At 63.8% G+C, this 115343-nt stretch carries 93 protein-coding genes and 1 tRNA gene (2 of these 94 only partly in view); 52 read left to right on the top strand and 42 right to left on the bottom strand.

The features are described from left to right. Positions 1-859 carry the 3' portion of a succinyl-diaminopimelate desuccinylase gene (gene dapE / locus HNO79_RS00740; RefSeq protein WP_214164334.1) on the top strand. It extends 299 nt beyond the left edge of the window, so the window shows 859 of its 1158 coding nt (coding positions 300-1158); its start codon lies off the left edge, out of view; its stop codon occupies positions 857-859. Next, the gene (locus HNO79_RS00735; RefSeq protein ID WP_187294129.1) at positions 859-1506 is read left to right on the top strand and encodes a hypothetical protein; all 648 of its coding nucleotides are present in this window, start codon (positions 859-861) and stop codon (positions 1504-1506) included. Before dapE ends, HNO79_RS00735 begins: the two co-directional genes overlap by 1 nt. A gap of 117 nt (positions 1507-1623) precedes the next feature. On the opposite strand, the gene truA is transcribed toward HNO79_RS00735, so the two are convergent. From truA to def, 3 genes are all read right to left on the bottom strand, one after another. Beyond that, positions 1624-2376 carry a tRNA pseudouridine(38-40) synthase TruA gene (gene truA / locus HNO79_RS00730; RefSeq protein ID WP_181418151.1) on the bottom strand — a complete coding sequence of 251 codons (753 nt, stop codon included), beginning with the start codon at positions 2374-2376 and terminating at the stop codon, positions 1624-1626. A gap of 61 nt (positions 2377-2437) precedes the next feature. Further along, positions 2438-3373, bottom strand: a complete 936-nt coding sequence (fmt, locus tag HNO79_RS00725; RefSeq protein WP_214164335.1) for a methionyl-tRNA formyltransferase — start codon at positions 3371-3373, stop codon at positions 2438-2440. A gap of 73 nt (positions 3374-3446) precedes the next feature. Continuing rightward, the gene (gene def, locus HNO79_RS00720) at positions 3447-3989 is read right to left on the bottom strand and encodes a peptide deformylase (protein WP_010513806.1); all 543 of its coding nucleotides are present in this window, start codon (positions 3987-3989) and stop codon (positions 3447-3449) included. A gap of 215 nt (positions 3990-4204) precedes the next feature. On the opposite strand from def, the gene HNO79_RS00715 reads away from it, so the two are divergent. Together HNO79_RS00715 and HNO79_RS00710 are read left to right on the top strand one after the other, a co-directional pair. Further along, a complete protein-coding gene (locus HNO79_RS00715; RefSeq protein WP_010513805.1) occupies positions 4205-4678 on the top strand; it encodes an Hsp20 family protein in 474 nt (157 codons plus the stop codon). Between the two features lie 84 nt (positions 4679-4762). Next, a complete protein-coding gene (locus HNO79_RS00710) occupies positions 4763-5017 on the top strand; it encodes a DUF1150 family protein (RefSeq protein WP_029329361.1) in 255 nt (84 codons plus the stop codon). Positions 5018-5131: 114 nt separating this feature from the next. Here HNO79_RS00710 and hpf read toward each other — a convergent pair whose 3' ends face one another. The 7 genes from hpf to HNO79_RS00675 all read right to left on the bottom strand — a co-directional run bounded on the left by hpf (position 5132) and on the right by HNO79_RS00675 (position 10935). Continuing rightward, the gene (gene hpf, locus HNO79_RS00705) at positions 5132-5758 is read right to left on the bottom strand and encodes a ribosome hibernation-promoting factor, HPF/YfiA family (protein ID WP_010513801.1); all 627 of its coding nucleotides are present in this window, start codon (positions 5756-5758) and stop codon (positions 5132-5134) included. 282 nt (positions 5759-6040) lie between these two features. Beyond that, the gene (gene lptB / locus HNO79_RS00700; RefSeq protein ID WP_010513800.1) at positions 6041-6820 is read right to left on the bottom strand and encodes an LPS export ABC transporter ATP-binding protein; all 780 of its coding nucleotides are present in this window, start codon (positions 6818-6820) and stop codon (positions 6041-6043) included. After that, a complete protein-coding gene (locus tag HNO79_RS00695) occupies positions 6817-8109 on the bottom strand; it encodes an LptA/OstA family protein (protein ID WP_214164336.1) in 1293 nt (430 codons plus the stop codon). Before HNO79_RS00695 ends, lptB begins: the two co-directional genes overlap by 4 nt. Then, entirely contained in the window at positions 8109-8849 is a 741-nt protein-coding gene (gene lptC, locus HNO79_RS00690) for an LPS export ABC transporter periplasmic protein LptC (protein WP_214164337.1), read from the bottom strand. Before lptC ends, HNO79_RS00695 begins: the two co-directional genes overlap by 1 nt. Then, positions 8846-9898, bottom strand: coding sequence for a KpsF/GutQ family sugar-phosphate isomerase (locus tag HNO79_RS00685; protein ID WP_214164338.1), 1053 nt, complete (start codon positions 9896-9898; stop codon positions 8846-8848). The genes lptC and HNO79_RS00685 overlap by 4 nt, the downstream gene beginning before the upstream one ends. Positions 9899-9950: 52 nt before the next feature. Next, positions 9951-10598, bottom strand: coding sequence for a ribonuclease D (locus HNO79_RS00680; protein WP_010513795.1), 648 nt, complete (start codon positions 10596-10598; stop codon positions 9951-9953). Between the two features lie 250 nt (positions 10599-10848). Then, positions 10849-10935, bottom strand: a tRNA-Leu gene (locus HNO79_RS00675). Positions 10936-11160: 225 nt separating this feature from the next. Between HNO79_RS00675 and HNO79_RS00670 the strand changes: the two genes are divergently transcribed. From HNO79_RS00670 to HNO79_RS00610, 13 genes are all read left to right on the top strand, one after another. Beyond that, positions 11161-12054: a complex I NDUFA9 subunit family protein gene (locus tag HNO79_RS00670; RefSeq protein ID WP_214164339.1), complete on the top strand. Its 894-nt coding sequence runs from the start codon at positions 11161-11163 to the stop codon at positions 12052-12054. Positions 12055-12219: 165 nt separating this feature from the next. Continuing rightward, positions 12220-13674: an NAD(P)-dependent oxidoreductase gene (locus tag HNO79_RS00665; protein WP_048855346.1), complete on the top strand. Its 1455-nt coding sequence runs from the start codon at positions 12220-12222 to the stop codon at positions 13672-13674. 5 nt (positions 13675-13679) lie between these two features. After that, positions 13680-18209, top strand: coding sequence for a glutamate synthase large subunit (gene gltB, locus HNO79_RS00660; RefSeq protein ID WP_372380137.1), 4530 nt, complete (start codon positions 13680-13682; stop codon positions 18207-18209). A 196-nt stretch (positions 18210-18405) separates the two neighbouring features. Next, entirely contained in the window at positions 18406-20259 is a 1854-nt protein-coding gene (locus HNO79_RS00655; protein ID WP_214164340.1) for a M3 family oligoendopeptidase, read from the top strand. Continuing rightward, positions 20240-21631, top strand: coding sequence for an ABC1 kinase family protein (locus HNO79_RS00650; RefSeq protein ID WP_029329359.1), 1392 nt, complete (start codon positions 20240-20242; stop codon positions 21629-21631). Before HNO79_RS00655 ends, HNO79_RS00650 begins: the two co-directional genes overlap by 20 nt. Positions 21632-21701: 70 nt before the next feature. After that, positions 21702-23948 carry an excinuclease ABC subunit UvrB gene (uvrB, locus tag HNO79_RS00645; RefSeq protein ID WP_214164341.1) on the top strand — a complete coding sequence of 749 codons (2247 nt, stop codon included), beginning with the start codon at positions 21702-21704 and terminating at the stop codon, positions 23946-23948. 46 nt (positions 23949-23994) lie between these two features. After that, positions 23995-24891, top strand: a complete 897-nt coding sequence (locus HNO79_RS00640) for an aldose 1-epimerase (RefSeq protein ID WP_214164342.1) — start codon at positions 23995-23997, stop codon at positions 24889-24891. Further along, entirely contained in the window at positions 24885-25421 is a 537-nt protein-coding gene (gene greB / locus HNO79_RS00635) for a transcription elongation factor GreB (RefSeq protein WP_214164343.1), read from the top strand. The genes HNO79_RS00640 and greB overlap by 7 nt, the downstream gene beginning before the upstream one ends. A gap of 111 nt (positions 25422-25532) precedes the next feature. After that, the gene (gshB, locus tag HNO79_RS00630) at positions 25533-26543 is read left to right on the top strand and encodes a glutathione synthase (protein ID WP_214164344.1); all 1011 of its coding nucleotides are present in this window, start codon (positions 25533-25535) and stop codon (positions 26541-26543) included. A 225-nt stretch (positions 26544-26768) separates the two neighbouring features. Next, complete coding sequence (locus HNO79_RS00625; RefSeq protein WP_010513782.1) at positions 26769-27482, top strand: class I SAM-dependent methyltransferase; 714 nt, start codon at positions 26769-26771, stop codon at positions 27480-27482. Between the two features lie 173 nt (positions 27483-27655). Next, positions 27656-29020, top strand: a complete 1365-nt coding sequence (locus tag HNO79_RS00620) for a cbb3-type cytochrome c oxidase subunit I (protein WP_244987384.1) — start codon at positions 27656-27658, stop codon at positions 29018-29020. Positions 29021-29023: 3 nt separating this feature from the next. After that, on the top strand, positions 29024-29983 hold the full coding sequence (gene cyoE / locus HNO79_RS00615) for a heme o synthase (protein WP_010513780.1): 960 nt from the start codon (positions 29024-29026) through the stop codon (positions 29981-29983). A 34-nt stretch (positions 29984-30017) separates the two neighbouring features. Next, positions 30018-30164, top strand: a complete 147-nt coding sequence (locus HNO79_RS00610) for a hypothetical protein (protein ID WP_200410478.1) — start codon at positions 30018-30020, stop codon at positions 30162-30164. Positions 30165-30834: 670 nt separating this feature from the next. On the opposite strand, the gene HNO79_RS00605 is transcribed toward HNO79_RS00610, so the two are convergent. The 6 genes from HNO79_RS00605 to HNO79_RS00580 all read right to left on the bottom strand — a co-directional run bounded on the left by HNO79_RS00605 (position 30835) and on the right by HNO79_RS00580 (position 39102). Next, on the bottom strand, positions 30835-31806 hold the full coding sequence (locus HNO79_RS00605) for a Tim44 domain-containing protein (protein WP_048855354.1): 972 nt from the start codon (positions 31804-31806) through the stop codon (positions 30835-30837). A 246-nt stretch (positions 31807-32052) separates the two neighbouring features. Further along, positions 32053-33393, bottom strand: a complete 1341-nt coding sequence (locus HNO79_RS00600; protein WP_214164345.1) for a TldD/PmbA family protein — start codon at positions 33391-33393, stop codon at positions 32053-32055. Next, complete coding sequence (locus tag HNO79_RS00595) at positions 33390-34655, bottom strand: M16 family metallopeptidase (RefSeq protein WP_214164399.1); 1266 nt, start codon at positions 34653-34655, stop codon at positions 33390-33392. The genes HNO79_RS00600 and HNO79_RS00595 overlap by 4 nt, the downstream gene beginning before the upstream one ends. Positions 34656-34738: 83 nt before the next feature. Continuing rightward, positions 34739-36142 carry a threonine synthase gene (gene thrC / locus HNO79_RS00590; RefSeq protein ID WP_214164346.1) on the bottom strand — a complete coding sequence of 468 codons (1404 nt, stop codon included), beginning with the start codon at positions 36140-36142 and terminating at the stop codon, positions 34739-34741. Between the two features lie 77 nt (positions 36143-36219). Continuing rightward, entirely contained in the window at positions 36220-37371 is a 1152-nt protein-coding gene (locus HNO79_RS00585; RefSeq protein WP_214164347.1) for an L-dopachrome tautomerase-related protein, read from the bottom strand. 210 nt (positions 37372-37581) lie between these two features. Beyond that, entirely contained in the window at positions 37582-39102 is a 1521-nt protein-coding gene (locus HNO79_RS00580; protein WP_214164348.1) for a carboxypeptidase M32, read from the bottom strand. A gap of 98 nt (positions 39103-39200) precedes the next feature. Between HNO79_RS00580 and HNO79_RS00575 the strand changes: the two genes are divergently transcribed. Then, positions 39201-41180 carry a tetratricopeptide repeat protein gene (locus HNO79_RS00575; RefSeq protein WP_214164349.1) on the top strand — a complete coding sequence of 660 codons (1980 nt, stop codon included), beginning with the start codon at positions 39201-39203 and terminating at the stop codon, positions 41178-41180. An 89-nt stretch (positions 41181-41269) separates the two neighbouring features. Here the strand turns inward: HNO79_RS00575 and HNO79_RS00570 are convergent, their stop codons facing one another. The 6 genes from HNO79_RS00570 to tsaD all read right to left on the bottom strand — a co-directional run bounded on the left by HNO79_RS00570 (position 41270) and on the right by tsaD (position 51343). Next, complete coding sequence (locus HNO79_RS00570; RefSeq protein WP_214164350.1) at positions 41270-44179, bottom strand: [protein-PII] uridylyltransferase; 2910 nt, start codon at positions 44177-44179, stop codon at positions 41270-41272. A gap of 84 nt (positions 44180-44263) precedes the next feature. Next, on the bottom strand, positions 44264-46876 hold the full coding sequence (gene mutS / locus HNO79_RS00565) for a DNA mismatch repair protein MutS (RefSeq protein WP_214164351.1): 2613 nt from the start codon (positions 46874-46876) through the stop codon (positions 44264-44266). Between the two features lie 60 nt (positions 46877-46936). After that, the gene (murJ, locus tag HNO79_RS00560; RefSeq protein WP_200410486.1) at positions 46937-48499 is read right to left on the bottom strand and encodes a murein biosynthesis integral membrane protein MurJ; all 1563 of its coding nucleotides are present in this window, start codon (positions 48497-48499) and stop codon (positions 46937-46939) included. A gap of 36 nt (positions 48500-48535) precedes the next feature. Next, the gene (locus tag HNO79_RS00555) at positions 48536-49021 is read right to left on the bottom strand and encodes a glutathione peroxidase (RefSeq protein WP_010513766.1); all 486 of its coding nucleotides are present in this window, start codon (positions 49019-49021) and stop codon (positions 48536-48538) included. A 106-nt stretch (positions 49022-49127) separates the two neighbouring features. Further along, complete coding sequence (locus HNO79_RS00550) at positions 49128-50099, bottom strand: NAD(P)H-dependent glycerol-3-phosphate dehydrogenase (RefSeq protein ID WP_214164352.1); 972 nt, start codon at positions 50097-50099, stop codon at positions 49128-49130. A gap of 128 nt (positions 50100-50227) precedes the next feature. Further along, positions 50228-51343 (bottom strand): tRNA (adenosine(37)-N6)-threonylcarbamoyltransferase complex transferase subunit TsaD, encoded by a 1116-nt coding sequence (tsaD, locus tag HNO79_RS00545; protein WP_214164353.1) that lies wholly within the window; start codon positions 51341-51343, stop codon positions 50228-50230. A gap of 71 nt (positions 51344-51414) precedes the next feature. Between tsaD and hemC the strand changes: the two genes are divergently transcribed. Both hemC and HNO79_RS00535 read left to right on the top strand, forming a co-directional pair. Continuing rightward, positions 51415-52497 (top strand): hydroxymethylbilane synthase, encoded by a 1083-nt coding sequence (gene hemC, locus HNO79_RS00540; protein WP_010513764.1) that lies wholly within the window; start codon positions 51415-51417, stop codon positions 52495-52497. Then, positions 52484-53227 carry a uroporphyrinogen-III synthase gene (locus HNO79_RS00535; protein ID WP_244987383.1) on the top strand — a complete coding sequence of 248 codons (744 nt, stop codon included), beginning with the start codon at positions 52484-52486 and terminating at the stop codon, positions 53225-53227. Before hemC ends, HNO79_RS00535 begins: the two co-directional genes overlap by 14 nt. Before the next feature lie 71 nt (positions 53228-53298). Here the strand turns inward: HNO79_RS00535 and secB are convergent, their stop codons facing one another. Continuing rightward, the gene (gene secB, locus HNO79_RS00530; RefSeq protein ID WP_010513761.1) at positions 53299-53820 is read right to left on the bottom strand and encodes a protein-export chaperone SecB; all 522 of its coding nucleotides are present in this window, start codon (positions 53818-53820) and stop codon (positions 53299-53301) included. 201 nt (positions 53821-54021) lie between these two features. Here secB and HNO79_RS00525 point away from each other — a divergent pair, with 201 nt between their 5' ends. From HNO79_RS00525 to HNO79_RS00505, 5 genes are all read left to right on the top strand, one after another. Further along, the gene (locus tag HNO79_RS00525; RefSeq protein WP_010513760.1) at positions 54022-54708 is read left to right on the top strand and encodes a Tim44/TimA family putative adaptor protein; all 687 of its coding nucleotides are present in this window, start codon (positions 54022-54024) and stop codon (positions 54706-54708) included. Between the two features lie 56 nt (positions 54709-54764). Next, positions 54765-55979 (top strand): murein transglycosylase A, encoded by a 1215-nt coding sequence (mltA, locus tag HNO79_RS00520; protein WP_214164354.1) that lies wholly within the window; start codon positions 54765-54767, stop codon positions 55977-55979. A gap of 35 nt (positions 55980-56014) precedes the next feature. Then, positions 56015-56905, top strand: coding sequence for a DNA-methyltransferase (locus HNO79_RS00515; protein ID WP_010513758.1), 891 nt, complete (start codon positions 56015-56017; stop codon positions 56903-56905). 85 nt (positions 56906-56990) lie between these two features. Further along, positions 56991-58403: a cytochrome-c peroxidase gene (locus HNO79_RS00510; RefSeq protein WP_181418150.1), complete on the top strand. Its 1413-nt coding sequence runs from the start codon at positions 56991-56993 to the stop codon at positions 58401-58403. A gap of 145 nt (positions 58404-58548) precedes the next feature. After that, positions 58549-59160: a Smr/MutS family protein gene (locus HNO79_RS00505; RefSeq protein ID WP_010513754.1), complete on the top strand. Its 612-nt coding sequence runs from the start codon at positions 58549-58551 to the stop codon at positions 59158-59160. Positions 59161-59208: 48 nt separating this feature from the next. On the opposite strand, the gene HNO79_RS00500 is transcribed toward HNO79_RS00505, so the two are convergent. After that, complete coding sequence (locus HNO79_RS00500; RefSeq protein ID WP_048855366.1) at positions 59209-60300, bottom strand: hypothetical protein; 1092 nt, start codon at positions 60298-60300, stop codon at positions 59209-59211. Between the two features lie 80 nt (positions 60301-60380). Beyond that, positions 60381-61289 (bottom strand): oxygen-dependent coproporphyrinogen oxidase, encoded by a 909-nt coding sequence (gene hemF, locus HNO79_RS00495; protein WP_214164355.1) that lies wholly within the window; start codon positions 61287-61289, stop codon positions 60381-60383. Positions 61290-61463: 174 nt separating this feature from the next. Between hemF and HNO79_RS00490 the strand changes: the two genes are divergently transcribed. Together HNO79_RS00490 and HNO79_RS00485 are read left to right on the top strand one after the other, a co-directional pair. Continuing rightward, positions 61464-62285 (top strand): cytochrome c1, encoded by an 822-nt coding sequence (locus HNO79_RS00490; RefSeq protein WP_214164356.1) that lies wholly within the window; start codon positions 61464-61466, stop codon positions 62283-62285. Next, entirely contained in the window at positions 62275-63180 is a 906-nt protein-coding gene (locus tag HNO79_RS00485; RefSeq protein ID WP_214164357.1) for an S-methyl-5'-thioadenosine phosphorylase, read from the top strand. The genes HNO79_RS00490 and HNO79_RS00485 overlap by 11 nt, the downstream gene beginning before the upstream one ends. Positions 63181-63335: 155 nt before the next feature. On the opposite strand, the gene HNO79_RS00480 is transcribed toward HNO79_RS00485, so the two are convergent. Together HNO79_RS00480 and HNO79_RS00475 are read right to left on the bottom strand one after the other, a co-directional pair. After that, positions 63336-63998 carry a dienelactone hydrolase family protein gene (locus HNO79_RS00480; RefSeq protein ID WP_010513749.1) on the bottom strand — a complete coding sequence of 221 codons (663 nt, stop codon included), beginning with the start codon at positions 63996-63998 and terminating at the stop codon, positions 63336-63338. A gap of 484 nt (positions 63999-64482) precedes the next feature. Continuing rightward, positions 64483-65859: a Hint domain-containing protein gene (locus HNO79_RS00475; protein ID WP_214164358.1), complete on the bottom strand. Its 1377-nt coding sequence runs from the start codon at positions 65857-65859 to the stop codon at positions 64483-64485. Between the two features lie 764 nt (positions 65860-66623). On the opposite strand from HNO79_RS00475, the gene groES reads away from it, so the two are divergent. Continuing rightward, positions 66624-66914 (top strand): co-chaperone GroES, encoded by a 291-nt coding sequence (gene groES, locus HNO79_RS00470; RefSeq protein ID WP_010513746.1) that lies wholly within the window; start codon positions 66624-66626, stop codon positions 66912-66914. A gap of 62 nt (positions 66915-66976) precedes the next feature. Beyond that, complete coding sequence (groL, locus tag HNO79_RS00465; protein WP_048855369.1) at positions 66977-68626, top strand: chaperonin GroEL; 1650 nt, start codon at positions 66977-66979, stop codon at positions 68624-68626. 125 nt (positions 68627-68751) lie between these two features. On the opposite strand, the gene HNO79_RS00460 is transcribed toward groL, so the two are convergent. Next, entirely contained in the window at positions 68752-69492 is a 741-nt protein-coding gene (locus HNO79_RS00460) for a class I SAM-dependent methyltransferase (protein WP_214164359.1), read from the bottom strand. A gap of 338 nt (positions 69493-69830) precedes the next feature. On the opposite strand from HNO79_RS00460, the gene HNO79_RS00455 reads away from it, so the two are divergent. Beyond that, positions 69831-70034, top strand: a complete 204-nt coding sequence (locus HNO79_RS00455) for a cold-shock protein (RefSeq protein WP_010507660.1) — start codon at positions 69831-69833, stop codon at positions 70032-70034. A gap of 42 nt (positions 70035-70076) precedes the next feature. On the opposite strand, the gene HNO79_RS00450 is transcribed toward HNO79_RS00455, so the two are convergent. Next, positions 70077-73016: an ATP-dependent DNA helicase gene (locus HNO79_RS00450; protein WP_214164360.1), complete on the bottom strand. Its 2940-nt coding sequence runs from the start codon at positions 73014-73016 to the stop codon at positions 70077-70079. Between the two features lie 132 nt (positions 73017-73148). Between HNO79_RS00450 and HNO79_RS00445 the strand changes: the two genes are divergently transcribed. The 3 genes from HNO79_RS00445 to HNO79_RS00435 are packed head-to-tail and all read left to right on the top strand — an operon-like array spanning position 73149 to position 77646. Next, entirely contained in the window at positions 73149-74762 is a 1614-nt protein-coding gene (locus tag HNO79_RS00445; RefSeq protein WP_048855372.1) for a lysine--tRNA ligase, read from the top strand. Between the two features lie 10 nt (positions 74763-74772). Next, the gene (locus tag HNO79_RS00440) at positions 74773-76872 is read left to right on the top strand and encodes a lysylphosphatidylglycerol synthase domain-containing protein (RefSeq protein WP_214164361.1); all 2100 of its coding nucleotides are present in this window, start codon (positions 74773-74775) and stop codon (positions 76870-76872) included. A 36-nt stretch (positions 76873-76908) separates the two neighbouring features. Next, positions 76909-77646 carry a MarC family protein gene (locus tag HNO79_RS00435; RefSeq protein ID WP_010513736.1) on the top strand — a complete coding sequence of 246 codons (738 nt, stop codon included), beginning with the start codon at positions 76909-76911 and terminating at the stop codon, positions 77644-77646. Here the strand turns inward: HNO79_RS00435 and HNO79_RS00430 are convergent. The 5 genes from HNO79_RS00430 to thpR form a co-directional block, all read right to left on the bottom strand. Next, positions 77633-78262, bottom strand: a complete 630-nt coding sequence (locus tag HNO79_RS00430; RefSeq protein ID WP_200410497.1) for a uracil-DNA glycosylase family protein — start codon at positions 78260-78262, stop codon at positions 77633-77635. The genes HNO79_RS00435 and HNO79_RS00430 overlap by 14 nt on opposite strands. Before the next feature lie 9 nt (positions 78263-78271). Next, complete coding sequence (locus HNO79_RS00425; RefSeq protein WP_214164362.1) at positions 78272-78976, bottom strand: NAD-dependent deacylase; 705 nt, start codon at positions 78974-78976, stop codon at positions 78272-78274. Between the two features lie 144 nt (positions 78977-79120). Beyond that, positions 79121-80527, bottom strand: coding sequence for a c-type cytochrome (locus HNO79_RS00420; RefSeq protein ID WP_232275690.1), 1407 nt, complete (start codon positions 80525-80527; stop codon positions 79121-79123). Between the two features lie 53 nt (positions 80528-80580). Then, entirely contained in the window at positions 80581-82800 is a 2220-nt protein-coding gene (locus HNO79_RS00415) for a PQQ-dependent dehydrogenase, methanol/ethanol family (RefSeq protein WP_048855376.1), read from the bottom strand. A gap of 462 nt (positions 82801-83262) precedes the next feature. Next, the gene (thpR, locus tag HNO79_RS00410) at positions 83263-83811 is read right to left on the bottom strand and encodes an RNA 2',3'-cyclic phosphodiesterase (protein WP_214164363.1); all 549 of its coding nucleotides are present in this window, start codon (positions 83809-83811) and stop codon (positions 83263-83265) included. A gap of 195 nt (positions 83812-84006) precedes the next feature. On the opposite strand from thpR, the gene HNO79_RS00405 reads away from it, so the two are divergent. From HNO79_RS00405 to cyoD, 5 genes are all read left to right on the top strand, one after another. Further along, positions 84007-84783 (top strand): Bax inhibitor-1/YccA family protein, encoded by a 777-nt coding sequence (locus HNO79_RS00405; RefSeq protein ID WP_010514311.1) that lies wholly within the window; start codon positions 84007-84009, stop codon positions 84781-84783. A gap of 651 nt (positions 84784-85434) precedes the next feature. After that, complete coding sequence (gene cyoA / locus HNO79_RS00400; protein ID WP_029329447.1) at positions 85435-86361, top strand: ubiquinol oxidase subunit II; 927 nt, start codon at positions 85435-85437, stop codon at positions 86359-86361. Between the two features lie 5 nt (positions 86362-86366). Then, complete coding sequence (gene cyoB, locus HNO79_RS00395; RefSeq protein ID WP_010514314.1) at positions 86367-88361, top strand: cytochrome o ubiquinol oxidase subunit I; 1995 nt, start codon at positions 86367-86369, stop codon at positions 88359-88361. Continuing rightward, a complete protein-coding gene (gene cyoC / locus HNO79_RS00390; protein ID WP_010507645.1) occupies positions 88361-88966 on the top strand; it encodes a cytochrome o ubiquinol oxidase subunit III in 606 nt (201 codons plus the stop codon). The genes cyoB and cyoC overlap by 1 nt, the downstream gene beginning before the upstream one ends. Next, the gene (cyoD, locus tag HNO79_RS00385; protein WP_026018424.1) at positions 88966-89295 is read left to right on the top strand and encodes a cytochrome o ubiquinol oxidase subunit IV; all 330 of its coding nucleotides are present in this window, start codon (positions 88966-88968) and stop codon (positions 89293-89295) included. The genes cyoC and cyoD overlap by 1 nt, the downstream gene beginning before the upstream one ends. Before the next feature lie 123 nt (positions 89296-89418). Here cyoD and fdxA read toward each other — a convergent pair whose 3' ends face one another. The 3 genes from fdxA to HNO79_RS00370 all read right to left on the bottom strand — a co-directional run bounded on the left by fdxA (position 89419) and on the right by HNO79_RS00370 (position 92852). After that, positions 89419-89751 (bottom strand): ferredoxin FdxA, encoded by a 333-nt coding sequence (gene fdxA, locus HNO79_RS00380; protein ID WP_010507641.1) that lies wholly within the window; start codon positions 89749-89751, stop codon positions 89419-89421. Between the two features lie 189 nt (positions 89752-89940). Further along, the gene (locus HNO79_RS00375) at positions 89941-90234 is read right to left on the bottom strand and encodes an RNA-binding S4 domain-containing protein (RefSeq protein ID WP_048855411.1); all 294 of its coding nucleotides are present in this window, start codon (positions 90232-90234) and stop codon (positions 89941-89943) included. Positions 90235-90239: 5 nt separating this feature from the next. Then, positions 90240-92852, bottom strand: a complete 2613-nt coding sequence (locus tag HNO79_RS00370; protein ID WP_214164364.1) for a helicase-related protein — start codon at positions 92850-92852, stop codon at positions 90240-90242. 130 nt (positions 92853-92982) lie between these two features. Between HNO79_RS00370 and HNO79_RS00365 the strand changes: the two genes are divergently transcribed. The 3 genes from HNO79_RS00365 (at position 92983) to HNO79_RS00355 (ending at position 95505) form a co-directional block, all read left to right on the top strand. Further along, positions 92983-94422, top strand: coding sequence for a leucyl aminopeptidase family protein (locus HNO79_RS00365; RefSeq protein WP_048855378.1), 1440 nt, complete (start codon positions 92983-92985; stop codon positions 94420-94422). A 160-nt stretch (positions 94423-94582) separates the two neighbouring features. After that, a complete protein-coding gene (locus tag HNO79_RS00360; protein ID WP_010514321.1) occupies positions 94583-94999 on the top strand; it encodes a MarR family winged helix-turn-helix transcriptional regulator in 417 nt (138 codons plus the stop codon). Positions 95000-95049: 50 nt separating this feature from the next. After that, positions 95050-95505: a hypothetical protein gene (locus HNO79_RS00355; protein ID WP_010514322.1), complete on the top strand. Its 456-nt coding sequence runs from the start codon at positions 95050-95052 to the stop codon at positions 95503-95505. A gap of 65 nt (positions 95506-95570) precedes the next feature. Here HNO79_RS00355 and HNO79_RS00350 read toward each other — a convergent pair whose 3' ends face one another. Beyond that, on the bottom strand, positions 95571-96605 hold the full coding sequence (locus tag HNO79_RS00350) for a glycosyltransferase family 4 protein (RefSeq protein WP_244987382.1): 1035 nt from the start codon (positions 96603-96605) through the stop codon (positions 95571-95573). Between the two features lie 103 nt (positions 96606-96708). Here HNO79_RS00350 and HNO79_RS00345 point away from each other — a divergent pair, with 103 nt between their 5' ends. The 4 genes from HNO79_RS00345 to HNO79_RS00330 are packed head-to-tail and all read left to right on the top strand — an operon-like array spanning position 96709 to position 100861. Continuing rightward, positions 96709-98643, top strand: coding sequence for a polysaccharide biosynthesis protein (locus HNO79_RS00345; protein WP_214164401.1), 1935 nt, complete (start codon positions 96709-96711; stop codon positions 98641-98643). After that, positions 98640-99776 carry a DegT/DnrJ/EryC1/StrS family aminotransferase gene (locus HNO79_RS00340; RefSeq protein WP_214164366.1) on the top strand — a complete coding sequence of 379 codons (1137 nt, stop codon included), beginning with the start codon at positions 98640-98642 and terminating at the stop codon, positions 99774-99776. Before HNO79_RS00345 ends, HNO79_RS00340 begins: the two co-directional genes overlap by 4 nt. 15 nt (positions 99777-99791) lie before the next feature. Then, positions 99792-100280: a hypothetical protein gene (locus tag HNO79_RS00335; protein ID WP_010514326.1), complete on the top strand. Its 489-nt coding sequence runs from the start codon at positions 99792-99794 to the stop codon at positions 100278-100280. Beyond that, the gene (locus HNO79_RS00330; RefSeq protein WP_214164367.1) at positions 100277-100861 is read left to right on the top strand and encodes an HAD family hydrolase; all 585 of its coding nucleotides are present in this window, start codon (positions 100277-100279) and stop codon (positions 100859-100861) included. The genes HNO79_RS00335 and HNO79_RS00330 overlap by 4 nt, the downstream gene beginning before the upstream one ends. A gap of 64 nt (positions 100862-100925) precedes the next feature. Here HNO79_RS00330 and HNO79_RS00325 read toward each other — a convergent pair whose 3' ends face one another. Then, the gene (locus HNO79_RS00325) at positions 100926-102062 is read right to left on the bottom strand and encodes an AI-2E family transporter (protein ID WP_010514328.1); all 1137 of its coding nucleotides are present in this window, start codon (positions 102060-102062) and stop codon (positions 100926-100928) included. 216 nt (positions 102063-102278) lie between these two features. Between HNO79_RS00325 and HNO79_RS00320 the strand changes: the two genes are divergently transcribed. Continuing rightward, positions 102279-103493, top strand: coding sequence for an MFS transporter (locus tag HNO79_RS00320; protein ID WP_408885685.1), 1215 nt, complete (start codon positions 102279-102281; stop codon positions 103491-103493). 108 nt (positions 103494-103601) lie between these two features. Here HNO79_RS00320 and HNO79_RS00315 read toward each other — a convergent pair whose 3' ends face one another. Next, a complete protein-coding gene (locus HNO79_RS00315; RefSeq protein WP_048855381.1) occupies positions 103602-105488 on the bottom strand; it encodes an ABC-F family ATP-binding cassette domain-containing protein in 1887 nt (628 codons plus the stop codon). A gap of 160 nt (positions 105489-105648) precedes the next feature. Between HNO79_RS00315 and ndk the strand changes: the two genes are divergently transcribed. After that, positions 105649-106071: a nucleoside-diphosphate kinase gene (ndk, locus tag HNO79_RS00310; protein ID WP_010514331.1), complete on the top strand. Its 423-nt coding sequence runs from the start codon at positions 105649-105651 to the stop codon at positions 106069-106071. Between the two features lie 223 nt (positions 106072-106294). On the opposite strand, the gene purN is transcribed toward ndk, so the two are convergent. Continuing rightward, a complete protein-coding gene (gene purN / locus HNO79_RS00305; protein WP_244987395.1) occupies positions 106295-106867 on the bottom strand; it encodes a phosphoribosylglycinamide formyltransferase in 573 nt (190 codons plus the stop codon). 59 nt (positions 106868-106926) lie between these two features. Next, positions 106927-108027, bottom strand: coding sequence for a phosphoribosylformylglycinamidine cyclo-ligase (gene purM / locus HNO79_RS00300; RefSeq protein WP_010514333.1), 1101 nt, complete (start codon positions 108025-108027; stop codon positions 106927-106929). Positions 108028-108161: 134 nt separating this feature from the next. On the opposite strand from purM, the gene HNO79_RS00295 reads away from it, so the two are divergent. The 5 genes from HNO79_RS00295 to xdhA form a co-directional block, all read left to right on the top strand. Beyond that, complete coding sequence (locus tag HNO79_RS00295) at positions 108162-108932, top strand: HdaA/DnaA family protein (protein ID WP_010514335.1); 771 nt, start codon at positions 108162-108164, stop codon at positions 108930-108932. A gap of 90 nt (positions 108933-109022) precedes the next feature. Next, entirely contained in the window at positions 109023-111293 is a 2271-nt protein-coding gene (locus HNO79_RS00290; RefSeq protein WP_010514336.1) for an RNA degradosome polyphosphate kinase, read from the top strand. A 45-nt stretch (positions 111294-111338) separates the two neighbouring features. Further along, the gene (locus HNO79_RS00285) at positions 111339-112835 is read left to right on the top strand and encodes a Ppx/GppA family phosphatase (RefSeq protein ID WP_042658843.1); all 1497 of its coding nucleotides are present in this window, start codon (positions 111339-111341) and stop codon (positions 112833-112835) included. Positions 112836-112872: 37 nt separating this feature from the next. Then, positions 112873-114255, top strand: a complete 1383-nt coding sequence (locus HNO79_RS00280; RefSeq protein ID WP_244987380.1) for an amidohydrolase family protein — start codon at positions 112873-112875, stop codon at positions 114253-114255. Positions 114256-114397: 142 nt separating this feature from the next. Next, on the top strand, positions 114398-115343 hold the 5' portion of the coding sequence (gene xdhA, locus HNO79_RS00275; protein WP_082071045.1) for a xanthine dehydrogenase small subunit. 554 nt of this gene lie beyond the right edge of the window; 946 of the gene's 1500 nt are visible here — the first part of the coding sequence; it begins with the start codon at positions 114398-114400; its stop codon lies beyond the right edge, outside the window.

Raw genomic sequence — 115343 nt, 5'->3', positions numbered from 1 at the left:
CGGCATACTGTTCGGTCGTGGTGCGTGCGACATGAAGGGGGGTATCGCCGCCTTTGTCGCCGCCGTCCGGCTGTATCTGGACAGGACGCCGCATCCACAGGGATCGATCAGCCTGCTGATTACGGGCGATGAGGAAGGCCCCGCCACAAACGGAACGGTGCGCGTGCTGGGATGGATGGAAGCCGAGGGCCAGATTCCCGACTTCTGTCTTGTGGGCGAACCCACCAATCCCGGTGAGATGGGCGAAGTCATCAAGATCGGCCGTCGTGGCAGCCTGAACGCCCATATTGTCGTGCATGGCACGCAGGGACATGTGGCTTATCCCCACCGGGCGGATAATCCGGTCCACCGTCTGCTGGCGCTGCTGGGCGAACTGACGGCAGCCCCGCTGGATGCCGGCAGCGAATGGTTCGAGGCATCAAGCCTGCAGGTCACCAGTCTTGACGTGGGCAATACGGCCACCAATGTCATACCGGCACAGGCCGCGGCCCGGCTGAACATCCGCTTCAATGACCTGCATAGCGGTGCCGACCTTGCCGGCTGGATACGGACCGTGGCCGTGCGACATGCGCCCAAGGCTGAAATTGGCATATCCATCAGCGGCGAATCCTTCCTGACCGAACCCCGCGCCCCGGTGGAAGCCCTGCGTGCAAGCGTGCGGGCGGTGACCGGGCACGTGCCCAGGCTGGATACCGGTGGTGGCACGTCGGATGCCCGCTTCATCAGCCGGTACTGCCCGGTGGCGGAATTCGGGCTGGTGGGAGCAAGCATGCACAAGACGGACGAGCATGTCAGCCTGTCGGACCTGAAGCAGTTGACGGCGATCTATACCGGCTTTCTTGAAAAGGTAATGCGTTAATGTCTGATCGCAGCACATCGCCCGAGCCGAATGCACCCGGACTGGGCATGATCCTCAAGGGGATGCTGCTGCTGGGACGGGGCCGCCCGGAAGGTATTGCCTATTTTGGCAATACGCGTGATTCGGTGCTGTCGGCGCTGGCGCCCCGCCTTGCGCTGTGGCTGGTGGGTGGCGGACTGACCATTGGCACCGCGCCGCAGGCGATCAGCGGCGTGAAGGTACTGTTTGCGCTGTGCCTGATCCTGCTGCCCGCCATTGTTACCCATGCGCTGGCGCGGCGGTGGAAGCGCGAAGGGTTGTGGCTGCGCTACATCACGGCCGCATGGTGGACGGACTGGGTCACACTGTTCGTGGGGCTGGTGGTGGCGCTGCTTATGGCGCTGGCGTCGCCCAAGCTGCTGGAATCCGGCACGGGGGCAATGATCCTGAACGGAGTGGAGTTCGGTTACAGCCTGTGGCTGACATGGTATGTCGCCCGCGTCGGGCTGCTGCTGCGGCGGGGGCAGGCCGTGGTGCTGGTACTGGCGGTGCTGGGCAGCCTTGGGCTGCTGTCGGCAGTGGTCGGGGTGTTGTCCCCCAACCAGCGCGCGTGGCATGAATTCCTCTATCCTCTTCTGATGCAGCAGGGACAGGGCGCTGGCCACTGATAAAATGTAAAAGTTTTCTGGTGCTGCCTTTTTTATAAAAAGGCGGCGCTCCCGGCAGCTTCCTGAAAAAGGCAGCACCAGAAACGTTTATTGCTGATTCCCTGGCAACTGTACTGGTCAGCGGCTGAAGGGATTTTCCCCATAGCCCACGCCGGTCAGGCACAGCCCTTCAGGCGGTGCGGTCGGGCCGCCCGCGCGGCGGTCGCGGGCCGCAAGGGCCTGTTCGACGCGTTCGGGTGCCCAGCGGCCTTCCCCGACCAGTTTCAGTGTCCCGGCCATGTTGCGCACCTGATGGTGCAGGAAGGATCTGGCTTCGGCTTCGATCACGACATATGCGCCCTCGCGCCGGACATCCAGACGGTCGAGCGAGCGCACCGGACTACGGGCCTGACAGGCCGAGGCACGGAAGGACGTGAAGTCATGGCGTCCCACCAGTGACTGGGCGGCACTGTGCATCACATCCGCATCCAGCGGCGTGCGGACATGCCATACATGGCCTTCTTCCAGTGCCGGACGGGCCGGGCGGTTGAGAATACGGTAGCGATACGCGCGTGAGCAGGCTGAAAAACGCGCATTCCAGTGAGGCAGGACCGGGCGTGCCATAAGTACGACAACCGGATGCGGCTTCATGTAGAAATTCAGCCCATCCCGCACCGTGGCGCTGGACAGCGTGACATCGGCGGGGAAATCCAGATGTGCGACCTGCCCACTGGCATGCACGCCCGCATCCGTGCGGCCCGCGGTGATGCTGCGAACGGTGCGCCCGGCTGTCAGGTTGCTTGCGGCATCTTCCAGCAGGCCCTGTATCGAGATCAGGTGATCCCCCTGCTGGCGCTGCCAGCCGACAAAGCCGCGTCCGTCATATTCCATCAGCACCGCCCACCGGCAGACCGATGGCGGGGCAGCATCATCGGGACGCGCGGGCGGGATTTCAGTCACCGGGCGTCTCCGCCCCAAAGCGGGTGCCGGGGGCTATGGCCTGCCCACGCAGGAAATCGGCAGCGTCCATCATGCCGCGTCCGGGACGCTGCAGGCGGGTGATACGCAGTGTCGTGCCCCCGCCACAGGCCACCAGCAGGTGGTCATCAACCACCGTGCCCGCTGCGGCGTGTACTGTGCCCGGCGCAGGGCTGACGGCCCCGATCTTGATGACCTGCCCTTCCAGTATGGTGAACGTGCCTGGCCAAGGTGTCAGGGCGCGAACCTGCCGGTCAATGTCGGTGGCGGGGCGGGTCCAGTCGATACGCCCGTCTTCACGGCTCAGCCTCTGGACATGGGTCACGCCGGTATCAGGCTGCGGTGTGCCGGGACAGGCAGGGCGGTTCAGGACATCGACAATCAGCCGCCCGCCCATGGCGGCAAGGTCGTCATGCAGGGTGGTGGCGGTGGTATGATCGGTCAGCGCCACATGGTCACGCAGCAGCATGGCCCCGGTATCCAGCCCCGCATCCATCTGCATGATGGTGACGCCACTTTCCCTGTCACCGGCCAGGATGGCGGCCTGTATGGGGGCGGCACCCCGCCAGCGCGGCAGCAGGCTGGCATGGATATTCAGGCAGCCTCGGGTGGGGGCGTCAAGCATCGCCACCGGCAGGAGCAGCCCGTAGGCGGCCACTACGGCCACATCCAGCTTCAGGTCCCGGAAATACGCGTGTTCCGCCGTATCGCGCCGCAGCGATCGGGGCGTGCGCACGGGTATGCCCAGCTCTTCCGCCGCGACCTGCACGGGGGAAGGGCGCAGCTTCTTCCCGCGTCCGGCAGGGCGGGGCGGCTGGCTGTAGACGGTTACGATGTCATGCCCGGCCTGATGCAGGGCACGCAGGGCGGGCACCGCGAAATCGGGCGTGCCCATGAAGGCCAGTCGCATGTCGGGGGGGTCCGTTCAGGCTGGGCCGGCCCCCGTCTGGCGCGGGGACTGGGTGGGTGATCGCGGCAGGCGATCAGTGCTTCTGGCGCTGTTCCTTCGCCAGGCGACGCATGATCATGTTGCGCTTGAGCGCGGACAGATGATCGACGAACAGGATGCCTTCCAGATGGTCGATCTCGTGCTGCAGGCAGGTGGCCAGCAGGTCATCGGCTTCGATTTCCTGCGCCTTGCCGTCCATGTCCTGATAGCGCACGCGCACGGCTTCGGGGCGGATGACCTCGGCATACTGGTTGGGCAGCGACAGGCAGCCTTCCTCGCGCACGGCCATGCTGTCCGTCTCGGCGATCACTTCGGGGTTGATCAGTACCAGCGGGTTGCGCGCCTCATCCTTGTCGGCCACGTCCACAATGGCGAACCGCATGCCAAGGCCCACCTGCGGGGCGGCAAGGCCAATACCGGGCGCCTGGTACATGGCGGCGAACATGCGGGGAATGATGGTGCGCAGTTCGTCCATGTCCTCGGGGCGGACAAGGCGGGTTTTCTGGCGCAGGACCGCCTGGGGTGCGACCAGGATCGGCATGGGGGTCGCCTGAGCGATGACATCATGATCAATCATAGACTGCCATTTAGCGTGTCCCCACACGCGATGCCAGAGGGGAGGCGGCCAAAATGCCGTGGCGCGGGCACGAAGTCCTCCCCTTGCGCATGGCTATTATTCTCCCATATCGTGAAGGGACGGGATGCGGATGCTGTTTCGGGTCCGTTTTTCCGTTTCTTGTCTCGCTCGCAGCAGAGGAGGCCGATTTGTCGGGAAGAGTTTTCGGGTCACCCATGTTCCTCGGGTTTGACCATCTGGAGCAGATGCTTGAACGCGCATCGAAAAATGCGTCGGACGGGTATCCGCCCTATAATATAGAACAGGTCAGCCCCACGACCCTGCGCATTACGCTGGCGGTGGCGGGGTTTGTCATGGAAGACCTGCACATTACGCAGGAAGACAACCAGCTTGTCATTCGCGGTCGGCAGAGTGACGACGGTCAGGGACGGATTTTCCTGCACCGTGGCATTGCCGCCCGCCAGTTCCAGAAGGCGTTTGTCCTGGCCGAGGGAATCGAGGTCGGCGGCGCATGGATGGATAACGGCCTGCTGCATATAGAACTGGCCCGCCCGCAGCCTGAAGTGCGCGTGCGCAAGATCGAGATCGGACGTGCACCGTCGTCCCCATCGCGCGATCGTGTCGCGCCCGTGGTGGACGTACCCGCCGGCCGCAAGCAACGTATGGTGAGGGTTATTGACGAGGAATAACAGCGTACGCCGTAATGGAACGGCCTGTATTGCGATGCAGATGGAAAGGGACGGTCGTCCCTTCATGATGCAGGAGATAACGCGATGAGAGTCACAACACAGAATGGTCGGGTGCTGCTGCAGAATGATGCGGTGAATGCGGCCCCTGTCATCAGCACGTCGGAACTGCGCGGTCTGGGCATGGAATCGGTAGCCTACATCCGTGAGGTGGAGGTCGAGGGCGAGGATGCATTCGCCATCCACGCGGCCGACGGAACCCCCATGGCGGTGACGGAAGACCGGGAAACCGCCATCAACGCCATCCTCCAGCACGAAATGATGCCGGTGCCCCTGCACTAGCGTCTTTCATTACATTCCATAAGGCAATGGCCCTGTCCCGGTTCGCGGGGCAGGGCCATTTGCGTTGACGGGTGTCGCCAGTCCGCGCGGCGGGGCGCGAACCGGCCTGTCGTGTCAGCCCGCCTGACGCATGGAGGGGTCAAGCCAGCCGATATTGCCGTCGGGACGGCGGTACAACACGTTGATGGTATCGGTCTTGGTATTGCGGAAAAGCTGGATCTGGCTGTCTGCAAGGTCAAGGCGCATGACGGCCTCGCTCACGCTCAGGGCCGGGATTTCGGTCGGGTGTTCGGCAATGATGGTGGCGTAGGGGCCTGCGGGCGGCAGCGATGCATCCTCATCTTCGGCGGCGCTGTCTTCGCTGTCTGCTGCAAGGGGTTCGGCCATGCCGGGGCGCAGGACGTAACCGCGGCCCATTTCGGGCACCTGCTGGCGGACCTTGAGGTGGCCATGATTGGTGGCCTTGCGGTGATAGCGCCGCAGGCGGCGGGCAATGTGTTCGGCTGCGTCGTCAAAGGCGGAATGGGCGTCTGCCGCCTCGCCTTCGCCGCGCAGGGTCAGGCCACGCGTGGCATGCAGGTTGATGTCACAGGTAAAGAACGAACGCGCGCGGCTGAAGGTAACGCGGGCTTCCATGGCCTGCCCGAAATATTTTTCCGAAATGCGGTCCAGATGGGCGCTTACCCGGTGTTTCAGGGCATCGGACAGGTCGATCTGCTTTCCGGCAACACTGATGTGCATAAGGGGTAACTCCTTACATGATCACAACGCAGTCGCATGCGGGAGACGGGATACCGTCGTTCAGTCAGTTGTCATGAATCCTGGGGGACGATCCTGCTCCCATGCGGGCTGCGTGCTGGTGGCGGTTGCGTTGTACCAGTCGGGCACATGATCCCGAACGGGTGTATTTGGGCATGGTTGCAGTGCTGCTGTCCATGCCTTCGTTGCATGAAAGCCCACAGCTTTTCCGATGATCGGCCCCTTGCATGCACGCCCCGGCGCACAGGGTGGGCGCATAAGGGTCTATAGCGTGAATTTTTCACCCAGATAGACGCGGCGCACGTCCTCGTTCGCCACGATTTCCTCGGGCCGGCCTTCCGTCAGTACCTGACCGCTGTGCATGATGTAGGCCCGGTCGATCACTTCCAGCGTTTCACGCACGTTATGGTCGGTAATCAGCACGCCGATGCCACGATCCTTCAGATGTGCCACAAGGTCACGGATTTCGCCCACCGCGATGGGGTCGATCCCGGCAAGCGGTTCATCAAGCAGGATGTAATGCGGCTGGCTGGCCAGCGCGCGGGCGATTTCCAGCCGTCGCCGCTCCCCCCCCGACAGGGCGAGGGATGAGGAATGCCGCAGCCGCGTAATACCGAATTCCCCCAGCAGGCCATCGAGCATCGTCTGCCGCCGGTCGCGGTCGGGTTCAACGATCTCCAGCGCGGCCATGATGTTCTGTTCAACATTCAGGCCACGGAAAATACTTGATTCCTGCGGCAGGTAGCCAATGCCCATCCGGGCGCGGCGGTACATCGGCAGCTGCGTGATGTCCGCGCCATCCAGCGTGATGGTGCCCATGTCCGGGCGCACCAGCCCCACGATCATGTAGAAGCTGGTGGTCTTGCCCGCGCCGTTCGGGCCCAGCAGGGCCACGGCTTCGCCACGCTGCACCTGTAGCGAGACATCGCGCACGACCTGCCGTTTTTTGTAGCTCTTGCCGATGCCACTGGCGATCAGCCCCGTTTCCGGTGGGGCAACCGGCTGTTCGGTGGTGGACTGTTCCACCGGGGATGTCGTGTTCATCGTGCAGATCCCTTGTCACCTTTGCCCGCCTGGTTCGGAATGACCAGGCCGCTCACCCGTGATCCGGGGTTGTCGGTCAGTGTCGCGATATCGGTGTGCATGTTCACGATGGCGGACGTGCCGCTGACCTGATTTTCCCCACGGGTGATATGCACGTTGCCAACCAGCCGGGCAATGCCTGTATCGGGCACGTACACGCCCCGGTCGCCGGTTATGGTTTCGGTGCGGGTGCGGATCACGATATGGCCGAAGGCATCGACATGGTCGATCGTGCCCGCGCCGGGGGCGGGACGGTCATCAACATCAGCGTTTTCCGACGGGTTCTTTCCATCGGGATGGGTTGCATCCCATTCGCGGCGCGGATGGCTGCGCTGCGCCTTTGGCCTGTCATATCCGACCAGTACGTCCGCGCGCAGCTGGCGTCCGTCATTCGTGGTCATGGTGGCGTTGCCGCGGGCGACCGACATGTGGTCGTGCGAATGGTATTCCAGTACGTCGCGCGCGGTCAGGATGTCCTGTGGCGTCGTCATCTTCAGGTGCTGGCCGGTCATGACCAGAATGGCCTGGTCCACGTCATACACCGCATGGTCACCCCATGCCTGGTCATTCATGTTGAAGGCATGGACATGGCCGACGGCTTCCAGGCGGTAGACTTCGCTCGCGCCGCCACCGGGGCCGTTGCCATCCCCACCACCTGCGGCGGTGCCCGTTCCGGTGGCCGCCGGCCCGCCCGGCGCGCCCGCGGGTGCCGGCGCGTCCGGCGTGGGCATGTCCTGTGGCAGCGTGTCGGATGTGGTGGTCAGGCTGGTATCCACATCAGGGTCAGCGCCGGTAGGGGCGGCAGGTGTGGCCGACGGCGCAGGCGGTCTGGTCGTCGCGGTCGCGCCATCCGGGGCCTGGGATCCGTCATCCGTTATGTGGGGGCGGCGGGTTTCCGGCGGCGGGGCGACCCCCAGATGGGCCGCCAGCGGTGCATCGGCCCCCGGTGGCCTGGCGTCCGTAGCCTGCGGTGCGGCGGGTGTGGCCTGTCCGGTCGGGGCGGTCGCAGCCTTCTTGCGGTAGAAGGCGATCAGCCGGTCCGCACGCACGGTCATGTCGCCACGGATGGCCTGCGCGCGGTCATAGGCCGTGACGGTCTGCGCGTTCTGGTCCCAGTCGAAGCCACCGGCGGCGGTGACATTGATCTGCTGCCCATGGGACATGTCCAGCCCCTGCGCCATGACGGGATGTGCCGCCACCAGCCCCACAAGGACGCCGCCAAGCGACAGGCGGAATGTTACGCGCGCCATCAGTTCGATCTTTCCGCTGCGTTGAGGATCATGCGGCCCGGCCCGCGAAACAGCATGATGCCGCCGCGTGTGTCCAGCATGCCGCCCTGTACGTCAATTTCGCCAATCGGGCCTTCACCATGGATCCAGCTGTCGGTGACGATGATGTTGTGGCGCATGTCCACGTCGGCCGAGGGGCTGAGCATGAGGGCCCCGTCATTGCGGTAAACCGTGACATCATGCGTCAGGTCCAGAAGCTGCGCATGCTGGATATAGACGCCGTCGCGCGCGGTGACATACATCCAGTTTCCATTATCCATCAATGTATCGGCGGCGGGGTTGCTCAGGTCAATCCGTTCGGCTGAAATCTGACGCGCCTCGTCCGCCGTGACCATGTAGGGACGGCCATGATCGTCCAGCCCGCGATAGGTGGGGTTGAGCATGCTGCCGCTTTTCACGCGCACATGGCTCATCTGTGCCATGGTGCCGGTATGCATGATGACCGCGCGCTGCACCGCAGGCCATGCCGCAATGGACCCCAGCAGGATAAGCGCCAGAAGCGGCAGCATCCATTTGGCGGACCGCATGATCGCCTGCCGCCGTGCGAGGTCGGCGGCATTGGGCAGCAGGCGTGTGCGGGTTGACTGGTCGAATATGCTGCGCTGGCGTTCGATGTCGGCCGCGCTGCGGGCGTAGTCCTCACGCTGGATCTGGTTGGGATCGGTCCCGTCGTCCCTGTTGTCGTCCGGCTGATCGGTCATGCAACGCCAGCACGAAGCAGGTCATGAAGGTGGAGGATGCCAACGGGATGGTCGTTGCCGTCCAGCACGAAAATGCTGGAGATGGGACGGGGCCGGTCGTTCATGATGCGCAGTGCCTCCGCCGCCAGCACGTCGGGGCCGATGGTCTGTGGCTTGGCATTCATGATGTCGACGGCACAGGTGTGGTCCAGATCCTGTTCCAGCGCCAGACGCAGGTCGCGGTCCGTAATCAGGCCGGTCAGGCGGTTGTTCGCGTTCACTACCCCCATGCAGCCAAAGGCCTTGCGGGTGATTTCCATGATGACCTGCCGCAGCGGCATGCCAGCCGGGCCCAACGGCATGGCGTCGCCGGTATGCATCAGTTCGCTGACCCGGCGCAGCTGTGGCCCCAGCCGGCCGCCGGGGTGGAAGATGCCGAAATCACTGGCGCTGAACCTGCGGCGCTGCAGCAGCACGATGGCCAGCGCATCGCCCAGCGCCAGCTGCATGGTGGAACTGGTGGTGGGGGCCAGTCCGTTGGGGCAGGCTTCAGGCGTATGCGGCAGCGGCAGCACGATATCGGCCGTGCGCGCCAGCGTGGACCCCGGGACCGACGTCATGGCGATCAGCAGCATGCCAAACCGGCGGGTATGGGAAATGATGTCGGCCATTTCCTTCGTTTCGCCGGAATTGGAAATGGCAAGCACCGCATCCCCGCGCTGCAGCATGCCCAGGTCCCCGTGCGATGCTTCGGCCGGATGCACGAAAATGGCGGGCGTACCGGTGGAGGCAAGGGTCGCCTGGATCTTGCGCCCGATATGCCCCGATTTGCCAATGCCCGTCACCACCACGCGCATGTTGTCCGCCAGGATGCGGTCCACCACCTGGACAAACGCCGTACCCAGCCCCGTTCGCCCATCGGGGCCGGAGTCTTCCATCGCCGCGATCATGGCCTGCAGGCCGGCGGATTCGGTGCGCAGCACGCTGCATGCCTCGCTCAACATGCGGGCATGGGCCTGCGACATGCTTTCTGCAATGGCGGGGAGGGAGGGGGAAAGGCTGCTGTTCATGCCGGGTCTGTATTGTCGTGAAATGGGTCCCGGTCAAACGCGGGAACCATTATCAGGCTGCGCGATGCGCGAAAATATCCGGTTCTTCGTATCCCAGGATATCCAGACGCGCGCGGGTTGGAAGGAAATCGTAACAGGCCTGCGCCAGTTCACGGCGGTTTTCACGGTGCAGCAGGGCCTCAAGCTTTTCCCACAGCGCATGCAGGTACAGCACGTCGGACGCGGCATAGGCCAGCTGTTCGGGTGTCAGGTCAGGTGCCCCCCAGTCAGATGTCTGCTGCTGCTTGCTCAGCTCCACACCCAGCAGTTCGCGGCACAGATGGGCCAGTCCGTGACGGTCGGTATAGGTCCGCACCAGCTTGGAGGCGATCTTGGTGCAGATGTTCGGCGCAACCGTAATGCCAAGGGTATGCTGCAGGATCGCAACGTCGAAACGGGCGAAATGCATGAGCTTGGGCCGCTGGGGATCAGTCAGCACGCGCACGAGGTTGGGGCAGTCTGCCGCCGTGGCGCCGCGCGGCATCTGTACCAGGTGGGCATGACCGTCCCCCGCGGAAAGCTGCACCAGGCACAGCCGGTCCCGGTGCGGGTTCAGGCCCATTGTTTCCGTATCAACGGCCACGGCGCCGGGAAACGTGACCCCGGCCGGCAGGTCGCCGCGATGGAAATGGATGGCGTCGGGGGCCGGGCTTGCAGCCATATAAAAAATGCTCCGTCACGATGGTCGGCTTCACGGTGGCAGGTCTGGAACGCAACCGCAAGGAAGGCGATCCGTTGTGTCGCAGTCCCATCCGTTCCGGCCGCGGGGTGCGGGCCTGCCCGTGAAGTCAGGTCGTCGTGGGCGGTTTACACCAATTTGCGCGGGGAGACAGACAAAAAGATAACGGGACAGTCCCGAATGGGCTGTCCTGTCCGTCCCCGGAGGGGAGTATCATTATTTTTCAGAGAGATGGTGCCCAGAAGAAGACTCGAACTTCCACGACCTTGCGGCCACAGGTACCTGAAACCTGCGCGTCTACCAATTCCGCCATCTGGGCTCAGAGGCTCCCCAGCGGAGGCCGCCGGGGTGGTGTGAGGGGTGTTTAGTCCGGCCCGGCGGTACGGTCAACAGGGGAAATGCATTTTTTTGAAATCAGGCGCATTTTTTTCTTTTTCCCGCCCGGCATGTCCAGACAGCAGGGGAAGAATTGACTGTCTGGCGCGGCTGGAAAATGGGAAAATGGCAGGCAGCGCAAATCATGCGCCACAGATGGGAGCAGGCTATGACGCGTAAGGTGGCGACGGTTTTTGGCGGGGCCGGGTTCGTGGGGCGGTCCGTGGTGGGACGTCTGGCGCGCGCGGGCTACGTGGTGCGCGTGGTCGGGCGCACGGCGGCGAAGGCGGCGACGCTGCGGATGCTGGGTGATGTGGGGCAGGTGGTGCCTGTCGTTGCCTCCATCATGGACGAGGCGGCCTGCGTCGCCGCGATCGAGGGAAGCGAGGTGGTCATCAACCTGGTGGGAATCCTCTCCCCCTATGGCGCCGAGACGTTCGAGGCCATCCATGTGGAAGGGGCCGGGCGTGTGGCGCGACTGGCTGCGGCATCAGGGGTGGGGCGCCTGATCCATGTCTCGGCGCTGGGGGCGCAGGTCAGCAGTGCCTCCGCCTACGCCCGCAGCAAGGCGGAGGGGGAATGCGCGGTCAGCCGCGCCATGCCCGAAGCCGTGATCGTGCGGCCATCGCTGATCTTTGGCGTGGACGGACCCATTCCGGCCATGTTCGCGCGCATGGCGCGGTTCATGCCCATCGTGCCGGTCTTCGGGGCGGCGACACGGTTCCAGCCGGTCTGGGTGGGGGACGTGGCCGAAGGTCTGGCCCGTATTGCAACAGGCGCGGACATGGCGGGAGCCATTTTTGAATTTGGTGGCCCGAAGGTCCTGACCATGCGCGACATCGTGGCGTGGGCCGCGCGGTGGGGCGGGCACCCGCGCCCGCTATTCGCGGTGCCGCGCTGGCTTGCCACCCTTCAGGGGGCAGTGCTGGAGCACCTGCCCGGCCATGTGCTGACGCGCGACCAGGTCCGGCTGCTGTATATCGACAACATCGTGGCCCCCGGCGCGCGCACGCTGGATATGCTGGGCATTACCCCATCCCCCATGGGGCTGGTTATGGGATGATGGTCCTGAAACTTCGGATTTTCGGGAATTTCTGGCGTTTTCTTTAAATAAGGTCAGTACTGCTGTCTTTTATTCGTGCGGGGGGTTGCGTAGGTCTGTCCCTCGCTGCGGGTACGTGTCGCGTGCCCATGGCGTCCTTCCATTATGCAGACCAGGGGCAGACCGATGGCCGAGCGCATGCTGAAATTCGTCTCTGTGGCGCAGGAGCAGCCGGACAAACGGCCTGCCGAGGCGCGCCGCAAGGACTTCAACGAGATTTATGACGAATTCGTGCCTGCAAAGGCCGAAACGCAGGCCTCGCGCTGTTCACAGTGCGGGGTGCCGTTCTGTTCGGTGCACTGCCCGCTGGGCAACAACATCCCCGACTGGCTGATGATGACGGCGGCGGGACGGATGGAGGAGGCGTACGAACTGTCGTCCGCCACCAACACCTTCCCCGAAATCTGTGGCCGCATCTGCCCGCAGGACCGTCTGTGTGAAGGCAACTGCGTGATCGAGGAAGGATTCGAAAGCGTCACCATCGGCGCGGTCGAACGCTACATTACCGATACCGCCTTCGATAATGGCTGGGTGAAGCCGGTGAAGCCGGTGGTCGAGCGCGATGAGAGCGTTGCCATCATCGGTGCCGGTCCCGGTGGCCTTGCCGCCGCGGTCCAGCTGCGTGAGCAGGGCTATCAGGTCCATGTCTATGACCGTTACGACCGGATCGGCGGCCTGCTTATGTATGGCATTCCCGGCTTCAAGCTGGAAAAGGACATTGTCCTGCGCCGTCACCGGCTGCTGGTGGACTCGGGCATCCAGTTCCATCTGGGCAAGGGCATTGGCGACACGGACGGCGCGGACAGCATTGCGTTTTCCACCCTGCGCGCGCGCCATGACGGCGTGCTGATCGCAACGGGTGTGTACAAGTCACGCGATATCGGCGGTCCCGGTGCGGGGCTGGGTGGCATCGTGCGTGCGCTGGATTACCTGACGGCGTCCAACCGCGTCTCGCTGGGTGATACGGTTGCGGAATATGACAGTGGTGAGCTGAACGCGGCGGGCCGGTCGGTCGTGGTCATTGGCGGTGGCGACACGGCCATGGACTGCGTGCGCACCGCCATCCGGCAGGGTGCGAAGTCGGTTAAATGCCTGTACCGCCGTGACCGTGCCAACATGCCCGGCTCGGTGCGTGAGGTGAAAAACGCCGAGGAAGAAGGTGTCGAGTTCGTCTGGCTCGCCGCGCCCCAGGCGTTCGAGGGCGAAGGCAGCGTGACCGGCGTGCGCGCCAGCCGCATGAAGCTGGGCCTGCCCGACGCCAGCGGCCGCCAGTCGGTCGAACCGGTGGAAAACAGCGCGTTCACGCTGGAAGCCGACCTGGTGGTCAAGGCGCTGGGTTTCGATCCCGAACCGCTGCCCACGCTGTGGGGCCAGCCGGAGCTGGAAGTCTCGCGCTGGGGCACGCTCATGGTGGATCGGAAAACGTTCATGACCAGCCTGCCTGGCGTCTTCGCCGCAGGTGACATCGTGCGCGGGGCCAGCCTGGTGGTGTGGGCCATCCGCGACGGGCGCGACGCGGCAGCCCAGATGCACGCGTGGCTTGAGGAAATGACGGCCGCACGGGCCGAGGTGGCGGAGTAAGCATGATGGACCAGTTTGAACACCAGCCGACCGATTTCGTGCAGGAATGGGAAGACAACGCACAGGCCATTTCCGGTCTGTACAACCCCGCCGATGAACATGACGCCTGCGGCGTGGGCATGGTTGCGGCACTGGATGGCAGGCCGCGCCGCGACGTGGTGGAAGCGGGTATCGCGGCGCTCAAGGCCGTGTGGCACCGTGGCGCCGTCGATGCCGATGGCAAGACCGGCGATGGCGCGGGCATCCATGTCGAGATCCCGCAGGACTTCTTTGCCGATGCGATCCATGCCGGTGGTGCGGAAAGCGGCGTGGACAGCCAGATCGCGGTGGGGATGATCTTCCTGCCCAAGACCGATATCGCGGCACAGGAACGCTGCCGCCAGATCATCGAAAGCGAGATCCTCGCCTTCGGCTACAGCATCTATGGCTGGCGTCAGGTGCCCATCAACACCGATTGCATCGGTGAAAAGGCCAACGCCACCCGTCCCGAGATCGAGCAGATCCTGATCCGCAACCTGCCCGGCAGCACGGAAGACGAATTCGAGCGCGACCTGTATGTGATCCGCCGCAGGATCGAAAAAAGCGCGATCGCCAATCAGGTCGATCTGTATGTGTGTTCGCTGTCGTGCCGGTCGCTGATCTACAAGGGCATGTTCCTGGCCGAACACCTGACGGAATTCTATCCCGACCTGCTCGACCCGCGTTTCGTCAGCCGCTTCGCCATCTATCACCAGCGGTACTCGACCAACACCTTCCCGACATGGAAGCTGGCCCAGCCGTTCCGCAGGCTGGCCCATAATGGTGAGATCAACACCATTTCGGGCAACGTCAACTGGATGAAAAGCCACGAGACCCGTCTGGCCGATCCCATCCTCGACCCGTACATGGATGACCTGAAGCCCGTGGTGCAGGCGCAGGGGTCGGACACCGCGTGCTTTGACAACGTGTTCGAACTGCTGACCTTCGCCGGTCGTGACGCACCTATGGCGCGCTGCCTGATGATTCCGGCCAGTGTCGGCGGCAATTCCGCCATGCCGCAGCGCCACAAGGACATGTATTCCTACTGCAATGCCGTGATGGAACCGTGGGACGGCCCGGCCGCCCTGTGCGCTACCGACGGGCGGTGGATGGTTGCAGGACTCGACCGCAGTGGCCTGCGTCCGCTGCGCTACACCATTACGAATGGCGGCCTGCTGATCGTGGGTTCCGAAACCGGCATGGTGAAGGTGCCCGAGGCCGAAATCGTCAGCCGTGGCCGCCTTGGGCCGGGGCAGTCGCTGGCGCTCGACCTGAAAACCGCGAAGCTCTACAGCAACGAGGAACTGCTTGATGAACTGTCGGGACGGCAGGATTTCTCGGCCTGGGTGAAGCGGACGCAGGAAATCTCCAGCATTGTCCGCCCCGATGGCAGCGAACCCGTGCTGTATGACGCCGAAACCCTGCGTCGCCGCCAGCTTGCCGTTGGCCTGACGCTGGAAGACCTTGAAACCATCCTGCAGCCGATGGTGGAAAATGCGTCCGAAGCCATCGGGTCGATGGGCGATGATACGCCGCTTGCCGTGCTGTCCAGCCGTTATCGCGGGCTTGCGCATTACTTCCGTCAGGCATTCAGCCAGGTGACCAACCCGCCCATCGACAGCCTGCGCGAAACGCGGGTGATGAGCCTGGTGACGCGCCTTGGCAACCTTGGCAACATCCTGGAGGAAAGCGAAAGCCAGTGTGACCTGCTGCAGCTTCCCTCCCCGGTGCTGACCACGGGTGAATTCCAGGCGCTGGCCGATTTTTGTGGCAAGAATGCCTGTACCATCGACTGCACCTTCCCTGCGGCGGATGGGGAAGCGGGCCTGCGTGCCGCCATCGCGCGCATTCGCGCCGAAGCCGAGGACCGCGTACGCCAGGGCTGTACCCATGTGTTCCTGACGGATGAACACCAGTCGGGTGACCGCGCCTATATTCCCATGATCCTTGCGACGGCGGCGGTGCATACGCACCTTGTGCGCCAGTCGCTGCGCACGTTCACCTCGCTGAACGTCCGGTCGGCGGGTGCGCTGGATGTGCATGCGATCGCGGTGACGATCGGGGTGGGGGCAACCACGGTCAACCCGTACCTTGCGCAGGAAAGCATTGCCGACCGCCACCGTCGTGGCCTGTTCGGCAAGCTGACGCTGAGCGAGGCGGTGGAGCGGTACCGCAAGGCGGTCAACAAGGGCCTGCTGAAGATCATGTCCAAGATGGGCATTTCCATCGTGGCGTCGTATCGTGGTGGCTACAATTTCGAGGCCATCGGGCTGTCGCGCGCGCTGACGGCGGAATTCTTCCCCGGCATGCCCTCGCGCATTTCCGGCATCGGCCTGACCGGCATCGCGCGCAATGTGCTGAGCTTCCACCACAAGGCGTGGAACAAACACGTTGAAACCCTGTCTGTCGGTGGCCGCTACAAGCTGCGCCGCAGTGGCGAGGTGCATGCGTTTGACGGCAATCTGATCCATATGCTGCAGACGGCAGTCTCGACCGGCAGCTTCTCGGTCTACCAGCGGTATGCGGACGCCGTACGCCGCCAGCCGCCGGTTGCCCTGCGTGATCTGCTGGATTTCCGTGGCGGGCGCACGCCCATTCCCGTGGAATCGGTCGAAAGCATTACCGAACTGCGCAAACGCCTGATCGCGCCCGGCATTTCGCTGGGTGCGCTCAGCCCCGAAGCGCACGAGACACTGTCGATCGCCATGAACCGCATCGGTGCCAAGTCCGATTCGGGTGAGGGCGGGGAAGACCCGGCGCGTGCGAAGCCGCGCCCCAATGGCGATAACGCGTCATCCGCCATCAAGCAGATCGCGTCGGGCCGGTTTGGCGTGACCGCGCAGTACCTCAATGACTGCCGCGAGATCGAGATCAAGATGGCGCAGGGTGCGAAACCGGGTGAGGGCGGGCAGCTTCCCGGCTTCAAGGTCACCGGCCTGATCGCGAAGCTGCGGCATGCGACGGAAGGCGTGACCCTGATCTCGCCCCCGCCGCATCATGACATCTACTCGATCGAGGATCTGGCCCAGCTCATCTACGATCTTAAGCAGATCAACCCCGAAGCCACCGTGACCGTGAAGCTGGTCGCGCGTTCGGGCATCGGCACGATCGCGGCAGGCGTTGCGAAGGCCAAGGCCGATGCAATCCTGATTTCGGGCCATTCCGGCGGCACGGGTGCCAGCCCGCAGTCCTCGGTCAAATACGCGGGCATGCCGTGGGAACTGGGGCTGGCGGAAGCGCATCAGGTGCTAATGCTGAACCGCCTGCGTCACCGGGTGAAGCTGCGCACCGATGGCGGGCTGAAAACCGGGCGTGACGTGGTGATTGCCGCCATGCTGGGCGCGGAGGAGTTCGGCATCGGCACGGCCAGCCTTGTCGCCATGGGCTGCATCATGGTCCGTCAGTGCCATTCCAACACCTGCCCCGTTGGCGTGTGCACGCAGGATGACGAACTGCGTCGCAAGTTCGAAGGCACGCCGGAGAAGGTGATCAACCTGTTCTCCTTCATTGCCGAGGACGTGCGCAATATCCTGGCCTCGCTGGGCTTCACCTCGCTGAACGAGATCATCGGTCGCACCGACCTGCTGCATCAGGTGCTGCGTGGCGCAGATTATCTGGATGACCTCGACCTCAACTCGCTGCTGGCGCAGGCCGATCCCGGCCCCTATGGCCGCTATTGCACGCGTGAGGGCCGCAACGAGGTGCCCGAGACGCTGGATGCGCAGATGATCGCCGATGCGCGCCCGCTGTTCGACCATGGCGAGAAGATGCAGCTGCAGTACAACGTGCAGAACACGCATCGTGCCATCGGCACGCGCATTTCCTCGCTGATCGTGCGGCAGTTCGGCATGGCCACGCTGGCGCCGGGCCACCTGACGGTGCGGCTGCGTGGATCGGCCGGGCAGTCGCTGGGCGCGTTCGCGGTGCAGGGCCTCAAGCTTGAGGTGCTGGGTGACGCGAACGACTACGTTGGCAAGGGGCTGTCGGGAGCGACCATCGTGGTCCGTACCTCGCCGTCTTCCAGCCTTGTATCGAACGAGAATGCGATTGTCGGCAACACCGTCCTGTATGGTGCGACCGCAGGCGCGCTGTATGCGGCAGGGCAGGCGGGCGAACGCTTCGCGGTGCGCAATTCGGGGGCGACGGCCGTGGTCGAGGGCTGTGGTTCGAACGGGTGTGAATACATGACCGGCGGCACGGTGGTGATCCTGGGTGAAATTGGCGACAATTTCGGCGCGGGCTTCACCGGTGGCATGGCCTTTGTCTATGACGCCAGCGGCACGTTTGCCGAACGGGTCAACCCCGATACGGTCATGTGGTGCCGGGTGCAGGACCCGAAATGGGAGGCCATGCTGCGTGAACAGGTGGAAACCCATGCCCGCGAAACCGGCAGCCGTTATGCCGAACTGCTGCTGCATAACTGGGACAAGACCCTGCCGCGCTTCTGGCATGTCGTGCCCAGGGAGTATGCGCGCGTGATCGGGTTCGAAGCCCCGGCCATGGCGCGTGGCGCCTGAATGCAGGGCTGATTTCACTATTGCATGTGCGTGATGGAGCCGGGCAGGACTGTCCGGCTCCATCTGTATTCAGGGCAGAATATCGATGGGCGGGGTCGCGCAGCGCGTCGGGACGCACTAGATTCATCACATTGGGAATCGCGGGGCAGGCGCAGGTGCGCAGGCTTCGCCCGATCTGATGGTTGGTGCTCGATCTATGTCCAAAGCGTATTTTTCCGCCCCCCAGGCCGGTGCTGCCGGCATTTCCCCCGTGCATGGGGATGCAGGCCAGCCCTCAGGCGGCGCATCCGCACTGGCCGGTCTGCCGCGCTGGGACCTGTCGGACCTGTATGACGGGCCGGATTCGGTGCGGCTGGCAACCGACCTTGATCAGGCGGATGAGGACGCGCAGGCCTTTTCACGCATATGGCAGGGGCGGCTGGCGGCCGTGCCGGGGTGCGAACTGGCGCAGGCTATTGCCGAATACCAGCGGATTGATGAAGTGCTGGGCCGCGCGGGTTCCTATGCCCAGCTTCTGTTCGCGGCCAATACGTCGGATTCCGACGTGGCGCGGTTCGCGCAGTCGATCAATGAACGCCTGACCGCGATTTCCACGCATCTTCTGTTCTTCACGCTGGAGCTCAACCGGATTTCCGATGATGCGCTGGCGGCGCAGATGAGTGACCCGGCCCTTGCGCACTGGGCGCCTTTCCTGCGCGACCTGCGGGTGTTCCGCCCGTATCAACTGTCCGATGAGGTCGAGGCGGTCCTGCATGAAAAGTCCGTCACGGGGGCGGCTGCATGGAACCGCCTGTTTGACGAGACGATGGCCGGCCTGCGGGTGCGTGTGGGCGGTGCGGATACCACGCTGGGCAACGCGCTGGACACCATGTCCAGTCCCGATCGTACGGTGCGCGAACACGCCGCCCACGCCATTGGCGATGAACTGGGCCGCAACGTGAAGCTGTTTTCGCTGATCACGAACACGCTGGCCAAGGACAAGGCCATTGTGGACGGTCTGCGCCATTACCCGCGCCCGACGACGGCGCGCAACTGCGCCAACATGGTCGAGGATGAAGTGGTCGACGCGCTGGTGCAGGCCGTGACCGAGGCCTATCCCCGCCTGTCCCACCGCTATTATGCGCTGAAGGCCAGGTGGCTGGGGCTGGAAAAACTGGAATACTGGGACCGCAACGCACCGCTGACCACGCAGGATGAACCGCTGATCCCGTGGGCGGAGGCGACAAGGCAGGTCATGGCCGCCTATGAAGGTTTCGACCCCCGCATGGGCACGGTGGCGAAGCAGTTTTTTGATCATGCATGGATTGATGCGCCCCCCGTGCCAGGCAAGGCGTCGGGGGCGTTCGCCCATCCCACCGTGCCGTCGGTGCATCCTTACCTGCTGCTCAATTACCGTGGGCGCACGCGCGACGTGATGACGCTGGCGCATGAACTAGGCCATGGCGTGCACCAGGTACTGGCGGGAAAGCAGGGCTACCTTATGTCCAGCACGCCGCTGACACTGGCGGAAACTGCCAGCGTGTTTGGCGAGATGCTGACCTTCCGTGCCCTGCTGGATGCCCAGAGCGTCCCCGCGCGTCGCAGGCTCATGCTGGCGGCAAAGGTGGAGGACATGCTCAACACGGTCGTGCGGCAGATCGCCTTCTACCGGTTCGAGATGCTGGTGCATGAGGAACGCCGAAAGGGCGAACTGCTGCCTGCGCGCATTGGGGAAATCTGGCGCCAGACACAGGTCGAAAGCCTTGGCCCGGCCTTCAATTTCACGCCAGATTATGATGTGTACTGGACCTACATTCCCCATTTCATCCATTCACCGTTCTACGTGTATGCCTATGCCTTTGGCGATTGTCTGGTAAACGCGCTATACGGGGTGTTCCGGTCCGGTCATCCGGGGTTTCAGGACAAGTACCTCGACATGCTGAAGGCTGGCGGGACCCTGCGGCATCGTGAACTGCTGGCCCCCTTCGGGCTGGATGCGGCGGACCCCGGCTTCTGGCAGAAGGGGCTGGATGTGATCGCCGGATTTATTGATGAACTGGAGCGTGTCTGACGTGGCGGATGAACGGAATATCGATAATACCGGCCTGTTTGGTGAATTCCGCCGCATGGTGCGCACGTCCGGCACGGTCGGCGGCATTGCCGCGCGTATCGCCGGGCACAAGATGGGCTTCCGCTCCAACCAGACCATCCATGCCGAGGACCTGAAAAGCGTCCTTGGCGGGCTGAAGGGGCCGCTCATGAAGGGCGCGCAGCTTCTGTCCACGATTCCCGGCGCTCTGCCCGAGGAATATGCCAAGGAACTGGCGCAGCTTCAGGCCAATGCGCCCCCCATGGGCTGGAACTTCGTCCGTCGCCGTATGTCGGCCGAACTTGGCCCGAACTGGGAACGCAATTTCCGCTCCTTCAGCCGCGAGGCCTCGGCGGCCGCAAGTCTGGGGCAGGTGCATCGCGCGGTGCTGCCCGACGGGCAGCAGGTCGCGTGCAAGCTGCAGTACCCGGACATGAAATCGACGGTCGAATCCGACCTCAAGCAGTTCCGCATGGCGGTCAACCTGTTCTACAGACTCGACAGCACCATCTGTCAGGATGACGTGCTGGAAGAACTGCAGGACCGGCTGTATGAGGAACTGGACTACCTGCGGGAAGCCGCGAACATGCGGCTGTACCACCTGATGCTGGCGGAATTCGGGGATGTCACCATTCCCCGGCCGGTGGACGCGCTGTGCACCCAGCGCCTGCTGACCATGGAATGGGTCAATGGGCAGGGCATCCAGAAAGTGCTGGACGCCAATCCCACGCAGGAGGAGCGAAACAGCATGGCGCGCGCATTGTTCCGTGCGTGGTACGCGCCGCTGTACCGGTATGGTGTCATTCATGGCGACCCGCACATGGGCAACTTCACCGTGCGCGACGATTACGGCATCAACCTGCTGGATTTTGGTGCCATCCGGATTTTCCCCTCGCGCTTCGTACAGGGCATCATCGACCTGCATAAGGCGATCGAGACGGATGACGAGGATCTGGCGATGCATGCGTATGAAGCATGGGGTTTCGCCAACCTGTCGCGCGATACGATGCGGGTGCTCAACGAATGGGCGCGCTTCATCTATGGTCCGCTGCTGGATGACCGTGAGCGCTTCATTCAGGAAGACAACGACCCGCAATATGGCCGCGCCGTGGCCGAACGCGTCTATAACGGCCTGAAACGCACGGGTGGCGTGCAGCCCCCGCGTGAATTCGTGCTGGTGGACCGCTCCGCCGTGGGGCTGGGCAGCGTGTTCCTGCGGCTGAAGGCCAGGGTGAACTGGCACGAACTGTTTCAGGAACTGGCGGGCGACTTCAACGAAGCCGCACTGGCCCGCAGGCAGGCCGAAGCCCTGCGCGCTGCGCGGGTGCCGGCGCCGCTCGGGTCACGGAACTGAAGAAAATGGGGACGATCCGGCCGCACCGGCCTCTTGCGCCACGGCGGTTGCGTCCCCACTGTCTGTAGCCATGGCAACAGCATCGCGCAGCAAGAAGAAAAAGACGACTGACATTGATCCGGCGGACATGCCTGTCCTGTTCCAGCCCGAACGTCAGCCCGCAAAACCCAAGACCAATAAATTCACGGTCCACTCCACTTATGAACCCGCAGGGGACCAGCCTACGGCCATTGCCGAACTGGTCAGCGGCGTGGAAGGGGGGGAGCGCGATCAGGTTCTGCTGGGTGTGACCGGGTCGGGCAAGACCTTCACCATGGCCAAGATCATCGAGGCGACGCAGAAGCCCACCCTGGTGCTGGCCCCCAACAAGACACTCGCCGCCCAGCTTTATGCGGAAATGAAGCAGTTCTTTCCCGATAATGCGGTCGAATATTTTGTCAGCTACTATGATTACTACCAGCCGGAGGCCTACGTGCCCCGGTCGGATACGTATATCGAAAAAGACAGCCAGATTAACGAACAGATCGACCGCATGCGCCATGCCGCGACACAGGCGCTGCTGGAGCGCAACGATGTCATTATCGTCGCCTCGGTGTCGTGCATTTACGGTATCGGCTCGGTCGAGACCTATTCGCGCATGGTGGTCAAGCTGGAGGTCGGCGGCGAGATCGACCGCGACCGGCTGATCAGGGGACTGGTGGAACTGCAGTACCGCCGCAATGACGCGGCGTTCCAGCGCGGCACCTTTCGCGTGCGTGGTGAGACGATCGACGTCTTTCCCGTCCAGAACGAGGACCGTGCATGGCGGATCAGCCTGTTTGGCGACGAGATTGACGAAATTACGGAATTCGATCCCCTGACGGGTGAAAAGACCGGCGACCTTGAATCCATCAGCATTTACGCCAACAGCCATTATGTCACCCCGCGCCCGACGCTGACGCAGGCAATGACCGGCATCAAGCAGGAACTGCGTGAAACGCTGGCCCGCTTTACCGAGGAAGGCAAGCTGCTGGAAGCCGAACGCCTGCAGCAGCGCACCACCTTTGATCTGGAGATGATCGAGACCACGGGCGTATGCAAGGGGATCGAGAACTATTCGCGCTACCTGTCCGGTCGTGCGCCGGGCGAGCCGCCGCCAACCCTGTTTGAATACCTGCCCGAGGATGCGCTGCTGATCGTGGATGAAAGCCACGTGACCGTGCCGCAGATTGGCGGGATGGAGCGGGGTGACCATGCACGGAAGTCCGTGCTGGCGGAATTCGGCTTCCGCCTGCCGTCCTGTCTCGACAACCGTCCGCTGACCTTTGCTGAATGGGATTCCTACCGCCCGCAGACGGTATTTGTCAGCGCAACCCCCGGCCCGTGGGAAATGCGGCGTGTGGACGGCGTGTTCGCCGAACAGGTCATCCGCCCGACCGGCCTGATCGACCCCATCACCATCGTGCGTCCCGTCGAACATCAGGTGGATGACCTGCTGGCTGAATGCCGCCAGACCATTGCCGATGGTGGACGCGTGCTGGTCACGACGCTGACCAAGCGCATGGCCGAAGACCTGACCGAATACATGAACGAGGCGGGTATCCGCGTGCGCTACCTGCATTCGGACGTGGACACGCTGGAACGTATCGAAATCATCCGCGACCTGCGCCTGGGTGCGTTCGATGTGCTGATCGGCATCAACCTGCTGCGTGAGGGGCTGGATATTCCCGAATGCTCGCTCGTCGCCATTCTGGATGCGGACAAGGAAGGCTTCCTGCGTTCACGTACGTCGCTGATCCAGACCATCGGCCGCGCCGCGCGTAACGTGGATGGCCGCGTGCTGCTGTATGCCGACAAGATGACCGACAGCCTGCGCTACGCCATCGAGGAAACCGCCCGCAGGCGTGAAAAGCAGAGCCTGTGGAACGAGGAACACGGCATTACCCCGCAGTCCGTGCGCAAGCATATCGGGGAGGCCATATCCTCGGTGTTCGAGCAGGATTACGTTACCGTCACCCCCACCGCGGATGGCAGCGTGCAGGAAATGGTGGGCAAGGATTACAAGGCCGCCATTGCCGATCTGGAGAAGAAGATGCGCGCGGCCTCGGCCGATCTGGAATTCGAGACCGCGGCCCGCCTGCGTGATGAAATCCGCAGGCTGGAAGCGCTGGAACTGGGCATGGAGCCACCGCCCCTGCCGCAATCAAGCGCGGGGCGCCCCGGCACCAGCCCGAAGGCCATTGCACGGCGCAACCGTGGCCCGGTGCCGCTGGGGCCGGGTGGTGGCGGCTATGATCCCGATCAGGTGAAGGGAAGGGGAAAGCGGCGTGGACGATAGGACGGGCGGACAGCCCCAGCCCTGCGCCGGACAACGGGAACGGAGCATGTCCGCCACGCTGGAACTGCGTGCGGGTGGCGCAAGCCTTGGCCTGTTGCCCGACCTTGGCGGCAGTATCGCATTCTGGCGGAATGCGGCAGGCATGGAATTCCTCCGCCCCGTCAGTGACCCGCACCTTGTGGCCCAGCACGGGCGCGCGGTGGCGGGGTATCCGCTGGTGCCGTTTTCCAACCGGATTGCGGGTGACCATTTCCGTTTCGAAGGCGTGGACTATCACCTTGCCCCCAGCTTTGCGGGGGAAGACTGCGCCATTCATGGCAACGGGTGGCAGCGGCGGTGGCGAATCGCGCTGCTGTCCGATAGCAGCGCGACGCTTGCCCTTGATCACACTCCGGCCGGGGCCCATGCCGGGCAATGGCCGTTCAGTTATCGTGCCCAGCTGCGCTACGACCTGCATGAAGCGGGACTGTCGATCGGGATCCTGCTGGAAAACACCGATACGCGCGACCAGCCGGTGGGCATGGGTTTCCACCCCTATTTCCCCCGTCATTCGGGCCTGAAGCTGGGGTTCGTGGCCAGCAGCGTATGGACCAACGGTCCGGACCACCTGCCGCTGCTGCGTATCCCGGCGGAGGGGGAGTGGTCCTTCGCCCGTATGCGCGACGCGGGGGACACCGCCATCGACAACTGTTACGCCGGATGGTCGGGCAGCGCCTTCCTGCGCTGGCCGCGCGAGGGTTATGCCCTGACGATGGAGGGGAGCCCCGACCTGTCCCACCTCGTGCTGTTTACCCCACCGGCACGGCCCTATATCGGGCTTGAACCGGTCAGTAACATGAATGATGGCTTCAACCGGACCACCATTGCCGATAGTGGCGTGCGTGTGCTTGCGCCGGGACAGGTGATGGAGGGACATATCCGCATGACGGTGGCACGATGCTGAAGGCCCGACCGCACGCCGCAACAGGGGGCGGCACGCCGGTGAAGGGCGGGCTGTCACATTATATCACACCCGGCGGGATCGGGGCGATGCGTGCCGAACTGACCGCCCTGCTGCGTGACGAACGCCCGAAAATCGTGGAAATCGTGTCATGGGCGGCCGGCAATGGCGACCGTTCGGAAAATGGCGATTACCAGTATGGCAAGCGCCGCCTGCGCGAAATTGATCGCCGCATCCGGTTCCTGACGAAACGTATTGATAACGCGGTCATTGTCGACCCGGCGGCCCAGCCGCAGCGCGAGCGGGTATTTTTTGGTGCGACGGTCACCTATGTAAATGAACGCGACGAGGAACGGACCGTTACCATCCTTGGCGTGGATGAAGCGGACATGGCGGCAGGGCAGATCAGCCTTGTTTCCCCTGTTGCAAGGGCGCTCATGCGCGCCGGCGTGGGCGATGAGGTCCGCCTGCTGACCCCGCGTGGCGAGGAAATGATCGAGGTCCTTGCCATTTCCTATCCATCCGCGCCGTAACAAGGGGCTGGCCGTGGGCGCAAAGGCATATTAAGACGTTTGTTCCCAGGTGGCCCCGTTCCATGGCCACCGGCATGAACCGGTCCCGTTCCGCGTGGAGAAAGCCCGCCTATGTCACGCCCCCTGAAGGTTGCTGTCCAGATGGACCCGCTTGGCGGTATCGACATCAATGGTGATTCCACTTTCGCCATGATGCTGGAGGCACAGACCCGGGGATACGAACTGTTTGTCTATCAGGTCGAGGCCCTGAGCCTGAACGAGGGACGGACCACGCCACAGGGCGGCCAGCGCACCGACCGCGTAACCGCCCGCGCCCGTCCGGTCACGGTGCGGCGCCAGGCGGGTGACCACGCCACGTTCGGGCCGGAACAGGTCATCAACCTTGCGGACATGGATGTGGTGCTGATGCGCCAGGATCCGCCATTTGACATGGCCTATATCACCGCGACCCATATTCTTGAACATATTCATGGCGTTGGCCCGGGCCGCGCACTGGTGGTTAACAACCCCGCCGCAGTACGCAATGCGCCCGAAAAGATACTGGTCACGCATTATCCCGACCTCATGCCCCCCACGCTGGTGACATGGGATATCAGGACGATACTGGAATTCCGCGCGAAATGGCGCGATATCATCGTCAAACCGCTGTTTGGCAACGGGGGGGCGGGCGTGTTCCGCATCCGCGAGGATGATCCCAACCTGAACGCCCTGCTGGAAATGCATTTCGCCCGTTCGCGCGAACCGCTGATGATCCAGCGTTATGAACCCGCCGTGCGCAGGGGGGACAAGCGCATCATCCTGGTCGATGGCGTGCCGGTAGGGGCGATCGACCGGATCCCGGCGGAAGGGGAGACACGGTCCAACATGCATGTGGGTGGCCGACCGGTCCGCGCGGAACTGACGGCGCGGGACCGGGAGATCTGTGACACGATCGGGCCGATGCTGCGTGAACAGGGACTTATTTTCGTGGGAATCGACGTGATTGGTGAATGGTTGACCGAAATCAATGTCACGTCCCCCACCGGCCTGCAGGAAATCGACCGTTTTGACGGTATCAATACCGCAGGCCTGATATGGGATGCGATCGTATCCCGCCTGGCCACAGGCGGCGCGGGCGCATAGGGAATTGGCAGACGATGTCCATGGCGGGCACGATGGTCGTGGCTGTCATGCCATGTGGCATGGCATGGGACAGGGATGGCAGACGGTTGCACGGGCCGGATGGCGCGTGGGCAGGTCAGGTGGAATTGTAATGCAGCAGAACGGGACGGATTTGATCATGGCGGATGCAGCACGGAAGCGGGCCGGATGCGCCGTCTTCCTTGGCCTTGGCATGGGAGCAGCCTGATGAGTGACGTTCTGCACGATGAGGCCGCTGAAAAAGTCGTGGAAATACCTTCTCCCAAATCCGCGCTGGATGCGGCGGCGGTCAAGGCGGCGTATCGCCGCTGGGCCAGCGTGTATGACGCCGTATTCGGCAGCATTTCCGCCTTCGGGCGCAAGCGGGCAGTCGAAGCCGTCAACGGCCTGCCAGGCACGCGGGTGCTGGAAGTGGGCGTGGGCACGGGCCTTGCGCTGCCTTATTACCGCAAGGACAAGCATATTACCGGCATCGACCTGTCGGGCGACATGCTGGAACGCGCGCGTCAGCGCGTAAGGCGGTTGCACCTGTCCAATGTGGACGACCTGCTGGAAATGGATGCCGAGGCAACGAAGTTTGACGATGGCACGTTCGACATAGCGGTGGCGATGTTCGTTGCCTCCGTTGTGCCGCATCCGCGTGCGCTGCTGGCGGAACTCAAGCGCGTGGTCAGGCCGGGCGGGCATATCCTGTTCGTCAATCACTTCCTGGCGCAGGGTGGCGTGCGGCTGGCGGTTGAACGCGGTATGGCGCGGGCGTCGCATTCGCTGGGCTGGCACCCGGATTTCGCCATTGAATCCCTGCTGCCGCCTGCCGACCTGCGGCGCGCGACATTGCAGTCGGTGCCCCCTGCCGGGCTGTTCACGCTGGTTACGCTGCCGCGTGAGGCCGACAGTTCCGCCAGCCCCATGGTGGCGTAAGCCAGCGCGGACGTGCCCCAGCCCTGTCCCTGTGGCAGGGCTGAAATGACGATTGCGCGACCACAGGAGCGGCCCACAGGGTCGTTTTTGTGTATAAGGCGCGGTATATGATGAAATCATGGTAACGATTGGCCATGCCAGACACCGGCGCATGGCAGCAGGGAGTACATCGTATGCCCACAGGCACACGGTTCGGGGCAGGTGAGGCGCGCAATGCTGATGGGGCCTGTGGCTACAGGACGGTCGGCATGCTGTACCTTGTCATGGCGATTGTGGCGGGAATGGTTGGCGGCCTGCTGGCCGTGGGCCTTCAGGTCGGCCTGCTGCCCCAGACGCTGACCGATGCATGGGCCGGGGGCGATATCGCCGGTGCCGCTGGACGCATCGGCCGCCGTCATGGCATGATGATGGTGTTCTTCTGTGCGCTACCTGCCCTGTTTGGCGGATTTGGCAACTGGTTCGTACCGCTGCTGCTGCGCGCGCGCGCGCTGGCGTTCCCGCGCATGGCGCTGATGGGGTGGGGACTGGTTGCCGCCAGTTTCGTGGCCGTGCTGGTGGGGCTGTCCCCCACCGTTCCCGCGCAGGTTTCCCTGTTCGCCCTGATGGGGTGGAGCCTTGGCATGCTGCTGCAGGCCATCAACATGGTCGCCACCGTCCTGAACATGGGGCCGATGGGCCAGCGCCTGCGTGACATGCCCGTATTCGTCTGGGCGCAGGCGCTGACGGCCATGATGGTTGTCATGGTCATGCCCGTTCTGGCGGGTGGCCTGACGCGGATCATACTGGCGGGGGACGACATGTCCGGGCAGGTCGATGGTCTGCTGCATGTTTTCGCCGGGTCCGAGATCGCGCTGCTGCTGCTGCCGTCCATCGGGATCGTTTCCCAGATTATCGAGACATTTTCCGGTGCGCCATTGCAGATGCCGCGTCTGGTGCTGGGTGCGCTGGTCGTCATGTCGATCGGTGGCGGTTCAGTGTGGGTGCATGACCTGCTGCATGGCGGTCTGGCCCGCATGGCGGCACCTGCGGCCATTGTCCAGCTCGGGCTGATCGTCCTGCCGGTGCTGGCGGTTCTTGTGGCCTGGGCGCGCACGGTGCGGGTGGGGCATGTCCGTGCCTCGGTCCCCATGGAATGGGCGGCCGGGTTCGTAGCGCTGCTGTTGGTGGGATCCGGTATGTCGCTGCTGCCTGGCGGTATGGCCGACGTACATGCGGCCACGCTGTATGCCGCCATGTTCGCGCTGTTTGCCGGTTTCTATTACTGGATTGGCAAGATGATGGGCCATGTGGCCCCGGTTGGCGCCAGCCGCGTCCATTTCGGGCTGACGGTCGGGGGAACGGTCCTGTCGCTTATGGCGTTCCATGGCCTGCCGGGCGTTATGGGCGCGGTGCTGATGGGACTGTCCTTGGTCGTGTTTGCCGGGATCGTCGTGCGTGTCGGCATGCAGCCCCGCACGTCGCTGCCTGCCAATTACTGGGGACCGGGGGCGCGGACAGCTGAATGGCAGTCTGCATCCCCCACGCGTGGAGAGGCATGAAGCATGAGCGGCGCAGTCACAACGCCCGACGCGGCGCAACCTACCCCCATTACCTATGACGCCGCCCGCGTCGGGACGGAAGCGCGGGACTGGCTGCTGCTGCTCAAGCCGCGCGTCATTTCGCTGGTGGTGTTCACCGGGGCTGCTGGCCTGTATATGGCGCCGGGGCCGCTGAACCCGCTGGTGGCGGCTGTCAGCATCCTGTGCGTGTGCATGGCATCTGGTGCGGCGGGTGCGATCAACATGTGGTATGACCGCGATATCGACGCGGTGATGAAGCGCACGGTAACACGGCCCATTCCCAACGGGCGCGTCAGCCCGGATGCGGCACTGGGGTATGGCATTGGCCTGTCGGTTGCGTCCGTTATCCTGATGTGGCTGGCCACCAATGCCCTTGCGGCAGGCATCCTTGCGTTTTCCATTTTCTTTTATGCCGTCATCTACACCATGTGGCTCAAGCGTTCGACACCGCAGAACATCGTGATCGGCGGCGCGGCGGGTGCGTTCCCGCCCATGATCGGGTGGGCGGCGGCAACAGGGTCCATGGCGGTGATGCCGGTGGTGATGTTCGGCATCATCTTCCTGTGGACACCACCGCATTTCTGGTCGCTGTCGCTGTATGCGTGCAAGGATTACGGGCGGGCGGGTATTCCCATGCTGCCGGTGGTGCGCGGGGCACGGCACACGCGGTGGCAGATACTGTGGTACACGATCATCCTGACCGCTGTATCGCTGGTGCCATCCTTCATGCATCTGGCGGGCTGGCTATACACCGTGGTGGCCACTGTTCTGGGAGCAGGGTTCATTTACTGTGCCATCGGGGTGCTGCGTGACCGGCAGGATGCCAGTGGTGTCAGCCTGACGGGTGACGGTCCGGCACGCCGGTCCTTCCGCTATTCGCTGGCTTACCTGTTTTTCCTGTTCCTTGGCCTGTTGGCCGACCATGCCTTTATCGCCCACTGATCGGGCAGTGTCATCCATAAGGGAGTTCGGGCAGATGGATCAGGCAACAACAGTTCAGGTGACACCGCAGATGGAAGCGCAGGAGGCGGCGCGCCGACACAGGGGCCGCATCCGCGCCGTGGCGATTACGCTTTCGGCGCTGGCGGTCATCCTGTACGCGCTCAGCCTTACGCATATTTAGGCGGGTCATTCCCCGGTCCGGACCTGAAGAACGATCGGGCGTTCCGCCCGGTTATGGTTCCGTTTTTTCCATTATCCAGGCAGATACCCGCCCAGGCTTTTTATAGGCCTGCTCTCTGCCTTTTCCGTTCCGGTACAGACGGCCGGTAATGTTGGGACAGAAGCTGCGTGCGGCAGGGTGAAGCCGGATACAGACCCGACGACAGCATGCGGGCCTGATTGGTATCCTTGGGGCTCCGTATTGGCCTGCATGGGCGCATTGCGCGATGGGCCGCGCCGCCTGCGTATTTCCGGGGGCAGGCAGATCGTCTCCAGTGATGCCCCATTGTAATGGAACCATCCGATGGAGCATTATGGGAAATCCGTTTCAGGGCCTTTGCCCTTCACCATGGTTCTGTCGTGGTGGGGAATTATGGCAGTGGCGCTGGAACGAAACCTGGCATCTGACCATACGTAACGGCCACTCGATCATTGCCGGATGGGCCGACGCTACTGGCATGCTCCTGATGATAATGATGCCGATAGAATAAGCGTAAACGCCCGGATGGGTACCGTGCAGGAGGATGGAACGCCAATCAGTGACGATTGCGGGGGCGTACCCATGGCGCGATCATGAAAAAAGCCCGCATCAGGCGATGCGGGCCTTTCGTGTTCCAGATTGAAACCGATGGTCAGCGGCGCGGTGTCTGCTGGATGGCTGACAGCAGCCACGTGCCGGTCCCGGCTGAACGGACGAAAGTCCACAGCTCGGTCACGGTGGTGCGGTTGGCGGGATCACCCTCGATCACGCGGCCCGTCATGTCAGTGGTGATGTCGATCATGGAATACTGCATGGCGACAGTGGCGTAATCGAACCCGTTTTCGCGCCAGCTTTCCACTAGGTCGCCACGTTCAAACCGGATATCCGATACCACGTTGCGCGCGCCACGGCTGGCCAGATCGTTCAGCTGGCTGCTGAAGTAGGACACCATTTCCGGTGTGGCCATGTGCTGCATGGCCCCAACATTCTGCTGGCTCCATGCCGTCTGGATATTGATCAGCGCCTGCTGGAAAGCCTGGTAATCAGCTGCGGTAATGGCGACGCCAACCGCCTGCTGGCCACCCTGCGGCACGGGCCCGCCCGCCGGTCCCTGCATGCCAAAAGGCACGGCATTGCCACCATTGGCGCGGCTTCCGGCAAAACGGCGGATGGCCCAGCGCACGATAAAGAAGACCAGCGCCAGCTGGATCAGCAGGCCCAGAAAGCCGCTGCCCCCCATGCCGGAGCCGAACATGCCATGCCCGAACATCATGCCGAACAGGCCGGCACCGATCAGGCCGCCCATGAAGCCGCTCATGAACGGATGGCGCGGCTGGGCCATGGCCATCGCGCCCCCACCAAACGGCGCACGTGCGCCATAGCCGGGCGTCGGCTGCGGGCGTGGCGTCATGGTGCGCTGGAAAGGGGTCGCGCCAAAGGGCGCGGTCTGCGATGGTGCGGGTGCGCTGTAGGTACGTGACCCCCTGCTCCCCATGGAGAAGCCACCACCCGCGCGGGCGTCAGCCACATCGGGATGGGCCAGCAGCGGCAGCATGGTCAGGGCCGCGCTAGCAGCAAGGACGATGCTTTTACGCGGCATCTGGCGCGAAGAATTCTTTTTCATCTGGGTCAGGGTATCTGCAATCCTGTGTCGGAACCATCTTTATCATGCGGCCTGCATTATTCCGGGCCACTTGTTACAGATATAGGTAAGTCCGCGCCCCGGTAACAGGGGCAACGGGCTTACAGACACATGAAATCACGGAAAGGGTGGGAGACTGCCGGGACAGTCAGTCCCGTAAAGCACCCTGCAATCATAAGAAAGTTTTTCGTGAGGCTCTTTTCAAAAAGCGTCCAGGTAATTTTCAGCTTACGAACCCGCAATAACCATATCGTCGATACGGATGGTCGGCGCATTGGTTGACTGGCGGAAGACCAGGTCACTGGCCGGCACCAGACGGGCGAACATGTCATTCAGGTTGCCCGCGACCGTCAGTTCGGACACCGGTTCCGCCAGCACGCCGTCGCGGATCATGAAGCCCGCCGCCCCCCGGCTGTAATCGCCGGTAATGCCGTTGATGGCGGACCCCATCAGTTCGGTAATGTAAATCCCTTCCTTTATGTCTGCCATCAGGGCCGCAGGTGTCAGATCACCGGGCTGCATGAACATGTTGCCAAGTGAGGGCGCAGGCGGTCCCGACGTGCCCCGGCTGGCGCAGCCATTGGGCCTGAGTCCCAGCTGGCGGGCGGAGCGGGAGTCGAGCGCCCATGTCTTCAGCACGCCATCTTCCACCAGCGTGCGGGTGGATGTCAGCATGCCCTCGCCGTCGAAGGGACGCGCGCCGGGACCACGTACGCGGCGTGGGTCGTCAATGATGGTGATGCCCGCGGGCATGATGCGGCAATCCATCTTTTCCTTGAGGAAGGACGTGCCGCGCGCGATGGCAATGCCGTTGATCGCCCCCGACAGGTGACCCAGCAGGCTGGTGGATACGCGCGGGTCCAGCACGATCGGCATGCGCCCGGTGCGCGGGCGCACCGGGTTCAGGCGCGCAACCGTGCGTTCCCCCGCGCGACGGCCGATCAGGCCCGCATCCTCAAGGTCCGACAGGTGGACGGCGGCGTGATAGTCGTAATCACGCTCCATCTTCGTGCCGCTGCCTGCTACTGCGCTGGCGGACACGGAATGGCTGGTCCGGGCATACCGCCCCGAAAACCCGGCGGATGTCATGAGAATGATGTCCGACAGGCCGAAACTGGCCGATGCGCCATTGCTGTTGGTAATGCCCGTTACCGCAAGTGCCGCGTCTTCCGCCGCGCGCGCGCGGGCCACAAGGTCGGTAGTGGTCACTTCGGTCGGGTCAGACAGGTCCAGCCCCGTCGCGTCTGTAAAGGTGGTCGCGGCCTCGGCGCACAGTCCGGCAAAGCGGTCCTCGGGCACGACGCGCGCCATGGCGACGGCACGTTCGGCCAGCGCGTCGAAGCGTTCGGGGTCCAGCGCCGTGGCCGAGACAATGGCCGAACGCTGCCCTACGAACACCCGCAGTCCGAGGTCACAGGTCTCGGAGCGTTCAAGGTCCTCGGTCTGTCCATTACGCACCTGCGCGCCATGGGCGACGCGGGTGGCGTAGATCGCATCCGCCGCATCCGCCCCTGCCGCACGGGCACGGGTAAGGAGGGTGGAGATCAGGTCAAGCGGATCGGTATTCATGCTGCCAGCGCCCCCGTGATGCTGTCGAGGGAAGGAATATGGCTGACCGGCCCGAGGGAGGCGAGGGTCGGCCTGCCGCTGAATATGCGGGTCGCGACGCGTTGCACGTCCGCAATGGTGACGGCGTCGATCCGGCGCACGGTCTCGGCAGTGGGGATCAGGCGACCAAAGACCTGAAGCTGCCGGGCCAGCTGCTCGCACCGGCTGCCCGTGCTTTCCAGAGACATGAGCAGCGAGGATTTGAGCTGCGCCCGCGCCCGCGCCAGTTCCGCGTCCGTCACCGTATGACGCACCTTGCGCAGTTCTTCCAGCGTTACGGGAACAAGGTCAGCCACCTGTGCTTCACCCGTGCCGGCATAGATGCCGAACAGCCCGCCCTGCCGGAAGGGTGCGTTGAAGGAATAGACGGAATAGACCAGCCCCCGCTTTTCACGGATTTCCTGGAACAGCCGTGACGACATGCCCCCGCCCAGCAGCGTGGACAACAGCAGGGCCGGGTAATAGTCCGGGTCGCCATAGGGCATGGACGGAAAGCCCAGCACGATATGGGCCTGATCCAGGTCGCGTTCGCGCGTGAAGGCGCCGCCTACGTAATTCACGGCGGGCTGCGGCGGGACGGTGCCGGTAGGCAGGTCGGCAAAATGCTGCTGCACAAGGTCCACCACGCGGGCGTGTTCCAAGTTGCCCGCCGCCGCGATGATGGTATTGCCCGCCCGGTAATGGGTATCCATGTAATTGACCAGGGTTGCGCGCGACATGGTCTGGATACCGGATTCCGTGCCCAGCGTGGGGCGGCCCATCGGCTGGTCGGGAAAGGCGGTTTCCTGAAAATGGTCGAACACGATGTCATCGGGCGTGTCGTTCGCCTGACCGATTTCCTGCAGGATCACGCCGCGTTCACGCTCCAGCTCATCCGGCGCAAGGCTGCTGTGGGTCAGGATGTCACCGATGATGTCAGCACCCAGCGACAGGTTTTCCTTCAGCAGCTTGACGTAATACGCAGTGTGTTCACGCGCGGTATAGGCGTTGATATGGCCGCCCACGTTTTCGATTTCCTCGGCAATGCCCACGGCGGTGCGGGTGCCGGTGCCCTTGAACGCCATGTGCTCCAGGAAATGGGATACCCCGTTTTCGGGCGCGGTTTCATTGCAGGTGCCCGCGGCGACATACGCCCCGAGGGACACGGTCTCCACCCGGTCCATCCGTTCGGTCACGATGGTCAGGCCGGAATCCAGTCGGGTCACATTGATCAGGTCGGTCATGCTGGTCCTGCGGGCGGCATGGTGCATCATGGCCCCATGCCGCCCCTTGCTTGCGTAAGATGGAAAAGGGGAAGGGAAGACGATCAGGCCGCCGAGTTGGACAGGACCGCTGCGCGCACCCTGTCCTCGATCACGGTCAGGTCGGCTGGCACCACGCTGTACCGCTCCGGTCGGTCATACAGGTCGGCCAGCGACACAGGCAGGGCGGGGCGGATGCCGGTTGCCTGCGCCATTGCATCGGGGAACTTGGCGGGGTGTGCGGTGGCCATGGCCACCATGGGGATACCGGCCTCGCGGAATGTGCGGGCAGCGGCAATCCCGATCGCGGTATGCGGGTCGGCAAGGTAGTGGCTGCGGGTGTTCAGCGTACGGATTTCCTCCTCCGTCGCGGCATCATCCAGCGAAATGCCGTGGAACAGCGCATTGGCGCGGTCCCACACCGGGGTGGACACCTTCATCACGCCGGTCTTGCGGAAATCGGTCATGATGCGCGCGCATTCGGCGGCGTTGCGGTCCAGCAGTTCGAACAGCAGGCGTTCGAAGTTGGACGATACCTGAATATCCATCGACGGCGACAGGCTGGGCACCACACCGTGGATGCTCATGTCGTTTTCGTTCAGGAAGCGCGAGAGGATGTCATTGCGGTTGGACCCCACGCACAGTGCGCGGATGGGCAGGCCCATGCGGCGGGCGACCCATGCCGCCAGCACATTGCCGAAATTGCCCGTGGGCACGGCGAACGAGACCTCACGGTCCGGCGCGCCCAGCGCCAGTGCGGCGTAGACATAATACGGCACCTGGGCCGCGATACGTGCCCAGTTGATGGAATTGACCGCCGACAGGTGCATGTCGGTACGGAAGGGCTGGTCGGCAAACATCGCCTTGACCAGATCCTGACAGTCGTCAAACGTGCCCTGCACCGCAAGGTTGGTCACGTTGGGTTCCAGCACGGTTGTCATCTGCCTGCGCTGCACTTCCGACGTGCGCCCCTCGGGGTGCAGGATCACCACGTTCAGGCGCTTGCGGCCCCGGCATGCCTCGATCGCTGCCGACCCGGTATCCCCCGACGTAGCGCCCACGATTGTGACCTTCTCGTCACGTTCGTTCAGTACATGGTCGAACAGGCGGCCAAGCAGTTGCATGGCCATGTCCTTGAACGCCAGCGTCGGGCCGTGGAACAGTTCCTGCACGAACAGCCCGTCTTGCACCTGCGTCAGCGGCACGATGGCCGGATGGTCGAATCGGCTGTAGGCATCGCGGCACAGCGTCAGCAGCACATCATGCGTGATCGACCCTTCGGCAAAGGGGGCGATGATGCGGGCCGCAAGCTCGGGGTAGGGCAGGCCCCGCAGGTCACGCCACTGGGCCACCGACAGTTCGGGCCAGCTTTCGGGCAGGTACAGGCCACCGTCCTCTGCCAGCCCCGCCAGCAGAACGGACGAAAAATCGCGGACGGGGGCGTTCCCCCGGGTAGAAATATAGCGCATGGCGCCACCATAATCCCAACCGCCCCCCGCGCGAAGGGGGCGCATGCGGCGCAGGGCGCAATTCCGCGCGTGGTGTGTCAGAATTTCGGTGGCGGCAGGCTGCCGATATTGATGCGGTAGATATGCACCGGCCATTCAATGGCGTTGTGCCCGCCATTCAGCGGCGCGGTCCGGTCAAGCTGGGCCGCCGGCACATAAAGCTGCCCGTCTTTTGTCGCAAACGATCCGCCGGGCCAGTGCAGGCGGGGGTCGGTCACGATTTTCTGGTAAACGCGATCGGGCATCAGGCGGAAGATGCTGCCGGTGGACACGTCATTGAAATACAGCGTGCCATCCGGCCCGACCGTGATGCCACCCAGCGGCGGCGTCTTATACCACAGGGTGGGGCCTTCCTCCAGTTCGATGGGGGTGACCTTCGGGTCCACCAGCAGGTCGGTATCCAGCTTGTACACGGGGCCGCACAGGGGTTCGAAATACAGCCACTGCCCGTCGGCGCTTATGTCCATCTGGCTGATGTTGATGATGGCGGTATGACCCGCGGGGTTGGTCGCCACCCGGCCGTAAACCGTAATGGGCTGGTGCGCGGTCAGCGCCGGGGTATGCTCCATAAGTCGCCGCTGGGTGTTGGTGTCCAGCTTGACCACGATCATGGCCGGGATGCCGGCATCCCCGATGAATGCATGCCCGCGTGCGATGCGCATGGTGGCGGCGTAACTGCCCGTGCGCAGCATGCCCGGATCGAGCGGCCATGTCTGCATGACCTGACCGGTATGGCTGTCGATCTTCACGATCTTGGGGCCACCTGCTTCCGGCTTTCCCGCCGGGTCGGGCTGTCCGCTGTCCAGCACCCATAGCGTGCCATCGGGCTGGAGCTGTACATCCGAAGGTGCAACCAGCCGCTTTGCCGCCGGCGTGGCGGGGTCGTTCCATGTATTGTCGGGATAGGGATGGGGCGTGTTGTCCCCATCCAGCAGCGCCAGCCCCGGGCCGGTATTGCCCGCCCAGCGCGGCAGTTCCACCAGCAGCCGCCCGTCAGGCAGCACGACCACACGGTCCCATGCGGCGGTAGAGGAGGATACGACATCCTCCAGCGTCGCGGCCGGGCTGAGCGGCGGCGCGGGCTTGGCGGCATGGGCGGCATGGCCGGTCCCCAGCAGGCAGGTGCCGCAGGCAAGAAGGAAACCCGCTGAGCGCAGGCGACGGATGGCAGATGGAGATTTCGCGTACATCGCGCGTTATCTCGTCACGAACCGCAGCGAATGGCAAGTGGAACATGCGGCATGTCCGCCCTGCCATAAAAGAGTGTTTCCAGAAGGCGGCTGATCACTTTCATCAGGTTCGCAGGGCGTTTTACAGGCCGGTTTTTCAGGCAGTCCCCTGATCAACCGGCCATTTCGAACCGCCGCCGGACGCCGTCGCCCGATCAGACCGCGCCCGGGTCAGACCTGCGCACAGTACCGCTGGCGCAGATGGCGCAGGTAGGGACCCGTATTGGGCACCGCCCCCGTGGCGTCGCGCACGATGTCGCGGGTGGATGCCCCGCTGCCGCGTGCATGAATGTGCGGGCGTAGCCATGCCAGCAGGGGGGCGAAATCGCCCTTGCCTATGCTGGGCATGATGGTGGGGTCGCTACGTTCGGCTGCTTCGCGCAACTGTGCGGCGATAATCGCGCCCAGCGTGTAGGTGGGGAAATACCCCCATGCGCCTGATGGCCAGTGGATATCCTGCAGGCAGCCCAGCCGGTCCTCGGGCACGTTCAGTCCCAGCAGGTCATGGATCCGGGTATTGAAGGCTTCCGGCAGGTCGGACAGCTTCATCTTTCCCGCAATCAGCGCGGTTTCCATTTCATAACGTACAAGGATATGCGCGGGGTACGTGACCTCATCAGCATCCACGCGGATGAAACCGGGGCGCACGCGTGTGACAAGGCGGTGCAGGTTATCCGCCTGCCATGCCGGGTCGGTATCCGCGCCACCAAAGGCCGCGCGCAGGCGGGGCGCCATCCAGTCCATGAAGGGCTGCGACCGCGCGACCTGCATTTCCATGAGCAGGGACTGGCTTTCATGCAGGCTCATGCCACGTGCCTCGCCCACAGGCTGGGCGCGCCATGCTGCGGGCAGGCCCTGCTCGTACAGCGCGTGCCCGGTCTCATGTATGATGCCCATGAGTGCGTTGATGCAGTCATCCTCCTCATACCGGGTGGTGATGCGGACATCGTCCTCCGCCCCGCCGCAGAAGGGGTGCAGGCTGACATCCAGCCGCCCGCGCTGCATGTCAAAGCCCAGTGCGCGCATGGTCTCGTGCCCCAGCCGTGCCTGTGCGGGCACGTCAAACGATCCCGAAAGCGGCACGGGGGCGGCCAGCGTGGCCTGATGGGTAAGTGCGGTGCGGATCAGGTCGGGCAGTTCACTGGCCAGTTCGGCAAAGACCGGGTCGATATCCGCCTGCCGCGTGCCCGCATCATACTGATCCAGCAGCGCGTCATAGGGGGACAGCCCAAGGGCCTGCGCCTTGGCGGCGGCAATGTCGCGGGTGCGGGCCAGCACTGTTTCCAGTTCCGGCAGCAGGCTGGCGAAATCACTGTCCTGCCGCGCGGTACGCCATGCCATTTCACACCGCGAGGACGCACGCGACATTGCTTCGACCAGATCGGACGGCACGGCGGCGGCATGGGCGTGCTGGCGGCGCATTTCATGCAGGTTGGCGCGCGCCATGGCGTCATCGGGGGCCTGGGCGCGGGCCAGCAGGTCGCCCATGTCCGGTGCGGTCATGAGGTCATGTGACAGGACGGCAAGGGCGGCGATACTCTCGGCGCGGCTTTCGCTCGCCCCTGCCGGCATCATGGTGTCCTTGTCCCAGCCCAGAATTCCCATTGCGTTGCGGATATGCCCCATGCGGGCAAAACGCTGCCGCAGCGTGGCATAGGCCTGCTGGCCGACCGTGGCGGAGGTGACGTTCATGTGGGTTCCTGATCGAAATTCTTAACGCTCTGTCGCGTATGGATAGCGTTGGGAGTGTGCGGGACCATTCTCCGCCACGCAAGGGAGGGCCGGCCGAGATGAACGCGACCAGCACGCATGGACACGATACGGACAGGCAGCATGTCATGGCGCGGGGCCATGCGGCCCTGCGCAGGGGGGATATCGACACCGCGCGGACGTGTTTCGTGGCCCTGCGGGCGGAGGGGCCGGACGATCCCGCTGCCCTGCATGGCCTGGCCTGCGTGGCCCTGGCGGCAGGACGGGCGGATCTGGCCATCAGCCTTGCGGGACAGGCGGTGCGGCGCGCACCCCACGGGCCTTTTCATGAAGTGCTGGCCCGCGCGCTGCTGGCACGGGGGCACCATATGGCAGCGCAGGCCGCGATCCGGGCCGCCTGCCTCTGTCAGCCGGATGATGTGCCCGTCCTGCTGGCCTGTGCCGAGATCATGGAGACGACAGGCGATACATGGGCGGCAGTACAGGCCTATGGGCGGGCGGTCAGCCTGTCCGCCCCGCATGACATGCGGGCCCGGACGTTGCATGCCCGTTTCCTATGGCGACGGGGACAGCGTGACGCTGCCATACAGCAGATGCACCATGTCGTGCGGCGTGCGCCGGGGGAGGGCGTCCATGTCCGTGAACTGGCCGAAATGCTGGTGGCGCATCACCAGCGTGAACAGGCCGAGGATGTTCTGCGGGCGGGGCTGGAGCATGCTCCCGATGATGGCGCTGCCCGGTCCCTGCTGGGTGCGCTGCTGTTTGCGCGCGGGCGCATGGGGCCGGCGGCCGACATGCTGGAACGTGCCATGGCGCATGATCCGCAGGCCGAAACCGCCAGTAACCTCGGTCTCGCCCGCATGGCACTGGGGGATATGTCGGGTGCACGGGCCGCCTTCGCCGTTGCGATGCGCCTGCGCCCCGATGACATGCGCATTCAGCTGAACCATGCGACCGGCCTGTTCGAGGGCGGCAGCGTGGCGCAGGCCGCCACCATCCATGAAACCATACTGACCCATGCGCCGCCGCCTGATCGTGAGACGCAGGCCCGGGCGCGGTTCAACCTTGGCGTTGCCCGTCTGGCGCAAGGAAAACTGGCGCAGGGATGGGCGCTGTGGGACGCCCGGCTGGAATTCCAGCCGCCGCATCCATCGGCAGGGCATCTGCCGCGATGGGACGGGGGAGCGTTGCCTGCGGGCCGGAAGCTGCTTGTGCATATGCAGGGGCAGGGACTGGGGGATGCCGTCCATTTCCTGCGCTATGTACGGCTTGCAGCCCGGAGGGTTCCGGTGGTGCTGGAGGTTCCATCCCCCCTGCGCCGGCTTGCGGCCACGCTGCGGCAGGACATGGCCCATTCCGTAAAAATTATCACCCGTAATATAAATAAAAATGCTGATGTCGTAGCCCAATGCGACCTGTTCAGCCTGCCGCACCTACTGGGCGCGGACAGCGTTCCGTCATTTATGCCGTATCTGGGAGAAAGCCCATGGCAACGACCGGCGGCACGCAGTGGACTGCTGCGTATTGGCCTGTGCCATGCGGGGAATGCCGCCTATCGCTTTGACGCGCGGCGTTCCCTTTCAGTGGATGCCTTGTCGGCACTGAAGGACATTGCGGGGGTCGAATTCATTTCCCTGCGGCCACCGGCAGAGGGAAAGATGGATCCGTCCTTTGTCCGGCACGAATTGCTGCCGGATGCGGACCTGCTGGATACGGCGCGCCTGATCGCGACACTGGATCTGGTGATCAGCGTGGATACGCTGGTGGCGCACCTGGCCGGGGCCATGGGCTGTCCGGTCTGGCTACTGTGCCGTTTTGGTGGGGACTGGCGGTGGTCGACGGCTTTTGACCTGCCTGCGCCGATAACCGGCACGTCACAGCCGGAAAATGGCGTGCAGTCCACTCTGCGCCGGCCCGCAAGCCGGTGGTACCCGACCCTGCGCCTGTTCCGGCAGGAACGTCTTCTGCCCCCGCAGCAGGCGTGGACACAGGTCATGGCCACCCTGTCGCGCACCCTGAATGCATGGGTGGCGGAGCAGGTGCCGGACATTCATCCCTGAAATGTCGCGGGGATCATGAAAGGTTTTTGGTGACGCTCTTTCCGGGAAGCTTCGGGGTGTCTTTTTGAAAAAAGACACCCCGGACCGTTTCAGATCGTGATGGATTCCAGTTCGGATGACCGGCGCTGGGCTGCAGCTTCCGCTTCCTGCAGGCCCGCCAGCAGGGTCGTGCGAATCCGGTCCAGACGTCCCTTGTCAGTAATCTTCAGCCCGAATAGGTCCTTGACGTAAAACACGTCCACCGCCCGTACGCCATAAGTGGTGATGTGGGCGGACGCGATCTGCAGCTTCTGTTCGCTCAGCGCCGCCGTGACATCATGCAGCAGGCCGGGACGGTCACGCCCGTTGATTTCCACCACCGTGCAGGTGTTCGATGCGCGGTTGTCGATTACCACGCGCGGCGGCACGTGGATGGCGCGCATGCGGCGGCCACTCACCCTGCGGCCGCACTGGGCAATTTCACGGTTGATGTTCAGGTGCCCCGTCAGCGCCTGTTCCACCAGCAGCGACAGGCGGGCAAGCTGCTGCGGTTCCTCGAACGCCGCACCGCCCGCATCCTGAATCCACAGCGTGTCCAGCGCCATGCCATTGGTCATGGTATGGATGCGCGCATCCACGATCGAGGCCCCGGCAATGGCCACCGCCCCCGCGATCTTGGAAAACAGGCCCGGATGGTCGGCGGCGTAAATCGTGACTTCCGTCACCCCGCGCGCTGGCAGGGGTTGGGTTTCCACCGTCAGGGGGGAATGCACGCGTTCCGATTCGCTGATAAGCCGGGCATGGCGGGCATGGGTGTCATGGTCGAAGGACAGCCAGTAGCTGCCATAACCCAGCCCCATGAAATGGCGCACATCGGCTTCGTTCATGCCGTCTTCCACCAGCCATCGGGAGGTGGCGTCCTTGGCGCGTTCCACGCGCACGTCGCGCTCGGTGGTGGCAAGGCTGCCTTCCAGCACCTCGGCCACGCGCATGTACAGTTCGTTCAGCAGCGTCGCCTTCCACGCGTTCCATACGCGCGGCCCCACCGCGCGCATGTCCACGATCGTCAGCAGCAGCAGCAGCCGCAGGCGTTCGGGCGACTGGATGATGTCGGCCAGGTCAAGGATGGTCTTGGGATCGTCAATATCGCGCTGGAACGCGGTGTGGCTGAGCAGCAGGTGATGCAGCACCAGCCACGAAACGGTTTCCGTCTCCTCGCTGTCCATGCCCAGTTCGGGACAGACATACAGCGCGATCTGCGACCCGATTTCCGAATGGTCGCCGCCGCGGCCCTTGGCGATGTCATGCAGCATGACCGCGACATACAGCGCGCGGCGCGAATGCAGGTTGCGCGCAAGGTCATAGGCGATGGGGATTTCATCGGCCATCTGCCCGTGTTCCACCCGGCCAAGGATGCGCAGCGCGTCGATGATATGCTCATCAACCGTAAACACATGATAGGTGTCGAACTGCATCTGCCCCACGACACGCGACCAGTCAGGCAGCAGGCGGCCCATAAGCCCCGTTTCATTGAGGATATGCAGCCAGTAGGCATTTCCCTTGCGCCGCCCCTCATCCATCAGGTGGAAGCTGGGGGTGGTGTCCGCCTGTTCGGCGGCATCGCCACGCGGCGCGCGTTGCGGGCGTTCGGGCGGATCGCCACACATGAGGTCAAGGAAGATCCGCGCGGTTTCCGGGTCGCCGCGCAGGCTGGCAGCCCGGCGTTCCCAGCGGATCAGCTGGTGCATGGCCATGGGGTGGATGGGTAGCTTGCGCTTCTTGGCCCAGTCCAGCAGGCGCATCATCTGGATGGGTTCATCCTCGAACGACGTGCCGCGCTGGGGCAGGATACGACCGTCCAGCACGGTAAAGCCCGCGTCACGCATCTGGCTGTCGGCTTCGGGTGCGTTGGCCACGGGGCCAAGCGCCTGACGCAGCACGGCGGGTTCCAGCACCAGTGTCAGGCGCATCACCTCGCGCACGGTCAGGAAGTAGTGGCGCATGAAGCGTTCCACACCCACCTGCCGTCCATGGCGGGTGTAGCCCATGCGGCCGCCCACAACCGGCTGCACGTCAAAGGTCAGGCGTTCTTCCGCCCGGCCCGACACGTAATGCAGGTGGAAGCGCACCCGCCACAGGAAGTCCCACGCCCGGCGCGCGCGCTTGGCTTCCTGTTCGGTCAGCAGTCCCAGCTCACTGAAACCGGGGGCCAGCAGGTCGGATACATGGCGCGTGCCGAAGGTGTAGCGGCACATCCAGTACAGCGTCTGCAGGTCGCGCAGGCCGCCCCGGCCTTCCTTTATGTTGGGTTCCACCAGATAGGGACTGTCGCCAAAGCGGTGGTGGCGGGCGGCGCGTTCCTTGCGCTTGTCGGTAATGAAGCGGTCGGCACCTGCCCGGACGCAGGCCACGATGTAGCGGGCCTGAAACATGGAAAACAGCGATTCGCTGCCCGTCAGGGCACGGGCGTCCAGCAGCGTGGTCCGCACCGTGGTGTCGGCCTCGGCCTCGGCAATGCATTCATTGATGGTGCGCGTGGCATGCCCGACCTTCAGCCCGAGATCCCACAGGAAATACAGGATGTATTCGACGCAGGCCCGCACGTCCTCGCCCTGTCCGTCCTGTATGTCGGGCACCAGGAACAGCAGGTCGATATCGCTGAATGGCGCCAGCAGCCCGCGCCCGTACCCGCCTGTGGCGGCAATGGCGAAGGGGGCTTCAGGATGCGAATCGATGCCTGTCTGCTGCATGGCGAAGGCCGCCAGCACGCGGATCATGCCATCGGTATAGGCGGCCAGCAGCTTCCCTGCCTCGGCCCCGCCCAGGCGGTGATGCTCAAATTCCTCGCGCACGTGGGCCTGGTAGCGCGACAGGTGGCGGCGTACCAGCCCGATGGCATCTTCGCGCGGCAGGGCACGTACATCGCCACCGCCTGTCCCGGCGGGGAACAGGGCGGAATGAAGGGCGTTCGTCATGGCCTCGACCGAAGCGGAGGCGGAAGGGGGGGCAGCGTTCGACATCGTCGTCAGATGGCGTCCTGTAAATGGCGATAAAGATCCGGGATCGAGTGTGCCGCCCCTGATGGGGTCAGGTCCAGAGCCGTATCAGGATTTCAGCAGTTTTTTGAGTTTATACAACATTTCCAGCGCCGCGCGCGGGCTGAGCGTATCAGGGTCCAGATCCTCGATCATGTCGAGTGCGGCAGGCGGCAGCGCGGGTGTGGGCGGTGGTGCTGGCGCCTCATCCGCCGTGGCCTGTTCAAACAGCGGCAGGGGCGGGGCCTGCCGCCCGCGTTCCTTTTCCAACGTGGACAGCAGGCGTCCCGCGCGGCGCACCACGGGATCCGGCACGCCGGCAAGGCGCGCGACATGCACGCCCCAGCTGCGGCGGGCGGAACCGGGTATGACCTCATGCTGGAAAATGACCTGTCCCTTCCATTCCCGCACGCTCATGGTGTGGGGGGACAGGCGGGGCATGGTGTCCGCCAGTTCGGCCAGTTCATGGAAATGCGTTGCGAATATTGCGCGGCAGCGCAGCGTGGAATGCAGGGTTTCCAGCACCGCCCACGCAATGGCCAGCCCGTCGAGCGTGGAGGTGCCGCGCCCGATTTCATCCACCACCACCAGCGACCGCGGTCCGGCTTGGTTCAGGATGGCGGCGGTTTCGGTCATTTCCACCATGAAGGTGGATCGTCCGCGCGCCAGGTCATCCGACGCGCCAACGCGTGAAAACAGCCGGTCCACCACGCCAAGGCGCATGGCCTGTGCCGCGACCGGCAGGCCGGCCTGCGCCAGTATGACCGCCAGCGCCGTCTGCCGCAGGAAGGTGGACTTGCCCGCCATGTTGGGCCCGGTCAGCAGCATGACGCGGTGATCGGGATCAAGGTCGCAGTCATTGGGGGTAAAGCGGGCGTTCCTGGGCAGGGCCGCTTCCACCACCGGGTGGCGTCCCGCGCGGATGACAAAGGATGTATCCGTGCCGACGGCAGGACAGCACCACATGCCGCCACCGGCCAGCACCGCGCAGGACTGCGCGATGTCGATGCATGACAGGGCAGCGGCCATGTCCGGCAGGGCGGCTTCGTCCAGTATCTTTCCCACCACCTGCGTAAACAGGTGGCGTTCGCGCATGCCCGCGTTTTCGGCAGCCTGCGCGATCTGCTGGTCAAGGCTGACCAGCCGTTCGGTGGAAAAGCGGCTGGCGCTGGCGGTGCCCTGCCGCATGATCAGGTCCTCGCGCCCGCGCAGGCGCGCGCTGGCGGCCGCGGGCACCTCGATCACGTAACCAAGCTGGGCATGGTGACGGATCTTCAGGTTGGGGATGCCGAATTCCGCGGCGTATTCCTGCTGCAGCGCCGCAATGACGCGCCTGCTGCCATCGCGTAGTTCACGCTGGGCATCCAGTTCCGCGTCATACCCGCTGGCGATGATGCCGCCGTCATCCATGCGGGCGGGCGGGTTCTCGCTCAGGGCGCGGCCCAGCAGGTCCTCCAGTTCATGTGCGCGATCAAGGTGGCGTGCGGCCTGTTCTACAATGGGGGGCAGGTTTTCGTGCCGGTTCAGGATCGCCCCGATTTCGCGCGCGACACCCAGGCCAAGGCGGATGGCCACGGCATCGCGCGGCTGCCCACGTCCCAGCGATAGCCGACCCAGTGCGCGCGCCATGTCGGGGGCTGCGCGCAGGCTGGCGCGCAGGTCGTCGCGTATGCCCGGCTTGTCCAGCAGCCACGTCCATCCCGCCTGCCTGCGGGCAATGCGTTCGGGATCGGTCAGCGGGGCTGCGATCCAGTCCGCCAGCATCCGGCTGCCCGCTGCGGTCACGGTGCGCGATACGGCGGCGAACAGGGTGTGTTCGGTCTCGCCATCGCGCGTGCGCAGCAGGTCAAGACTGGCGCGGGTGGCGGGATCAAGGCCAAGGATGTCGCTGCTGTCGCTGGGGCGGGGATGCGACAGGCGCGGCAGCTGGCCCGCCTGGCTGCGGCGGATGTAATCGATGGCCGCCGCAGCCGCCATGGCTTCCGCGTCGCTGAAGGTACCAAAGGCGTCAAGGCTGGCGACGCCAAAGGCCTCGGCCATGCGCTGGCGTGCGGCATCGGCGCTGGCGGGCGGGACGATGGGGGTGCGGCGCGCGGCGAAATCACCCAGTTCCACGGTATCGGCGCACAGGATCTCCGCCGGGTCCAGACGGCCCAGCAGGTCGTTCAGGTCACGCGGGGGAACGGTGGCGGTTTCAAACAGGCCGGTGGAAATATCGATCCATGCAAGGCCGGGATCACTGGCGTCGCGCCCGGTGGGGCAGATGATGGCGGCCAGAAGGTTCTGCCGTCCCGCCTCCAGCAGTTCGTCTTCGGTCAGCGTGCCCGGCGTGATCAGGCGCACGACCTCGCGCCGCAGTGGTCCCTTGGACGCGGGGCGTCCCTTGCGGGGCTGTTCGGTCTGTTCGGCGACCGATACACGGAACCCGCGGCGGATCAGGCGGGCCAGATAGGCCTGCGCCGCATGCACTGGCACCCCGCACATGGCAATGGGTTCGCCCCCATGGGTGCCACGCGCGGTCAGCGAAATGTCCAGCGCCGACGCTGCTGCTTCCGCATCATTGAAAAACAGTTCGTAGAAGTCCCCCATCCTGAAAAACAGCAGGGCGTCGGGGTGTTCGGCTTTCAGCGCAAACCACTGCGCCATGGCGGGTGTAGCGCCCTCGGGCGATGGGAATGTCATGTCCGGTGTCTAGCGGTGGGGTAGGGGATTCGCCAGTGCGGATTTCATGGTCCCTGTCCCCTATGCCGTGCGCCCGCGGCGCAGGCGGCGATTGATTGCGTCCATGGCCTGGCGCATGTCGGCCACCCCGAGCACCTGCAGTGCCAGCAGGTAGATGCCAACGCCCAGTATCACCAGCCCTCCGACATCTACGATCCGCATGATCGGCCCGGCTTCCATCGCGCGCCCCAGCGGGGTGTAGCCCAGAACGACCAGACCCGTCGCCATGACGCCTGCGCACACCATCATGCCCGCTAGTTGCCGCACAAGGGCCGGGTCGGGAACCAGCGCGCCGCGTCGCCGCAGCACGAATGCCAGCACGCCCGCATTGACCATGGCCGCAAGGCTGCTGGCCAGTGGCGGGCCGATATGGGCCAGCCAGTGCATGAAGCTTATGTTCAGGACGAAGTTCAGCGCCAGCGTGCCCATGCCGACCAGCACCGGCGTGCGCGTATCCCCGCGCGCGAAGAACCCCGGCGAGAGGACCTTGACCAGCACGAAGGCTGGCAGCCCCAGCGCATAGGCCCGCAGCGACTGCGCGGACAGTACCGCGTCATGCGCGGAAAAATGCCCATGCCCGAACAGCGCCATCATGACCGGGGCCGCAATGACCAGCAGCCCCGCCGCGGCTGGCAGCGTCAGGATCAGCGCGTAGGAAATGGCGCGGTTCTGGGTGTGGTGGGCCGCCTTTACCTCACCCGCCGCCAGATGCCGCGTCAGCACGGGCAGCAGCGTTGTGCCTGCCGCCGCCCCCAGTACCCCCAGTGGCAGCTGATTCACCCGGTCGGCAAAATACATGAGCGATACACTGCCCGCAGGCAGCAGGGTGGCGATGATGGTATCGACCAGGAAGTTGATCTGCGTGATCCCGCTGCCCACCAGTCCCACGCCCATGCGCGCCAGCAGCGTGCGGATGCGTGGCGTAAGGCACGGCGTCATGAGGCGCAGGCGCATGCCCGCATGGCGGGCGGCGTACAGCAGGATGCCGAACTGCACCACGCCCGACGCGGTCACCCCCCATGCGGCGGCGTGCGCCACATCACCCGTGAACGGGGGGAGGACAAGGATGGCGGCGATGCCGATGACGTTGAAGCTGACATAGGCGGCCGCCGCCACACCAAAATGGTGCATGCCGTTCAGCACGCCCGAAACCAGTGCGGCCCCGCAGATCATCAGCAGGTAGGGGAATGTAATGCGGCTGAGCGATATGGCCAGCGAGTCCCGCAGGTCGCCATGCGTGAACCCCGGCGCGATCAGGCGCAGCACGCCGGGCATGAAGATTTCCCCCAGCACCGTCAGCACAAGCAGCCATGACAGCAGGACACTCATCGTCTCGCTGGCGAATCGCTGCGCGGTGTCCCGGCCCTCGCGTTCCAGCAGGGAGGAGAACAGCGGCACGAAGGCGGCGTTCAGCGCACCCTCGCCAAACAGCCGGCGGAACATGTTGGGCAGGCGGAACGCGATCTGGTACGCGTCCTGCGCCGCCCCCGTGCCCAGCAGGGCGGCCAGCAGCTGGTCGCGCACCAGCCCCAGCACGCGGCTGATCATGGTCCAGCCGCTGACGGTCAGGAACCCCTTCAGCATCGGTTCAGCATGGTGCGCGCGGGCATGATGGGGACATCAGTGATCCATCACCGCCCGTTCGACCGCCATGCGCACGCGGCGCGATTCCGGCGACGTGACGCAGGTGAACCAGTTGGCCAGCTGACCATCGCGCCCGATCAGGTATTTGTAGAAATTCCACCGTGGCAGAGACAGGAACCCGCCTTCACGCGCCAGCCAGCGGAACAGCGGGATCGCCTGAGGCCCCCTGACGTGGCTCTTTGCGGTCAGGGGGAAGGTGACATTGTAGTTGCGCTGGCAGAAGGTCGCGATCTGGTCCGGCGTGCCGGGTTCCTGGTTGCCGAAGTCGCTGGACGGCACGCCAATCACCATCAGGTCATGGCTGCGCCATGTGGTCCACAGGCTCTGCAATCCTTCATATTGCGGCGTGAAACCGCATTTGGATGCCGTGTTGGCAATCAGGATCGGCTTGCCCCGCAGTCTGGACAGGTCAATGTCGGGGCCATTCAGGGCAGGCAGGACAAAGTCATAGATCGTGGTCATTGAAATGCTCGGTTTCGTAAGCGCGCCGGAGTAACCGGATTGCCGGGTCGCATGGCAGGGGTCAAGCCGCCTGTTTGCAAATGTGGAATGTGACGTGGATGTCCATTCAGGCGAATTCATGTCCGACCGGACGCGACAGCAGCAGCTGGCTGGCGTCCTCCATGTCGATCGTGCCCGCCAGCAGGCTGGTGACGGTGGCGATGACCGGCGTGCTGACGCCATGCTGGCGTGCAAGCCGCAGCAGCGCGGGTGCCGTCGCCCGGCCTTCGGCCACACCTTCCAGCGCATCCGCAGCCTGCTGCGCCGGTGTCCCCTGGCCGATCGCCAGCCCAAGACGGTAATTGCGCGACGCCGCCCCCGTGCAGGTCAGCAGCAGATCCCCGATTCCCGCAAGGCCTGACAGCGTCTCGGGCCGTCCGCCCAGCGCGTGCGACAGGCGCGACAGTTCGGCAATGCTGCGGGTGATCAGGGCCGCGCGGGCATTTTCCCCCAGCTTCGCCCCGATCGTGGCACCCGCGGCGATGGCCACCACGTTCTTGGCTGCTCCGCCTACCTGCACGCCCGTCGGGTCATCGCTGGCATACAGCCGGAAGGCTGGCGTGGTCAGCAGGTCCGCGAGCCTGCGGGCCTGCGTGCGGTCCGTGCAGGCCAGTACGGCGGCGGCGGGCAGGCCAGCCGCGACTTCATGCGCGAAATTGGGGCCGGACAGGATACCCAGCACGCTGTGCGGGAACATCTCCCCCAGGACCTGAAGGGGCAGGAGGCCGGTTGTTTCCTCAACGCCCTTGCAGCACGCGATCAGCGGCGCACAGGGCGGCACGTTCCGCGCAATGGTGCGCAGGTGCTGCATGGGACAGGCCAGCAGGATCAGGTCGGCCTGCCGGGGCATGACATCACTTACGGTAATGCGGGGCGGCAGCGCATGACCGGGCAGGCGGGGCATGACGCGGCCTGCGGACATGGTGGCGGGATTGCGTGCCCACAGGCTGACTTCGGCGCCCGCGCGCGCGGCCTGCAGCGCGAGTGCCGTCCCCCATGCGCCTGCGCCGATCACGGCAATCCGTGCGGAATGGGTCATCCGTTCGTTTCCTGACGATTACGTGCCGTATCCGGCATTCTGTTGGTCCCTGTAACCGCAATGCGCCTGTTGTGGTTGCCATGCAAGGCGGGAGGCCTGCATGCCTGCTGGCGACAGGGCAGGGGGGATCAGGCAGTGGCCCCGTCAGTATCCGCCGTCATGCGCTGCGCCATGTCCGACAGCGGCCAGCGCGGGCGCGGGCGCATGGCAATGTCATTGGGAACGGGCAGGCCCAGGGCCGCGCGCGCGCGCATGGTCTCGATCGCGGCCCATGCCACCATTACCGCGTTATCAGTGCACAGCCGCAGCGGCGGCGCGGCGAACGGCAGGTCGTGCGCGGTGGCGAATTCGTGCAGCCGCGTGCGCAGGACGCCGTTGGCGGCCACCCCGCCCGCCACGACCAGCGTGGTGGGGCGTTCCATCATCTCCAGCGCATGGCCAAGGCGGTCGATCACGATATCGCTTACGGCCTGCTGGAAGCTGGCGGCGATGTCGGCGGCCTGCTGGCGCGGCAGGGCGGTGCGGACCTCGGCCGGCAGTTTCTGCGCCACGGCGGTTTTCAGCCCCGAGAAGGAAAAATCACACCCCGGACGCCCCATGAGCGGCCGCGGCAAAGGCACGGCGTGCGGGTCGCCCTCACGCGCCAGGCGTTCGACCGCAGGCCCGCCGGGCCAGCCGAGGCCAAGCATCTTGGCCACCTTGTCGAATGCTTCGCCCGCCGCGTCGTCAATCGTGCCGCCCAGCCTGCGGTAATGGCCGACCCCTTCCACCGCGATGCACTGGCAGTGTCCGCCCGATACCAGCAGCAGGAGATAGGGGAACGGTGCGCCGTTGGCTGCCACACCGGGCAGGCGCACGGTCAGGGCATGGGCTTCGATATGGTTTACGGCAATGAATGGCCGGTCCAGCGCAATGGCCATGCCCTTGCCCATGTCGGCCCCCACGATCAGCCCGCCAATCAGCCCCGGACCGCAGCTTGCGGCAATCGCACCCAGGTCATGCGGCTGCATGCCGGCCGTGCGCAGCGTGTCGCGCACCAGCGCGGGCAGCGCGCCAAGGTGGGCCCGGGCGGCGATTTCGGGCACGACCCCGCCGAATGGCACATGGCCGGATTGCGATAATGTCGCTTCTGCCAGGATCCTGCCATCTGTCGACACGATGGCGCAGGCCGTGTCATCGCACGAAGATTCAATGGCCATAACGGGAGTTGGCAGATCGGGGCATGTCGGTTCGGTATGGGGCATGGCGTAATTTACAATCCGGATGTGCCGAATGTCATCTTTCCTTTATCGCGGTGCGGTAATAGACACGCGATATGGAGTCCGCAAAGCCATCAGCCCCGTTTCCATCGTCCGCGCTACAGAAAGTCGCGGCCGAGGCCGCTGCACGCCAGCGAAAGGAAGCCACACATGCCGAACCCCACCGCCGGCAGTTGCCGCTGAAGGTGGGCACGCGCGCTTCCCCGCTGGCGCTGGTGCAGACACGGGCGTTCCTGACGGTGCTGACCCGTTTCTGCCCCGTGCTGCGCGACATGGGCGCGTTCCAGGAACACCAGATCAGCACCACGGGCGACCAGGTGCTGAACCGCAAGCTGGCGGATATTGGCGGCAAGGGCCTGTTCGCCAAGGAAATTCACGAAGCATTGCTGGATGGCCGGATCGATTTCGCCGTCCACAGCCTGAAGGACCTTGAAACCACGCTGCCGCCGGGGCTGGTGCTGGCCTGCACCCTCAAGCGTGAGGATGCGCGCGACGTGCTGATCCTCGGCCCCGGCTGTGGGGAGCCCGACCCGGCGGATCCGTACGCGGTCCTGCCGCATGGGGCGCTGGTGGGGTGTGCCTCGGTCCGGCGACAGGCGCAGATGCTGCATGTGCGGCCCGACCTGAAATTCGGCCTGCTGCGCGGCAATGTGCAGACGCGGCTGGACAAGCTGGCGGCGCGGCAGTGCGATGCGACATTACTGGCTTATGCCGGGCTGCGCCGCCTTGGCATGGAAGACCGGGCGGACGTGATCCTTGATCCCACGATCATGGTGCCTGCGGCGGGGCAGGGCATTGTCGGTGTGACGGTGCGTGAAAGCGATGTCGAACTGCGTGAACTGCTGTCCGCGATCGAGGACTATGAAGCCCGCGCCGTCGCCACGGCGGAACGCGCGCTGCTGGCGGAACTGGACGGGTCGTGCCGCACGCCCATCGGCGGGTATGCCCGGCTGATTCCGGTTGTCGCGGGTGGTGCGCCGGAACTGCACCTGACCGGTCTTGTCGCGCGCGAAGACGGGTCCTTCCTGCTCAAGCGCTCCATCAGTGGCGCGCCCGCCGATGCGGCGCGTCTGGGCCGTGACCTTGGCCGCAGCCTGCGTGCCGACAGTCCCGCCGATATTTTTGTTGAACAGAAGTAACCAGCCTTCATCCCCCGCCATGCGCGCGGGGGTGATCGTGACCCGCCCGCCGCCGGGGCTCGCCCCCACCATGGCGGCGGTGGGGGAGCGGGGGCTCCATCCCATCGCCGCCCCCATGCTGCATGTCAGCCAGCATGCACTTTCCATCGGTACGTTCCGTCCTGATGCCATCGTGCTGACCAGTGGGCAGGCCGTAGGCAGCCTGACCGACCCGGGCCTGCATCATATTCCCTGTTACGTGGTGGGTGCCGCCACTGCGCGGCGCGCCCGTGCGGTGGGATTTGCCCATGTCATTGCGGCATCCGGCACGGCGGATGACCTGACGGGGCTGCTGCGCGCGGCCATGCAGCCCACTGCCCGGCTGCTGCTGGCGGTGGGACGGGGATATGGGCAGGACATGGCGACGGACCTGCGCGGGCGGGGATACCGGGTACTGCGACGCTGCGTTTATGCTGTGCGCCCGGCGACATGCCTGCCGCCCGATGCGCTTGCCGCCCTGCGGGCCGGGCAAGTGGCGGCGGTCATGTTCTATTCCACCCGCACGGCGGAAGCCTTTGTCGCTGCCCTGCCGCCAGCGCTTGTGCCCGCGCTGGCAGGGGTCGAGGCCATTGCCATGTCCGATGGGGTGGCCGCCGTCCTTGGTGCGGGTCTGCGCTGGGGTGGCATACGCATTGCCACCCGGCCGGCGCAAGAGCGCATGCTGGCCTGCCTGCCCGGCGGAGGGGACTGAACCGACGTGTCCCGGCCATAAAAAAAGGCCGGGAGCATGTGCCCCCGGCCCTGTCGTCCATAGCCCGTGGATCAGGCGTGGCCCGGCGTCTGGTCGAACGAGTTGCGCTTGGCCTGCCACAGCGCCACGAAGTCGATCGGCTGCAGCACCACGGGCGGGAACCCGCCGTCGCGTGTCACTTCGCTCAGGATGTTGCGCACATACGGGAAAATCAGGCGCGGCACTTCCACCAGCAGGATCGGCTCGATCAGTTCGGCGGGCGGGTTGTTCAGCGTGGCGATCGCGGCATAGGACAGTTCGGCGATGAACACCGGGCGACCGGCGGGGCCACCTTCCTGCTGCGGGGCTTCGGTGGCTTCGGCCTTTACGGTCAGGACCACTTCGAAGACCGGCTGTTCCTGTTCCAGGCGGTTGGCCTGCACGTCGATGTTGACCGAAATCTGCGGGTTCGTGCGCAGCGTCGCGAAGATTTCCGCACCAGCGGGCACTTCAAACGAAAGATCCTTGATATACTGCAGATTGATCGCCAGCGGCAGCGCCGGGGGGGCGCTCTGGCCGTTTTCAGGGGTGGGCGGCTGAGTCGTGTCGGACATGCTTGTCTGTATTCCCCAGAGATATGCGGAAAAAAGAAATGAATACCGTATTCTCAGGCCGTAGCATGGGTCTGCGGGGGATGCCATACCAGCTGTCGGAATTTTAACGGTGCTTGCGCATTGTGCTGGCTCCGGCCGTTGCTTATGTTGTGCCAAGGGTAATCTTGGCAGGCCACCCGCCTGCCGTTATGGACGCGCGGCATGAATTTTTCTTTTGGTCATTTTCCGCTGGATCTGATTGTTCTGGGGCTGGTGGCTGTATTCCTTGTTCTGCGACTGCGCAGCATTCTTGGCCGTCGGGTTGGCGCAGAACCTGCACCACGCCCCATGGCGCCCCCGCCCATGGCCGCGAATGTCGTGGAACAGAAGCCCGAACCCCCGCCGCCATCCATTACATATGACATTCCCACGCCGGACACGCGGGTGGGGCAGGTGCTGGCCCGCATCGCCACCCTGCAGCCCGGCTTCACCCCGCAGGAATTCGCGAAGGGGACGGAGGCGGCTTTCCGCCAGATCGTCGGTGCGTATGCGGCAGGGGACCTGAACGTGTTGCGCCAGCGCCTGACGGCTGCGACATTCACGGCGTTTGAGGCCGCGATCCAGTCCCGCCAGCAGGCGGGCGAAGTCCTGCGCAGTGAAATTCGTGATATTACCGACATCGCCATCATTGGTGCCGATATTGATGAAACGGCGGGCCCCAGCCCGGTCGCCCGGATCGAGGTGCGTATCGTATCCGATCAGATCAGCCTGACCGTGGACAGCAATGGCCAGCCCGTGGCGGGCGTGGACGCCGTGACCGAGTTTTCCGACCTGTGGACGTTCGAGCGCCTGCTGGGCGTCAATACCGATGGGTCCGGGTGGCGTCTGGGGGCCAGCCGCAGCGCATAGGCCGCATTGCCATAATTTCCTGACAAAGCCGTGATCAATCTGTGTGCATGAAAGTCATGAAGCGTATCGCGCCGTTGTGCGCCGTTGTTGCCCTGTGTGGATGTCATTTCGGGGAAGGCCCCAATCTTGGCACCCCTCCCGCCAGCGGGAAGCATCATAAATCCCATCATCATCATGCCCATGCCATAAGTTTCGATCGTCTGCCGGGATGGCAGGACGATGCGCTGGAAGATGCGCTGCCGGTTTTCCTGCAGGACTGTCACAAGGTTGCCAGCCTGCCGGCAGACAGCAGTCTGGGCGGCGACGGCATCAGCCACCCCGGCCGGCAGGTCGGGGACTGGCAGGCTGCATGCAACGCGGCGCGCACCGTGCCCACGGGTGACCGTGCCGCCGCGCGGGCATTTTTTGAACAGTGGTTCGTGCCCTACAGCCTGCCGGCGGGCAAGCGGGCGGACGGCATGCTGTTCACGGGGTATTATGAACCTGAAATCCGCGGTTCCCTGCGCCGGGGCGGCATTTACCAGACCCCGGTCTATCGCCGCCCGCCCGATCTGGTGCGCGAGCGTGACGCGCAGGGCAAGGTCGTGACAGGCCGCAGCGAGGATGGGCGGATCGTGCCCTACTGGACCCGCGCGCAGATCGACCAGGGCGTGCTGGCCCACAAAAAGCTTGAACTGCTGTGGCTGGCGGACCCGGTCGACCTGTTCTTCCTGCAGTTGCAGGGCGCGGGCCGGGTGCGTCTTCCCAATGACAAGGTGATCCGTCTGGGCTTTGACGGTCTGAACGGTCAGCCTTACGTGCCGCTGGGCCGCGTCATGGTGGCGCAGGGTTTGCTGAAGCCCGATGACGTGAACATGGCGTCCATCCGGAACTGGCTGGAAGCAAATCCGCAAAAAGCCATGGACATGATGGAGCAGAACCCGAATTACGTCTTTTTCCGTGAACTGGATCCGGGCGATACGCAGGCCGGTGCGCCCGGTGCGCTGGGCGTGCCGCTGACGCCGGGCCGGTCCATGGCGGTGGACCGGGATTTCATTCCGCTGGGAAGCCCGGTATGGGTGCAGGCACAGGTGCCGGTTGATGGGCACCCCGTAACGTGGCAGCGGCTGGACTTCGCACAGGATCTGGGAACCGACATCAAGGGCCCGGACCGTGCCGATCTGTATATGGGTTGGGGGCCGGAGGCAGCGCAGGCGGCTGGAAACCTGCGATCGCCCGGACAGATGATCGTGCTGGTACCCCGCAGCGGCGAAGCGGAAAAGAAACACTAGATCCGCATGGGCGGAGTGAAGAGCGTAGTAGCATCATGACAGGGCGATCCCGCGCGGGGCAGGCTTGCGCATCCACACCCCGCCTGCCGCGGACTGTCCGTTATACCGAGGGGCCGCATCTGCTGGTGCGTGGCGACTGTATCCGGGCCATGCGGCGCATGGAGCCGGACAGCGTGGACGTGGTCGTCACCTCGCCGCCCTACAATATCGGCCTGAAATACCGCACGTACCGTGACCGGCTGGAAGAAGATGGCTATCTGGACTGGATGGTCGAGGTCGCGCGTGAAGTGCGGCGCGTCATGCGGCCCGACGGGTCGTTCTTCCTGAATGTCGCGGGGTCTTCAGCCCAGCCATGGCTGCCGTTTGAACTGATGGTGCGGCTGCGTGAGATGTTCGTGCTGCAGAACCATATCTCATGGGTCAAGTCGATCTCGGTGGGGGTGGAAACGCATGGGCATTTCAAGCCGGTCAACAGCCCCCGTTACCTCAACCGTAACCACGAACACCTGTTTCACCTGACGCGCACGGGCAATGTCGGGCTCAATCGCCTCGATATCGGCGTGCCCTACATGGACAAGTCCAATATCATGCGCCGTGGCCACCGGCAGGACCGGCGCTGCCGGGGCGACACATGGTTCATCCCGTATGAGACCGTTCAGGGAAAAGCGCAGAAATTCCATCATCCCGGCACGTTTCCCGTGCTGCTGCCCCAGATGTGCATTCGCCTGCATGGCAAGGCCGCCCCCGTGGTGTTGGACCCGTTCATGGGGACGGGCACCACGCTGGTCGCCGCCGTGCGCGAAGGGGGGCAGGGCATCGGAATCGACCTTGATACCATCTATGTCAATGTCGCGCGGCAGCGGGTACGGCAGGCCATGGAAGCGCAGGTGGATGGCGTGGCCGGGACAGATGATCGAAACTTTTGATGGTTTTCATTGAAACGATTATTTTGACAAATAATTCCTGAATCGGCCAAAACCCACTCAAGCAAGGGATAAGGGGGTTTTGTTGATGTCGGTAAAGAAGGCAGTGGCGGCGGTGGTCGCCGCAGGTATCGTGGCGTATGGCGGGACGGTCGCCTATCTCACCCATTTCGATCATGCGACCGCGCCAGCACCTGCGGGGGCAGGGGTGGATGCGGTATCGTCGGCGGCGCTGAATGTCATGCGCGAAGCCCGCTGTGACTACTGCCACGCGGCCAGGGTAGACCTGCCGTTCTATTTCAGCCTGCCCGTGGCCAATACGCTGATGAGCCATGATCGCGATCAGGGGCTGCGGCATTTCCGGGTGGAGCCGGTCATAAGCGCCCTTCAGAACGGCAGCGTGCCCGATCAGGAACCGCTGGCCCGGATCGAGGAAGTCATCAACCAGAACCGCATGCCGCCCACGCTGTACCTGCTCATGCACTGGCATGCCCACCTGTCTGACGCGCAGCGCGAAAGCATGCTGGCATGGATCGCGCAGGTTCGCCGCCAGCATTACGCGACGCAGGGCGTTGCGGATCGATTCGCAGCCGAACCGGTGCAGCCCGTGCCGGAATCCGTGCCGGTGGACCCGCACAAGGTGGCGCTGGGCCAGCGGCTGTTCTTTGATCGCAAACTGTCGGGTGATGGTACCCTGAACTGCGCCAGCTGCCACAGCCTGCAGCATGGCGGTGTGGATGGACTGGTGACCGCGACCGGCATCCATGGGCAGAAGGGGCCGATCAACGTGCCGACCGTCTTTGATGCGGTCTTCAACAAATGGCAGTTCTGGAATGGTCGCGCGGGCACGCTGGCGCAGCAGGCGGCGGGACCGGTCATGAACCCTGTCGAGATGGGATCGCATGACTGGACGTCGGTCGCGGACCGCCTGCGGGAAGACCCGACCTATGCCACGGATTTCCAGGCCGCGTATGGCAGCGACACGATTGATGAAAACACCATCACCGATGCCATCGGGGAATATGAAAAGACGCTGGTGACACCGGACAGCCGCTTTGACCAGTACCTCAAGGGGGATGATGCGGCGCTGAACACGCAGGAAAAGCACGGTTACGCGCTGTTCAAGCAGATCGGCTGTTCCGGATGCCACACCGGGCCGTCCATGGGCGGGCAGGCGTTCGAGCCGCTGGGACTGGAAGGCAATTATTTCTCGGCCCGTGGCGGCAAGCTGACGGATGCGGACAAGGGGCGTTTCGAAGTGACCCATGACCCCGCCGACATGGAACGCTTCAAGGTGCCCAACCTGCGCAACATCGCGCTGACCGGTCCCTACTTCCATGATGGCAGCATCAAGACGCTGGATGGGGCCGTGCGTGACATGGCGCGTTACCAGACGCCCGACCATAACATTTCCGATCAGGACGTGACGGATATCGTGGCGTTCCTCAACACGCTGACCGGGCGCTATCAGGGCGAGACCCTGCGCAATACCGCGCCGTAAAACGGTTTTTCCCATCCGGGAACGCAGGCCCTGCCGCACATGCGGCAGGGTTTTTGCGTATGTGGTCATGCCTGAAAACATGGACCTGCCGGGCGCGGTATGATTCTATGGCCAAGGCCATCGGCCGGGAGAAAGGAATCATACCGTGAGGCAGCGCAGACTGAACGAGGAGGAACAGGCCCTCTGGGCGGCCTTCGCGCAGGGAATCGCGCCGTTGCGGACCGCCCGGCAGGCAAAACCCGCGACCCTGCCACCTGACCCTCCGGTTCCGCCCTCCACCACCCCGGCAAAACCGGGCATGAGTCGTGCCGCCATCATGCAGAGGCTGTCATCGGGCGGGGTGCATGCGGTGCATGGAACCGCCAGCCACAGTCTGACCGTGCAGAAGGGCAGGGGCGGCGCATTTGAAATTGGTGTGCGCAGGCCGGGACTGGATGACACAAGCTGGCGTGGGCTGGTCAGTGGCAAGCTGCGTCCCGCCCGCAGGCTGGACCTGCATGGGCAGGTGGCGCAGACGGCGTTCCACCGCCTGCATGGTTTCATCATTCAGGCACATGCAGACAATGTGCGCTGTGTCGAGATCATAACCGGGCTGGGCAGCGGCCATAATGGCGGCATCCTGCGCCGGGAACTGCCATTCTGGCTGGGGCGTGGGGATCTGGGCCGTCTGATTCTGGCAGTCGTGCATCCGCATGCCGCCAATCAGGGCGCGGTGCGCGTGCTGCTGCGCCGTTCAGCACGTGGAAACGGTTTCTGAAACAGGCGGCGCGAAGGGCAAGACGGCGGCGAGGGACCGCGTGCGGCCTCAGCCCAGACGCCATGTAGGCAGGTGGGCGGCCAGCCAGCGGCGCAGCGTCATGATGGTGGACGTATCCCCCGATGCCAGGCGCAGGGCCTCGGTCGCATCCGTGCCGGTCAGGAGCGTGCGGCCGGACTGATGGGCCATGGACTGTATGGCGCTGTCATGCATGGCCTGCGTCGTGCCCGCCCGCCACCGCGCCAGTGTCGCGGATTGCGTCAGCATGGGCAGCACAAGGGCAAGGTCCACCCCTGCCGCCGCGGCCAGTGGTTTCCATGCGGCGTACAGCAGGTCATGCAGGGCGGAATGCGCGTCCTGCTGCAGGCGGGCCTGCAGGCTCATGACCTGCTGGTCATTGGGCAGGGGGAGGGGATCAACCTGTGTGCCCAGTGTGAACAGGGCAGGAAACCCCGCCTGCGCCAGCGTGCTGATCAGCGCGGTGGTTTCCGGTGTGCCCAGCGGGTCGGTGATCTGTATGGTATCAACCTGGTTGTCACGCAGGGCTGCTGCGGCGGCCTGCGGCGTGGCAAGGCCCGTGACCGGAATGGGGCGAAGCCCGAACAGGCTCATGGCCAGTACGGTCGGCAGTTCGATCCCCGTCAAGGTCGATACGGCAATGCGCACGGGCCGGTCACGCATGAAATTACCAAGGCTGCGGTGCAGTTGCGCCCGCCCGATGACCACCGGCATGGTCAGGCTGAGCAGCAGCGGCAGCCAGCGGCTGTAGTCAAAATGCACGCGCGGATCCCCGCACAGGGAGGACACCAGCGCCGAACCCGGCGCCGCCAGCGCGACCATGCCATCGGACGCGAACTGGGAATCAAACAGGTTTGCCCCCGTCACCCCGTCCTGTCCCACGGTATCGCGTACCGGCAGGGGGGCGGGCAGGTCCAGCCCCTGCGCCAGCGCCGTGGGCAGTACCGGCACCCATCGGTCGGCCATGGCGCTGTGGTTGCCTGCCACCAGCAGGGTCGCCCCGCCAGATGCCCCCGTGGGCATGAGCAGGCGTTCACGCGGCAGTTCGGACGCAGCCCCCCGGCGCAGGGGCATGGCAGCTCCCCCGGCCAGCAGGGCCAGAAGCGCGCGCCGACCGATCATGGCTGCACCTGCGCACGCAGGGAAATGCGGGCGTTCAGGACGGGACGGAATGGCGGGTATGGGGCGGACATGGCCTATTCTTATGGCCAGTGGACTTCCGGGGGAAGGCTCATGAGAATGGCTTCGGTATTTCCGCCGGTTTTCAGGCCGAAAATGGTGCCCCGGTCATGCAGCAGGTTGAATTCCACATACCGTCCACGGCGGACAAGCTGCGTCTTGCGCTGTTCATCGGTCCACGGTTCCATCATCCGGCTGCGCACGATATCGGGGTAGGTTTCCAGAAAACCCAGCCCCACGTCGCGGGTGAAGGCGAAGTCGGCATCGATGTCACCGGTATTGAGCCGGTCATAGAAAATGCCGCCCAGACCGCGCGCTTCATTGCGATGCGGCAGGTAGAAGTACTTGTCGCACCATTCCTTGAAACGCGGATAATATTGCGGGTCATGCTTTTCGCAGGCCTGCCGGAACCCGTCATGGAACCGGGCGGCGTCGCTTATGGCTTCGGCGCTTTCGGGGAACATGGGGGTAATGTCGCCACCGCCGCCAAACCAACCCTGCGTCGTGATGATCATGCGGGTGTTGAAGTGGGCGGCCGGCACAAGCGGGCTGCACATATGGGCGACAAGGCTGATGCCCGTGGCGAAGAAGCGTGGGTCTTCCGACGCGCCGGGGATCGAGTCGCGAAAGCCGGGGCTGAATTCCCCGCTGACGGTGGATACATTGACCCCCACCTTTTCAAACACGCGCCCGCGCATGAGGCTGATCACGCCACCGCCGCCGGGGGTGCCATCATCATTGGTACGGTTCCATGGCGTGCGTTCGAAGCGGCCGGGGGTCTCCTTCCCCGGCAGGGTGGGGGAACCCTGTGCCGCGGCGTCATCCTCGATCCGTTCGAAGGCGTCACATATCCGGTCACGCAGGTTTTCAAACCAGGCGCGGGCCGTGTCCTTCAGTCCGTCATGGGCGACTGGGGTGCGGGATGTTGTCATGGTCGTATCATTCTGCCCGTTCTGGTCGTTCGCGATGATATTACGGGTGCCCGTTTGTCCCGCCTATTGCAAGACGGGCGATTGCAAGACCCGCTACCCACCCGCTAGGAAGGGGGCGCACTTCCGGCAGGAATGCGGAAGGAAGCACGTAATTGCGGCGGGAACGTAGCGGACATGCATGAACGGGGCCAACAGCAGGGCAGGACGCCATTCGCGCGGAACGTGTTGCGGCGTGGTGTGCTGCTGTCCTGCCTTGTCATCCCGTCGTGCCTTGGGGGTGGCGCTTCAGCGGCGTGGGCGCGTGACTACCGTGAACCACCCCGGCAGGACTGGAGTTTCCGTGGGCCGCTGGGCCATTTCGATATGGCTTCGGTCCAGCGTGGCTATACCGTTTACGCACAGGTCTGTTCCGCCTGTCATGGCATGAAATCGCTCACCTATGGTGACCTTGCCGGACTGGGGCTGAAGGAAGCGGACGTCAATGCCATTGCAGGGGCGCACCATGTCCCGGCAGGGGTGGATGGCAGCGGCCATCCGGCTACCCGGCCGGCCAACACGGATGATCACCTGCTGTCCCCCTATCCCGATGCGCATGCGGCGGCAGCAGCCAACCATGGCGTTGCCCCCCCTGACCAGTCGCGGCTGGCAGTCGTGCATCCCGGCGGGGTGGACCGTATCGATGCCTTCCTGACCGGCTATGGGCAGACCCCGCCGCCGGGCATGACGGTGGCGCCGGGGCTGTTCTACAACCCCTATGCCGCGAACGGGCAGACCGCCATGCCACCACCGCTGCATGATGGCGGGGTGACCTATCCCGACGGCACGCCCGCGACGGTGGCGCAGCAGGCGCGTGATGTCACCACCTTCCTGGCGTGGGTGGCCAGTCCGCACCTGACGGAACGGCACCGCGTGGGGGTGGGGGCGGTCGTGTTCCTTCTGATCCTGCTTATTCTTTCCATCTGTCTGAAACGGAGAACGTGGTCCAATGTCCACTAACCCTGCTGCCGGTGAGCAGATCGAGCCGGTCATCGGCCTGATTGGCGGTTCCGGCCTGTATGATATCGAAGGCCTTGAAGACAAGGAATGGCGCACGGTTGAAACCCCGTGGGGCAAGCCGTCCGACCAGCTTCTGTTTGGCAGGCTGGACGGGGTGCGCTGCGTGTTCCTGCCGCGGCATGGCCGTGGCCACCCGCTGCCGCCTTCGCGCCTGAACTATCGTGCCAACATCGACGCGCTGAAGCGGTCGGGTGTTACCGACATCGTGTCGCTGTCTGCCGTCGGTTCGCTGAAGGAAGAACTGCCGCCGGGACATTTCGTGGTTATCGACCAGTTCATCGACAGGTCGTTCGCGCGTGAAAAAAGCTTTTTCGACACGGGCTGCGTGGCCCATGTCGGCATGGCCGACCCGCTGTGCCCGCGCATTGGCGACGTGCTGGAAAGCCAGTGCCGCGAACTGGGGCTGGATGTTACCCGTGGGGGCACGTATCTGGTCATGGAAGGGCCGCAGTTTTCTACCCGTGCGGAGAGCAACCTGTACCGTTCGTGGGGCTGCTCGGTCGTGGGCATGACCAACATGCCCGAAGCCAAGCTGGCCCGCGAAGCCGAGATCTGTTACGCCACCGTTGCCATGGTGACCGATTATGACTGCTGGCATGATGATCATGACAGCGTGACGGTGGATGCCGTGGTCAAGGTGATGCAGGAAAACGCCAGCCGTGCCCGTGCCCTTGTCCGTTCGGTCATCCCGAAACTGGGGGCGAAGCGTGGCCCGTGTTACGCGGGCTGTGACCGGGCGCTGGAACATGCCATCATCACCGCACCTGACAGGCGTGACCCTGCCCTGCTGAAGAAGCTGGAAGCCGTTGCGGGCCGCGTGCTGAACCGGGGCTGAATGACGGCTGCCTGCGCTCATCACCCGGTGGTGGCGGGGGCATGTCCTGAAAGTCTTCAGACGCCGCCTTTTTTCAGAAAGGCGGCGTTCTCTGAATCTCTTTGAAAGCAGCGCCCATGGCCGGCACGGCATGGGCATTTTTCATGCGCGACGTGTCAGAGCCAGTGTTCAAAAAAGCTCAGCGTGCGCTGCATGGCCAGCGTGGCGGCAGCTTCGTTATAAGATGGGCGATCAGTGCAGCCGAAGCCGTGATCGGCGCCGTCATATGTGAAAATCTCGATATCCTCATGCGCGGCACGGATGGCGTCGACCTCGTCAGCGGGGATATGGGCATCTTCCGCGCCGAAATGAAGCTGCACCGGGCAGTTGGGGACTTGGTTGCGGGTTTGGGCAATGCCCCCGCCATACCATGCCACCGCCGCCGCGAACGCCTTGGTATGGCACGCCGCTTCCCATGCCAGCTTGCCGCCCCAGCAGAACCCGACAATGCCTTTTTTCTCTGCCGGAAGCATGTCCGCCGCCGCGACAAGATCCTTCAGCGTGTCGTCCTGCGCAATCTGGCTGCGCAGGGTCAGGCCTTCCTGCATGCCGGTGCCGTCATAGGGCAGGATGGTGTTGCGCCTGACGCGGTCAAACAGGGCAGGGGCAATGGCCTGATACCCTTCCGCCGCAAATGAATCACATACGGACCGGATATAGGGCGTTACCCCGAAGATTTCCTGTACCACCACAACGCAGCGCGCGGCATCCGGCCGACCGGCCCGGTAGGCGGAAAATGTGTGCCCGTCCGCCGCTGTAACGGTGATGTCTGCGCCCATGGCTTTTACTCCATTCATTCCTTCGTTGCCCGTCACACAATGATGCGGGGACCCCATGCGTCAATATGAAACCCGCGTGAGGAGACAGTTTATAAGAATTTTCCCCTGTCCTGCCGACCGGCCTGCCGTGCGCATATGGCCTGATCTGCTGGTGGTTTCCTGCTGTCAGGCGGGCATGCACCGGGGAGCCCTGCATTCATGCCTCTGGCCCGTTCGGAATGGACGGGCCCCGCGTGGCGGGAATGGTGTTCATGGAGAAGACAGGGGGTATGTGACCCGGCAATATCGCGGTCGCGTGCACTACAGGGCAGTGAAGGCATCTGGCGAAACGCATGGGATAGCTGCCTTACCTGATCGCCGGTCCGGCGTGGGCGGCCTGTTCATTCAACGGAAAGTAAACAGGTGGTTGCCCATCAATACATGAAAGGGGAGGCATTCCCGGAATGCCTCCCCTTTCATCAGGCTACGCAAGGCGCAGGCGGAATCAGGCCTGCATGCGCGACATATGGGCATCGCCTGCAGGGGCGTCGTCATTTTCTGCGCCAGCCTGATCCCAGTACTGCCCGTTCGCATGCTGCAGGGTCAGCGTCAGGGTAACCTGGCCCTTGCAGTTCGCCCATAACTCGGGGGGCAGGTGCAGGTCACCGCGGGTCCAGCGCCATGCCACGTTGTCAGCCGCTTCGCCTTCATGGAACTGGTTTTCAAGGTTGGCATGATCCAGTGCGATGTCCGCTTCATGACCCAGTCCGTCGGCAATGTGCAGACCAGACAGGGACAGGCCGAGCGTACGGGTGTCGGAACAGCTTTCCCATTCGGCAGGACGGAACGTACGGCTGCGGAGATGCACGTTCTGTGCTGTCGCCGGGAAGGTGAAGCAGGCCTGATCGCCATTCATCACGGCCTCGACCCGCCTGCCATCCACAGTCAGGTGCATGTTGGAACGGCTTGAAACCTGCCAGCCCAGACCCCGTGCCCGGGCGACAAGGCGTGCACGGATGGCGTCGATGACCGGCCCGTCTTCAACCAGCGGACGGGCATAATCCGACACGGACGCAGCCGGACGCAGGGCAGGGACATTCAGCCCGAGCGCCGCGCGGTTGCCCACGTCCAGATAGCTTTCACTGGGCAGGTTGTTCGACAGCAGCACGTCATGGCTGTCCAGTTCCACATGCCAGTAGGTCACGCTGTCACGTGGTTCCTGGCGGATCGTCGCGCCATTGACCAGACGGATGGCCTGGGTGAACACTGCGTCCATGACGGTCACGGCAATGGCGTGACCGGGGGAGACGACCAGATCCCGGTCGGGTACGTTGGTCGCGAAGGCATGCGCCGCGATGCGTACCGGCCACAGGTTCCGTGCCCGTGCGCAGTCCTGCGATGGCAGGTTGGTGACATGCAGGTTGCCGATCCAGCGTACCGGCCGGATCTGCCCGCTGGATGTCAGCACCATGTCCCCGAATTTCAGATCCTCGACCGTGACATCCCCATCGGGCGTGCGGATGAAGGTGCCGGTTACGAAGCAGGCGGTATCGATCGGTGCAAAGGAATTGCCGTTGCTGACAAGATCCTGAGAGGACGGAATGTCATTGACAGCCGTATATGTCGTGGACGTGGTTTCAATGTACTCCCCTTCGCCGCCTACTACGCCCTCATCATAGGTCTGACCATTATATGTGTCGGTTATTGTCTGCTCGGGCACGTAGAAGATGGTGCCGGTCCCGTCCGCCGTCGTGTACGGGGTCTGTTGCAGCAGCATGCTTTCCTTGCCACCATCGTCGCCCGTTGTTGTGGCTTCGACCAGGCCGGTATTCGTTGTGCCATTATAATCGCTGTTCAGCGATATCGTATTATCGCCAGCCATCCCTGCATCGGCCTGCATGATATCGGAGCTGGAAGGCGCGTAATTTTCGTCTGCAATCGAAACAGGATCGAACGTGTTGCCGTTCAGGGTGCCTTCAAAAATCTGACTGTTTTGAACGGTAACCTGCGCGCTATCATCATCCGGATGACTGGAATCTATCTGGGGCTGACTTTCATGATAGGTAGCGCTTTGGTAGTCCTTGTATTCATTTGCCAGTGAAGCAGGGGTTTCATGGTGCTGCTACGACAGGGCATCAGAACCGGCTGCATGCGTGCATTCCATTCGGGGCGGGGCGGTTGCCCTGTGACCGGGATGCGGCGTAATCGGCCTGCTGCCGAGTGATGGTCACCGGAAGGCAGGATACCCCATCAAGGCTACGGTTACGGGCATTCCGACAGTGGGCTGGCAGACATCGGAAAAGGCGTCGGGCACGCAGGCTGTTCCTGTCTGGCGGAAGGAATCGGCAGCCCCGCCATCATGCGCTGGGGTGAAGGCTGGGCTGCCGCTTTTGGCGGGGTCGGCTGATGTTGAATAACTATCTGATATAAAACAATAAAAATGGGGCGTCATTCTTTGTGGCCCCTGGGGCGCGAATTATGCGCGCCCGGCTCCGTCGCGCTTCTTGACACCTGTCGGGGGGCTTCCTATCTGCTTCTTAGCACTCTCATGAGGGGAGTGCTAACGCGATGCGGCCTGGCGCGCGCGCCAACCGGTGGCGTTGCTTGATTCAAGGGCGTTACCTTTTAAGAGATTTGGAGCGATCCATGACGAAATTTCGTCCCCTGCATGACCGTGTGGTCGTCCGTCGCCTCAAGAGCGAGGAAAAAACAGCAGGTGGTATCATCATCCCTGAGACTGCCAAGGAAAAGCCGATGGAAGGCGAGGTGATCTCGGTGGGCGCAGGTGCCCGTAACGAGCAGGGCCAGATCGTGCCCCTCGACGTGAAGGCGGGTGACCGCGTCCTGTTCGGCAAGTGGTCGGGCACGGAAGTGACGATCGACGGTGAAGAACTGCTGATCATGAAGGAAAGCGACATCATGGGCGTGGTCGGCTGATCCACCCGGTGCTTTCCTGACCGAGTAAACCTTTAGAACTTTCCATATCGGAGAAGAAGAAAATGGCAGCCAAGGACGTAAAGTTCGGCGGTGAAGCCCGCCAGCGCATGCTGCGTGGCGTGGACATTCTTGCAGACGCGGTAAAGGTGACGCTGGGCCCGAAGGGTCGTAACGTTGTCCTGGACAAGAGCTTCGGCGCACCGCGCATCACGAAGGACGGTGTCTCCGTCGCCAAGGAAATCGAACTGGCCGACAAGTTCGAGAACATGGGCGCGCAGATGGTCCGTGAGGTCGCATCCAAGACCAACGACATCGCGGGCGACGGCACCACCACCGCAACCGTGCTGGCGCAGGCCATCGTGCGTGAAGGTGCCAAGGCGGTTGCCGCAGGCATGAACCCGATGGACCTCAAGCGCGGCATCGACAAGGCGGTTGGCGTTGTCGTTGAAGAGCTGAAGAAGAACGCAAAGAAGATCACGACCCCGGCCGAAACGGCACAGGTCGGCACGATTTCCGCCAATGGCGAAAAGGAAATCGGCGAGATGATCTCGCAGGCCATGCAGAAGGTCGGCTCCGAAGGCGTCATCACGGTGGAAGAGGCCAAGGGCCTGCACACCGAGCTGGACGTGGTCGAGGGCATGCAGTTCGACCGTGGCTACATCTCCCCGTATTTCGTGACGAATGCGGAAAAGATGACTGTCGATCTGGACAGCCCCTACATCCTGATCCACGAAAAGAAGCTGTCTTCGCTGCAGCCGATCCTGCCGCTGCTGGAAGCCGTCGTGCAGTCCGGCCGCCCGCTGCTGATCATTGCGGAAGACGTTGATGGCGAAGCGCTGGCGACCCTGGTGGTCAACAAGCTGCGTGGTGGCCTGAAGATCGCCGCCGTCAAGGCGCCGGGCTTCGGTGACCGTCGCAAGGCCATGCTGGAAGACATCGCGATCCTGACCGGTGGCCAAGTCATCAGCGAAGACCTCGGCATCAAGCTCGAGAGCGTGACGCTCGACATGCTGGGCACCGCGAAGAAGGTGCACATCGACAAGGAAAACACCACCATTGTCGAAGGTGCGGGCAGCACGGATGGCATCAAGGGCCGTTGCGCCCAGATCCGCGCGCAGATCGAGGAAACCACCTCGGACTACGACCGTGAAAAGCTGCAGGAACGTCTGGCGAAGCTGGCTGGCGGCGTTGCCGTGATCCGCGTCGGTGGCTCCACCGAGATCGAGGTGAAGGAACGCAAGGACCGCGTTGACGACGCCCTGCACGCGACCCGTGCGGCGGTTGAGGAAGGCATTGTCCCCGGCGGCGGCACGGCGCTTGCCCGCGCATCGACCAAGCTGGGTGGCCTGCACTTCCATAACGATGACCAGCGCGTCGGTGCGGACATCATCCGCAAGGCTCTGCAGGCTCCGCTGCGCCAGATCGCCCACAACGCGGGTGAAGATGGTGCGGTCATTGCCGGCAAGGTTCTGGAAAACGATACCTACACCTTCGGTTTCGATGCCCAGATCGGTGATTACAAGGACCTGGTGGACGCCGGTATCATCGACCCGATGAAGGTTGTCCGCACGGCGCTGCAGGATGCGGCATCGGTTGCCGGCCTGCTGATCACCACCGAAGCGATGGTGGCCGAGCGCCCGGAAAAGAAGGCCCCTGCAATGCCGGAAGGTGGCATGGGCGGAATGGGCGGCATGGGTGGCATGGACTTCTAAGTCCGGCCTCCGGCTACCCCGGAGGGACGGGGATGGCGGGTTCGCCCGCTGTCCCTTTTCCATCCGGACCGTTGAAGAAAGCGGGTGTGACTTCGGTCACGCCCGCTTTTTTTATGGGCCGGATTTCACGGGGCCGCCTGTTTGCGGGCTGCGATCAGCAGGAAGGTCGGCCGGTCCCGTTCGGGTGCCCAGTCGGGGTGGGCGGCAAGGTCTTGGTCGGTCGGACTCCATTCCTCCACATGCGTCACGGTAAAGCCCGTGTCGATCAGCGCGTTGATCAGGGTACCCAGCGTGCGGTGCTGCTTGATGACGCCGGGCGCCAGCCAGTCCGTGCTGCGCGGGCCTTCCTTCTGGTAGTCATTGAGGGGCCAGATCCGCGCGCCCGTCGCGTCCTGCGCCCAGTCGGGATGGGACGGGGCGGTGTAGATCGGGTGCTCGGTGGAAAACACGAAATGGCCGTCCGGTAGCAGGCTGTCATGAATGGTCTGCAACAGCGCGGCCAGATCGCTGACATAGTGCAGCGCCAGCGAACTGTAGGCCAGGTCAAACGCAGCCGGGGGCAGTTCCAGCGTTTCCAGATCCTGCCGGACATAGGTAATGGCCGCGTCATGACCGAAGCCGCGGGCACGGGCCAGCATGTTTTCCGACAGGTCTATCCCCAGTATGGACCGGGCATGGCGCGCGCTGGCCCAGCGGCAGAACCAGCCAAACCCGCAGCCCAGATCAACGATGCGCGTGCCCTCAAGCGGTGGAAGCAGGGCCTGCATGGCAGGCCATTCCGCCGCCGCGTCCAGCCCGTCGCGTGAGCGGGGCAACTGGCTGTAGCCATGAAAGAAATCCGGCTGGTCATATATGTTCTGGCTCATGGGCGCTCTGTCCTGTGGGGAGGGGTGAGGCATGTCCGGGCTGTCCTGTCGCCTGCCTGCGGGTCGTGGCATGCGGCGCTGCCGGACGCCGGAAATCAACGGGTCTGCCATCGGGAGGAAGATCACTGTTTTTTGATATATTATATCTCGATCCTGGGGGGCGGCGTATCTCATGATTTGACAGGGCGGCCCATTTCATGCTGCCCCTATGGTGCACGAACGACGTGAAAGCTGCAGGGTGTTTTCCGGATGCCCCGTTTTTTTCATGGCCGTAAAGGCACGCGCCCGGATTGCCGGTATTAGGACCGGCAAGGATGGCGCTGGAGAAGAGACTGGCTATGGCTACCGGAAAAGTAAAATGGTTCAACGCAACCAAGGGTTTTGGCTTCATCATGCCTGATGATGGCGGCAAGGACGTGTTTGTGCACATCACCGCGGTGCAGGCCGCCGGCCTGCGTGGCCTGAACGAGGATCAGGCGGTCAGCTATGACATCGCCATGGAACGTGGCAAGGCCGCCGCGACCAACCTCAAGGCGCTCTGACGCACAGCCCCTGGCGGGGCGGGAAGCATTGGGGAGCACTGATCAGGAAAGCTGATCCACGGAGGTGTCCTGCGCCTGCAGGAAGGCCGTGATCTCCCGTGCTGCCGCGCTCAGTCCAAGGCGGCGCACCGCCACCCCTTCGGGGAAGGCGGACAGGAGGCGTGACGGGGTGCGCCGGTCCAGCAGGACGAATACACCCCTGTCCTGCCGGCTGCGGATCAGGCGCCCGAATGCCTGGCGCAGGCGCAGGCGGGCGATCCGGTCATCATAACGGCCCGGCGCGCCACCGGACAGGTGAATGCGCCGTTCACGGTGCAGGATGTCGGGACGCGGCCATGGCACGCGCTCGAACGCCACCAGCCGCAGCGCATTGCCCGGCACATCCACCCCATCACGCATCGCATCCGTGCCCAGCAGGCAGGCATTGCGCTCACTGCGCAGGATGTCCACCAGCGTGGCATTGTCCATCGGGTCCACATGCTGCGCGAACAGCGGCAGCCCTGCTGCCTCCAGCGGGGTCAGGATGCGCCTGTACACCTCCCTCAGCCGCGATATGGCGGTAAACAGCCCCAGCGCGCCACCGTTCGATGCCATGAACAGCGTGCGGTAAGCCCCCGCAAGGGCGGCGGGATCATCATGCGCCACGTCGGTGATGATGAAGGCGCGGCTCTGTCGGGCGTAATCGAACGGGCTGGGAAATGACGACCGGATGGCGGGGGATGGCAGGTGAATTGCACCGGACCGGGCTTCCGCCGCGTCCCATGCGCGTTCGGCACTGTCATTCGCCGTGTCCTCGCCCGTTTCATCACGCAGCGTCGCGGATGTGACCAGGACGCCATGCGCCGGGGCCGCCAGCACGCTGGCAAACGGAATGGTCGGGTCCAGCCAGTGGCGATACAGGCCCACATCCCGCTCGCCAGGGTTCTGGCCCTCGCGCCGGTCCATGCGGATATAGTCGATATACTGCGGTGTCCCGCCATCGGGCGGTGGCTCACCTGCCTGCATGGTGCCCAGCATGGCGCACCAGCCATCCACGCGCGATAGCGCGCGGCGACGGATCGAGCGGATGGCGGCGGCAATCCGCTCGCGCATGGGGGTATCCAGCCAGTCGGCTTCGGTTTCCAGTGCTTCATCCAGCCGCGCGATCAGGATGCGCAGCGGTTCGGCCAGCCGACGCAGCGCGCGCTCCAGTCCCTGCGCCGCCGCATGCAGGGAGTCGGGCATGGGGTGCAGGTCGCATTCGCTGTCGCTGCGCCGGCCACCTCCTTCGGGACTGCCATGCGTGCGGGCCAGCACCTGCTGGCGCAGTTCATGCAGCAGCACTTCCGATGGGTTGGACAGGGCTGGTTCCCCGGTTTCCACTGGCGTATCGGCCGGGGCTGCTGTCCTGCCGCCGGGGTCGAGGGCGGCAAGGCGGGCGGACCAGCCGGGCGCGGGCAGGGCGCGGGCGGCCATGAGAGCCGTGTCCAGCGGCGTCTCGATCCGGGGGATATGTACCATCAGGTCTTCCAGCCTGCGCCGCAGTCCCCGCGCGCGCGACCGTGCGCCTTCCGCCCCCAGCAGCCACCGCCGCAGTTCGGCGGCTTCCAGCCCGGACAGTTCCAGGGCGAAGGCGCTGTCGGCGGCATCCGCAATATGATGCCCCTCGTCCATGATGTAGCGGGTGGGGGTGTTGTCCTCGTTATTGGTGTCCGCGCCATCCATGGCATGCCATGCCGCCTGTGACATGACCAGCGCATGGTTGGCGATCACGAGGTCGGCCGTGCGGGCACGGCGGATGGAATGTTCGACCATGCACTGCTGGTAATGCGGGCACGCGCCATGGATGCATTCGCCGCGCCGGTCGGCAATGCTCGTCAGCAGGCCGCGCCCGAACAGGTCGGCAAACCATCCCGGCAGGTCGCCGCCAAACAGGTCGCCATCACGCGTATGCGCCGCCCACAGCGCCACAAGCGCCAGCCCGATGATGGTGTGGTTGCCTGCCTGCCCACGTGACAGCGCGATATTCACGCTTTCTTCCATGTTCAGCAGGCACAGATAGTTCTCGCGCCCCTTGCGCACCACCACATGGCTGCGCCGGATGTCGGGATCGGGATAGACGCGGGCCAGTTCCGATTCGATCTGGCGCTGCAGGTGGCGGGTATAGGTACTGATCCAGACCGTCCCGCCGTTGCGGGTTGCCCAGATGCTGGCAGGGGCGACATAGCCAAGGGTCTTGCCGGTGCCGGTGCCCGCTTCCGCCAGCACCATATGCGGGTCGCCCTGTGTCGTGCGGGGGGCGAAGGCACGGGCGGCAATGTGGCTGAAGGCGTCCTGCGCCGGGCGGTGTTCCGCCCCTTCACCCAGTATGGTGCGCAGGTGGGCGCGCGCTTCCTCCCCCGTGACGGGGTGGGCCGCAGGGGCCGGGCGGGGTGCGGTTTCTTCCCATTTTGGCAGGCGCGTCCAGATCTTCAGCGCCTCGTTGGGCTGGATCATGCCTGCAGGCAGGCCGCCTGCGGGGGGGAGCCCCAGTGCGGCGCAGACCGACGGCCCCCATGCCCATCCGGCCTTGCGCATGCTCCACGCCAGCGCTGTCCTTATGCCGCCTGCGGGTGTGTTGCGGATGGCCGCGATCCGGCGCAGCAGTTCAAATGCCAGGTCGGGCAGCAGGTCGGCCTCGGGTGCATCCAGCCTGTTTTCGGCAATGCCCAGCGCCGTTCCCAGCCCGCGCGCGGTCGGTGGCACGCCGTGGGCGGGCAGGGCGAAGGCGAACAGTTCCAGCAGGTCCAGCCATGGGCTGGGGCGCGGTGGCGGCGGCAGGTCCAGCCTGCGTGCGGTGGCGGGCGCATGGATGACCATGGGCGCCGGCCACTGTGGCAGTTCACGCCGTATGTCGTCGGCCGACATGGACAGGATTTCCCCATCCGGGGTCAGGACCGACCATGCGCCGTTGCGGGGAATGATCGCCGGCGCACTGTCCGGCAGGGGCGGGGTGTCTGGCATGTCCGTAAATGATATAGGGCACCTGCGGGCATCTGTCGCCCGCCGCGTGTCATGTCATTATTATTGCTGTACCCCCGGGTGTGGAATAGGATGGATTGACCCGCGCCCCTCCTGTCCATAGCTTGCCGGTCCATGTCAGAACAGCATCGTCCCCTTATCTCGCCCCTCCCGAAGTCCTGGCCGTTCGAGGAGGCCGCCAAACTGTCCGCGCATGTCGGCAACACCGCGCGTGAGGTGACGGCTGACCGTCCTGTTCTGCTGGAAACCGGCTATGGCCCGTCGGGCCTGCCCCATATCGGCACGTTTGGCGAGGTCGCGCGCACGTCATGGGTGCGGCAGGCGTTTACGAAGCTGACCGGCCTGCCCACGCGCCTGCTGGCGTTTTCCGATGACATGGACGCCCTGCGCAAGGTGCCGGACAACGTGCCCAACCAGGACATGCTGCGCCAGTTCATCGGCAGGCCGCTGTCGCGCGTGCCCGATCCGTTCGGTACGCACGAATCCTTTGCCGCCCATAATAATGCCCGCCTGCGTGCCTTCCTTGACGGGTTCGGGTTTGATTATGAATTCGCATCCTCCACGCAGTATTATGAAGGCGGCCGCTTTGATGCGGCCCTGAAGCGCGTGCTGGAAGTGCATGACAAGATCGTGGCCGTGATCGCCCCCACGCTGGGCGAGGAACGTCGCGCCACCTATTCCCCCGTCCTGCCCATTCACCCGCGTACCGGCCAGGTCATGCAGGTGAAGATGGACGCCATCGACCCCGTGGCGGGCACGGTGCGCTGGACCGATGAGGACGGCGAGACGTTCGAGACCCCGGTCACCGGTGGCCATGCCAAGATGCAGTGGAAGGCCGACTGGGCCATGCGCTGGTATGCGCTGGGCGTTGATTATGAAATGTCGGGCAAGGACCTGATCGACAGCGTACGTCTGTCGGGCAGGATCTGCCGGATCCTTGGTGGTCAGCCGCCTGCGGGCCTGACCTATGAACTGTTCCTGGATCAGAACGGGCAGAAGATTTCCAAGTCGAAGGGCAATGGCATCTCGGTCGAGGAATGGCTGCGCTATGCCCCGCCCGAAAGCCTGGGACAGTACATGTTCAATGCGCCGCAGCGTGCCAAGCGCCTGTTCTTTGACGTGATCCCCAAGGCGACGGATGAATATCTGGCGCATGTGGCCAAGGCAAAGACGCTGGCGGCGGAAGATCCCGTCCTGCTGACCAATCCGGCATGGTTCATCCACAAGGGCACGATCCCGGCGGATGCGGGCAGCCCGATCACGTTTGGCATGCTGCTCAACCTCGCCTCCGTCGCCAATGCCGAGACGCCGGACGTGCTGTGGAAGTTCATCCAGCGTTATGATGCGCAGGCCACGCCAGAAAGCTGCCCCATGCTGGCACGTCTGGTGGACCACGCCATCGTCTATTATGCCGATTTCGTTCGCCCGACGAAGCATTACCGTGCGCCGGATGCACATGAACGCAAGGCGCTGGCCGATCTGGCCGAAGCCCTGCGTGGACTGGAAGGGGAGGATGTCTCCCCCGATACCTGCCAGAACCTTGTGTTCGAGATCGGCAAGACCCATGGCTTCGAACCGCTGCGGGCCTGGTTCGGCTGCCTGTATGAAGTGCTGCTGGGGCAGAAGGAAGGTCCGCGTTTTGGGATTTTCGTGGCGCTGTACGGGATTTCGGAAACCGTGGCCCTGATCGAGGCCGCGCTGACCCGTAACGAAGGGGCAGTGGCCTAAGGGCCAGCCCATGGCCGACCGTCCGTTGCACACTCCCCCCTCCCCGCGGGATGAGGACAGGGATGCGGCCAGGACCACCAGGCCATCTCCCGCCCGGCATCCCCTGCTGCGGCACCTGCCGCATGTGCTGGGGCTGCTGCTGCTGGTCGGGGCCGTGGTGGTGGTGCAGCGCGAGGTACGCCACCTGCACTGGCGTGACATAAGCCACGCGCTGGCGGCCATTCCGGTGGGGACATTATGGGCCGGGGCGGGGTTTACGCTGCTGTCCTATCTGGTCCTGTCCTTCTATGACTGGCTTGCGGTGCGGCAGGTGGGCTGCCCGCTTGGCTTCAGGCGTACTGCGTTTGCCGCGTTCTGTTCGTATGTGCTGTCGCACAATCTCGGGTTTTCCGCCATTTCCGGTGCGGCAGTCCGCTTCAGGCTGTATGGCAACTGGGGGCTGAAGCCGCTTCAGGTCGCGCAGATCATCGCCTTCTGTTCCGCCACCTACCTTTTGGGGGCGGCGGTGCTGATCGGTAGCGTGCTGGTGCTGGAACCCGGTACGGTGCCATTCATCGGCCATACGTTGCCCGCCATCCTCATGCGGCTGGTGGGGATTATGCTGTGGGGCGGGGTTCTGGCCTATATCATCATGGGCCGTTATGTGGACGAGGTCCGGATATGGCGCTGGCAGATCACATTCCCGTCCTCGGGCATGGCGATCATGCAGACGGTTGTTGCGACACTGGAAGTCGCGGCGACAGCGGCCATTGCCTACACCTTCCTGCCTGTGGCACCCGGTCTGGATTACGGTACGTTCCTTGCCATCTATATCGCCTCCTATACCGCAGGGCTTGTGGCCAGCGTGCCTGGTGGCCTTGGCGTCTTTGATGGCGCGATGATGTTCGCGCTGGGTCCTTACGTGCCCGCGACCCGCATCGTGACCGCCATCCTGATCTTCCGGCTGTTCTATTATATCGTGCCCCTGTTCGTGGCCGGGATCATGTTCGCCGCCCATGAACTGTTCCTGCGGGGGGACGCCGCCCTGTCGCGCAAGGTGGACGCGCGCAGTCCGGTGCGGGGGCCGCGCATGGGCCGCCCCAGCCAGGTCATACGGGAAAGCGAGGCCGATTTTTCCGTGGCGGTGGCAACGGGGGCGGTCTCGCTATGTGGTGGCCTGCTGCTGGCGCTGACGTTGCTGGACCCGGAAAACTGGCTGAATGCAGGGCGCATGCAGCCCCTGTTTGCGACGTTGGGGGATTACCTGCTATCGCTGATCGGGGTGGTGCTGATCGGGCTTGGCATTGGCCTGTCGCAGCGCGTGACGCTGGCGTGGAAGGCCACGATGGTGCTTCTGGCGGCGGCGTGCATGCTGACGCTGCTGCGGGGCTCGCCGGTGGGTGTGCCGGGACTGTTCATGCTGGTGTGCATGCTGATCGCCCCCTTCCGCGGGTCATATTACCGCCATGCGCGGATCATGAGCGAACCGCTGTCCTCCCATACCATCGTGTCGCTGGTGCTGCTGATCAGTTCCATCGTGATTCTGGTCATGGCGGGTCCGCATGATTCCGCGGGTGGAAGCTGGTGGGAAATCATGCTGTTCGCCACGCGTCCGGGCATTGCCCAGTGGACGCTGGGGCTTGCGGTCATGCTGGCGCTGGTCATGATCGTGCGGCTGGTGCGGCCGGGCCGCATTCAGGTGATGCCGTGGAATGCACAGACGCAGGCCCTGTATCACAGCTTTGACCACTCGCTGGACGATCTGGGGCAGACGACGCCGGTGCCGGAGGGGCTGATACCCGGCGCGCGTAGGCAGGCGCTGCTGCCGTTTGTGCGGCTGGGTCCGTATCTGGTCGGGCTGGGCGATCCGGCGGGCAAGGCGGATGACTGCACATCCGCCATATGGTGGCTGCGCGACCTTGCGGTACAGGAGGGCTGCCAGCCGGTTTTCTGGCATGTCGGGGTCAGCCTGCTGCCTGTGTATAACGAACTGGGCCTGACGCCGTGGCCCCTGACGGAAGAAGGACATCCCACCCATCCGGGATACCTGTGTGCGGCGGCGGATGACCTGAGCATGGTCCGCATCCTGATGCGCTCCTCGTTCCATGTCCCGGCACAGGCGCAAGAATAAGGACATGTGCTTTCCCGGCAGCATGAAAGGGCATCCATGACCAGTCATGCAGGGCTGCTGACCCATTTTTCCACCGTAGTGGGGCTGCCCAGCCTCTCCGGCGCCTTTCTCATGGCATTCCCGGCGCTGTTTTCCATTGTCAATCCGCTGGGTGCGGCGCTGATCTTTGCACAGGTTACGGCGGGACATGACCGGCGGACCTGCATGGTGCTGGCACGCAAGGTCGCATTCTATTCCGCCATGCTTATGCTGGCCTCGATCTGGATCGGGGGGCTGGTTCTGTCATTCTTTGGCATTACCATCGATGCCCTGCGCATTGCGGGGGGACTGGTGGTTGCAGTGCGGGCATGGGCCCTGCTGCAGGCCCCCGAAACGGAAGAGGCCCGCAAGCAGGCGCAGGCAAGCCAGGGTAGTAACGCACAGGCCAGCAGCAACATGATGGGGCAGGCGTTTTTCCCCCTGACCATGCCCTTTACCGTCGGTCCCGGCACGATTGCCGTCGCGATCGCACTGGGGTCGGAAGGGCCTGCGGGTGGGCATCACCTTGTCTTTTATGGTGTGCTGTCACTGGCGGGCATGCTGGTGGCCGCGATCGTATGGGCAGCCTATACCTATGCCGATCAGTTGCTGTGCCTGCTGGGCACGACCGGCACGCGTATTGTCTCGCGCCTTGCTGCGCTGATCCTGCTGTCGATCGGGGTGCAGATCCTGATTACCGGCATACAGGGCGTGATCCTGTCCAGTGCGCGGGCCGTCCTGCTTATGGCGAACTGAAGGCGGGGGATAAAGGCGGGATGTCCGGCAGGTCCTCTCCTGCCAGAATGGCCTGCACGCAGGCCCGTAGCGCGGGCAGCACGTCCGCACCGAACCGGGGCGTGCGCCGTTCCCACGCCCCCGTGCGCCATGACGGATGGGGCAGGGGAAAATACCGTGGCAGGTAACGCCGGAAATCAAGGCAGCGCTCGCTGACGCGTCCCTTGCCCAGGATATGCTGCTGGGCATAGGACCCCACCACCAGTGTCAGCCTGATATCGGGCATCTGCGCCATGATGCGCGCGCGCCATTGGGGTGCGCATTCGGGGCGGGGCGGGCAGTCGCCACCCTGTGGCAGCCTGCCGGGGTAACATAGCCCCATGGGAACCAGCGCAATGCGGCTGGCATCATAGAATGTTGCCCGGTCGATTCCCATCCAGCCACGCAGCCTGTCACCAGAAGCATCATTGAAGGACTGTCCGGTTTCATGCACGCGGGTGCCGGGGGCCTGGCTTGCGATCAGTAGCCGCGCTGTGCGCGAGACGTGCAGCACCGGCCGTGGGCCAAGCGGCAGGTGAGCGGCACAGGTCTGGCACGCGCGGATGGCGTTCAGCAGTTCTTCCAGTGTTTCGGACATGGTCCAGCCTTATGCTTCCAGCAGGTCGCGTGTCCATGCCGGGACGGTCCGTGTGGCGGGACCGACAATGACCTGATCAAAGGCGGAGGGGCCGGGTGGAACTTCAAGGTTGAACAGCATCGTATCCGCGTGCCCGGCCACGCTGTCCACAAAACCGGCGGCGGGATAGACCACGCCGGATGTGCCGATGGCAACGAACAGATCACATTCCGCCAGATGTCGGGCGATGCTGTCCATGTGATAGGGCATTTCCCCAAACCAGACGATATCGGGTCGTAACGTCGGCTGACCGCAGGCAGGGCAGGGGGTATCAGGGTAACAGTCCGTCCGCCATTGCGGGGTGGCGTGGCAGCTTGTGCAGCGCAGGCGCAGCAGTTCACCATGCATGTGGATAACGTTCCGGCTGCCAGCGCGTTCGTGCAGATCGTCGATATTCTGGGTGATGACGGTTATCTGCCCGTTCCAGCGGCCCTCCCGCCCTGCCCGTTCCAGATCCGCCAGGGCCACATGGGCGGCATTGGGGTGAACGCCGGGCAACTGCGCGCGCAGACCGTTGTAAAAGCGGTCCACGCGCATGGGGTCACGCCGGAAGCCCTGTGGCGTGCAGATATCCTCGATCCGTTCATGGTTCCACAGGCCATCCGCCCCGCGAAAGGTCTGCAATCCCGATTCCTGGCTTATGCCGGCCCCGGTCAGGACCACGATGCGTTGCATGCCGGTGACTCCCCTGTTGGTTTCGGCCCCAGTGTGGAGGACTGCCGTACATAAGAAAACCGCCACGGACCGGGTCCATGGCGGTTTTCGGTAACATGTATCAGGAGAAGGCGGTGGTCCCCGCAGGGGGACCACCCACCCACCTTACTGTGCGGCGTCCTGACCAGTGTGCGTCTGCGGAGCAAACGTCCAGCCCGAGCCATAAGGCTGCGGCAGGAAGACCGACCAGCCACTGCTGACGCTGTTCCAGCCGGAGCTGGAAACCGGGGCGCCCGTATCGCGCAGCTTGGTAACATCCGCGGCCGTAACGGTGCCGGGTGCCTTGTTGCCCCAGCTGGTGCGGATGAAGTTGACCACATCAGCAATCTGCTGGGCGGACAGCGACTTGCTGTAACCCGGCATTGCCACTGCGGACGGTGCCCAGTTGCTCGGCGGCAGTACGCCACCATGTGCGATCACGTTCACCAGCGAGGTCGGGTTCTCGGTCACGACAACCGGGTTACCAGCCAGCGGCGGGAACATACGGGCCACGCCACCACCGTCGTTACGGTGACAGATGGCGCATTCCTTCACATACGTATCAGCACCCGGAACGCTGGAGGTATTACCCGAAGCCAGCATGTTCGCGGTGGACGGATCGTAGGTGTAGTTGCCCTGTGACGGCGGCACCGGCGGCAGGCTCTTCAGGTACTTTGCGATGGCGTGCAGGTCGTCATCGGTGAAGTACTGGGTGCTCCATGCCACCACATCGCCCATGCCACCGAACACGGCGGAATGATCGATACGGCCGGACTTCAGGAAGGTGTAGATGTCATCCTCGGACCAGCGGCCCAGACCAACGACAGGATCGTTGCGCAGGCTCGGCGCGACCCAGTTGTCGATCGGTGCACCACCGGAAAGGAAGTCAGGTCCACCAGACGCATCGAGCGCCTTTTCCTGCATGGCGAAACCACGCGGGGTATGACACGCACCGCAATGGCCGGGGCCGGTGACCAGATAATCGCCACGTGCGATTTCAGGATCCGTGCCCGGCGCCGGCGTGAAGTCCTTCGGCGAAGGCGAGAACATCATGCGCCAGATACCCAGCGGCCAGCGCATGGACATGGGCCAGGAAATGTCCGGCTGCTTGTCCGGCTGCGCGACCGGCTTCACCCCATGCATGAAGTACGCATACAGCGCCTGCATGTCTTCCTTCGTCATGCGCGAGAAGGAGGGATACGGCATGGCCGGATACAGCGTGGAGCCGTCCTTGCGGATACCGTGGCGCACAGCTTCGTCGAATTCTTCGAAGGTGTAGCGGCCGATACCGTAGGTCGGATCCGGCGTGATGTTCGTGGAGTAGATCGTACCGATCGGGCTCTTGATTTCAAGCCCGCCTGCGTACGGCTGCCCATGGAGAGCGGTATGACATGCTACGCAGTCACCCAGTCGCGCGACATATGCCCCCTTCTGGACCAGCGCGGAGTCAGCATCTGGCGTCTGTGCCAGTGCCGTTCCTGCCAGCAGACTAAACGCTGCCGCGCTGAATGTCACCTTAAGTCTGTTGATCATTATGTTCACCATCATGCGTCGCGTTGATGCGAAAAATTGTCAAAACCGGGAGATTACGGCAGCTGCTCGGGGATACCGTCAGCGTTCTTCCGGGCATCAACTTCCCTCTGATAGGTCTCGTTCGCACGCTTGATCAGGAACTGGCGGATGTCCTCAATCTCGGTCGGGTTCATGTTACCGTCGAAGCGATCCATACCGTAGGCGGTAAGCGCGCCGCGGCCGACAACATTGTAGAACGCGTCCTCATGACGGATGGACCCGGACCAGCGCAGGTCAGGCAGCACGCCAGCACCTTCCGCGTTATCGCCATGGCAGGCGGCGCAATAGGTCTGGAACTGGAAGTAACCGTTATCGGTACGCTTGCTGTCGAACTGTGCCGGCGGCTTGACGGGCAGGAAGCCCTGGTCATTCTGCTTGGGCAGCGGGCCGGACTTGCCGTCGAGCGAGAAGGCAATGATGCGCGAGTGGTTGACGGTCCAGCCGCTGGTACGTGCCAGGCCACCAAGGAAGAACGGATAGATGCCGCCCCAGCCCACTTCAACCGCAACATACTGCTTGCCATTGGCAAGGTAGGTCACAGGCGGTGCGATGATGCCGCTGTCCGCCGCGAAGTGGAACAGGTCGGACCCGTTCGTCGCGTCATAGGCATGGAATTCGCCGTTCGCCAGGCCCTGGAACAGCAGGTCGCCGCCAGTTGCCAGGATGCCGCCGTTCCACGGACCCTTGTGGTCCACGCGCCATGCTTCAGCCTGCTTCTGCGGATCCCATGCAACGATCCAGCCCTTCAGGTCCTTCACGAAGGCCTGCTTGGCTTCGGGCGAGTCGGGGATACCGACCTTGTTCATGTCCAGACCAAGGTTCCAGCTGTCGGGATGCGGCGTGAAGCCACCGACCTGGTTGGTGTACAGGAACGGAACCTGCTGTGCCGGGATATAGACCAGCCCGGTCTTGGGGCTGAACGCCATGGCTGCGAAGTTATGGCCGCCAAGGTCACCCGGAATCCCGTACCATTCCTTGCCCGTAAGGGTGTAGAGCGCATCGGGGTTGTAGATCGGACGACCGGTCTTCGGATCAAGGCCGCTGGCCCAGTTCACATAGACGTAGTTCTTGCCCGAGATGAACTCACCGGTCTTCGCATCGATGATGTAGAAGAAGCCGTTCTTCGGGGCGTGAACGATGACGTGGCGGGTTTCACCGTTGATCGGCAGATCAAGCGTCATGATCTGCTGGACCGAGGTGAAGTCCCACTGGTCCATCGGCGTTTCCTGGAAATGCCAGACGTATTCGCCGGTTTCCGGCTTCAGTGCGACGATGCTGCCCAGGAACAGGTTGTCGCCCTTGCCTTCGGAACGGTACTTGTAGTTCCACGGCGAACCGTTACCCACGCCCAGATAGACCAGGTCGCTCACGGGGTCATACACGATGGAATCCCACACCGTGCCGCCGCCGCCCTGACGGGTCCAGGCGCCGGTCGGACTCCAGGTCTGGTAGGCCTTGTTCATCAGCACGCTGTCGGATGCAGCGTGGTCCGGTTCGTTCTTGGGGTTCGGAACCGTGAAGAAGCGCCAGTCCAGCTTGCCGGTTTCGGCATCGAACGCGGAGACGAAGCCACGTGCGCCGAATTCGGAACCACCGTTACCGATGATCACGCGACCCTTGGCGATGCGCGGTGCACCGTCAACCGTGTAGGAACGCTGCTTGCCCAGTTCCGCTTCGGGCGGAATGGTATTGACGCTCCAGACCAGCTTGCCGGTCTTGGCATCAAGCGCGATCAGGCGGCCGTCAAACGTGCCGAAATAGACCTTGCCATTCCAGTATGCCGCGCCACGGTTGACCGTGTCACAGCAGCCCTTGTCGGCAATGTTGCCGGGCACGCGCGGGTCATAGGACCACAGCAGCTTGCCGGTTGCGGCGTCGACGGCTTTCATCATGCTCCAGTTGGTGGTGGCGTACATGACACCATCAACAACCAGTGGCGTGCCTTCCTGGCCACGGTTGGTATCAAGATCCAGATACCAGGCCAGCTTCAGGTTGCCGACATTGGAACGGTTGATCTGATCCAGCGGGCTGTAGCGCTGTTCAGAATAGGTGCGGCCATAGGTCATCCAGTTACCGGGATGATCATCGGCATGGATGATCGCTTCCCCTGTGGCGCCCTGCCCGTCATCCGCGGACGCCATGGTGGCATAACCGGAGATGAGAGCCGCACATATCGTTCCGGCTGTAAGCGTTCTGCTCAGAGAACGTCTTTTTCCGAAAACGGCAGAAATCATATGTGATGTCCTCAGAAAACTAACGGTTTCGAATTCAGGATGCCGCCGCCGCAACTTTCCGTCCGGACAGGCTTTCTGAATGTATCCGGCAAAAAAAGCGTGACGGTGCTTTTTTTCCGGCCAGACAGGAAACCGGCTTCAGACAGGGAAGAGAAAGCAGGTGGTCCGTTTCATCCGAACATACCGAGGCTAGCACGCCCGTCTTCTGACATTTTAGTGTTCGCGCTCACTAAAACGTGAATATGCTGTCACATAAGCAATGAAACGGATATCTCCATATTCCGGACAATTTTATGAAATCTCTTATTATTTCAGGAGAAATTACAAGGTGTGTCTGCCGGCCGCGTGCAGGTGGTTCACAATAATTGAGAAGAAATATATTTTTATTATTCATAAATGGAATAAATTTTTGGTGACGGGGTCGTTTGAACCCGTCCATCCCCGGTTGGGCGGGGCGGAGAATCAGAACCGTAACGGATAATGTTCCAGTGGCTCGTAAACCGGGCCATCCGCATGGCGCATGGACTGGAACAGGGTGAAATGGCCAATGGCCTGCGCCGCGACGGGGGGCAGGGTCGTGGCCAGCCACCGCTGTCGCCGGACCTGATCGGGATGGTCCATACGGCCCATGGTGATGTGCGGTGTGAAATGGCGGCTGTTTTTCTCGCCCGGGGGGATTGCCCGGTTGAGTCCCTTGCGAATGCGATCCCGCAGGGACAGCAGCGCGGCATCCGGCGCGCAGCCGATCCACAGCGTATCGGATCCATGTGGCCGGGAGGTCATGAACAGGCCCGCCCCGCCGGGCTGCAGCACTGGCGGGGTGGAACGGATGGCGGACAGGGTATGATGAATCTCTTCCAGCAGATGGCCGTGGGTCACCTCACCAATGAAATGCAGCGTGAGATGATAGGACTCGGGCGGCAGCCAGGTCACATCCGGCAGGCTGCCACGTAATCCGGCGATCGCATGAAGCAGGGATGGCGGGAGTTCTAGACCAACGAAAAGACGCATGAAGGAACACCTGCGGCAGGGGAAAACGGCATGTGCCGTCATAACCGGACGTACAGTATATTAAGGAGATGTGCCCGGGGGCTGCGTTGCTGTATTGTAATGTATTGGACACGCCCCCGTTCTTGAACGTGTTCTAACATATTCCCACATGCAGGGAGAGGCACGTCAGTCAACGACGTGGAGGAAGGAAACACAATGGCTTTTGGCCCTGATTCGCGGAGTTTCATCCGCCCCACCGCTGATAGTGCCGCAGGTTCTGTCGATATGGGCCTGCGCGCCTATATGCTGCGAGTCTATAACTGGATGGCGTCGGGACTGGTTCTGACCGGTCTGGTCGCCTATCTGATCGCCAACACCAGCCTGCAGGCCCTGTTTTACCAGCATGTGCCGACGCCCATGGGCATGGCACTGAAGCCGACCGGCCTGTCCATGCTGGCCATGATTGCGCCGCTGGGCTTTGTCCTGGTCATGTCGTTTGGTGTGAACCGGCTGTCCACGCAGGCGGTGCAGACCCTGTTCTGGCTGTTCTGCGGCGTGATGGGAGCCAGTCTGTCCAATATCTTCATGGTCTTTACCGGTGTATCGGTGACGCGGGTGTTCTTCATCACCGCGGCAACGTTCTGCACCATGTCGATCTGGGGATATACGACTCGTACCGATCTCAGCCGCTTTGGTTCGTTCCTGATGATGGGGCTGTTCGGCCTGATCATCGCGGGCGTGGTGAACATGTTCCTGCATAGCCCCGGCCTGTACTTTGTTTATAGCGCGGTGGGTGTGCTGCTGTTTGTCGGCCTGACCATGTTCGATACGCAGCAGATCAAGGCGAACTACCAGCAGTTTGCCTATTACGAGGGGCCGGAACAGGCGGCCAAGCGTTCGGTGTATGATGCGCTGAACCTCTATCTGAACTTCATCAACCTGTTCCAGTTCCTGCTACAGTTCATGGGTGTGCGGAACAACAGCGACAACTGATGGGCAGGAGTCCTGCCGATCCAGAACCATATTGGTCTGGTATGAGGATACGGAAGGGTCGTCACGGAAGTGGCGGCCCTTTTTGCATGGAAAGACGGCCCGGCCGTGCGGCCGGGAAAAAAAGATAAGACTTATTCATATATAGAAAATATAAGATGACAGGAGTGTGAGGTTCGCGACACTTACGCAACCCATTGTAAAACATAGACTTTTTTAAATAAATTTTTGGCAATGAAATCTATTGAAATATTATGTGAAGGCTTGCCTCTGAGGCCATTCAGGTCGGATAACCCTTGAATAGAAAAACTATATGAAAGGGTATGCGGCACAGAACATGCGCTTCAGCACACAGGACGGCGTCGCGATTTATGGTCCGATCTGCCCTGACAGTAATAATTACGTAAGGTCTGGCGGGCCGTATTGATCAAGATCATGGTCAGCCGGTCGGCAACTAACTCATGACGGATGCAAACCGAAAAAGGCCGTGTGCCGCTTTCGGAAGTCGACTTAGGCGCGATGTCGCTGGGTGCCAGGGGAAAGCCGGATGCATTTTTCCTGCCAAGCGTATAACGTGGCCGTTGTTGTCTAAGCCCGTGGATGAAGCGAGGATGTGAGCAAAACAGGGTGATGTCGAAACCAACGAGGCGTGAGATGAAGAAAAAAATCTTGCCAAGATTAACGAAGCTGATGAGCCTATCTTCGGCAGCGCTGCTAGCAGGCTGTTCGTGGGATACGCTTGACCCCAAAGGCGTGATCGGCGCTCAGGAAAAAAGCCTGATCCTGACCTCGACCTACGCGATGCTGCTGGTAGTCATACCGGTCTGCATCCTGACGCTGCTGTTTGCGTGGCAGTACCGTCAGTCCAACACTGCGGCGGAATATCTGCCGAAATGGTCGCATTCCAACAAGATCGAAGTGATTATCTGGGCCGTTCCCAGCCTGATCATTCTGTTCCTGGCGGTTCTGACCTATCAGACATGTCATTCGCTTGACCCGTACAAGCCGCTTGAGGCTGAAGCCAACGTCAAGCCTATTCATGTCGATGTTGTGGCGCTGGACTGGAAGTGGCTCTTTATCTATCCGGATGAAGGGATCGCGACCGTCAACCAGATGGCCATGCCGGTGAATACGCCGGTTGATTTCCGGATCACCTCTGACTCCGTGATGAACTCCTTCTTCATCCCGCAGCTCGGTACGATGATCTACGCCATGGCCGGGATGCAGACACAGCTGCACCTGATCGCGAACGAAGCTGGTGATTTCCAGGGTGAATCCTCCAACTTCAGCGGCCGTGGTTTCTCCGACATGCGTTTCCGTGCGCTGGCAATGCCGGCGGACCAGTACAGCGCATGGGTCGAGAAGGTGAAGGCTTCTTCCGAGCAGCTGGACAGCGCAAGCTATCCGAAGCTGGCCGCGCCGAGCGAGGCCAACCCGGTTGAATACTTCTCGCATGTCGATGCGGGTCTCTTCGATGACATCGTTGCCAAGTACAACAATGGCATGGTCATGGATAAGAGCACCGGCAAGATGCTGCATGTGCAGCAGTCCGCGATGTCCGACATGAACATGAAGGAATAGGACAGATGTTAGGCAAATTAACTTTGTCGGCCATTCCTTATGATGTGCCGATCCTTGTTGGGACGTTCATCGGTGCGGCCATTGCTGGCCTGGCCGTTGTCGGTCTCATCACCTATTACGGTAAATGGGGCTACCTGTGGCGTGAATGGCTGACCTCGGTCGACCACAAGCGCATTGGTGTCATGTATATCGTTGTCGCACTCGTGGCGCTGTTCCGTGGCTTCGCGGACGCGATCATGATGCGTTCCCAGCTTGCGCTGGCCTATGCCGGTAACCCCGGCTACCTGCCGCCGCACCATTATGACCAGATCTTCTCCGCACACGGCACGATCATGATCTTCTTCATGGCCATGGCGTTCATGCAGGGTCTGATGAACATCGTGGTGCCGCTGCAGATCGGTGCGCGTGACGTGGCTTTCCCGTTCGTGAACACACTGAGCTTCTGGATGACGACCATCAGCTTCCTGCTGGTCAACGTCTCGCTGTTCATCGGTGAGTTCTCGCAGTGCGGCTGGCTGGCTTACCCGCCCCTGTCCGAACAGCAGTTCAGCCCCGGTGTCGGTGTTGACTACTACATCTGGGCGGTTCAGCTGTCTGGTGTCGGCACGCTGCTGACAGGTGTGAACTTCTTCGCGACCATCGTGAAGATGCGTGCGCCGGGCATGACCTACATGCGTATGCCGGTGTTCACCTGGACCATTTTCTGCACGACCGTGCTGATCATGGTGGCCTTCCCGATCCTGACCGTGGCCATGGGCCTGCTGGGTCTGGACCGTTACCTGGGCATGCACTTCTTCACCAATGACGGCGGCGGCAACCAGATGCTCTATCTGAGCGTGATCTGGGGCTGGGGCCATCCGGAAGTGTACATTCTGGTTCTGCCTGCCTTCGGTGCATTCTCCGAAATCACGCAGACCTTCTCCCGCAAGCCGCTGTTCGGCTACAAGACCATGGTCTACGCGACCGCTTCCATCATGGTCCTGTCGCTGGTGGTCTGGGTTCACCACTTCTTCACCATGGGCGCCGGCCCGAACGTCAACGCGTTCTTCGGTATCATGACGATGATCATCGCGGTTCCGACCGGGGTGAAAATCTTCAACTGGCTGTTCACGATGTACAAGGGGCGTATCGACTTCCACGCGACCATGTACTGGGTGATCGGCTTCATGATCACCTTCTCCATCGGTGGTATGACCGGTGTCATGCTGGCCATCCCGGCGTCTGACTTCGTTCTCCACAACAGCCTGTTCGTTATCGCTCACTTCCATAACGTGATTATCGGTGGTGTGTATTTCGGTTACGTCGCTGCCATGAACTTCTGGTTCCCGAAGGCTTTCGGCTTCAAGCTGAACGAAGCCTGGGGCAAGCGCGCGTTCTGGTTCTGGTTCGTTGGTTTCTATGTTGCGTTCATGCCGCTTTATGTCCTCGGTTTCGAAGGCATGACCCGTCGTATGAACCACTATGACAACCCCGAATGGCACCCCTGGCTGCTGATTGCTGAAGTTGGTGCGGTTCTGATCGCATGCGGTATCGTGTGCCAGCTGACCCAGCTGTATGTCTCGATCCGTGATCGTAACCTGGCCGAAAACCGTGACCTGACGGGCGATCCCTGGAACGCACGTACGCTGGAATGGTCCACGTCTTCGCCGCCGCCGTTCTACAACTTCGCCATCCTGCCGGAAGTCCATGAACTGGACGCCTTCGCCCACGACAAGGAAGCCGGTATCGATACGCGTCAGGCCGGTGGTAACTATCAGCCGATCCATATGCCGAAGAACACGGCATGCGGTTTCCTGATTGGTGCCTTCAGCTTCGTGATGGGCTTCGGTGCGGTCTGGTACATCTGGTGGCTGGCAGCTGTTGGTCTGATCGGTGTCATCGCTACGGTGATCGCCCGTTCGTCCGACAACGACGTCGACTACTACGTGCCGGTGTCCGAGGTGGTCCGCATTGAGCAGGAGCACACCCATAACCTCATGGCAGCACAGGCAGCGGAATAATGGCGCAAAACATGACTGCTGATGCAGCCCACGCCCATGATGAACACCACGAATCTCCCGTGGTGTTCGGGTTCTGGCTGTATCTGATGACGGACTGCATCATCTTCGGTACGCTGTTCGCAGTGTTCGCGGTGTTGCGTGACCAGTTTGCCGGCGGTCCGACCGGCCACGAAGTGTTCGAACTTTCGGGTGTTGGCATTGAAACGGCAATCCTGCTGTTCAGCTCCATCACCTACGGTTTCGGCATGATTGCCGCCCACGAGAACAAGGTCAGCACCATGCGGACCTGGCTCGGGGTGACTTTCCTGCTGGGGCTGGGCTTCCTGTTCATGGAAATCCGTGAGTTCTCTCACATGATTGCCGAAGGCAATGGCCCGGATCGCAGCGCGTTCCTGTCCGCCTTCTTCACGCTGGTTGGCACGCATGGTCTGCATGTCACCTGCGGCCTGCTGTGGATGGCGGTCCTGCTGTTCCAGACGGCTGGCAAGACCGAGCTGAACGAACGCATGATCGGTAAGCTGACCTGCCTCAGCCTGTTCTGGCACTTTCTGGATATCGTCTGGATCTGTGTCTTCACCTTTGTCTATCTGATGAGTGTGATCTGATGGCAGACCATATTTCTTCCTCGGGAGAGAGCCACGGGAGTGTAGGGTCTTACCTTACCGGGTTCGTACTTGCCGTTATCCTGACGGTTGCATCCTTCGGTCTGGTGATGTCGCATGCGATGTCACCGGCTGGCACCGGCGGGGCGATTGCCCTGCTGGCAGTGGTGCAGATTGTTGTTCACCTGATCTACTTCCTGCACATGAACGGTTCGTCCGAACAGCGCTGGAACGTCATGGCTTTTGTCTTCACGGTGCTTTCGGTTCTGGTCCTTGTGGCTGGCACGATGTTCATCATGCATGACACCGCCATCAACATGATGTCGCGCTAAGCGGCATCATGTCAGGGTGCGGGGGCAGGCGACTGCCCCCGGGCCGGACGGCATAAAAAAAGACCGGCACGATCACTCGTGCCGGTCTTTTTTTATGGCGTAACCCGATGGGAAAGGTCTGGATCAGCCTTTCTGGGGTTCGGGGGAAAGCAGCTCTTTCTTGTTGGGCTTGTCTTTCCATTCCTCGGCATCGGCCGGGGCATCGATCTTGCGCGTGATGTTGGGCCATACGGCGGCGTATTTGGCGTTCAGTTCAGCCCAGGGGGTGGCGCGGTCGTCGCTATCGGGGAAGATGGCCTCAGCCGGGCATTCCGGTTCGCACACGCCACAGTCGATGCATTCGTCCGGGTTGATTACCAGAAAGTTCTCACCGGCATAGAAGCAGTCAACCGGGCAGACTTCGACACAATCCGTGAATTTGCAGCGAATGCAGTTTTCGGTGACCACATAGGTCATCGCCTATCTCCGATCATTATTTGTTCGGCCTGCGGCAATAGGCCCGGCCATTGAAAGGGATGAGGCGCCACGCAGGGCATGACCTCATCGGGAATGGCGGAAGATATGAGAGTGTTTTCCGGCCGTGGCAAGCCCAAGACGGCGGGTAATGCATAATCATGGCCTGTATTGGCCTGTTCGACACAATATTCAGACAGTTTCCGGAACAATTTCATACAGAAGTTGTGCAAGTGGGGCGGATTGCCGCCGTTCGGCACAGCCCACGACACGTATGACCATGACGGTTTTACGGTCCGGGGCCGGCAGGGTCAGGATATCGCCCACATGCACCTGTGCGTGTGCCTTGGTCACGCGCTGCCGGTTTATGCGCACCTGCCCGCCGGTGGCGATCTTTGCACATATGCTGCGGCTGCGGCCAAAACGGGCATGCAGCAGCCACAGGTCCAGTCGCTGGTTCACGATGGGGTCAGGCGTCTGTGTCATGGTGTTCAACGACGGTTGAGTAGGGTTGCAAGGGCGGCAAAGGGACTGTCGGCCCGCCGGGGACGCAGCGTCGCTGCCGGTCGCCTGCCGGCCTTTGGAGAGGTAGCATGTGCGGCTTTTGCCTTTCCGCCCTTTTCGCCTTCGGGCAGGAAGCGGATCATGAGGGGGGCAGGCGGTCCGTAGTGGTTGGCCGCCATAGGGCGTGGATGGTGCACGCGCATATTCAGACCCTTCATTACCGCAGGCAGCATTTCCCGACGGATGCCCAGTCGGGATGCCAGGTGAAGGGGCAGCGGCACGGGTGCGCGGCGCGTCATGCGGGCCAGTTCAAGGATGAATTTCTCCGCGATATCCAGCCTGATCCGCACCGGCCCGGCATCCAGCCAGCCCATTCGGTCCATGAAGATGGGCGGCAGCGCATCGGGCAGTAATGTAATGCGGCCCATGGCAGGCAGGGATGGGCAGGGGATGTTCAGGCTGATCGCCACCAGCCACGCCCGCAGTCGCATGGGGCGTTCCTTCAGGATCGCGGGCATGAAGATGCTGTAGTGCCCGACCCGCACGCCCAGCCGCCGTAGCCGCTGGATCATGTCATGTCCCGGCCGCTCGCCACGATGCAGCGGGGCGATTCCGGCCCCTTCCAACAGCCGGTGGATGACACCGCGCAGCTCGGGCGTGCTGGCGACAGCGGCCTGCACGGCAAACAGGGGTGCAAGGTGTTCGCGCACGACCTGTTCCAGCCATGCCTGCAGGCGGTTGCGGATGCGCTCGCGCTGGGCATTATCCAGCAGCGGGTTATCCAGAACCTGTGGGCGGGGGGACAGTATGTCACTGCCCGGCAGCATCCGCGCAATGGGCATGTCCTGCCACAGGATATGGGACCCATCGGAGGAAAACGCGAACTGCTGGTCATCATCGCGCACCAGAAGCGCGACGCGGCGGGGGATTTCGCTGCGGACCGCACGCCGTGCCGCGCGCATCAGCAGGCGTCCGTCTTCCGCATCGGTATGTTCGCCCGCGATCAGGTCCAGCCCGGCAATGCGACCGACCTCATGCCCTTCCACCACGACATTGCCCTGCGCCGTTACGGCAGATAGCAGGTTGTCATGCCCACCTTCATCCAGCCTGCGGATAAGGGTGGTGGCGCGACGATCCACAAAGCGGGCGGTCAGCTGTTCATGAAGTACGTCGGACAGCCGGTCCTCGGCTTCCCGCGTGCGGGCCTGCCAGTGTTCGGGATTGGCGATCCAGCCGGGCCGGGCTGCGATGTAGCTGCACACGCGGATTCCCGCCAGACGCTGCATAAGCGAATCTATGGTGCCCGCCGTCTGGAAAAAATGGGTGATCTGGCTATCCATCCATGCCGACGGAATGCGCCCGTCTCGGATCAGATGCGTAAAGATCCGGCCACACAGACGGATATGACTGTCATCGCCCAGCTTGCGGAAATCAGGGATCTGACAGCTTTCCCACAGCATGCGCGTGGCGGCGCGCGAATGCACCAGCGGGCGGATGTCGGAACTGGCTGCAAGCGCGGACAGGGCCAGCATGTCACTCGCCTCATGCCCCGCGACCAGTTCGGGACGGGGGGAAGGACGGTTGAGGCTGGACAGCAACAGGTCAGGCGAGGAGAAATCCAGATCGCTGTTGCGCCATGCCAGACGGGTCAGCGGGTCGAAACGGTGTTCCTCCACCGCTTCAGCCAGTTCCTCGGACAGCGGCGGACAGGTGCCGGTGGTGCCGAACGTGCCGTCCCGCAATCCCCGTCCCGCCCGTCCCGCCACCTGCGCGATTTCCCCTGCCGTCAGCGGGCGGATGCGCGTGCCGTCGAATTTGGACAGGCTGGCAAAGGCCACATGGTTCACGTCCATGTTCAGCCCCATGCCGATCGCATCGGTCGCGACCAGGTAATCGACTTCCTTTTCCTGGTACAGCGCCACCTGCGCGTTGCGGGTGCGTGGCGAAAGCTGGCCCATGACAATGGCGCAGCCCCCGCGCCTGCGGCGCAGCAGTTCGGCAATGGCGTAAACTTCGCCGGCGGAAAAGGCGACAATAGCCGAACGCGGCGGCAGGCGCGTCAGCTTGCATGCCCCCGCATGTGTCAGTTGCGACAGGCGGGGACGATGTTCGATCTCGATCCCCGGTACCAGACGGCGGATCAGGTGGCGGATGGTGTCCGCGCCCAGAAACATGGTTTCCGACAGGCCACGGGCATGCAGCAGGCGGTCGGTAAAGATATGGCCACGGTCAGGGTCGGCGCAGAGCTGTATTTCATCCACCGCCACGAATTCCACGCGGCGGTCCAGCGGCATGGCCTCAACCGTGCAGGAAAACCAGCGTGCCTTTGGCGGGATGATCTTTTCCTCGCCCGTGATCAGGGCGACGGCATGCTCGCCCTTTTTCGCAACCATCCGGTCATAGTTTTCCCGCGCCAGCAGCCGCAGGGGGAAACCGATGATGCCGCTGGAATGTGAAAGCAGCCTTTCTATAGCCAGATGGGTCTTGCCGGTATTGGTCGGGCCAAGCACGGCCCGCACCAGCATATCGGAATGGGGGCCGGAACCGTGTCCGGCCGCTGCGCGATAGGGGCCACCAGTGCCCTTGGGTACACCCGTCATGGACGTATGCTCTGGCCAAGTGGCGGCAAATGCAAGCAAAACCACATGCTGATCGCGCTGGGGTGTTGCGTTGCCCGGATGGGGGACGCACCCTGCCGGGAACAGGAACATATTCAGGAAGGGACGTGCGATGAACGTGTTGGACACGCAGGACTGCCTGGTCGCGGCAGATGATGTGCAGGATGGGGACGTGGGTACGGTGCATGTCGTCCGTCCCTCCATGCTGGAGGGGCTTGATGCGATGGTGGGCGACGCCGCAGCCCGTTTCGCCCGTCAGGCCGGTTTTGCCGCCCGTTATGGCCAGGTGCTGCTGCTGCCCGGTGCGGATGGCGCCATTACGTCGGCCCTGCTGGGCATTGCGGAAGAAGCGGATGGTGCAGATCCGTTCGTATTCGGGGCATTGCCCGACTCGCTTCCTGCCGGGCCATGGCGGGTACGCGCGCCGGTGGATGTGCAGGCCGGAGAGGTCGCGCTGGGTTTCTGCCTCGGGGCCTATCGCATGCCCGCCTTTGGCCGTGACAGCGCGCCCGCCGCACCGTGTGCGCGACTGGTGGTGGACGCTGCGGGACAGGCGGCCGCCAGCATGGCGCGGTGCATGAATCTTGCGCGCTCGCTGATCAATACGCCGCCCAACCTTATGGGGCCGGATGACCTGGCCCGCGCGGCGGAGGAGGCGCTGGCCCCGCTGGGGGCAGATGTCTCGGTCATCCGTGGTGCGCGGCTGACGCAGGAATTTCCCACCGTGATGCATGTCGGCGCGGGATCGGACCGTGCCCCCTGCGTGGTGGAGGCCCGCTGGCACGGCAGCACGGCGACCGATACAGCCCCGCTGGTATCGCTGGTGGGCAAGGGAGTGTGTTTCGATACCGGCGGGTATGACCTCAAGCCGCCATCATCCATGCTGCGCATGAAAAAGGACATGGGGGGCGCCGCCATCATGCTGGCCCTTGCGCGGCTGATCATGCTGCGTGATTTGCCGGTGCGTCTGGAACTGCGGCTGGGCTGTGTGGAAAACAGCGTGTCGGGACATGCCATGCGGCCGTCCGACGTGGTGAAGACGCGCGCGGGGCTGACGGTGGAAATCGGTAATACCGACGCCGAAGGCCGGCTGGTCCTGTGTGACCTGCTGCATGCGGCGTGCGAACGCCAGCCTGACCTTCTGGTGGATGCCGCGACCCTGACCGGGGCCGCCCGCGTGGCGCTGGGGCCGGATGTGCCCGCGCTGTTCAGCAACCATGACGGAACGGCGGCGACGTTTGTGGCATCCGGCATGGCCTGTGGCGATCCGCTTTGGCGCCTGCCGTTGTGGCCGGGCTATCGCAAATGGCTGGGGAGTCCGGTTGCGGATATGAACAATATTTCATCCAAACCCATGGCTGGCGCGATCACGGCGGCGCTTTTTCTAGAGAAATTTGTCAAAACTGATGTGCGCTGGGTTCATATCGATACCTACGGATGGAATGATTCTTCGCGTCCTGGCCGACCGGAGGGTGGAGAAAGTCTTGGTTTAAGAGCAACTTACGAAGCGATGTTAAAAATATTTAATATCGAGGACAGAATGCATCACTAAAGAAACAATGCCGGATGCGAACTAAAATGCATGGTGCGACTTATATATGCCGTAAATGCCAATTATATAGGCAGAACCAAATCGCACCACGCCAGCCTACCCGAGTCCGCATTCAGGCGCACGGGTCTGCAGGCTGACCTTTGACAGAGGATTTTCACCGATGGCCAAGTCATCACAGGCTAACACGGATCAGATGATCAATTCCCTGCGCGACACCATTGTCGCGATGGTCCGCCGCGACGGGCCCGACCTGTCCGCGCGGCAGCTGGCCGTTTTCCTGACCTGCTACCTCCGCGACGATTCGCACACCGTGCGTGGCCTCGCCGCCGACCTGAACGTGTCCAAGCCCGCGATCACCCGCGCGCTGGACCGGCTGAAGGCGCTTGACCTTGCCCGTCGCACGCCCGACCCGATGGATCGCCGTTCCGTGCTGATCAAGCGCACGCTCAAGGGGAACGCCTACCTGCGCGACCTGTGCGCCATCGTGACCGAGACCGCGGCACAGGAAAAGGCGGCAGCCCCCGCCCGCAAGCCCGCACGTGGCCGGCGGACAGAGGAACTCCGCCGCGCAGGCTGAGTTACATGAGGGTTCACTTCATGCCGATACGGACAGAAGGTTTCAGTTCCATGCGTATCTCACGACGTCTGGTTGCCCTTGCCATGATCATGGCACCGATTGCGGGCGGACCGGTGCTTGCCCATGCTGCGGAATCCTCGCTGGGCACGCCTTCCGGACAGGTTACGATGAAGTTCAAGTCGCTTGATGTGGGTGTGGGCCACACATGGGGCACCGGCAGGCTGGTGTTCCGGAACCACACGTACCGCTTCAAGATCGAAGGTGGATCGCTGGCGGCCGTTGGCTTTGCCAAGATCAGTGGCCGTGGTGAGGTCTATAACCTCACGAAGGTCAAGGATTTCGAAGGCAGCTATGCGGCCGTCAATGGCGATGTCACGGCGGGAACAGGGGTGGGCGCGGTGCTGCTCAACAACCCCGCTGGCGTCCGTATCCGCCTTGATACGTCCAGCTCCGGCGGCCGTCTGGCGGCTGCGGCGCAGGGCATGAAGATTACCCTGACCAAATAAAATCTGCTGTCAGGTCACAGGGAACAGGGGAAACGGCCAGTGGGCGGTTTCCCCTGTTTTCGTTGTTACCATGACAGATCGGGCGTCCGTCTCACCCGGCGTATGACTGCTGCGATCCAGACAGACTGGATCAGGCCCGTGCCCAGCAGGGCCGGGACGGGCGATATCCATCCCAGCCCGACGGCCACGGCCCCCATGCCGCCGCATATGGTGCCTGCCCATGCCACGGTGGTGACGTCCATGGCGCGCATGCCGCTGCGCTGCGCCATCTGGTAGATATGTTCCCGATGCGCCTGCATGAGCGGACGGCGATGGCATGCCCGGCGCAGCAACGTAATGATGACATCCAGCAGCAGACCTGACAGCATGAGGGGCATAAGCCACGCCCCATGGGCCAGTTGCTCCATGCCCGCCATGCGCAGCCCCAGCGCGCCCAGTACCAGACCGCAGCACTGGCTGCCAACATCGCCCATGAACAGTCGTGCCTGGGGGATGTTGAAGGGCAGGAATCCGGTGATGGCCGCCACCAGCACCAGCGCGGTTCCCCACGTTTCCACCCCGCCGCCCACGGCTGCGCACAGCCCCGCCGTCACCAGCGCCGCAAGCAGCGTGCAACCACTGGCCAGTCCGTTCAGGCCGTCCATGAAATTCAGGCAGTTGCACAGGACTATCAGCCACATGACCCGAACGCCCATGCCGTCCAGCGTCACGGTATGGGCGCCAGCGCCCGCCATATCGCCCCATGCCACCAGCACGGCTGCGGCAATCTGCGCCCCCAGTTTCCATGTGGGTGGCATGGGTTGCATGTCATCACGCCACGAAAACAGCCCAAGCCATACCGTGGCCAGCAGCAGTGTCACGTCGGTCGTATCCGCATGATGGTGGAACAGCAGCTGCCCCAGCGGCACGCCCACCACGAAGACGATCAGAATCGCAAGTCCGCCGCCCTTGGGCACCGGGGTGCCATGGGCGCTGCGCCCGGTGGGGTAATCCAGCACGCGCAATGCGATGACCCGGCGCGACAGGATGGCCGACATTACGGCCACAACCACCAGAAACAGCCCGAAAAGGCCGGTTTCGGTATAAAATGAATGGGTCATCGTCATGAAAGCGGGAAGGGACGCATGATCTCTCCTTCTTGCCCTGCGTCTGCTCGGCTATAGGGGGAGGGTAATGGTTACGCAATCCTCAGGCGGCGGCAGCATGGCGGAGTGTCTGCGCAAGATACGGACGCTGGCGGTCAACAGTGCCCTTGATACGCTGATGGGCGCGCTGGCCGCGGTCGTGGCGATGGGATTGTGCCGTTATCCCGGTGACACGTCATTGTCGTGGTGGGGTCTGCCTGTCCTCGGCATGGCGGCTATTGTCATTGCGGGCTGGCCTTTTCGCATATTCCAGCAGCACTGGCGTTTTGCCGGGCGGTCCGATTTCTGGCGGCTGGGATGGGCGTGCGCGCTGGCGGGAACCCTTGTCATGGGCGGACTTGCGCCGTGGTGGGGGCCGGGCGCCGTGGCGTTTGGCGTGGCGTACGCCATGGCGGCTTTCGTCATCATGGCGGGCACGCGGGCGGCCTACCAGCGGTGGCGATATTACTGCAATGGCCGGGACACCGCGCGCCGACGCGTGATCCTGCTGGGTGACGGGGAGGATGCCAGCCGCTTCCTCAGCCTGATGCCGGATATGGGCGGGCTGGTCGTGGGCATGGTGGTCGAGGGCCGCCAGCGCCGTCCCGGCCGACGGCTGCGCGGCGTGCCGGTGCTGGGACAGGTGACGGACCTGCCGGACATCCTGTCATCCTTCCACGCGGAAGACGACCTGCTGCTGGTGGTGGCGGACCCACGCTTCAGGGGAGAACGGCTGTCCACCGTGCTGCGGATGGCGCAGGCAACGGGCACGCAGGTCCGCTGCATGCCCGACCTGTCGGGAATCGCACGAAGTGCTACGGCGCCGTTGCATCCGGTCAGGTTGTCCGACCTGCTCAACCGCCCGGCCATTGCACCGGACGGGCAGGGGATTGCGGACATGCTGCGGGGGCGGTGCGTGCTGATTACGGGGGCTGGGGGATCGATCGGCAGCGAACTGGCCCGCCAGATCGCAGGCCACGGTCCCGATCAGCTTATCCTGCTGGACATGGGGGAATTCCCGTTATGGCAGGTGGATATCGACCTTGCGGAAAAGGCGCCTGACGTCACGCGGCATCTTGTCCTGGCCGATATTCGCGATGCCGGACGGATGGAGCGTATCTTCGCCCGGTTCCGTCCCGAACTGGTGTTTCATGCAGCCGCGCTGAAGCACGTGCCCATGGTGGAGGAAAACCCCTGCGAAGGGCTGCTGACCAACGTGACAGGCACCCGTATCGTGGCCGATACCGCGGCCCGGCACGGGGTGACGGCCATGGTTCTGGTTTCAACGGACAAGGCGGTCAATCCCGCCAGTGTCATGGGCGCATCCAAGCGCATTGCGGAAATGTACTGTCAGGCGCTGGATGTGGATGCGCGCAACAGTCGTGACAGCAGCGCCATGCGGTGCGTGACGGTGCGGTTTGGCAATGTCATGGGGTCGACGGGGTCGGTCATTCCCCTGTTTCGCCACCAGCTGGAATGCGGCGGTCCGCTGACGGTGACGGACCCGCGCATGATGCGGTATTTCATGACGGTATCCGAAGCAGTGGGGCTGGTGCTGCAGGCCAGCGCGCGCGGGGTGGGCGCGCGGGCGGATGGTATGGCCGCGCTTTTGCGCAGTGGCGGGGTGTTCGTGCTGGACATGGGCACGCCGGTGCGCATTGTCGATCTGGCGCGGCAGATGATCGTCCTGGCCGGACTGCGGCCCGATCGTGACGTGCAGATCCGTTTTACCGGGCTGCGACCGGGGGAAAAGCTGGCTGAAGATCTGTTTTACAAGCAGGAAATCCTCCAGCCCACCGACTGTCCCGGCCTGCGGATGGCAACGCCGCGTACTGTGGACCTTGCGCAGGTCGCCAATATCATGGATGCACTTACTCTGGCATGCCGGGATGGTGATGGCGCACGCGCGCTGGCGCTTGTCCGCAGGCTTGTCCCCGAATTTGCCCATAACCCGCATGGCGTGGCCACTCCGGACACAGCGGGGCAGATCGATGTGGAAAGGAATGCATCATGAACGCTCCGGCGGACGCACCCATAGGTTTTCTGAACCTGCCCCAGCAGCAGACCCTGATTGCAGATGAGATCAGGCAGCGTGTCGATGCGGTCATGAAACACTGCCGCTTTGTCATGGGGCCTGAAGTCACCGAACTCGAGGGGCGGCTGGCCAGCTACAGTGGCGCTGCGCAGTGTGTTGGCGTCTCGTCCGGGACGGACGCCATCCAGATTGTCCTGATGGCCGAGGGAATCGGCGCGGGCGACGCCGTATTCCTGCCCGCCTTCACCTATACCGCCACGGCGGAGGTGCCGCTGGTGCTGGGGGCGACCCCGGTTTTCGTGGATGTGGACCCCGCAACCTTCCAGATCGATCCCGCCAGCCTGCGCCGCCGCATTGCCGATGTCCGCAAGGCAGGCAGGCTGAAGCCGCGTGTGGTCATTGGCGTTGACCTGTTTGGCCAGCCGGCCCCGTGGTCCGAACTGCGCGCGATTGCGGAGGAGGAAAAGCTGTTCCTGATGGCGGACTGTGCGCAGGCCTTTGGCGCGACGCTGTCGGGCCGCAGGCTGGGACGTGAGGCCGTTGCGACCACGCTGTCCTTTTTTCCTTCCAAGCCGCTTGGCGCCTATGGCGATGCGGGTGGTATCCTGACGGATGATCCCAGGCGGGCCGAACTGTACCGGTCGCTGCGCACGCATGGGGAAGGCAAGACCCGGTATGAAGTCCTGCGCACCGGCATGAATGCGCGCCTGGACACCATCCAGGCCGCGATCCTGCTGGCCAAGCTGGATGTGTTCGACATGGAACTGGGGCGCAGGCGCGCCATTGCCGACGCGTATGACGCGGGTATTGCGGGCCACGTGATCCCGCCGGCGCGCGTGCTGGACAGCCACGCTTCATGGGCGATCTATTCCGTCCTGACGAAGGGAAAGGAAGACCGCGCAGCCCTGCAGCACAAGCTGAAAAGCCATGGCGTGGCGTCGGCCATCTATTATCCCCTTCCGCTGCACAAGCAGCCTGCCTATGCCGCGGCACATGATGGTGTAGCGCTGCCGGTGGCGGAAGACCTGTCGCGCCGGATCATGGCGCTGCCGCTGCATGCGGAACTGTCGGATCATGACGTGGGCCGGGTCATCGCGGCCGTGCGTGCATAAGGAGATCATACGCAAATGAGACGCGAGACAGCCCTACTGATCGGGTTCCTTGTCATCACGATCGGTACGGCAGCGGGGTTGTGGCTGATCGCCCTGCCCAATTTCCGGCCCCTCAGCTTTCCCACCATGGAAGCCGGCACCATTGCCGTCGGCCCCATGCGCAAGGAACGCACGCTGACGGCAACGCAGGTCCATACGCTCAATGACTGGCTGCAGGCGCATACCGCAGGCTGGGGCCCGCTAGGCCAGACCCCGCCGTCCAGCGGGGACGCAGTTCTGGAAATGCAGGTCGAACACAAGGGCGACCAGCCCGCGGGTGATGCGACACAGCCCTACCGCATTACGTTGTGGACCGGGATCAGCGCTGCAGACTGGAACAACACCGTGTTTGTGGAAGAACGCCCCGGCGCGGTCATCCGCTTCCATCATTTCAAGGACAAGGATTTCAACGCCCTGCGTGATCTGGTCAACCAGTACGATTATCCCCGGTCCGCTTTCCCATGACCCTGGTGCGCGCGGATACGGCTGGCCTGATCTTTGACTGCGACGGCACGCTGGTCGATAGCCTGCCCCTCTACCGCGAAGGCTGGATGGCGGCCCTTGAGGATGCCATAAGGCAGGCCGTGCCGCCTGAATGGTTCCATGGCCATGGCGGGATGTCCGAGCATATGGTGCTGGATATTGTCGAGGCGCGACTGGGCCAGCGCGTGGACCGCGACGGCATTATTTCGCAGGCGCGCGAAAGCATGCTGCGCAAGCTACATGTGCTGCGGGAAATTACCGTGGTGGCGGACATTGCCCGCGCGTACCATGGACGCCTGCCCATGGCGGTGGCGTCCAACGGGTCACGGCAGATTGTCTCCGCCTGCCTGCGTCATCTTGGGCTGGAACGGCTGTTTGACGTCATCATCACCATAGATGACGTGATAAATCCGAAACCCGCGCCGGACATGTTCCTGCTGGCGGCGGGCAGGCTGGACCTTGCGCCTGCATCCTGCCTCGTGTTCGAGGACAGCCGGGAGGGAATGCTGGCGGCCACCCGCGCGGGCATGACGCATGTGGACGTGAATACGCTGCTGCCCTGAGGCACGGCGTGCGGATGAATGGCAGACGGGGGCGGGAGCATGATCTCCCGCCCCCGTTTTGCGTTCATACCCGTTCGTCGTCCTTCAGCTTCGGGGTTGCGCGATCCGCGGTCGCCAGCAGGGCCGCCGTAAGTGGCGAGGCCAGGATAAGCCCCGGAATGCCAAGGATGGTGCCAAAGATCGTCTGGGACAGGATGGTCAGCCCGGGCGGCATCTGCACCGCGTGGCGCTGGATCAGCGGCGCCATGACGTTCCCTTCGAAAAACTGGATGGCGGCATACAGTCCCAGCACCATGAACCCTTCGCGTGTGCCCTGCGACAGGCCGATCAGCACGGCTGGTACCGCGCCGACAAAGGCGCCGATATAGGGAATGAAGTTGGCCATGCCCGCCACAACCCCCAGCGCCAGCGCCAGCGGCACGCCAATGCACCACAGCCCGATGAAGGACAGCAGCCCCACAACGGTCATGTCCAGCGCCTGCCCCGCCGTCCATGCCCACAGGGTGCGGCCCGCCGTCAGTAGCAGTTCACGCGATGTGTGGCGGTATTCATGCGGGATCAGCCGCAGCATGCCGTTGACATACAGTTCGGGCGAGATGGCGAAATACAGCCCCGCGATCAGGATGACCGCCAGCGTGCCCGCCGCCCCGAACGCGGAGGAGACGAACCCCGTCATCGACCCCGCCAGTGATCCAAATCCGCCGCTGCTGGCTGCCTGTTCGTTCCCGCCCAGCGTGGTGGGCAGGTTGTCGAGGATCATCCGCCCGGTGGAGGAATGGCCCATGCTGTCGCGCAGGTTGTGGGCCTGCTCACTCAGCGCGGTGCGCAGTTTCAGGGCCTGTTCCGATATTTCGGGGCCGCTGCTCCAGATCAGTCCGGTCAGCGCGCCGATTATGACCACGACCACCGCCGTAAGGGACAGCCAGTAGGGCATGTGCGTGCGGCGTTCCAGCAGCCCGGCAAGGTTGTGCAGGATCACGGCGACAAGGGTTGCCGCGAAAATGACCATCAGCACATCGCCCACCACCCAGATCAGCATGACCACGATGGTAATGACCAGCGTCAGCCGCAGCAGGGCATAGATGCGCGCAAGCTGTTGCGCGCGCGGGTCGGGTGTGTCGTCTTTTTTCGGGGAAGAACCGGAATCCGGCGCGTGGCCGTTTGTAGCGTCGGTAGATGCCGACGGGGGGGAGGCTGTCATCTATATGTCCGTATGGTGGGCATGAAACGGGCTGCATGGAATGTGAACGCCAGCACGGCCACAGCCGGGTTAACGTCCCCGGAGGGGTATGGATTGCGCTGGCCTAAAATTCCGCTAACTGACGGCGGGTCAGGGCGCGTGGGATACAGGCGGGCGTATCCCTGCGTGACCGGTTAAGGCGTAAGCCAATATTTCCTGTCGGAAAAGGGCAGACATGTGAGCACTCCGGATATTTCATCTTCGCGTCCGGCCATGCCCGCGCGCCTCGGGGCGGCAGGGTGGGCACTGGCTGTTGCAACCTTTGCCATAGGCACGGGGGAGTTCGCATTGATGGCGATGCTGCCCGGTGTCGCCCGTTCGCTGGGCATCTCGGTGCCGGTGGCGGGGCATGTCATTAGTTCTTATGCCATGGGCGTGGTGATTGGTGCCCCGCTTGTCGCCCTTGTCGGCGCGCGCCTGTCGCGGCGCAGGCTTCTGCTGGCGCTGCAGGCGATGTTTGTCGTGGGCAATGCGGCATCGGCGCTGGCGCCGGGCTATGGCGCGCTGCTGGTCATACGGTTCCTGACCGGGTTGCCGCATGGGGCCTTCTACGGTGTGGCGGCACTGGTGGCGGCGGACATGGCCGATCCCGCGCGGCGGGGACGGGCGGTGGCTGGCGTGTTCGTGGGGCTAACGGTCGCCCATGTGGTGGGGGTGCCGCTGGTGACATGGGCGGGACAGATGCTGGGCTGGCGCGCGGTTTACGGGTTCATCACGGGCATGGAGCTTCTGGCCCTGGTCATGATCGCGCGCACGGTGCCCGCCATGACGCCCGACCTGCAGGGGTCACTGTTACGCGAAATGGGGGCGCTGCGTCGGCCACAGGTCTGGTTCACGCTGGCGACCGGGGCAATTGGTTTTGGCGGCATGTTCTGCGTCGGTACATACCTGTCAACGGTGCTGCTGGGCGTGACCGGGGTACCTGCCTATGTCGTGCCGCTGTCGCAGTCGCTGTGGGGTGTGGGCATGGTGGCAGGCAACATGGCGGGCGCGCGGCTGGTGGATATCAGCCCCGTCCTTGCGGTGGTGGTGACGCTGATGGCCAGCACGGTCATGCTGTGCCTGTTTTCCCTGTGCGCACACAGCATGGTGCCGGTGCTGATCGTGACCAGCCTGATGGGGGGCATCATCGCCCTGCTGCCCGCGCTGCAGACACGGCTTATGGACGTGGCCGGGGATGCGCAGGGGCTGGTGGCGGCGCTGAACCATTCCGCTGTCAATGTGGCCAATGCATTTGGCGCGTGGCTGGGCGGGGTGGTGATCGCAGCGGGCTACGGCGCGCAGGACGTGGGCTGGACGGGCGCCGGGCTGTCGGCGGCGGGACTGGCGGTTTTCCTGACCGGGCTGCTGGTGCAGCGTGGCAGCGCGCGTTCTGTACCCGACCTGGTTTAGGAATTATCTCAACTCAGGTAATTGATGAATAGGGCATGAAAGGTTCCGGACATCGCCTCCTTGAAAAAGGCGGCGTCCGGAACGCCTCCATGCCGTGTGGGCCGGTGTTTATTCCGCGCTGGCGGCTTCCAGTTCCGTTTCTGCTTCCAGCCAGTCTTCTTCCGCGCGGTCATGTTCGCGTGCGATGGCGGCCAGACGGGTGTTCAGCGCGGTGACTTCATCGGCCCTGCCGCTTTCATACAGCTTCGGATCGGCCAGACGGGCTTCCAGCTTCGCGCGTTCGGCCACCAGTCGGGCCATCAGCTGTTCCGCGTCACGGATGCGCTTGCGCAGCGGGGCCGTGGCCTTGCGGGCTTCGGCGCGTTCGCGGCGGTCGTCGCGTTTCGGGGCGGCGGCAGGGCGGGCGGGGTCGTTGTTCGATACCGCGCGCGCGCGTTCGGTCAGCCACGTGCGGTATTCCGCCATGTCGCCGTCAAACGGACGCACGGTGCCATCGCCCACCAGCCACAGCCGGTCGGCCACCAGTTCAACCAGATGCGGGTCATGGCTGATCAGCAGGACCGCACCTTCGAATTCCGCCAATGCGCGGATCAGCGCATCGCGTGCGTCAAGGTCAAGATGGTTGGTCGGTTCATCCAGAATCAGCAGGTGCGGCGCATCGCGCGTGGCCAGTGCCAGCAGCAGGCGGGCCTTTTCGCCCCCGGACAGGTCGCGCGTGGGTGTTTCCGCACGTTCCGCGTCCAGCCCGAAGCGGGCAAGCTGCGCGCGCACGGCGGGCGGCGTGGCGTCGGGTAGGGCGCGGGCCATGTGGTCCACCGGGGTTTCGTCGGGGCGCAGTTCCTCGGCCTGATGCTGGGCGAAATAGCCGACCTTCAGCTTCGGACTGTGCTGCATTGTGCCCGATTGCGGTTCCAGCCGTCCCGCCACCAGCTTGGCGAAGGTGGATTTGCCGTTGCCGTTCGCACCCAGCAGGGCGATCCGGTCTTCCATGTCGATGCGCAGCGACAGGTTGGACAGGATGGTGTGGTCGCCATACCCGGCCGAAACCCGTTCCATGGTCAGCATGGGCGGCGGCAGGGGGGAGGGCTCGGGAAAGGAAAAGTGGCTGGGCGTATCCTCCACCACGCTGTCGATCTGCGGCAGTTTTTCGAGCGCCTTGATGCGGGCCTGCGCCTGCTTGGCCTTGGTGGCCTTGGCGCGGAAACGGTCCACGAAGGACTGCATGTGCGCGCGCTTGGCATTGATGCGTTCGGCCATGCGGGCCTGCTGCAGGGCCTGTTCGGTGCGGATGCGCACGAATTCCTCATACCCGCCCGGCGTCAGCGTCAGCTTGCCGCGGTCCAGATGGGCGATGGCGTCAACCGCGCGGTCCAGCAGCCCCCGGTCGTGACTGACGATCAGGGCCGCGCCCGAAAAGCGCGCCAGCCAGTTTTCCAGCCAGATCGTGGCTTCAAGATCGAGGTGGTTGGTCGGCTCATCCAGCAACAGCAGGTCGGGGTTGAGGAACAGCGCGGTGGCAAGGGCGACGCGCATGCGCCACCCGCCCGAAAAGTCCGATACCGGGCGTGTCTGCGCCTGCGCATCGAACCCCAGCCCGGACAGGATGGCCGCCGCCCGCGCCGGTGCGCTGTGGGCATCAATCGCCAGCAGGCGTTCATGGATGTCGGCAATGCGGGCGGGATCGGTCGTGGTTTCGGATTCGCGCAGCAGCTCCGTCCGTTCGGTATCGCCCGCCAGCACCGTATCCAGCAGCGAGCCATAGCCCGTGGGCGCTTCCTGCCTGATCCGCGCCATGCGCGCGCGCGACGACATGTGGATCGTGCCGCCATCGGGCGCGATATCCCCCGCGATTGCGGCCAGAAGGGTCGATTTGCCTGCCCCGTTGCGGCCGACCAGGCCGATCTTGCGCCCCGGATCAATGCTCAGGCTGGCACCATCAAGCAGGGTGCGTCCTGCAATGCGCAGGGTCAGGTCGGATATGACGAGCAGGCTCACGGGCGGAAAACTCCGGCAATATGGGGGACATGGCTGGTTTCGTGCGGGTTGTACCTACCAGTCTGCGGCGATATGCTCTAGATGGCGCTTGTAAGGTGATGTCGGCTTATGTCCAATGCCGCCTCGTATATTTCAGAACCCGTTTGAAAGGAGCTGTCCCATGGCAGTCGAACGTACCCTCTCGATCATCAAGCCCGATGCGACCCGCCGCAACCTGACCGGCAAGATCAATGCCGTGTTCGAAGGCAACGGCCTGCGCATCGTCGCACAGAAGCGCATCCAGCTGACGAAGGCGACCGCTGGCGCATTCTATGAAGTGCACAAGGAACGCCCGTTCTACAACGATCTGGTGTCCTTCATGATCTCTGGTCCGGTCGTGGTGCAGGTTCTCGAAGGTGAGAACGCTGTCCTGAAGAACCGCGAAGTGATGGGTGCCACCGACCCGAAGAAGGCCGAAGCCCACACCATCCGTGCGCAGTTTGCCGAAAGCATCGAAGCAAACTCCGTCCACGGTTCCGACAGCCTTGAAAACGCGAAGAACGAAATTTCCTTCTTCTTCGCCGGCACGGAAATCCTGCCCTGATCCCTATGGGTCATGGTGGCGGGGGCTTTCGTCCCCGCTAATGGAAAAGCCGGCCCTCGGGCCGGCTTTTTTCATGTCTGGAAGCTGTTCAGAAAGGCAGCCTTTGCGCCATCGCGCAGATGATAAAGAAATTTTTTGGAGAAGCTTTTTTCAAAAAGCTTCAGAAGACACTGCCCTTTGAAGAGGGCAGCACCTGAAAACGTTTGTTTTTGTCTATCAACGATCAGACCGATAGCAGGCAGTCCGCCGCGGTGGCGGCGGGCGCTGCATCTGGAACCAGCACGCGCCGCAGCGCGGCGGGATACAGGCGGTGCTCCTGCTGCAGTACGCGCGCGCCCAGCACATCGGGTGTATCATCGGCCAGAACGGGCACCGCCGCCTGCCCGATGATCGGGCCTTCATCCATCCCCTCCGTCACCCAGTGGACGGTGCAGCCATGGATGCGCGCGCCACTTTCCAGCGCGCGTTCATGCGTATGCAGCCCGGGGAAGGCCGGCAGCAGGCTGGGGTGGATGTTCAGCATCCGCCCCGCCCATGCAGTGGTCAGGAACGGGGTCAGCAGGCGCATGTAACCCGCAAGGCAGACATATTCCACGCCCGCCGCGCGCAGTGCCGCGTCCAGTGCGCGTTCGTGCGCTGCGCGGTCCCGGCGGTAGTTGCGATGGTCGATGGCCTGTGTGGCAAGGCCCGCCGCGCGCGCCACCTCCAGGCCCGGCGCATCGGGGTTGTTGCTCAGCACAAGGGCGATGCGGGCGGGGTAATCGGGGCGGGCGCACGAATCGATCAGCGCGCGCATGTTGCTGCCGCGCCCGCTGATCAGGATCGCGATGGGTGTTTTATAGGTCACGGGCCGGTTCAGTCACGCAGTTCGGGCAGTTCGTCAAAGCTCAGCGTGGCCGGGCTGTCGGGGCTGTCGCCCTGCGTGATCGTGCCGATGACAAAAGCCTGCTGCCCGCGTGCGGTCAGGCGTGCCATGGCGGCGTCGCTGTCGCGTACCACCAGCACCATGCCCACGCCGCAGTTGAAGACGCGCAGCATTTCTTCGGTCGTGACATTGCCGATGCTGGCCAGCCATGGGAAGACCGGCGGGATCGGCCATGCCGTGCCATCCACCACCGCCCGCACGCCCTCTGGCAGTACGCGCGGCAGGTTGCCCGGCAGGCCGCCGCCCGTAATGTGGGCCGCCCCCACCAGAAGGCCCGCGTGGTGCAGGTCCAGCACCGGGCGGACATACAGCGTGGTGGGTGTCATCAGCGCCTGCGCCAGCGTCTGGCCATCGGCGAAGGGGCACGGTGCGTCCCATGCCAGTCCGCTGCGCCTGACGATGTCGCGCACCAGCGAGAATCCGTTGGAATGCACGCCGGCGGAGGGCAGGGCGATCAGCGTATCGCCGGGCCGGATATCACCCGGCAGCAGCGCCGTGCGTTCCGCCGCCCCGACCGAGAAACCGGCAAGGTCATAATGGCCGGGCGCGTACATGCCCGGCATTTCCGCGGTCTCCCCCCCCACCAGCGCGCAGCCGGAGTCGGCACAGCCTCTGGCGATGCCACGCACGACCTTGGCCGCGTCCTCGATCGACAGTTTGCCGGTCGCGAAATAATCCAGGAAGAACAGCGGTGTTGCGCCCTGCACCACCAGGTCGTTGACGCACATGGCGACAAGGTCGATGCCCACCGTCTCATGCAGGCCGCTTTCAATGGCGATCATGAGCTTGGTGCCCACGCCATCGGTGCAGGACACCAGGATGGGATCGGAAAAACCGGCCGCCTTCAGGTCAAACAGCGCGCCGAAACCGCCCAGGCCCCCCATGGTGCCGGGACGGTCCGTTGCCTTGGCGGCGGGCTTGATGACTTCGACAAGCGCGTCACCGGCGGCAATGTCCACCCCGGCATCGCGGTAGGTGGCGCCAGGCGCTGTATCGGATGAAGCATTGGGCGGGCAGGGGGCGGACGTCATGCGGGGGCCTTTTTCGTAATCAAACTATCACTTTCCCGGACTCCCGCACGCGGGCTATGAAAACCGTCGTATGGGACCGGGGTCGAACGGACTTCCGGCCTTCTTTACGTCAAGGCGGGGCAACGCACAAAGCGGTGGTTGAAGGCACGAAGCTGAAAACGGATGAAAACGCGGTTGCGGGGGTGATCGGGCAACTGGTGTTGCCGTTTGCCCACACGCCACGTTTTGCAGTGGGGGACTTTGTCTTTTCCGCCTCCAACGCGGCTGCGCGCAGCTGGGTGCTTGGTCCCACGCCATGGCCCGAGCGCAGGCTGGCACTGTGGGGGGCGGCCGGCACGGGCAAGACCCATATGCTGGAAATATGGGCGCGCGTGCATGACGCGGTGCTGCTGCATGGCGGCAGCCTGTCCCTTGCACATGTCACCGCCCTGTTCGCCGCGCGCGCCACGGGGGCTCCGGTCATGGCCATGGCGGTGGACCGGGCCGATGAATGCAGGGATGAACGCGCGCTGCTGCACCTGCTCAATACCGCGCGTGAACAGCGGATTGCCCTGCTTCTGGGCGGGCGGACGCCACCGGCGCGCTGGCCCGTGGCCCTGCCTGACCTGGCCAGCAGGCTGCGCGCGACCATGGCGGTGGCCATACGGCAGCCGGGCGACGGGCTGCTGCGCGTGCTGCTGCTGCGCCTGCTGGCGGAACGGCAGATTGTCGTGTCGCAGCCGGTTGTGGAATGGCTTCTGCGGCGCCTGCCACGGACTGCGCGGGCGATGCAGGACGCGGTGGACCGGCTGGATCATGCCGCCCTTGCCTGCGGGCGGCCCATTACCCGCGGCCTTGCCGCACGCGCGTTGGCGGACATGCTGGTGGACACGATATCGGCCGCCGCCAGCGTGCCCGGGGACTGAACCATACGGTTGCTCTGGCCAACAGGCGTGTCGCTGGCCTAGGGTCATATGCAACAAAGAACACCACCCCCGAACGGGAGACCGAATCCATTGGCTACATCGCCACGCAAAGCCCCGGAAGATACCCCGCGCAAGCCGCGTCCGCGCGCGCGCAGCCGCAAGCCGGCCGCGACCGGGCGGCAGGTTGCGGTACGTGCGCCGATGGAACCCGTACCCGACGCCACATCGCCCGCGCGCTTCATCAACCGTGAACTGTCATGGCTCGATTTCAACCAGCGCGTGGTGGACGAAGCCGACAATCCCCGCAATCCGCTGCTTGAACGCGTGCGCTTCCTGTCGATCAGCGCCAGCAACCTTGACGAGTTCTATTCCGTGCGCGTGGCCGGGCTGGTGGGGCAGGTGCGCGAGGGGCTGGTCAAGACATCCCCCGACGGGCTGACGCCACAGCAGCAGCTGTCCGCCGTGCGCGAGCGTACCGGACGCCTGCTGCAGGAACAGCAGCGCATCTGGCGCGACCTGCAGCGCGAGCTGGAGGAGGCGGGCATTGTCGTGCGCGATGAAATCTCCTTCACGCCGGAGGAGCAGGCATGGCTGGAAACCTGCTTCATGGAACGGGTCTTTCCCGTCCTGACCCCGCTGGCCATCGACCCGGCCCATCCGCTGCCCTTCATTCCCAACATGGGTATTGCGCAGGCATTGCGGCTGATGAATGCCGAAACAGGCCAGTTCGTGATGGAGGCGCTGATCCTGCTGCCCGCGCGGATCGAACGCTTCATCCGCCTGCCGGCCGCCCTGTCGCCGCCGGGGGTGACGCGTTTCATCCTGCTGGAACGGCTGATTGTCATGTGCATCGACCGCCTGTTCCCCGGTCTTGTGGCAGGGGACTGGGGGGTGATGCGCGTGGTGCGCGATACGGACGTGGAATTCGAGGACGAGGCCGAGGATCTGGTCCGGTCGTATGAAAGCGCGCTGAAACGCCGCAGGCGGGGCGTGGTGATCCATCTGGACATCGAGGCCCGTATGCCCGAGGACCTGGCCCGGTCCATGGCCGAGGGGCTGGCCCCGCCACCGGATGAAGTGTTCGTGCAGTCCGGGCTGATCGGCGTGGTCGACCTCAAGCAGCTGATTGTCGATGACCGGCCCGACCTGCTGTTCGCCCCCTATACCCCGCGTTTTCCCGAACGGATTGTCGATTGCGGGGGCGACTGCTTCGCTGCCATCCGCGCGCGCGACATGATCGTGCATCACCCCTTTGAAAGCTTTGACGTGGTGGTGCAGTTCCTGCGTCAGGCCGCCATCGATCCCGCCGTGGTCGCGATCAAGCAGACGCTGTACCGCACATCGCGCGACAGTCCCATCGTCAAGGCCCTGATCGAGGCGGCGGAAGCTGGCAAGGCCGTGACCGCCATGGTGGAACTGCGCGCGCGCTTTGATGAGGAAGCCAACATCCGCCTTGCCCGCGCGCTGGAAGGGGCGGGGGTGCAGGTGGTCTTTGGCTTTTCCGACCTCAAGACGCATGCCAAGCTCAGCCTTGTCGTGCGGCGCGAGGGGGGGGCGTTGCGCTCCTACGCCCATTTCGGCACCGGCAATTATCACCCGATCACGGCGCGGATCTATACCGACCTGTCGTTTTTCACCTGCAATCCCGAACTGGCGCGGGACTCGGCGCGGCTGTTCAATTACATGACCGGCTACGCCGTGCCTGCGCGGATGGAGGCGATCGCATTTTCGCCCGTGACCATCCGCCGCACGATCGAGGAACTGATCGCGGGGGAAATCGCCCATGTGCAGGCAGGCCGTCCGGGGCAGATCTGGCTCAAGATGAACTCACTGGTTGATCCCGACCTGATCGACCGGCTGTACGCCGCGTCATGCGCCGGGGTGAAGATCACGGCCGTGGTGCGGGGGATCTGCTGCCTGCGCCCCGGTGTTCCGGGGCTGTCGGACAATATCAAGGTCAAGTCGATTGTCGGGCGTTTTCTGGAACATGCCCGCATCTACGCCTTTGGCGACGGGCACCGGCTGCCCAGCCGGCAGGCGAAGCTGTACATTTCCTCGGCGGACTGGATGCAGCGCAACATGGACTGGCGGGTGGAAAGCATGGTGCCCATGCTGGACCCGCAGGTCCATGCCCGCGTGCTTGAGCAGATCATGATGATCGACCTCAAGGACAACCTGCAGTCGTGGATTCTACAGCGGAACGGTGTATGGCGTCGGCTGGAGCCGGGGCGTCGGCCCTTTTCATCCCATGAATATTTCATGGAACATCCGGTCCATGCAGGACGGGCCACGGTGGGCGATGCCCCGATCCGGGTCAGCGCGTCCCAGCCATGGCATGCGGAACAGACGATTGAGGACTAGGGATTACGGTATGGGTGCGGTCATGGCATGGTGGGCTGGCGACATATGGGGCCGGATGTGACGGTGGATGGCGGGTTTCGCCGCTCGGCGGTCATAGATCTGGGATCGAATTCCGTCCGCCTTGTGGTGTTTGACGGGATTTCGCGCAATCCGGCTCCCATTTTCAATGAAAAGGTGGTCCTGCGACTGGGGCGGGGCCTGAATGCGACGGGACGCCTGAATGAGGAAGCCGTACCCCTGGCGATGGAGGTCATGGCCCGTTTCAACGCCATCGCGCGCGGGATGGAGGCCAGTCCGTTCGAGGTCCTGGCCACCGCCGCCGTACGTGACGCCAGCAACGGGCCGGAATTCGTGGCGGGGCTGAAATCCCGGCTGCCCGGCGTTCCGATCCGTATCCTGAGCGGGGAGGAGGAAGCCGATTATTCCGCCACCGGCGTCCTGTGCGGCATACCGGACGCCAACGGGCTGGTGGCCGATATTGGCGGCGGGTCGCTGGAACTGATCCGGCTGGAAAACGGGCGCAAGCTCAATGCCTGCACGCTGCCGCTGGGTGTGATCCGGCTGAATGACCGTGCCGATGGCGATCTGGCCCGCGCCCGCGCGCTGGTGGACGAGGATCTGGCCAGGGTTGGGTGGCTGGATGACGTGCATGGCCAGGACCTGTACCTGGTGGGCGGGGCGTTTCGCGCGCTGGCACGCATGCAGATCGCCCGGACGGCCTATCCACTGAATATCGTGCATCTGTACAGCCTCACGCCCGATGTTACGCGGGAAATGGCGGACTGGATCATTGGCGCGGGCAAGCGTTCGCTCGAACGCCTGCCCGGCGTGCCGCGCAAGCGGCTAGAGGATGCACCCTACGCCGCGACGGTGCTGCGCAGGCTCATGCGGCGTACGCATTCAACGGGGCTGGTGTTCTGTGTCGATGGCCTGCGCGAAGGCTGGTACATGCGCAACGTCGCCGCCAGCGTGTCGGGAAATGACCCGCAGGATGCCGTCGCGCGTGAAATGTGCAGCATGCTGGGACGCAGCATGACCCTGCCCGAACGTCTGGCGGAATGGACCGCGCCCCTTTTCCCGGATGAAGGTCAGGTCGCAACCCGCCTGCGCAGCGTTGCATGCTGGCTGTCGGACGTGGGCGCACATGATCACCCCGAGTACCGCGCGGAACAGACCTATCTGCGTATCCTGCGCATGCAGGGGGTGGGCTTTACCCATCAGGCGCGTGCGTTCCTGTCACTGACGCTTGCGGTCCGGTATGGCGCGGACCTGTCGGTGGCGTATCTGCAGCCGTCGCGGCAGCTGCTGGATCAGGTACAGTTTGGCCGTGCCGTGGCGCTGGGGCAGGCATTGCGGCTGGCCTATACCGTCAGTGGCGGGACCGAGGCGCTGCTGGATGGCACGCGGCTGGACTGTATGGACGGCGTCCTGTCGTTGCATTTCGCGCCGGGGCGCGATGTGGTGCAGGGCGAAAGCGTGCGCCGCAGGCTGGAACGGCTGGGCACTGCGCTGGATATGACGGTCAGGATCCGCGATCACTGATCTGACCGGCAGGAACTGAATACAGGGCGATATGGGCATGCGGCATGGACATGGGCGCGACCTGCTGCTGATCCGTGGCGGCATGGTGGTGACGGGGCAGGCCAGCCTGCGGGTGGATGTACTGTGTGGCGGCGCGGACGGGATCCTGGCCATCGGTCCCGATCTGGATATTCCCGCCGGGTGCGCGGTGGTGGATGCCGGTGGCCTGCTGGTCATGCCCGGCGGGGTGGACGCGCATACCGCCATCGGCGCGGATGAGGCGGGATTCGCCTGCACGATGGACGCCCTGTCCGGTGGTACGACCACCATACTCGACACCATGTGCCCCGGGAATGACGGGCTGGATGCGGCGTGGCGGGCGTGGCGGCATGCGGCACGCCGGTCGCATGTCGATGTCGGGCTGCATATGGCGCTGCCGGATGCGGGCGAAGCCGTGCTGGATGGCATGGACGCGCTGGTGATGGACAGGGGCGTGAACACCTTTCATCTGTCCATGGCGGCCGGGCTGTCCGACCGCGCCATCCTGAAACTGTCCCGCCATGCCACGGATTGCGGGGCGTTGTGCCGGATTGCCGCCCAGAACGCGCAGGCCGTGGCCTATCTGCGTGCGGAACTGGATCAGGCGGGCATTACCGGCGGGGAAGCCTGCCTGCTGTCGGCCCCCCCGCAGGTCGAGGCCGAAGCGGTGGACCGTGCCATCATGCTGGCGGGCCTTGTGGGTGCGCCGGTGCATGTGGGGCCGGTTTCCACCACCGGGGCCACGGAGGGCCTTGCGCGCGCGCGCCTGCGCGGGCAGCGGGTGGAGGGGCATGTGCTGGCCCCGCATCTGGTCGTGGATGAAGCGGTCTATGATCCCGAAGGGGATAGGGCAGGCGAACCCGACCCGTATCTGACCCTGCCGCCCTTTCGTGACGTGGCCCATCGGCGGGCGCTGTGGGGGGCTGTGGCATCGGGCAACATCGGCATGGTCGCCAGCGGGTTCCGTGCGGCGGGCATGGGGGGCGACGGGCTGGTGGACGGCCTTGCGCAGCGCATGCGCGTGGTCTGGCGGCATGGCGTGCAGGCGGGCGTGCTGACGGCGGAGGAATTCGTGGCCGTCACGTCACAGGCGGCGGCGCGCGCCTTCAATATTTACCCTCGCAAGGGGGCGATCATGCCGGGCGCGGATGCGGATATCGTCCTGTGGGACGGCGGGGCGGAAGAAACGTGCCCCGCTGCCCCGTCCGCCCTGTATGCGGGGATCACGCTGGGGGGGCGTGCAGTGCAGGTCATTCGCGGCGGGGTGACGGTGTGGAAGGACAACAGGCCGTACGCTGCCGCGCGGCGCGGGTCGTATGTGCCATGCCCGGCGTTCCGTCCTGCGCTGTCGGCACGGATGCGCAGGGCGGCGCACCTGTCCACGCGTGACGGGGAACCATAGGATCACGACCTTTCTTGTTTTGCCGGGGTGACAAGGCGCGATCAGGTTCCATATATTACGTATATCAAAACAAAAGGCTGTTCCGGCTGTCTGCCTTGAGGGGGGTGAGGCAGTCATGTGGCCATGATCAGAGGGAACAGATTTGACGGGGATCAGACACGGTATCCGTTTCTATGTCGGAAACGAATGCCACACGTTGGCCGATGTCGCGCCAACGCGTACGCTGCTGGACTGGCTGCGCGAGGATCGCGGCCTGACCGGCACCAAGGAAGGCTGTAACGAAGGCGATTGCGGGGCGTGCACCGTTCTGGTGGTGCGGCTGGAGGGCGACCGGCTGGTCTGGCGTGCGGTCAATGCCTGCATCCAGTTCGTCTCGATGCTGGACGGCGCGCAGGTCCTGACCATCGAGGACGTGCGCGCCCCCGATGGCAGCCTGCATCCGGTACAGCAGGCCATGGTGGACCAGCATGGCTCGCAGTGTGGCTTCTGCACGCCCGGCTTTGTCATGTCCATGGTGGCGGGCCGCAAGGCCGACGGACTGGCGCAGGATGAGCACGCAATTGACGACATGCTGGCGGGCAACCTGTGCCGCTGCACCGGCTACGCGCCCATCGTGCGCGCCATGCGGCAGGCCATGGAAGCAGGGCCTGACCATTTTGATGCGCAGGCCCATGCAATTGCGGATCGCCTGCGCGCCCTTCGCGATGGCGCGACGGTGGAACTTGGCGGGCCTGCGGGCCGCCTGACCATTCCGGCGACAGGGGACGCGCTGGCGCAGACCATGCTGGCGGACCCCGATGCACGGATCGTGGCCGGCGCGACCGATGTGGGCCTGTGGGTGACCAAGGGTATGCGCGACCTGCCGCATATCGTCACCATCGGGCAGGTGCCCGACCTGCGCCGGATCGAATGCAGTGCGGACGGCGTGTACCTGGGTGCCGCCGTGACGTGGCAGGAAGCGCGTGCGGCGCTGGCGGACATCCTGCCGCAGCCGGATGCGGAGGTAATCCGCCGCATCGGGTCCGTGCAGGTGCGCAACAGCGGCACGGTATGCGGCAACATCGCCAACGGTTCGCCCATTGGTGACG

This window comes from Komagataeibacter oboediens (genome assembly GCF_018491655.1).
GTDB classification, from domain to species: Bacteria; Pseudomonadota; Alphaproteobacteria; order Acetobacterales; family Acetobacteraceae; genus Komagataeibacter; species Komagataeibacter oboediens.
Note: the sequence above shows the minus strand (reverse complement) of the source record. Positions and strands in the feature narration are given on the sequence as shown.

Excerpts from the sequence above, each read along its gene's own strand:
- HNO79_RS00515 (WP_010513758.1), top strand. The coding sequence starts at position 56,015 with ATGACAGGGCGATCCCGCGCGGGGCAGGCTTGCGCATCCACACCCCGC.
- HNO79_RS00405 (WP_010514311.1), top strand. The coding sequence starts at position 84,007 with ATGGCTTTTGGCCCTGATTCGCGGAGTTTCATCCGCCCCACCGCTGAT.
- HNO79_RS00285 (WP_042658843.1), top strand. The coding sequence starts at position 111,339 with ATGGGGCCGGATGTGACGGTGGATGGCGGGTTTCGCCGCTCGGCGGTC.
- purN (WP_244987395.1), bottom strand. The coding sequence starts at position 106,867 with ATGCGCGCGCTGATCGATTCGTGCGCCCGCCCCGATTACCCCGCCCGC.
- thrC (WP_214164346.1), bottom strand. The coding sequence starts at position 36,142 with ATGCGCTATATTTCTACCCGGGGGAACGCCCCCGTCCGCGATTTTTCG.
- lptC (WP_214164337.1), bottom strand. The coding sequence starts at position 8,849 with ATGACCGATCAGCCGGACGACAACAGGGACGACGGGACCGATCCCAAC.
- groL (WP_048855369.1), top strand. The coding sequence starts at position 66,977 with ATGGCAGCCAAGGACGTAAAGTTCGGCGGTGAAGCCCGCCAGCGCATG.
- lptB (WP_010513800.1), bottom strand. The coding sequence starts at position 6,820 with ATGAACACGACATCCCCGGTGGAACAGTCCACCACCGAACAGCCGGTT.
- HNO79_RS00680 (WP_010513795.1), bottom strand. The coding sequence starts at position 10,598 with ATGGCTGCAAGCCCGGCCCCCGACGCCATCCATTTCCATCGCGGCGAC.
- HNO79_RS00525 (WP_010513760.1), top strand. The coding sequence starts at position 54,022 with ATGAATTTTTCTTTTGGTCATTTTCCGCTGGATCTGATTGTTCTGGGG.
- HNO79_RS00610 (WP_200410478.1), top strand. The coding sequence starts at position 30,018 with ATGGATCAGGCAACAACAGTTCAGGTGACACCGCAGATGGAAGCGCAG.
- HNO79_RS00575 (WP_214164349.1), top strand. The coding sequence starts at position 39,201 with ATGAACGCGACCAGCACGCATGGACACGATACGGACAGGCAGCATGTC.
- cyoA (WP_029329447.1), top strand. The coding sequence starts at position 85,435 with ATGAAGAAAAAAATCTTGCCAAGATTAACGAAGCTGATGAGCCTATCT.
- HNO79_RS00695 (WP_214164336.1), bottom strand. The coding sequence starts at position 8,109 with ATGGCGCGCGTAACATTCCGCCTGTCGCTTGGCGGCGTCCTTGTGGGG.
- HNO79_RS00325 (WP_010514328.1), bottom strand. The coding sequence starts at position 102,062 with ATGACAGCCTCCCCCCCGTCGGCATCTACCGACGCTACAAACGGCCAC.
- HNO79_RS00655 (WP_214164340.1), top strand. The coding sequence starts at position 18,406 with ATGTCCAAAGCGTATTTTTCCGCCCCCCAGGCCGGTGCTGCCGGCATT.
- HNO79_RS00435 (WP_010513736.1), top strand. The coding sequence starts at position 76,909 with ATGACCAGTCATGCAGGGCTGCTGACCCATTTTTCCACCGTAGTGGGG.
- HNO79_RS00340 (WP_214164366.1), top strand. The coding sequence starts at position 98,640 with ATGAACGCTCCGGCGGACGCACCCATAGGTTTTCTGAACCTGCCCCAG.
- HNO79_RS00605 (WP_048855354.1), bottom strand. The coding sequence starts at position 31,806 with ATGAAAAAGAATTCTTCGCGCCAGATGCCGCGTAAAAGCATCGTCCTT.
- mltA (WP_214164354.1), top strand. The coding sequence starts at position 54,765 with ATGAAGCGTATCGCGCCGTTGTGCGCCGTTGTTGCCCTGTGTGGATGT.
- HNO79_RS00625 (WP_010513782.1), top strand. The coding sequence starts at position 26,769 with ATGAGTGACGTTCTGCACGATGAGGCCGCTGAAAAAGTCGTGGAAATA.
- HNO79_RS00550 (WP_214164352.1), bottom strand. The coding sequence starts at position 50,099 with ATGACCCATTCCGCACGGATTGCCGTGATCGGCGCAGGCGCATGGGGG.
- cyoD (WP_026018424.1), top strand. The coding sequence starts at position 88,966 with ATGGCAGACCATATTTCTTCCTCGGGAGAGAGCCACGGGAGTGTAGGG.
- HNO79_RS00475 (WP_214164358.1), bottom strand. The coding sequence starts at position 65,859 with ATGGCTGGCGATAATACGATATCGCTGAACAGCGATTATAATGGCACA.
- fdxA (WP_010507641.1), bottom strand. The coding sequence starts at position 89,751 with ATGACCTATGTGGTCACCGAAAACTGCATTCGCTGCAAATTCACGGAT.
- HNO79_RS00330 (WP_214164367.1), top strand. The coding sequence starts at position 100,277 with ATGACCCTGGTGCGCGCGGATACGGCTGGCCTGATCTTTGACTGCGAC.
- HNO79_RS00350 (WP_244987382.1), bottom strand. The coding sequence starts at position 96,605 with ATGACCCATTCATTTTATACCGAAACCGGCCTTTTCGGGCTGTTTCTG.
- HNO79_RS00440 (WP_214164361.1), top strand. The coding sequence starts at position 74,773 with ATGGCCGACCGTCCGTTGCACACTCCCCCCTCCCCGCGGGATGAGGAC.
- HNO79_RS00585 (WP_214164347.1), bottom strand. The coding sequence starts at position 37,371 with ATGTACGCGAAATCTCCATCTGCCATCCGTCGCCTGCGCTCAGCGGGT.
- HNO79_RS00670 (WP_214164339.1), top strand. The coding sequence starts at position 11,161 with ATGACGCGTAAGGTGGCGACGGTTTTTGGCGGGGCCGGGTTCGTGGGG.
- gltB (WP_372380137.1), top strand. The coding sequence starts at position 13,680 with ATGGACCAGTTTGAACACCAGCCGACCGATTTCGTGCAGGAATGGGAA.
- HNO79_RS00280 (WP_244987380.1), top strand. The coding sequence starts at position 112,873 with ATGCGGCATGGACATGGGCGCGACCTGCTGCTGATCCGTGGCGGCATG.
- HNO79_RS00365 (WP_048855378.1), top strand. The coding sequence starts at position 92,983 with ATGAACGTGTTGGACACGCAGGACTGCCTGGTCGCGGCAGATGATGTG.
- hpf (WP_010513801.1), bottom strand. The coding sequence starts at position 5,758 with ATGCACATCAGTGTTGCCGGAAAGCAGATCGACCTGTCCGATGCCCTG.
- HNO79_RS00685 (WP_214164338.1), bottom strand. The coding sequence starts at position 9,898 with ATGAACAGCAGCCTTTCCCCCTCCCTCCCCGCCATTGCAGAAAGCATG.
- HNO79_RS00415 (WP_048855376.1), bottom strand. The coding sequence starts at position 82,800 with ATGATTTCTGCCGTTTTCGGAAAAAGACGTTCTCTGAGCAGAACGCTT.
- HNO79_RS00490 (WP_214164356.1), top strand. The coding sequence starts at position 61,464 with ATGCATGAACGGGGCCAACAGCAGGGCAGGACGCCATTCGCGCGGAAC.
- HNO79_RS00715 (WP_010513805.1), top strand. The coding sequence starts at position 4,205 with ATGTTCCTCGGGTTTGACCATCTGGAGCAGATGCTTGAACGCGCATCG.
- truA (WP_181418151.1), bottom strand. The coding sequence starts at position 2,376 with ATGGAATATGACGGACGCGGCTTTGTCGGCTGGCAGCGCCAGCAGGGG.
- groES (WP_010513746.1), top strand. The coding sequence starts at position 66,624 with ATGACGAAATTTCGTCCCCTGCATGACCGTGTGGTCGTCCGTCGCCTC.
- HNO79_RS00335 (WP_010514326.1), top strand. The coding sequence starts at position 99,792 with ATGAGACGCGAGACAGCCCTACTGATCGGGTTCCTTGTCATCACGATC.
- ndk (WP_010514331.1), top strand. The coding sequence starts at position 105,649 with ATGGCAGTCGAACGTACCCTCTCGATCATCAAGCCCGATGCGACCCGC.
- cyoE (WP_010513780.1), top strand. The coding sequence starts at position 29,024 with ATGAGCGGCGCAGTCACAACGCCCGACGCGGCGCAACCTACCCCCATT.
- cyoB (WP_010514314.1), top strand. The coding sequence starts at position 86,367 with ATGTTAGGCAAATTAACTTTGTCGGCCATTCCTTATGATGTGCCGATC.
- thpR (WP_214164363.1), bottom strand. The coding sequence starts at position 83,811 with ATGCGTCTTTTCGTTGGTCTAGAACTCCCGCCATCCCTGCTTCATGCG.
- HNO79_RS00430 (WP_200410497.1), bottom strand. The coding sequence starts at position 78,262 with ATGTCCGAAACACTGGAAGAACTGCTGAACGCCATCCGCGCGTGCCAG.
- murJ (WP_200410486.1), bottom strand. The coding sequence starts at position 48,499 with ATGCTGAAGGGGTTCCTGACCGTCAGCGGCTGGACCATGATCAGCCGC.
- HNO79_RS00445 (WP_048855372.1), top strand. The coding sequence starts at position 73,149 with ATGTCAGAACAGCATCGTCCCCTTATCTCGCCCCTCCCGAAGTCCTGG.
- HNO79_RS00420 (WP_232275690.1), bottom strand. The coding sequence starts at position 80,527 with ATGATCAACAGACTTAAGGTGACATTCAGCGCGGCAGCGTTTAGTCTG.
- tsaD (WP_214164353.1), bottom strand. The coding sequence starts at position 51,343 with ATGCCCCATACCGAACCGACATGCCCCGATCTGCCAACTCCCGTTATG.
- HNO79_RS00370 (WP_214164364.1), bottom strand. The coding sequence starts at position 92,852 with ATGACGGGTGTACCCAAGGGCACTGGTGGCCCCTATCGCGCAGCGGCC.
- HNO79_RS00500 (WP_048855366.1), bottom strand. The coding sequence starts at position 60,300 with ATGATCGGTCGGCGCGCGCTTCTGGCCCTGCTGGCCGGGGGAGCTGCC.
- HNO79_RS00620 (WP_244987384.1), top strand. The coding sequence starts at position 27,656 with ATGCCCACAGGCACACGGTTCGGGGCAGGTGAGGCGCGCAATGCTGAT.
- HNO79_RS00600 (WP_214164345.1), bottom strand. The coding sequence starts at position 33,393 with ATGAATACCGATCCGCTTGACCTGATCTCCACCCTCCTTACCCGTGCC.
- HNO79_RS00570 (WP_214164350.1), bottom strand. The coding sequence starts at position 44,179 with ATGTCGAACGCTGCCCCCCCTTCCGCCTCCGCTTCGGTCGAGGCCATG.
- greB (WP_214164343.1), top strand. The coding sequence starts at position 24,885 with ATGCTGAAGGCCCGACCGCACGCCGCAACAGGGGGCGGCACGCCGGTG.
- HNO79_RS00485 (WP_214164357.1), top strand. The coding sequence starts at position 62,275 with ATGTCCACTAACCCTGCTGCCGGTGAGCAGATCGAGCCGGTCATCGGC.
- secB (WP_010513761.1), bottom strand. The coding sequence starts at position 53,820 with ATGTCCGACACGACTCAGCCGCCCACCCCTGAAAACGGCCAGAGCGCC.
- hemC (WP_010513764.1), top strand. The coding sequence starts at position 51,415 with ATGGAGTCCGCAAAGCCATCAGCCCCGTTTCCATCGTCCGCGCTACAG.
- HNO79_RS00640 (WP_214164342.1), top strand. The coding sequence starts at position 23,995 with ATGTCCGCCACGCTGGAACTGCGTGCGGGTGGCGCAAGCCTTGGCCTG.
- uvrB (WP_214164341.1), top strand. The coding sequence starts at position 21,702 with ATGGCAACAGCATCGCGCAGCAAGAAGAAAAAGACGACTGACATTGAT.
- HNO79_RS00580 (WP_214164348.1), bottom strand. The coding sequence starts at position 39,102 with ATGAACGTCACCTCCGCCACGGTCGGCCAGCAGGCCTATGCCACGCTG.
- HNO79_RS00455 (WP_010507660.1), top strand. The coding sequence starts at position 69,831 with ATGGCTACCGGAAAAGTAAAATGGTTCAACGCAACCAAGGGTTTTGGC.
- HNO79_RS00665 (WP_048855346.1), top strand. The coding sequence starts at position 12,220 with ATGGCCGAGCGCATGCTGAAATTCGTCTCTGTGGCGCAGGAGCAGCCG.
- HNO79_RS00355 (WP_010514322.1), top strand. The coding sequence starts at position 95,050 with ATGCGTATCTCACGACGTCTGGTTGCCCTTGCCATGATCATGGCACCG.
- cyoC (WP_010507645.1), top strand. The coding sequence starts at position 88,361 with ATGGCGCAAAACATGACTGCTGATGCAGCCCACGCCCATGATGAACAC.
- purM (WP_010514333.1), bottom strand. The coding sequence starts at position 108,027 with ATGACGTCCGCCCCCTGCCCGCCCAATGCTTCATCCGATACAGCGCCT.
- HNO79_RS00735 (WP_187294129.1), top strand. The coding sequence starts at position 859 with ATGTCTGATCGCAGCACATCGCCCGAGCCGAATGCACCCGGACTGGGC.
- HNO79_RS00595 (WP_214164399.1), bottom strand. The coding sequence starts at position 34,655 with ATGACCGACCTGATCAATGTGACCCGACTGGATTCCGGCCTGACCATC.
- HNO79_RS00450 (WP_214164360.1), bottom strand. The coding sequence starts at position 73,016 with ATGCCAGACACCCCGCCCCTGCCGGACAGTGCGCCGGCGATCATTCCC.
- def (WP_010513806.1), bottom strand. The coding sequence starts at position 3,989 with ATGATTGATCATGATGTCATCGCTCAGGCGACCCCCATGCCGATCCTG.
- HNO79_RS00510 (WP_181418150.1), top strand. The coding sequence starts at position 56,991 with ATGTCGGTAAAGAAGGCAGTGGCGGCGGTGGTCGCCGCAGGTATCGTG.
- HNO79_RS00555 (WP_010513766.1), bottom strand. The coding sequence starts at position 49,021 with ATGACCACGATCTATGACTTTGTCCTGCCTGCCCTGAATGGCCCCGAC.
- hemF (WP_214164355.1), bottom strand. The coding sequence starts at position 61,289 with ATGACAACATCCCGCACCCCAGTCGCCCATGACGGACTGAAGGACACG.
- HNO79_RS00710 (WP_029329361.1), top strand. The coding sequence starts at position 4,763 with ATGAGAGTCACAACACAGAATGGTCGGGTGCTGCTGCAGAATGATGCG.
- HNO79_RS00425 (WP_214164362.1), bottom strand. The coding sequence starts at position 78,976 with ATGCAACGCATCGTGGTCCTGACCGGGGCCGGCATAAGCCAGGAATCG.
- HNO79_RS00480 (WP_010513749.1), bottom strand. The coding sequence starts at position 63,998 with ATGGGCGCAGACATCACCGTTACAGCGGCGGACGGGCACACATTTTCC.
- HNO79_RS00345 (WP_214164401.1), top strand. The coding sequence starts at position 96,709 with ATGGCGGAGTGTCTGCGCAAGATACGGACGCTGGCGGTCAACAGTGCC.
- HNO79_RS00375 (WP_048855411.1), bottom strand. The coding sequence starts at position 90,234 with ATGACACAGACGCCTGACCCCATCGTGAACCAGCGACTGGACCTGTGG.
- fmt (WP_214164335.1), bottom strand. The coding sequence starts at position 3,373 with ATGCGACTGGCCTTCATGGGCACGCCCGATTTCGCGGTGCCCGCCCTG.
- mutS (WP_214164351.1), bottom strand. The coding sequence starts at position 46,876 with ATGACATTCCCATCGCCCGAGGGCGCTACACCCGCCATGGCGCAGTGG.
- gshB (WP_214164344.1), top strand. The coding sequence starts at position 25,533 with ATGTCACGCCCCCTGAAGGTTGCTGTCCAGATGGACCCGCTTGGCGGT.
- HNO79_RS00650 (WP_029329359.1), top strand. The coding sequence starts at position 20,240 with ATGAACTGGAGCGTGTCTGACGTGGCGGATGAACGGAATATCGATAAT.
- HNO79_RS00360 (WP_010514321.1), top strand. The coding sequence starts at position 94,583 with ATGGCCAAGTCATCACAGGCTAACACGGATCAGATGATCAATTCCCTG.
- HNO79_RS00460 (WP_214164359.1), bottom strand. The coding sequence starts at position 69,492 with ATGAGCCAGAACATATATGACCAGCCGGATTTCTTTCATGGCTACAGC.